Raw genomic sequence first — 115,343 nt, 5'->3', positions numbered from 1 at the left:
CCGCCTATATTATATATAGGCGGATTTTGATGGGTAGTAGCTGGGTCTTTAGTTCAGTTTGCTGACACTTAAGAGACTAAAACTATCCAACCTCAACACTCGTTACATTCTGAAAACCTCTTGGCAACTGACCACCACGATTACCACGCACACCCGTATAGTTAGCCAAATCATTTGGCTTGAGTGTCACATGGCGTTTGCCAGCGGTAATGACAAGGCTGTCTTGCTGACTGAGTGGTGTGACAGTAAGCACTTCCTCACCGTCTTTTAATTTAATAAGTTTATTGCCTTTACCGCGGGCCTGTTCAGGCAAATCATCAAGGGCAAATATCAGTAGATATCCTGCATTGGTTGCAACGGCAACATGATCAGGTGTCACGTGTATATTGCTATTTTCACCTTCTGTATTAGCGGCCGTCTCTACTGGCGCATCGATACGTGCAACAGGGAGCAAGCGACTGTTAGTGGCTAGATTAATAACATTTTTACCTGCCTTTTGATTGCTGTCTAAATTACCAAGAGTGTTGATAAAACCATAGCCCTGCGAGCTGGCAAGAATGATGCGTTGATCGTCAGCACCCGTCAATAGCTGCTCAAAGCTGGCACCTGCTGGCGGCTTCAATACACTGGTCAGTGGATCACCTTGACCGCGCGCTGAGGCGAGGTTGTGCGCATCGATACTGTAGCTGCGTCCAGTACTGTCAAGTACGTAGATTTTTTCATTGGATTTACCGCGCACATGGGCTTGATAGCTGTCACCTGAACGATAGCTCATACCAGCGGCGTCTACGTCATGACCTTTGGCAGCACGAATCCAGCCTGCTTTTGAGAGGATAGCGGTAACGGGTTCGCTCGGCACCAGATCAGACTCTTTTAAGGCTTGTGCTTCTTCACGTTCTGCTAATGGTGATACGCGCTCGTTGCCATGTTCTTTCATATCGGCAGTCAGCTCATCAATCATCAGATCGGTCAGACTGTCTGGGTTATCTAAATACTCTTGAATGATGGCACGCTCGGTAGCCAATTCGTCTTGCTCGCGGCGCAGCTCAATTTCCTCTAGCTTTGCTAGCTGACGCAGACGAATATCCAAGATTGCATTGGCTTGAATATCAGTTAAGTCATAGTCCTGCATCAGTGTCGCTTTTGGATCGTCTTCTTCACGAATGATGCGAATGACTTCGTCGATATTAAGATATGCAATCAGCAAACCTGCCAGAATGTGCAAGCGCTTATCGATTTTATCAAGTCGATATTGCAAACGGCGAGTGACTACTGAACGGCGACAGATGAGCCATTCTTCCAACACTTCTTTTAGGTTTTTGACCTGCGGTTTACCATTAAGGCCAATCATATTCATATTGACGCGGTAATTGCTCTCTAGGTCTGTGCTGGCAAACAAGTGACTCATGACACGCTCGACATCGACCCGCGTTGAGCGCAGCTCAAGGACGATACGGCAGGCATTTTCGTGATCTGATTCATCATGAATATCCGTCACCCAAGGCAGCTTCTTATCAGTCATAAGCTTAGCAATTTGCTCTTGGATTTTGTTGCCTGAGACTTGGTAGGGCAGCGCATCAATGATGACGAGATTCTTTTCTTTGCTATCGATATGGAACGTGGCACGCATTTTATAGCTGCCACGACCCGTCTCGTACATCGCCTGCAAGTCTTTTTTGCTAGTAATGATCTCAGCTGGAGTTGGCAGATCAGGTGCTGGTATCGACTGCGTAATCTGCTTGACGGACAGCTCAGGATTTTTTAATAAACGAATTGCTGCGCGCACCACTTCATTGAGATTATGCGGCGGTATGTCAGTAGCCATACCGACGGCAATACCTGTCGTGCCATTCAAAAGGATATTAGGCAAGCGAGCGGGTAGGGTGGTTGGCTCCTGCATGGTGCCGTCAAAGTTATCTTGCCAATCGACCGTGCCTTGACCGAGTTCTGCAAGCAATGTATTGGCATAAGCTGACATTTTTGCTTCGGTATAACGCATAGCCGCAAAGGATTTAGGATCATCTGGGCTACCCCAGTTGCCTTGACCTGTGATGAGCGGATAGCGATAGCTGAACGGCTGTGCCATCAGTACCATGGCCTCATAACAAGCGCTATCCCCATGCGGATGGTACTTACCCAGAACATCACCGACAGTACGTGCTGATTTTTTTGCTTTAGCAGAGGACTTTAGGCCAAGCTCGCTCATAGCGTAGACGATGCGGCGCTGAACAGGTTTTAGACCGTCGGCGATATTGGGTAGTGCCCGATCCATGATGACGTACATGGCGTAGTTGAGATACGCCTGCTCAGTGAATTCTGCAACTGAGCGAGTATCCATCGGTTCATTAGGAATGGGTGGAGCAATCGTATTATCAATAACATCAGACATAAAATAGATTTCGCTTATAGATTTTTAATTAGTATGGTTTATATAGTGATGCATAGCGTGAATAGGCGTCGCAGTGTCTATTGGGTTCGGCGCGACATTCACTTAAAATTAAGATAGTGCTATCGTAAAGGATATTTAGCCAATTAAAAAGGCGTATGTCAGAATATACGACAGCTCGTGACGTGCTTAAGACAAGTACTTATAAGGGTCTTTTATAGTATGGTGATTCATAGCTTTTATAGATTAAGTTAAGTATAGTAAATCTAATATTTATTTTTTATATGGTTAATAAATGTCTTAAGGTTGAATCGTTTTTATTTAGAATATTTTATCTACCATTAATCTACAGACAGTAGGTTGAGAATAGTTTTGATGCAAAATTAATAACTGAAAGTATGGCAGCTAATAGGCTAAACAAGGCGGCTGATTTGCCTATTTTGAATAGCATTAACCATATATTGACACGGTCAAGTCGCTACTGAATTATCTTACAATAAGGAATTTTTGTTATGTCATTTGACCCTTTATCTAAAATTTCCGCCTCTAAAATGCTAAAAAACGAAAGTAAGCACCTAGGGAGAAACACTACTAGAAATGTACTATTGATTACTGCTATAACCAGTCTAGGATTGATAGCCTGTAGCCCTTCACAAATGAGCAAAACGCTACCAGCCGAGACAAGCAGCACAGTCAATCAAGATGCAGCAGTGGTGTCAGAGTCTATCATGGCGTCACCCAGTGTTAAGCCCTCAGTCATCAGCCAACAGATGATGATACGTTCTGCGGCGCAAACAAGTATCGTACGCCCATTACCGAGCATCATAGTCACGCCAGAGGCAAAAGACAACTATCAAAAAAACGCAGCCAATCCTGTACATCGAACTACGGATATGGCGGTATCCACTTTGTCTATCGATACCGATACGGGCAGCTACGCCAATGTGCGCCGCTACCTAAACGAGGGTCAACTACCACCTGTTAATGCCGTACGGGTAGAGGAATTGATTAATTATTTTAACTATCAATTTGATGATGGCAAACGCTTAGGTAGTGCCCCGTTTATTGTGTCAACTGAGGTAGTAGACTCACCTTGGGATAGAGCAGATCAGGATAATAAAATCGTCAAAGTCGGTATCAAAGCCGTTGATAGTAGCTGGTCGCAAAAAACAGACAAGCAATCTATGCCACCTGCCAATCTCGTATTTTTGGTAGACGTGTCAGGCTCTATGTCGTCACGCGATAAGCTACCATTGGCGCAGTCATCGCTTAAACTACTGACAGAACAAATGCGCGCTCAAGACAGCATCAGTATCGTTACCTATTCGGGCAGCACCAGTGTGGCATTGCCTGCAACCAATGGTGACCAAAAAGCAAAAATATTGGCTGCAATCGAGGGATTAAATGCCTCAGGCTCAACCAATGGTGAAGATGCTCTTAAATTGGCCTACAGACAAGCTGAGCAGGGACTGAAAAAGAACGGTATCAATCGAATCATGATGTTAACGGATGGCGATTTTAACGTTGGTATTAGTGATGTCGATGAGATGCTTGATTTGGTCAAAGCCCATCGCGATCGCGGTATCTCTTTATCTACCGTTGGCTTTGGTCGCGGTAATCTGAATGATCACATGATGGAACAGATGGCGGATAACGGCAATGGTAATTACAGCTATATTGACAGCTTAACCGAAGCAAAAAAAGTCTTTGGTGATGAGTTAGCAGCGACATTCAACACCGTTGCTAAAGACGTAAAAGTCCAAGTTGAGTTTAATCCCGATGTGGTGACTGAGTGGCGCTTGATTGGTTATGAAAATCGCGTACTGGCTGAAGAAGACTTTAATAATGACAAAATTGATGCAGGTGAGCTTGGGGCAGGTAAGGCAGTGATAGCTTTGTTTGAAGTGACACCAAAAGGTCAAAAAGGTCTATATAGCGATCGCCGTTATGCTGCTAGCAATGCCATTGCCATTGCCAATTCGAATAATAAACAGAACTCTAATGAACTTGGCTATCTAAAAATTCGTTATAAAGCTCCGACAGGTGGTAGCTCCAAACTGATTAGCCAACCGATTAATAAAGCTAGCCGCGCTTTAAATAAAGCCAGTATCGATACTCAGTTTGCGATGGCAGTAGCAGGGTTCGGTCAACGCTTGACTCAAAGCGATTATATTAATGACTGGCAGTACAGTGATAGCACTAAGCTTGCAAAAAGTAGTATCGCAGATAGACCGAGTAGCGATACTGATGGTACTCGTCGCAACTTTGTGACCTTAACTGAGTTGGCGAGTGCGCTAAAAAATAGCCGATAGTGAACAGATATCGTGTCGGGATGGTCATTAGGGAGCAGAGGTTAAGGGTCATATTTTCTAATAGCTTGACTGATATTTTTATATTAATATGTTGATATATATAGGGATATTGAGCGTCAAGCCTATTTGAGAACTGGTGTAGCAATCTTTTGTATTGAGTACTATGTATAAAGTGTGTATGTTAATGAACAAAGGGCTATTTACCGCTATATTGTTCGCTCAGCACTATACAAATATGTCGCAGCCTTGCTTTTTATCATAACGATAGGCAAGACTCTGACCTTTTGTATATTTATCACACTGTGATTGGCGTGGGTTGACGGTAATGTATTATTACTAGGAGAGAAAAGATTATGGAAAATCAAGGAAACTTAACCCGTCGTGACGATAAAGTTTGGCTAAAAACGTATGAAGAACTTGGTCTGGAGTATGACATTGAGTTGCCAGCCGACAATACGTCACTTATCGATATTTTCGAAAAAAGCTTCGCTGAAAATGCTGATAAAACTGCCTATATCTGCATGGGTTCATCGTTAAGCTTCCAAGAAGTAGATTTATACAGCCGTCAAATGGCCGCTTATCTACAGTCATTAGGATTGGTCAAAGGCGATAAAGTTGCGGTCATGATGCCCAACATTTTGCAGTTACCAATCTCTGTCATCGCCGTACTACGTGCAGGCTTTACCTTAGTTAACGTCAACCCTCTGTACACTACCAGAGAGCTTGAGCATCAGTTGACTGATTCAGACGCCAAAGTGCTGATCATGGTCGAAAACTTTGCCAAAACCTATCAAGACATCGGTCGCAATGTGGTCGATAAAGTCGTGATTACGGGTATGGGCGATTTGATGGGTACGCTCAAAGGCTTTATGGTCAATACGGTTGTCCGCCATGTCAAAAAAATGGTACCAGACTATAGCATTTCTAATAGTGTCAGCTTTAAAAGTGCGTTAAAACAGGTCACCGCTAGCAAATATAAGCGCCCAACCAATATCACGCTTGATGATATCGCCGTCCTACAATATACCGGTGGTACGACAGGTGTGGCGAAAGGTGCAATGCTAACGCACAAAAACTTGGTGGCAAACTTAATTCAGTCTAATACCTTTTTGGGCACCGCTTTTGATGATTTCGATCAAAGAGGTGAGCAACCTGTAATTATGACGGCATTGCCGATGTATCATATTTTCTCATTCACCGTATGTGGCATGTTTGGTCTGTATCGTGGTTGTATTGTGCTATTAGTACCAAACCCACGCGATCTTGATAGCTTGTTAAAAGCATATAAAGCCAACCCACCAGCGTTTTTCCCAGCGGTCAACACGTTGTTTAATGCGCTTGCCAATAACGAAGAATTTATCGCGATGGATCATAGCAAGCTGCGTCAATCGATGGGCGGTGGCATGGCAGTACTAAGTCCAACAGCAGAGAAATGGCGTCAAGTAACTGGTAATATTATCATTCAAGGTTACGGCCTGTCTGAAACAGCACCAGTAGCGACTTCTAACCCTAGTAACAGCAAAACATTCACAGGTACCATTGGTGTACCGATGCCTGCAACAGATGTGGCAATTTTGGATGATGCAGGTAATGAAGTAGCACTTGGTGAGCGCGGTGAGATTAGTGTTCGTGGCCCACAGGTCATGAAAGGTTACTGGAACCGTGAAGATGCTACTGCCGAAGTTATGACAGCAGATGGATTCTTCCGTACTGGTGATATCGGTATCATGGCTGACAACGGATATGTGACCATCGTTGACCGCAAAAAAGATATGATTTTGGTGTCTGGTTTTAACGTCTATCCGAACGAAGTCGAAGAAGTCATGGCTGGCCATCCTAAGATTTTGGAATGTGGTGTCATCGGTATCGAAGACGAGAAAAGCGGTGAGATTCCTAAGATCTATGTTGTCCGTAACGATCCAAGTCTGACCACCGAAGAAGTTCTTGAGTACGGTAAAGAGAACCTAACAGGTTATAAGCGTCCTCGTCGTGTTGAGTTTATTGATGAGCTACCAAAATCGAACGTTGGTAAGATTTTGCGTAAAGACCTACGCGTACTTGAAGAAAAAAACCACGGTTAATTTGCTGATACACGCATCTAGATAGTTGTTTGATAGGTGCGTGTATCAACCAAAGATACATGTGAAAGTGTCGCTCGATTAGATACTGTCGTAACTAAAGTAGTAACCAAAAATGATAAGGCTGCAACCATGCTGTCTTATCATTTTTTTGTCTTTATCGCTTTTGACATTTGCGGATGACAGCTACTATTAATAGAGAATATCTATTAAAACTGCTATAGTGCCCATCGACGTATTTTTGTTTTTATCCAAAAAACCGTACTAGTTTTACTTAAGACAACTAGTGAAATCATGGTAGTAAATATCGTTTTCGACTTAGTCGTGCTGAGTGGTAGTATTATTTATCATAGACCCAGTAACACACTTTAATTTGCAAAGCTTATGAATGACAAACCCGATCATACTTATCTATTTCTTATTCATAAGCTTCTGCTGTCAGCAATAATCATAAAAAATGGTGTTTCCATTAGCATATTCAATGTTTTTAACAGTAACATTTAGGGAAAATTATGACGGATAATATTAATAAAAAAACGACAGATAATAGCGCTGCAACTGACGATAAAGCCAATACTACTAACGACGTTTATCAAAGCAATGCGTTTCCTACTATGCCAACCATCGACAGCGATAGTCCGTGGCTGAGCGCTTATGAGCGCTATAGTATCGATGCTACTATCGAGATGCCAGAAGACAATACCTCTTTACTGGATGTGTTCGAGCGTAATTTTAGCCGTTATGGTCAAAAACCTGCCTATATCTGCATGGGCTCATCGATTACTTTTAAGCAATTAGATCTATATAGTCGCCAGATTGCTAGCTATTTGCAGTCAATAGGACTGGTCGCAGGCGATAAAGTTGGGGTCATGATGCCCAACGTCTTGCAGTATCCAGTGGTCGCTTTGGGTATCATTCGTGCAGGGATGGTGTTGGTCAATGTAAACCCTCTATACACCAGTCGTGAACTGTCACATCAGTTGCATGACAGTGGTGCGAAAGCGCTATTTATCGTTGAAAACTTTGCTAAGACGTATCAAGATGCAGAAGATAAAGGTCAGGTAGAGCATGTAGTCGTGTGTACCATTGGTGATATGCTAGGTACGATTAAAGGAGCCGTGGTTAATCTTGTGGCTCGTCATGTTAAAAAGATGATTCCTGCTTATAGCATACCGAATAGCGTGAGCTTCAAGCATGCTTTGAATGCGGAGTCAGCCAGTAAGTACCAGCGCCCTGAGTTAAACTTAAGCGATGTGGCGCTACTGCAATATACTGGTGGTACGACAGGAGTCGCGAAAGGCGCGATGCTGTCTCATGGCAATCTAGTCGCCAATATGCTACAGGTCAGCGCGCTGATGAACAGTGCATTTGATGATGATATAGATGGTAGAGACGTGATTTTGACCGCACTGCCGCTATACCACGTATTCTCATTTATGGTCTGCGGTATGTGTAGTATGTATCAAGGTTATGCCTCGCTACTCATTCCGAATCCGCGCGATCTTGATGGGCTTATCAAAGAGATGGCCAAGTACAAGCCAGCATTTGTCCCTGCGGTGAATACTTTGTTTAACGGCTTAGTACATAAAGATAACTTTGCTGATTTGGACTTTTCTAATCTAAAAGCGTCTATCGGCGGCGGTATGTCAGTATTGCCAAGCGTAGCGAAAGAGTGGCATAAAATCACTGGCCTGCCTATCGTTGAAGGTTATGGCTTGTCTGAGACCTCACCCGTCGTAGCTTTCAATCCGATGACTATTGCGGAATTTACTGGAAAAATCGGTATTCCTGCGCCTAGCACGGATATTGTGCTCATTGATGATGACGAAAATATAGTAGCCATGGGTGATCGCGGTGAAATCTGCGTAAAAGGTCCACAGGTCATGATTGGTTATCAGAATCGTCCGAAAGAAACTGCTGAATCCTTTACGGCTAGCGGTTACTTAAAAACGGGCGATATCGGCATTATGGACGAAAAAGGCTTTATCAAAATTGTTGATCGCAAAAAAGACATGATTTTGGTGTCTGGTTTCAACGTCTATCCAAACGAAATTGAAGAGGCGATGAGTGAGCATCCAGCAGTCGTAGAGTGCGGTGCTATTGGTGTACCGAACGATGATCGCGGCGAAGAGCCAAAGCTGTTTGTGGTCAAAAAAGGCGACGTGACTGAAAAAGAGCTATTGGAATATGGCAAAAAACAACTGACTGGCTATAAGCGTCCACGTCATATACAGTTCGTTGACGAATTACCAAAGTCGAACGTTGGCAAAATCCTACGTAAGGAATTGCGTAAGATGGAAGGGTTAGAATAGTTTATATCTGATATTTTGTTGATAATGGTGGCGTAATGGCAGGTGCGAATCTTGCTATTGCGCCGTTGTCACGTTAGGATATCTTAAGATTTTAGTCGACTACATACCTGTCAATGTGTTTACTGACAACTGATAGGTGTTTTTATGACACTGCTTTTATAACATTGTACTAGGAATTTTTATGCGTATTGACAATCGTGAGCTTGACCAACTTCGCTCGATCAGCTTTGAGCGCCATTATACGAAGCATGCTGAAGGGTCAGTATTGGTAAGTTTTGGCGATACCAAGGTACTATGTACTGCCAGTGTAGAATCTGGTGTGCCGCGCTGGCTCAAAGGTAAAGGCAAAGGTTGGATCACAGCTGAGTATGGTATGTTGCCACGTGCGACTAACACGCGCAATCAGCGTGAAGCGGCTCGCGGTAAGCAGTCAGGTCGTACGCAAGAGATTCAGCGTTTGATCGGTCGTAGCTTACGTGCCATGATTGATCTGAGTAAGCTTGGTGAAAACACTATCTATCTTGATTGCGATGTACTGCAAGCGGATGGTGGTACTCGTACGGCTAGTATCACTGGTGCTGCGATTGCGCTTATCGATGCGCTAGAGAGTATCCAAAAGGCCAAGAAACTCAAAGCAGATCCGCTAATCGGATTAGTTGCTGCGGTTTCCGTTGGTATGAAAGATGGCGAAGCGTATCTTGATCTGAACTATGAAGAAGACTCTAGCTGCGATACCGACTTGAACGTTGTGATGACCCAAAAAGGCGAGTACATTGAGCTACAAGGTACTGCTGAAGAAAAGCCGTTCACTCGTGCTCAAGCAGATGCTATGCTGTCATTAGCTGAAAAAGGCATTGCCGAATTGATTAAAATGCAACAGACGGCGCTTGGTTGGTAGACTAGCTTTTAGATACAACACACTGTCTTTGTTTTTAGTGTCAATAACTGCCTGTTAGCTGCTAATAGGCAGTTTTTTAATAGAAAATATTCGTACATTACGTAATAGGTAACAACACATGCTCAAGCTGACTGATGATGGCGCCAAAATCACCTTACAAGGGCAATCAAATGCTGCTGATAATGGCATGTTTTGGTTTGGTTCTGCATTATTGGTAGGGGCCGTCGCAGTCGCCATGGCGATGAGCTTATTGCCTGAGCGTCTAGCCATTGGTGCGCTTGCACTGCTTATCATTGGTAGCTTTATTTTTAATAAAAAGCGCCAACAGCATAAGAAAGCCATGAGCGGTATGATTAGTAGCGGTATATTGTGGGTAAGGGCTGGCGAGTTGGTCCATGACAATCTAGGTAAGCGTGAACATATTCATTTGACTGACGGCGATAAGATAACGCTGATTGGCGAGCAATTACAGGTTGTCGATAGCAATGACGTTCGCAAATATCGTATTACTGGCTTTGAGAGTGCTCAAGAAGCAAAAGCGACGAAAGCTATCTTAGAAGGACAAGCGCTAACGAAACGTCATGTAAATATCAAAATGAAGAGTAATTAGTATCATTTCTCAATTTCGTACTTTACGAAAGCATAGCTATTATCTTTGTATTATCTAAATTCCTAACTCAAATATCACTTTAAATCTTACGCGACGTGCCTCTCCAATATTGTCATCTATCAGTATATTTATACCGTCTATCACCTATCGCAGGCGAATAGTGCTTGCAGATTTGTGGTTAAATGGTTTATAAGTAGGATTATAAAATTTATCCTACTTATTATTGATACTGTCATTGAGATCTAGTTGACAAGGAGTTAGTCATGCTGCGTTTGTCTATACCGTCAGTCGCCGCGTCGTGCGGGTTTTTACTATTTACCTGCGGCATAGTAGGGCAAGCCCATGCAGATAGCATGAGTATGCTTATCGCCCAAAAGTCTATTCAACCAACGATGAATACGTCCTATCGTTATCCTGAGGTACAGCGTTCAGCACCTACAGTCTTACCAGCGTTTTTATCAGGCAACTATGACAATGTCGATAGCGAGTATCTGCCGCTATTGAGCAATGCTGAGACGCAAAGCAGTATAGCAGCACGTGAAGTGGTCAGTACCGCACGCAAAATGGCACTTAACGAGCGCACAATTATTCAAGGTGGCTGCTGGGACTATTTAAATGCTGTATTTAATCGGGCAGGGGTATCGCGTAATACCATACACAAAGGTACTTATGCGCAAGGGCCCTATGCTAGTAGCAGCGAGATTGAAGCAGGCGACTGGCTCTATTATATCAATCATGGCTACAATGGCGTCGAGCATAGTGGACTGTTCGTCGGTTGGGTCGATGAGCGTGCCAAGCAAGCATTGATATTGAGCTATGCTGGTGAAAATCGCCGTGAACCAGCTCGTTATCGCGTGTACGATTTAAGCAATGTTTATCAAATTATGCGCCCTAGTGTTTAGTGTTCGATATCTCCAGTTTGATAACACGGCCTATAAATGAATAAAAAAGCGTCCGCAACTCATTGAAGTTACGGACGCTTTTATTTTGCATGTTAAATGGTTTTTCTGATATTAAAACGGTTTTACAACAACTAGAATGACGATAATCACTAAGGCGAAGACAGGCACTTCATTAAACCAGCGCCAGAATTTATGCGTTTTATAATGTGGATTATCTATCAGCTTTTTACGATAAAAGCCGCAAGCACTATGATAGCCTGACAGTAGCACTACTAATAGCAATTTGACGTGGAGCCAGCCTTGGGTTTTATAGACATCCCAGCCCAGCCCCAACATCCATAGACCAAAGATCCATGTCGCTATCATCGATGGGGTCATGATGCCGCGATACAGCTTGCGCTCCATAATGGCAAAGCGCTCATGACTGATGCTATCGTCACTCATCGCATGATAGACAAACAGGCGCGGCAAATAGAATATCGCCGCAAACCAGCAGACCATCGAGATAATGTGCGCCGCTTTAATCCAGTTGAAATAATCTGCCATCATAGTTTCTCTTGCTTAACTTGTATTTTTTAGCTTTAGCTTAATCTGCCAACACAACTTGTGTTTGATGACCATTCATCGCATCCATTACAGGCAGTACTTTAGGCGCTCTTGGTGCGGCAAACTGTTTGGTTAGACCAAGCTCACGCATGAGTCTGTCATCGCCTGATTGACTTGCATTACCGGTGGTAAGAAGCTTGTCACCATAAAAGAATGAGTTAGCACCTGCCATAAAGGCCAATGCTTGCTCAGAGTCAGATAGACTTTCGCGGCCAGCAGATAAACGCACGTAGCTAGTCGGGCAGCAAATACGGGCGACCGCAATAGTGCGAATCCACTCAAGTACAGACAGCTGACCTTCGGCCAGTACTTTGTCACCAATCGGTGTACCTGCAATAGGCACCAGTAAGTTGACTGGAATTGATTCAGGCGCTTTTGGCATTTTTAGCAGCTCAAGTACCCAATCGATGCGGTCATCACGGCTTTCGCCCATACCAACGATATTACCACTACAGACATTAATGCCAGAGTTACGCACGTTTTCTATCGTGTCTAAACGCTCATCATAGCTGCGCGTGCTAACAACTTGTTCATAGTAACTGCGTGAAGTATCTAGATTATGGTTGTAGTAATCCAACCCTGCATCGGCCAACTGCGTTGCTTGATTGGTATCGAGCATGCCGAGTGTCATGCAAGTCTCAAGTCCCAATGCTTTTACTTCTTTGATCAGCTCAACCACATAAGGCATGTCTTTAGCACTTGGATGTTTCCACGCGGCACCCATGCAGAAGCGTGATGAGCCACTGTTTTTGGCGCGTTTGGCCGCTGCGATGACTTTGTCAACTTCTATGCGCTTTTCTGCTTGTAGTTTGGTGGTGTCGCGATGGTGGCCTGACTGTGAGCAGTAGCCGCAATCTTCAGGGCAATTGCCCGTTTTGATAGAGAGTAGCGTGCTGATTTGCACTTCATTAGCAGTAAAATGCTTTCTATGGATGGTTTGTGCTTGTAACAGCAAGTCCATTAAAGGTAAATCAAACAGTTGCGCGATTTCTTCACGGCTATACGTCGTAGCTACTTTACTATCAGTTTGAGTCGCGTCTGTGGCTAGGCTCGCCAAAAAATTACTATTGGTTGTATTTGGCTGAGTGGCTACATCAGTTGGCTGGGTGGCGTCAGGTTCGGAGATGCTAAGCAATCCTGCCATAAGGTAAGTCCTTTTATAAGAATTAGAGGGTATTAAATAAAACCAATGCTTTTATCTATTGTCATTTATAAGGTAACAAAAAAGGTTGCCGTATAGTATACCGCAACCTTTTTAGAAAATCAGAACACTGCTAGACAGTATGTATAATTGTCACAGTAGCGCACATAAATAGTAACTCTACGTTTGGCTATTTAGTTCTATACCATCCATTCTACCAATGACTACCGCTCAGTGCACCATTCTTTTTATTTACCAAGCTTATGCTTAGCGATACCAACCCAATGCTCAGCAAATTTCTGTGCCTTATAAGCATAAGGCTTGGCTTTTTGGATATATGGTTTGCACTCTTCTGGGATAGCTGGAACGATATGCTTAGCAAGTTTGTTGAACCACATCATTAGGCTATAGTCGCCTTCAATGCTCAAGTTACCTTCTTGTACAGCAGTCATAAAGGCAGGCAAGCTACCTTTAGTAAGCAGTCTAACGCCAGTCATAGAATCTTTAAAAGTGATGGTCAAATCTGCTTCTTTTGCATGGCCGCTTTGTTGACTGAACTGTCCATTGTCAAAACTAAAAGAACGGGCGATATCAGACTCAGTACTAGCAAATTCAATCGTAACTTGACGATCAGCGAATAACGCTTTGACATCTTCATTATCGCTATCAGCTAACATAGACAAACGATAGCCAACGACAGCCAATAAAGCATCTAATGGATCAGATTTGATATCTAATACAGGAACAGTAAACATAGCAGAACTCCTAAAGAAATGAGGCATAAAAATAAAGCGTACTTTATACCAGTTTTTATGACAAATATATAACTGGATTATAAACTATCACAGGGTGTCAACTCTTTAGGAGTTAAGTAGAGAGCGTTAAGTATCTTGTAACATTCGATGTCACTGACGTAAGTAAGGTATTGATATAGACAAACAGAGGTATCAATAGGACAGTTTTAACGGAAACGTGGCTGATAGTTATCATCGTAGACAGGAGTGTGTTCGATATAACGTGCGGCTTCTAGCTCACGTTGCTGACTAACTGTCTGACTCACATCATCATAGCGTAATGCCCGATACAGTACCCAAGCTGCTAACGGTAACCAACTGATGCTCATAGCGATGATATAGCGATGCCATGATGATAGCTCCCTCAACATAGGACGACCGGCTAATATATTTTGAATCAACTCAACGGTGAACCAGTAAGCCATGCCGCCAAACAGATATAGCAGTAGCCAACGATATGACGACAAGGCGAGCACCACTACTAAACTGGCTAGCAGTCCATAACCCAGCCATGCCGCGCCGCTCCATGCCTCTACACCGATAAAAGAAAATATAGTCATTAACATCATTCATCTCGCTATTCATAAGGTGAATTCCAATGAGACTATTATGAGAGGTTATTGAGTAAAGCTGAAGAGGGTACAGGCGACTTTGCGACAACCGTTGACGTTTGGTTTTTTGGCTTGTTTTTGCGATATTTGATGGCTAGATGTTAGGCTAAGCACCATGAGGATTGGCGCTTATTTTGAAGAATACGGAAATGGTTTTGTTGGACTAGGAAGACATTTATTAGCTAGCAAACCACACAAAACTAGCAAACAGGATTGACAGTTTGTTAAATAGTTAGACTCGATTGGTACGATTACCCCACCAAGATAATAGCGAAACTAGAATAGCACCAAGTAGCATAAGTCCTACTGTCGTTGACCACTGTGCGCCAGTAGGGTATTGCCACGGCATGACATTATGGACAGCTTCAGTGTTTAGCGAGCCTAGCGCATCTACTTTCCATGGCCATACTTTTATTAGAGAGCCTGCGATAAAGCCTGTCAGCAATGCCAAAGTAGCCTGATAATAATGTGAGAGTAGCCACTTGAGTGCACGCGTGAATAGCAATAGCCCAGTCGCCATACCCGCAATGACTGTGAAAATGGCACTTAGATTCATCGTATCGACTGCTTCTAATACCGCATCGTAAGCGCCTAGCAATAGTAAAATAAACGACCCTGATATGCCGGGTAGGATCATGGCACAAATAGCAATTGCCCCTGCAAAAAACAGATACGGTAAGCTAGGCGTGGTCGTAAGCAATGGCATACTACTAATGACTACGGCGGCAATAAGCCCAGTCGCAAACAGTGCGACACGTCCTATATTCCAGCGCTTTATCTCACTGAGTAAGATAAATACCGTTGCGACGACCAATCCAAAAAAGAACGACCAAATAAGCAATGGTTGATTGTCCAATAAATGCTTAATGATACCGGCTAAGGTCGCAAAGCTAGTGGCAATACCCAGTAGCAAACACAATAAAAATGTCGCATCTACTTGTCGCCAAATCGCCGCGAATCCTTTGATGCCACCTTCTTGTCGAAAGATCGTCCAAAGATTGGGGCCGATACTACCAAGCGCGTTAATCAAGCGCTCGTAAATCCCTGCAATCAGCGCAATGGTGCCGCCAGAGACACCAGGTACGATATCAGCTGCTCCCATGGCCATACCTCTAGCATAGATACCTACCAGCTGCTTAGGGCTATCGGTACGTACAGGTACCGTATCTGGCTCTAGTGGCGTTGACGCTGACGGCTGAGTTGGCCGTGGAGATTGTGGTGCCGTCATGGGTATTCCTTTATCGTTTAAAAATAAGTGTTATCTGAAAGTAAGCATTAGCTAAAAATAAGTAGCATCTAAAAATGAGTAATAACTAAAACAGGCGTTAGCTAAACATCAGTGTGCATAGCAGATTTTACTAATTATCATCACGTACTAAGGCATGTCTTTAATGCATTTGATAGTCATCTAACTGAATTAAAAATGGGCAAAATCTTACCAAACATCGTCAAATAGCTAGTTAATATACCGATATTATCTACGCTATTTTTCTTGTTTAAACCATGCCCTAAAGTATAAAAGCCAGATTAATGACAAAACATTAACCTAGCTTGTGAAATGGCATAAAGCGTTCTGCAGTTACTCAGTAGGCGCCAATGCTGGATAGCCAAGAGCGTACAAAGTACCTTCAAGCCCTGTCACGTTGATAGCTGCATCAGCACGTGCTTGAACGATTGGTTTGGCATGATAGGCCACACCCAAATCGGCCAATGCCATCATCGGTAAGTCATTAGCACCGTCACCGACACAGACCACTTGTGACATCTCAATGCCTAAGCGCTCAGCAGTATGCTCAACGATAGCGGCTTTTTTGGCACCGTTGACAATAGGCCACTGTACATGACCAGTCACTTCACCTTCTTCAATATCTAAAGCATTGGCATGCACTTCATCGATACCTAGCTGCTCAGCGATATAACGAGCAAAATAAGTGAAGCCGCCCGAGACCAGCACCGTATGATAGCCCAGTGCTTTTAGCGCACTAATCGTCGTGCGCGCACCAGTCGATAACGTCAGACGACTACAGATATCATCAAGCACATCAGTAGAAGTGCCTTTTAGCAAAGCCACACGCTGAGCAAACGATTCATCAAAATCAATCTCACCACGCATTGCTGCTTCAGTGATGGCTTCAACTTCTTCGCCAATCCCAGCTGTTTTTGCCAGCTCTACGATGACTTCTTGCTCGATCAAGGTCGAGTCCATATCAAAGCAGGCAAGCTTATGTGTCCGTAGCATATGACCGACAGACAAGATATGACAGTCTACGACGTTCATGTTGCCTGTGCTATCTGCACTGCGTGTATTGTTATATTCTTCAGTTAAGTCATGACGCAGGCGAGCGGTCAGCTGATCATCAATAATGTGAGCGGCTGCGGTTTTTTTGCCAGGGTGCATTAGTGTGTCAGTGACTGGTACTAGCAGATAACGGTAAACCTGAGTATGGGTAAAGGGTGGGCGCTGTGCGTCTGCTGCTGTGGGTTCTGTATCAGACACCGTGATATTGACGAAGCTAGCGTCAGTATCTTCGGCAACGGTCACTAGATGCCAACTTGGCTGTTCATCGACCCACGACTGAACGTACTGATGAATATCCAATTCAGATACCTGAGTCGGCAGTACTACGATGAGCGCAAAAACAGGTAGCGACTGTAGCGCATCAAAGTCTTGCAAATTGGTATCTTCGGGTAATAATGCCGCAATAGAGTCTACGGCTTGTTGCCATGCTTTGCTGTCTTTTGGTAACGAATAAGATGTATTTTTTGGCATGGCTCAATTGTCCCTTGTATGCTCATATAAGATTAGGAATAATAACAGTTTTACTGGGCAGCGCCTATAGATGACGCGCAAAGTAACAATGATGCTAAAAAACAGATTTTAAGGCGTAAGAAGCCATAGAAAATGCAATAAAGTTATTATGATAAATTTATAAAGCGCTCACGCTATAAGGCTTATTATGGTGATATAGTAGATGAGATAAGCTGACTGTTTATCGACGGGGCTTTCTTATTAACGATGCATTCGCAAAAGATAGCAAGGCAAAAGATTGCGAAGCTAGCAACAATATTTATGGTGTTGATAGTCGTTAATAATCAGTATCGCTTTATCACTATGTGCGCACTACAGTTAGCGCACATCACAATTGTTTAAAAATTAGCCAAAAAATGAGCAATAGCCTCGTTTTTTAATTTCTTCTCTCCAAAAAAGTTTAACATATCATGACGTATTTAGCGCCGCGGCAAGGGTTGTTTGCCATTATTCTTCTGGTTAGTTTTTGTTTGCAGACGCTGTTATTGGTCATTAGTACTGACCAACAGCTGAGCAATAGTCGTGCGTTAAAAGGCGAGCAGATGGTCGCCCAGCTGATTGATGAAGCAAGGTTGTCTTTAGAAAATAAAGACCGTGTGAGTTTAAGCGTTATTGCCAATCGCTATACTAGCGAGCAAGACGTCACACGGATACTGATTAAGGACAACAACGATGATATCTTGGTGCCAGTAGGCAATGCGCCGATGCAGCAAGGTGACACCATTCGTCAAATCGCCACCAATGGCGATGCAGTGATCGGTAGCGTTGCACTGACCCTAAAAGACGTCAGCAAAGGCGAGATCATCGCCATGCAATGGCCATTTGTTATCGGTACTATGCTGCTACATTTACTGCTTTGGTTGATTTACGGTTACCTCGCTCGTCCGACCAAAGAGCAAATCAATGCATTAAGTCGAGATATCCAAGAATTGTATCGCGACCAATATAGACCAGTCGATCAACGCGGCTACGACCGTGAACTTGAGCGCCAGTCAGCGTCCCAGTTAGCAGACAGTCAAGTAGCGACTGATAATACTGCAAACGCAGCATATGACGAAGTGACTAATGCACGCAAATTCAATGTGCATAATGAAGTGAACGAGTACCTTAGAACTCAGCAAAATCAAGAGACAGGTAGCGTTACTGACAATCTAGCGAGTGCGAGTGAAGGTAGCGAAAGTGAAATAGCAGATACAGACGGTGTTGCTTCTCAAGCTGCCAGTCATACGTCTAAACTGTCTGCTAACCGATCTGTTGATAGCGTCAAAGTCCAAGTGGTATTCCATGATGAGTTCAATATGCTTGAACGCCTTGCACCTGCGCAGCGTCTGCCTTATCTAGCACTCTGCACACAGCTGCTCAATCAGGCAGTGACTGAGTTGCTAAGACAACCATTGCTACTAGGTGTGAGTGCGATGAATGAAGCTCACTTTGAAGATAATGGCGCAAGTGTGGTACTAAAGGCTGATAATAGCCATGCAAAAGTGGCACTCGCAGGCGTGATGCTTGCCAAGCTATATTTAATGCTCAACAAAATTATCCACGACAAGCATATTGAGCTGTCACGTTTTGCCTTACCAGCAAAAGCGGGCGTGAGTGATGACGCGCAATCAGAGCCAATGACCCATTTGCTCCAGAGTATCGGAAAAAAAGAGCAGCTATTAATACTACTGCCAAATGCCGGTCTCAAGCAAATCAGCAATCATGTACAAGTACATAACATCATGCGCCCAACCACTGTCTATGAGCGCGAGTGTGCGATATTTGATGGAGCTAACGACTCATTGATTCAGCGTTTGGCTGATGTACGCAACGCAGTTCTGATGATTGAAGATGAGGATGAGCTACACATGTAATGCCGACTGTATTTGGTCATTTATATTACAATTGTCTGTTATATAGCTTACTGGACTATCTTAATCGTAGAGTTGAAATGTACCATATTGCGAAAAAGGATTGACAACATTCAATAGAGACTTTATAAGGCATATATATATTGATGTATTCTTAATACCCTTGCCTAAAAATGATAGGAGTTTGTCATGAGTGACGCTGATATTGACGACGATTTTGATGATGATTTTGTCGACGATGATGATGCAAAGATGGTTGAAGAAGCTGAGACGAGCGTACGCACACGTTTAAGTAGTCTTGAAAAACGTCGGCTAATCGATAATTTGCTAGAAGAAAAGCGTTTGGCTAAAGAGTTAAAAGATGACCTAGACGACATAGACAACTTCGATGAAGACGGCGATGATTGGGATGATGACGATTTTTAATTTGTCGGCATCAGTCGTTTCAGTGGACTAAAGTGCTCTAGTGGCTACTTTAATGGCAGTGGCTATTTTAATGACTAAAATCATTTAACCAATCAAACTGGTTGCCTGCTGTTTTCTAATTTTCTAGGGTTGCTCGCAACCAGTTCATCTCGATAATACTTACCTGATAGAGGTTGCTTGAGTTTTATTAATCAATCAAGCAGCCTTTAGTCTCTACTTAAGTACTCGTCCTCTTTTATTTAACCGATCGCCCACTGCGATTGATGACATCTATCTGCTAAGGAAAACCAAATTATGAGTAACCAACTAAGTTTTGATGAATTACTAGACTATTTGGACAATCAAGAAAGCCAGTTCGTGCTAGATAGTGTCGCAGCGCATGGTTTTTTGACAGCGACGGTTATCGGTCGTCCATTGCCTAACTGGATGGATGCTTTGTTCGAAGGTCACGTAAGTGAGATTCCAGACAACGTCATCGATGGCATCAAACGCTGGCGCGATTCGATCATGGCTGAGCTAAAAAACGAGACGCCGATCGAATTACCGTTTGGTGAAGATGCTGGTAACGAAGAAGTGGCGGTTGATTTCTCTGACGAGTCAGACATCGTTGCTTGGTCAATCGGTTTTGTCGATGCCATGTATGGTGATGAAGCAAGCGATTGGTTTGAAGATCAAGAAACGGCAGAAGACGTCGCAGTATTGACCTTGCCAATGATTGTACTTAGCGGTATCGATGATGAAGATCCAGAGCTGTCTGAGATGCGTAAAGACGAAGACAAAATGGTACAGATGGCCAATAGTATCGAAGGCAATTTGACTGAGTTGTTTTTGTTGTTTCATACCAACGATTAATAAAGCTTAGAAGCAGCGCTGCTAGCAGTGCTGTTTCTGTCTTGTTTTGTCTATGCTGTATCACAGCGCTTTGGTTTACCATGTATTTTATAAGTCACCGATAAGGTCATCCTATGACTGTGCAACTCTCTAACCTTGAACACTTACCTAACTATCAAATTACCGAGCGCCTAGACGTGGTGTACGGTAGTACCGTGCGCTCAAAGCACGTGGGTAAGGATCTGTTTGCTGGGTTAAAAAACATCGTTGGCGGCGAGTTGACGGCTTACACCGAGCTATTAGAAGAGTCACGTCAAGAGGCGATAGATCGCATGATTGTCAAGGCAGAGGCGCTTGGTGCTGATGCGGTGGTCGGTCTGCGTTTTTCGACTTCTAGTATCGCTCAAGGTGCATCAGAGCTGTTTGTTTATGGTACGGCGGTTAAGGTTGCGCCGATACCACAGCAGCAGTATCAAAACCCGCCAAGCGATGGTTACAACCATTCTAGTCAAAATGTGAGTACTCAGACCCAAGTCGAACCCGATGATTTACCGCGTTTCAATCCTTTTGGTTAATCCTATAATACTAAAAACTACAATGCTAAAAACTATAACGCTAAAAGCACCGATGCTTTTTATGATGAGAAACGTGCTATGAATGATTCACTCACGCAAGTGCTCATCAATTATGGGCCGTTTGTCTTCTTATTTGCGGCTGGTTGGTTCTTTGGATCGCGCCATGAACGTCAGCATTTGGCACAGCTAACAGTAGCAGAGCAAGCATTAGGCGATATCACTGTTTCAAGTGAACGCTTATACCGTCCCAAGTTGGCGGCGGGTAGTGAAGGTGAGCTGGTGCTTGGTAGTGTCGTCATTGCTCAAGACTATTTCAAAATGATTATCGCTCGCGTACTAAGTGTCTTTGGCAAAAATTTAACCACCTATGAGACTCTGCTAGATCGTGCGCGCCGTGAAGCCATCGTTCGTATGCGGACTGAGGCAAAAGCCAAAGGCTACACGCATATCTATGGGTTACGTCTTGAGGTAACCAACGTCAACCAATTAGGCAGTATGGTCGAAGCCATCGCCTACGGTACGGCTGTTATTAGTATCGACCATATTCATTCTACATCTGCTATAGATCATAAAATCCCCGCTTAAATCATTTCTACTTTATTTTCAAGTGCAAAAACCTATAATTGACTGACGAGTAGTCAGAAAAATCAAAACCATACACTTTTACAACGATATACTGAATTTTACCGTTCCGTTATTATTTCGGTTGGTATAGACCAGTTTTATCAAAAATTGTCGGTTTAAAAAACACGACTGTATGGAGAAGTGTCATATAAAGAGCTGACAACGTCGGTGGCTTTTACCCAAGATATCAGCAGGATTGGCTGATTGAGTATTACGAAGTTATCATAAACCTGCCCGTGCAAGGGCTCTATCTACAAGGATGTAGTTATGGAAGGTGTTGAGTTAGTCACGTTTGTAAATTCAAAAGTTATTCCTATTAGTATCTTTTTGATTATGATGGGAATGGGACTGTCCCTAGTTACCAATGATTTTAAGAGAGTAGTCAAATATCCTAAAGCAGTCGCAATAGGGTTAACCAATCAGCTAATATTTTTGCCATTGGTAGGTTTTTTCTTGGCAACCTCCATGTCCCTAGAGCCTGAGTATGCCGTTGGGGTTATGTTACTGGTGCTTTGTCCTGGCGGCACGACATCGAATCTATTTACCTATTTAGCCAAAGGTGACGTTGCACTTTCGGTCACGATGACCGCTATTGCGAGTGTCATTACCGTATTTACCATTCCTATCGTCCTCAGTTTTTCGCTCGTGTATTTCATGGGTGCTGGTAGTGAGTTTCAGTTGCCAGTGGTCAAGACCATGGTCAGCCTAATTGCTCTGACTATCTTACCTGTTAGTATTGGTATGCTGATCAAGCGCTATGCCTCTAACGTTGCAGAGAAGGCGCAGGTGATGGTTTCTCGTTTTGGCGTGATATTTTTGAGTTTCTTGGTTTTGTTCTTAAGCTATGTACAACGAGACATTATCGTCGAAGCGTTAATCGCTACTGGCCCTGTATCATTAATATTGAACGTATCAACGATGGCGCTTGGTTATTACACCAGTAAATGGTTTGGTCTAAATCCTGCGCAAAGACGCTCGATTACTATGGAAGTTGGTCTACAAAACAGTACGTTGTCAATGTTTATGGCATTGACGCTATTGGCAAACTATAAGATGTCGTTGACGCCAGCTATTTATACACTAATCATGTTCTTGACCGCAGGTATTATGGTCAGAGTATTTACTGCCCAACACAATAAAGCTAATAGAGTGGAAAGAGAAAATAGCGTTTTGGCAGCACGTAGAATGTAAGGTGTTTAAGATAACCATGGTAATGCATTGCTGAATTAACAAAATAACGGTTTTTTAAAAAGCAATCTTTTGAAGGAAAAGCGGAAATTTCGCGAAAATCAGCAGTGTATGGTTCAATAAAATAAGCCTATAACACGCTTTTTATAATGAAGCGGGTTATGGGCTTTTGTATTTAGCGCTCGTTTTAGCTCAAACCAGTTTAGCCTAAGTCTAGAATCTCCGTCTGTCCATTTTTGCTCTTGCCTCGGCGGCTTGTTCTTTGACTTTTTCAACTTCAAACAAGAACGTACGGTTTTTGAGTACCGCGACGAATACCACACCGCCAACAGTATTCCCAACGAATACCACGACTAAAAATACCAAGTAGCGCCAGAGGCTGACGGTATTGCCATATAGTAACGCTGAAAACACCTCAATGTTGCCCACGATACTATGATGTAAGCCCAAAAACCCGATACTACCTGTAATTAGGGTTACCAGCACAATACGGCTAAGTGTATCCCGTGCAGAGGTTACTAGCCATGCTGCTACGCCCATCATCCAGCCTGCGAGTACTGCACTACCAAAGATCACCCACCACTCAAAACCTAAGATATGCTCGGCATAGACATCAATGGCATGGTTTGTAAACAGATGCATATGCAGCCCTAAGCCAACCATTAATGCCGAAAACAGACAGCCGCCAACGATATTACCAGCGATGACAATGCCCCATAGCCGTAACAGCTTATGTAGCGGTTCGATTTTGTTTAAGACAGGCAAGCTTAAGAGGGAAGTCTGCTCTGTGAACAATAACGACTGACCAATCACCACGATAATAAAGCCAATTGGATACAGCAGTGACGACAGCACCATCGCATAGCGACTAGGTATCACATCATTGAGTAGGGCAAACATCGATAAAATCATAAAAAAGCTGATGCCAATCTCTAGCCCAGCCGTAAAGGCACTGGTAAATAACGAACCAAGTGAACGCTCAAAGGTTTCTTTGGCATGGATAACTTGCTCAACTAAGATACTGGCGTAGCTCTTTGCTTGGCTTAGATTATCGTCACTGGCGACCTTTTTGATGGTTTCTTTGTCTTCTTCGCTGATTTCTTCTGGCAGGTCATCATTTTCTAAGTCTTCAGTGGCCTTGATAGGTTCGTCTACATTATTGTCTGTAGTGTCATCTACGTCACTGTTTGTAGTGTCGTCTGCGTCCTTGTCTACCTCAATGTCTTTAGAAGAATCACTGCTTTTTTCTAGCGTATCGTCACCTTTAGACACAGGAGTAGTGGTACTCACGTTTGTAGGCTCATCGTTTGGTCGATTAGCCTGAGAATCATGGTCATGCTCGGTATCTTGGGACACAGTTGGCTCGCTGGTTATAGGCTAATGATTTTGTTGCATAAGTAATCTCTATTATATTTCCCATTCTTCTGATTGCTGTTGTTAATTGATTAACAATTTGAGTAATAAATCGCCTTCAGGCTTTATAAATTGCCTTACCATCTAACAAAATCTGCCTATCTGCGTTAAAATCACACTATTCATGATTTTCCTAATTTTTATATTCGCTTTAATTCAATTAACTTTGATCACATTCAATCAATAAAAGATAATGCCATTATGAGTAACCACAACCTAACCGCCTCTATCCAAGCGGCCTTAAGCCAACTTGAAAACGCCTATAACCCTGCGGAAGTCGAAGCAGGCATGTATCAAGGCTGGGAAGAAAGCGGCTATTTTCAGCCGACTTTTGACAAAGACGAGTCATTTTCTATCGCCTTGCCACCGCCGAACGTCACTGGCTCGCTGCACATGGGCCATGGTTTTAACAATGCGATCATGGATGCGCTCACCCGTTATCACCGCATGGATGGTGACAATACGCTGTGGCAACCAGGTACGGATCATGCTGGTATCGCGACTCAAATGGTCGTTGAACGTCGTTTGGAGGCGCAAGGTATCAAGCGCCGTGATATGACGCGTGAAGACTTCATTGATAAAGTATGGGAATGGAAAGAAGAGTCGGGCGGCAATATCACCAGCCAAATTCGCCGTTTGGGCAGCTCGGTTGATTGGTCACGTGAGCGCTTTACCATGGATGATGGTCTGTCCAATGCGGTAAAAGAAGTGTTTGTTCGTCTATTTGATGATGGCCTTATCTATCGTGGTAAGCGTTTGGTTAACTGGGATCCTAAGTTCCAAACGGCATTATCTGATTTAGAAGTGGAAAACCACGACGAGAAAGGCAGCTTGTGGCATTTCCGCTATCATTTCACGGATGCAGACCTAACGACCCAAGATGGGAAAAACTATCTGGTCGTCGCCACTACGCGCCCTGAAACGCTACTTGGTGATACCGCCGTTGCAGTCAATCCTAGCGATGAGCGTTATGCGCACCTAGTCGGCAAAACCATTACTCTGCCAATTACGGGTCGCGTCGTGCCTATCGTTGCTGATGACTATGTCGAAAAAGACTTCGGTACGGGCTGCGTAAAAATAACTCCAGCGCATGATTTCAACGATTATGAATTGGGTCGTCGTCATAGCTTGCCACTCATCAATATCCTTGATGAGCGCGCCAATATCTTAGCATCGATGGAAGTCTATCCTGATTTGCAGACACGTGAGCCTGAATTAGAGACTACGCCTAGTGAGTACGCAGGACTTGAGCGTTTTGCGGCGCGTAAGTTCCTTGTAGAGCAAGCAGGCGAGCAAGGCTGGCTAGAAGATATCGAGGACTACGCGCTAAAGGCCCCGCGTGCTGAGCGTGGCGGTACGATCGTTGAGCCATGGTTGACCGATCAGTGGTATGTTGCAGTCAAAGAGCTTGCCAAGCCTGCGATTGACGCAGTAGAAGATGGCAGCATTGAGTTCGTCCCTGCGCAGTACAAAAACATGTATATGGCGTGGATGACCGATCTACAAGACTGGTGTATCAGCCGTCAACTCTGGTGGGGACATCGTATCCCTGCATGGTATGACGATGCGACAGGTGAAATTTATGTCGCCCGTGATGAAGCTGAAGTACGTAGTAAGTACAACCTAAGTGATGATGTAAAACTGCGCCAAGATGATGACGTACTTGATACATGGTTCAGCTCAGGTTTATGGACGTTCAGTACGCTTGACTGGGCAGACGTCAACGCCGATCCACGCGTGATGGACACCTTTCACCCAACCAGCGTGCTCGTGACAGGTTTTGACATTATCTTCTTTTGGGTTGCCCGCATGATCATGATGACCATGCACTTCGTGAAAAACGAAGATGGCACGCCGCAAGTACCGTTTAAGACCGTCTATGTGCATGGTCTGGTACGTGATGGCAATGGTCAAAAAATGTCAAAATCGAAGGGTAATGTCTTAGATCCGATTGATCTGATTGACGGTATTGAGCTAGAAGCGTTGGTAGAAAAACGCACCAGCAATATGATGAATCCAAAAGACGCGGCCAAAATCGAAAAGCAAACGCGTAAAGAGTTCCCAGAAGGTATCCCAGCGTATGGTACGGATGCACTGCGCTTTACCTTTACCTCATTGGCCAGTACGGGTCGCGATATCAACTTTGATCTCAAGCGTGTCGAGGGCTATCGTAACTTCTGTAATAAAATCTGGAACGCCAGCCGTTTTGTACTCATGAACTGTGTCGACAGCGAAGGTGCTGCCAAGCCTATCGATCAAGCGGCAAACCCTGACGTTTGGGAATTACCAGAAAAATGGATCATGAGTCGTCTGAACTCTACCGTTGCCGATATCCATCAGCATTTTGCTCAGTACCGTCTCGATATGGTCAGCCAAGATATCTATGAGTTCATCTGGAACGAGTACTGTGATTGGTACGTTGAGCTTGCCAAAGCCAGCCTAAATGATGACTCGGTGTCTGACGAGCGTAAAGCGCAAATCCGCTATGTACTACTGCACGTACTAGAGACGGCGCTACGTTTCACCCATCCAATCATGCCGTATCTGACCGAGCAAATCTGGCAGACCATCGCGCCGCTACTGGGTCGCAAAAACACCGACAGCATCGTGGTCGCTGACTATCCACAGACCGATGCCAGCCAAATCAGTGAGCAGACTGAAGCGGATATGGCGTGGCTACAGGAGCTAATCGCGAGCGTCCGTAACATCCGTGGTGAGATGAAACTGGGTAATGCGGTACGTCTGCCAGTGCTACTACAAAACGTCTCGCAAGATGAAGAAGCGCGTCTGTCACGTATCAAAAACCAGTTCAAAGCGCTTGCCAAAGTTGAGAGCTTAGAGATCGTCAAAGAAGGTGATGACGTGCCGCTATCGTCATCAAGTATGGTCGGTCAGCTACGGGTACTCGTACCGATGAAAGGACTGATCGATCCAACGGCTGAGTTGGCGCGTTTGGGTAAGTCATATGATAAGTTAAAAGGTCAAGCCGAAGGTATCGCTCGTAAGCTAGGTAATGAAGGCTTTGTTAGTAAAGCACCTGCGGAAGTGGTCGATGCTGAGAAGGCAAAACTGGCTGAGCTAGAAGGGCAGTTGACGGCGATGACAGCGCAGATGGAGCAGTTGAAAGCGTTGTAAAAAAGGCAAAAGATTAGAAAGCATGGCCTCAGCATCGGATTCCTTTAATAAGGGGCAAATATGCGATGCATGAGGCGGTGTTCTTTAATAGCTTAACTCGGCGCTCGTCCCTCGCGCAAAAGCAATTATAAAGCGAAGTGATAGCTAACTTCCAAATTAAAAGTAAAGGGAATTTAAACTAACTCTAAGGCTTTTTCGATTTGCCATAATTTCTCTTGGCTGAACCTTTAACTCTAGAGAAAGTATTTTCTAAAGTGACTGTATTGTCTCCAAATAAGTCATTACACCATTCTGAGGGTAAAGTTCTTTTTAGGGATTCATTAAGCAATGGACTATATGATTTAGTTAAATATTTCCAAAAAAATTGAATCCGTTCAACTCTAATTTCTATTTTTCTTATGATGTTTTTCTCACTCTCAATCTTATGACTAATTTCTTTTAAATTCTGCCAAGTTTCGTCATCTGATATGTAAGTGTCAAACATAAGGTTTTCTAAAAATGTGAAGTCCACAAGTAATTCTCGAACAACGTACCCTCCTAGTCTTGAAGGAGCATACATGGCGATATCTTCAGAGACAGTATGGCTAGGTGTAAAAAGGTAACGTTGCTCACACAAGACCTTTAATACCTGTTTAGTATATTTTTTCGCTACACCTATATTCTTAAGGTGTTCAATTATTTCATCTCCGTCTATGCCTTCAAAACTAGAAAGAGTGGCCCTATTCACGCATGCATTAAGAATAAAAAGCTTTAACAGTTGTAAATTATGTATTGAGAGCTTAGAGTCAAAAATGTTTCCAACAGCAGAGTAACTTTCATCGTAAACAGTATGATTACCAACTATGATAGCTCTAAGAGCTTCATGTTTTGGAAGGATATACTTGTTACCTTTAGCATAACTCTGTATGCCTTGAGATGTATTAGAATAGCCTTTTTCGAGAAAATCCCTAGTCATTCTCAATGCTAGTCTTAAATCTTCTGATGCTAATACCTCGATTTGTCCTCCAACTTCATTACCTAAGACAGACTCTTTTAACTGCCCTATTACTTCAGATGCATCATCAACAATAAACCTAGCACCATTTTCAGCTGTAAAATTAAAGCTCATACCTTGTACAATTGAACTTAATAGATCAAATCTCTTAGATAATACCGCGAGCACAGAAGGTGGATCTATTTGTCCGTATTCATAATCATACGCATTAATTAATGGAGAGTTTCTGTTACGTATATAGGTAGACTGGCGCAAGCAAACTATTAAATTCAGATTAAGCTTTCTAGCAATTGACAATGTTGCGGAGAAAAGTTCGCCTTGTTTTATATCACTTTCTATTTGGTCTATATTATCCACTATTATATAAATATTTGATTTATCAGAGTGATACCTAAAAATTTTCTCTATGTAAGGTGATTTTTCATTATAGTCTTTTAAAATTAAATTTGATATCTCACGATTTTTTTCTTTTTCGTCTGAAAGAAATGCGAGGGGACCCCTTAGTAGGGATTCAATTTCAGAAGCATAGGCTGGAGAGATAGATTTCTCTTTATCACCTAGATTTGAAGCCTGAATATAACGAAAAAGATGTTCGTATATAAATGACGTATAAGGAACATCTTGAGTGCTTTCTAAAAAATCAATTCTAATCCAGTGAAAGTTATTATCTGGACTGCTTAACAAGTCTTGAAGTTTGATTTTCTCAAGATAATGTAGAAAAGTGGTTTTTCCAGAACCGACTGTACCCACAATAATAAATGCAAGTTTAGAGAAATTCTTATTATCTGAAACTTTCTCAACAAACCTATCTCTATCAGTATCTCTCATTAACCTATTAGTTTTCTTCGCCACTACTGTATCTCGTTTTGATACAGTCATTCTTATCTTACTATCAAACTTTATATTTTGTGCATTAGGTACATACAGTCTACTAAATTCATCAGGGTCCAATGAAAGTACTTTTTCGGAGAAGGCAGTTGCTATCTGACTGGATAAGTTCTCATAAATAGGGTTATCTTTTGAAATATTAGAATAAGGACTAAAAAAGTTTTTCAGGTGTCGTTGATCTATTTGGTTCTCAGCACGTCCATATAGATGAAGCTCTAAACTTCCTGCCAAGACTGATGCTCTATTTATAAGAGCGGTAAATTCGGAATAATAAGTGCTAAAAATTTCTTCAAGAGACGAGAAGAGTATGCCTGAAGATTCATTGAATGATACTTGATCATGGCGCTGTGCAGGAAATACGAACCATAGTAATCCATTCGTAACACAAGCAAAATCTATTCCCAAACCTCTAGCATAATCTCGTGCTTGTACTACAGCTTTTCCAAGCTCTGTTTCAAGAAAGCTTTTACCAAGTAATATTTTTCGTTGATTATAATCACCTAGACTAAAATTGCTAATTCTTTTTGCTTCAACAACTATAGCTGTATTTGCTGTTTTCAAAACATAATCGGCGAAAGTAGAATTGTTATCTTCTCTTAGATGTTTTTCTACTTCAATATCTTCTGTTTTCCAATCTAATACTTCTTTAAGAATTATATCTATGAGTTTAAATCTAGTCTCTGCTTCGTTGGAGTTGTTTTCCTTCAAAAGTTTAGCAGTGCTAAAAATATTTTGTTTTGTAGTATCTAAATCATCCATAATTTCTATTCCATTTTTAGCTATCTATTTATAATGAAGGAGTCCAGTGAGATGTTTTGATTGAAAATTTTCACAGATATATTGTTAAGTACATATTAATTGAAAATCGTATAAAGCTAATTAGTATCTCAAGTGTCAAAGTACTTTACCACTGAATGATAAAACTATTAATCTCTATTGAATACTAAATTTATGAAACCAATCAATAAAGTTAGTATAAATTCACAAATCCACCCTAGTGTCTAAAGTTAAATATTTGATTTTCATAGGATAAAAAACCGCCACAGAAATCTATGGCGGTTTTTTATGATTCAAAATATTGTAACTTCTAAAGTGTCTACAGCGACCAAAGCGATTGATATTGCTCATCAGTCAAGGTCACGATATCGATCTCGGCTAGCATCTCACGCAGTTCTTCCCATTTGCTCGCACTTGGCGTAATCGGCGTGATCAATCTGCCCAGCGTATTATCAATGATCGCATCCATCAGCGTATCTGCTTCGGTTTTACTATAGTCATAATACATACGATGAGCAGTCTCTGGCTCGTTTTTGCACAGTTCCGTCATTTGGTTAGTCACTTGGATAAAGGTATCTATCGCGTCCTTTTTCGCGCTATAGATTTCATCCGTCGTGAGGATTTCTAACGCCGAAAAGTTCGGATAAGGCGACAGATGCTGATCGATAAACGTAAAGTCCAACCCTTCATGAGTCGCTTCAACGCCCTCAAAATTATAAAAGCATAGCCATGCACCATCTAGGCTTGGGTCTTCTTGCAGGTTTTTTATATGATAAAAGTCTTTTTGTACAAAGCTTACATTATCACGGCTAATACTAAAGCCGTTTTTCTTGGCATAGCGAGCCAATATCTCAAAGCCAATACGATTGGTTTTTTCTTCAGCAGCAGGGGTGCAGATGCGGATTGGCTGATTGTTTTTGAGCTTATCCATACTAGACTGCTGCATCAATATGCCGCCATCGGTCTCAAAAAAGCAGCCCAGCGCGCGTAGATTAGGCGCGTAATGCTCAAACAGATGGATAGGCTCATTGACATGCAGATCGATGCTTTGATTCTGCAATTCAGCAAAGCCATCATAGTGGTCATCTGGCTCGATAATAGTAATATCAAGCCCTGCCTGCTCATACGCCCCCGTGGTCACACCAGCGATAAAGGGCAGATGATCAGGGTTCAAGAACCATTCGAGGGTCAGAGTAAGTTTGGTGGTCGGCTGCATGGTTGTTTCCTTTTTAGGTATGGAAAACAATCAGACTGATACTATTAAGGTAAAACAAGGAAGGCCAAATAAGAAAGGTAAAGTCTCGATGCTAACTGTCAGATGCTCGGCGTTTGATATAGGTATCACCAGTACATCATCTATAGACTGCTCTTATTTATAGACCTCTGAGGGCGTGTCACGCTTGTTTCCTACGTCAGTGCTAACTGCTTCAGGTTCACGGGTGTGTCTCAGCGATGATGTGGGCTGTGTCTACAGCGTTAAATCAAAGCACCCCGACAAGATTGATTGGTATGGCATTATTTTTGATCAGTACTGCTAATGAATCAGTACTGCGAATGGCTATTATCGATAGTTACTGCATCATCATAGACGACTTACAAGATGGGATGCAAGCGTATCAAGCACGACAATGACAGGTGATGACTGATGTTCGTTAATCGCTCTTTATAACAGCTGTTGCTTATCACGGCTTTTTATAAGCGCTTTCAATCGACATGTTAATAAAAGAGTGCAGTATTTATCATTGGTACTTACCCAATTACTAACCAAACATACCTATCAATAGCAAAAACCTTATATAAATAGTCTTGTGCACAGACGAGTGATATTGCATGATTAGCCTTATATGCCGCTGCTTATATAATAGGCGCTATTCTAGACAATCAACGTTTGGCATAACTGACAACTTACACGACCGACAACTTATATGACCGATAATAAAAAAGCGTTCTATTACCGACCTAAGACCGATCAATCCAACAGCCCAATGCTGCGTTGGACCTTTGTGACGCTTGGTTGGCTGTTTTTTATCTTAGGTATTATCGGTATATTGTTGCCAGTGATGCCTACTGCGCCTTTTATTCTGCTAGCAGCAGGCTGCTGGGCACGTAGTTCTCGACGCTTTCATTTTTGGCTGATTAATCATAAATACTTTGGTAAATTCGTCCGTGATTGGGAGGAGAATCATGCCGTTCCGCTTTATGCCAAGTGTTTAGCGACGATTATGATGGCAGCATCGACAATTATGTTATTTTATCGTTTGCCTGCCGATATGATGTGGATGGCATGGGCGGTAGCCGCTGTCTGTAGTGGGGTAGCGATATATTTGTTCCGTTTACCAAATGCCTAAATCCGTTGCAATTTGCCCCAAAATCGGTCAATAAACGGCTCTGGTTACACGAAACATGAGATAAGACTTGCGATACTGGGATGTACCCCTTATAATACGCCCAAGCTTAAGAGCAGTTCTGCACCAAATCATTACCTCGTAGTATTAGTTATAATCCTTCGTTTTAATATTTATCGTTCAGTAGCTATTTGCAAGCGTTACCGGTCACTAGACCATTAATAAATTTAAAAGTAGGATTATACTATGTCAGACGTTCAAAAAGGTACAGTTAAGTGGTTCAACGAAGCTAAAGGCTTTGGTTTTATCGCTCCAGAAACTGGCGCAGACGTTTTTGCTCATTACAGCGAAATCACTGGTTCAGGTTTCAAAACTTTGGCTGAAGGCCAAGAAGTTGAGTTCACTGTAACTCAAGGCCAAAAAGGCCCACAAGCACATAACATCGTTGCTATCTAATTTGTCTTTATAGACAGATAGATGAATAGATGTAGAAAAGCGAACCTTCGGGTTCGTTTTTTTTCGTCTGCAATTTAGTATTTAAAGCCTTAGCGTTTAAAGCATTAGTATTTAAGAGATTGGTATTAAAATTAGTACTAGTCCAAGATTAAAGTTTTAACTAATCATATTAGACCAAATTACAGATGCAAAAAGGCCTCCGACTATTTATAGCTAGAGGCCTTTTATATTGTGCAATGACATCAGCAGTTAATATTGGCATTAGCTTATTATATAAAGCTAATGCCAATATTAATCAGACCGCCGCCCAGTATCAACCAACCAAACATAATAGCACCTAAGATAAGCGGTCTAACGCCAGCTTGTTTGATCGCACTTAGATGAGTGGTCAGACCTAATGCAAACATGGCCATCGTCAGTAACACATCATCTAGCATCACCATACTGCGTACGATACTCTCAGACATTGGCACCCATGTATGTATCAACACAATGCCGATGAATATAAACGCGAACCATGGCACTTTGACTTGTTTGACACGAGTCATAAATGACGCTGTCTCGTTTTTACTGCTTTTATCTTCTATAGCGGTATTATTTACGGTGCGCTCTTTGGTTAGCGCAAACGATAACACAAGCAGGAAAGGCGCGAGCATCATGACGCGTATCATCTTGGTCACGACCGCGGTATCGCCAATCTCAGTATTGATTGCATTGCCCGCGACTACGACTTGCGCTACTTCATGTACGGTTGAGCCAGTGTACATGCCGTACTGTTGGGCGCTGAGCCAAGGCTGTAACCAACCGAGATGATAGAGAAAAGGATAAAGTAGCATTGCGATAGTGCCAAAAACTACCACGGTTGCCACGGCGATAGTGACCTTGTGAGCTTGCGCGTTGACGACTGGCTCTGCAGCAATAACGGCAGCAGCACCGCAAATACTTGCCCCTGAGCCAATCAAAATCACCGTTTCTTTATCAACTTTTAACCATCTAGTACCCAGCCAATAGGTCAGCAAAAAGGTTGACGTCAGTACCAGTGCATCAGTCATAATCGCTGGCATACCGACGCTCGCAACTTGCGTCATGGTCAGTTTAAACCCATAAAACATAATCGCTAAGCGCAAGATTTGACCTTTGGCAAAGCAAACGCCACCGTTTAAACGTTCAGCGAATTTAGGATAGATGGTATTGCCCAAGATCATGCCTAGCAATATCGCTAGCGTCAAAGATGACAAGCCGACGATACGTCCGTTTGACCATACATCTAAACTGCTGTCCAACCATAAGCAGAACAAACTACCAATCAGAACGACTACCAAACCCGCCAAGTGACGGTGATTGGGGGTATAGTTATGAACGGAGTTGCTGACTGATTGGACGAATGTGTGCATGACGCGGCATCCTATTACTTATATTAAGATAAGCATAAGCTTATGAATAGACAGTATATGCCCGCTGCATTTATAATAAAAACAGATTAATAAGATATAAGCTATCGATTTTTTAGGTTAAAGTTTATGATAGAAGTTGATGTACCGCGCATAAGCATCAAAAAAGACAAACGTCACGGATAAAACAGCGCAAAAACTGAAATAAGGCATTATTGATATCATGAAAAAATCTGTGCAGACAGTGCCAAAGATTACGCTTAAGCAGCTTGCTGTTTTTGTCAGTATCTATCAGACAGGTAGCACCAGTCGCGCCAGTGAGGAGCTGCACTTATCACAATCAGCAGTCAGTAGCGCGCTAACAGAGTTAGAGTCTAGACTACAGATGCCGCTATTTGAGCGCGTCGGTCGTCGGCTCAATCAACACCCTAATGCCCATCCTATTTATATACAGGCACAGGCTATCTTGGGTCAGTCGCTCACGCTTGAGCATTATCATCAATATCAAGCAGGACAGATTCACATCGGTGCTAGTACCACGATTGGCAATTACGTACTGCCATCATTGCTTGGCAAGCTATATGAGGCGCTACCCGATGCCAATGTCGATATGTATATTGCCAATACGCAAGAAGTGGTAAGTGAGGTTGAGCAACTAAATATCGATATCGCGCTGGTAGAAGGAATGCCGCGTCCGGTAGATATGAAAGCCATAGAGCAGCGTGAATGGCGTACCGATACGCTAGTAGTATTTGCCAAGCGTGATAGCAAATGGCTAAAGGGTATAGCTGTATATAGCGAAGATGACGACTGCTATCAGCTGAGTATTAATCAGCTAGCGCAGTTGCCGTTACTGGTACGTGAGGCAGGGTCAGGCACACGGCAGATTATCGATGAGCAATTGCTTAAGTATCTACCTAATGCAGAAGTGGTAAAGGCGATACATCAATCCGAGGCCATCAAGCACATGGTGAGTGCAGACATTGGTCTTGGTTGTCTATCGCAGCATGTGATTGAGACAGAATTGGCAACAGGTGAGCTGGTACAAGTGAACGTGGCGGGAATTGATTTATCAAGGACATGGTGGCTAGTCTGGCATAAAGCCCGTCACCAAAGCCCCATTTGGCAAACCTTTATAGATATTATTCAACAGGGTTAAGCAATGAGTTTGGATTAACCTAAAAACTATTAACCATAAAAAAGCGCAGCGTTAAAAGTTACGCTGCGCTTTTTTGTTTAGGATATGCTTGATATTAGATAAGACAATCGAAGCATATTGTTATGCTGAAACAGGCTTGTCCAATCTCACCACAAAGCTATCGCAAGGTACATTAGGTAAGATATTATCTGCTGTCGCGCCACTAATCCATGCAGCGATACCGGTACGCTTATGACGACCGATGACCAATAGATCGACATCGTGTTTATGACAGTAGCTGACGATACCTTCACTGCTAGAAATGGCCGTCGTGACTTCTGACGTTGCTGCATTTAGCTGATTGCGTTCAAGGAATTGTGCCAGCTTTGCACGCGCTTCTTGGCAGCGTTCATCATCAATCTCATCGTATAGGCTAGAGGCAGGCACCAGCTCATAGCCGAAGCCAACCATAGTGTCTTTGACAATATGCAAAACAGATAGCTTAGCGCCTGGACGGTTTTCGACGATGCGCTTGGCCTTTTGTGCGACTATATCTGCATCAGAGAGTAAGTCGGTGACCAGTAAAATATGTTCGTAACTCATAGCGTCTTCCTCATGTCAGATAGTATTTACTATAGCACTACTCTAGGGCGCTGTTAAGTAAAGCTTGTCGTCTTTAGCAGCGGATTAGAGTAATGCCAATTATTCTGGGACAGGCTGATCAAGCTTCACCACTAAGCTGTCGCAAGGGACATTTGGCAAGATACTATCGGCAGTGGCTCCTACCAACCAAGCGGCAATACCATGGCGCTCATGGCGTCCAATGATAAGTAAGTCAACGTCTTTTTCACGGCAGTAGTTAATGATACCTTTACTATTAGAGATGGCAGCGGTGACCTCAAAGTTAATCGCTTCTAGCTCGTTACGGGCCAAAAATTGCGCTAATTTCGCCCGTGCTTCTTGCCACTTTTCAGTATCGACATCACCTGAGAGACTAGAGGACGGAACAAGCTCATAACCGAAGCGCACCATGTCATCCTTGACTATATGCAAGACAGACAGTCTGGCTTCAGGAGAGCCTGCGAGAATACGCTTGGCTTTTAGCGCCACTTTGTCCGCATCGGATAGTAAGTCAGTGACCAGTAAAACGTGTTGGTAGCTCATAAGATACTCCTAGTTAGCCGTTAACTTTACAGTATAGTCAATCCTTTATAAAAGAGTTACGGTGTTAACCTCGCTTGAGGTATCACATATACATCTGCACTCGGTTGCCTTGTAATTCTTTTAAACTGAATTAACTATAGCAGTGTAGGCCGTCTTTGTTAAGTAATAAAACCATAACAAAATTGTGGATATAGCTGAATTTGTAACTATAAGGCTCTGATAGCTAAGTTGATAGCCGCGTAGATTATGTGGTGGATTATTGCATGGCTGTTGCCTTGACTTATCCATGTCGCAGCCCCACTAATAGCGCTAAGCCAACTCTTTTTTAGCCAATTTATTACTCTATTTTCCCTGACAGTCAGGGCACTATACGCATGATAAGCGATAAGGATAACTATGACGGACACGCCATTTACTGCTGATTTAACCTTGCATCCAGCATTTGAGCTGATTGAGCATCGCCATATTGAGGCGCTATCGATGGATGTGCTGATCAGTCAGCATGTAAAAACAGGAGCGATGCATTATCATCTGGCACACCCAAGTGATGAAAATGCGTTTTTAGTCGGTTTTCGCACCCAGCCAATGGATTCAAAAGGCGAAGCACATGTCTTAGAGCACGTGGCACTATGTGGTTCGAACAAGTTCCCAGTACGTGATCCGTTCTTTTCAATGATTAAACGCTCATTAAATACGTTTATGAATGCGATGACCGCAGCTGATTGGACTGCCTATCCGTATGCGACGCAAAACAAAAACGACTATTTCAATTTGCTTGCTGTCTATCTAGATGCATCGTTTTTCCCCAATATCCATCCGCTCGATTTTGCCCAAGAAGGCATTCGCGTCGAGCTTGATGAAAATGATAAGCCGCAGTTTAAGGGTATCGTTTTTAATGAAATGAAAGGCGCGATGAGTGGCGAGATTGATCAGCTATATCATACGGTTGCTCATCATCTGTTCCCAACGACGACCTATCATTATAATTCAGGCGGCGATCCTGCCGATATTCCTGACTTGACTCATACTGAGTTGACCGAGTTTCACCAGAGCCATTACCATCCGTCAAACAGTGTCATCATGAGTTTTGGTAATATTCCTGTTGCCGAGACGCAAGCGAAGATACACGAAGATGCCTTGATTCAGTTTGAAGCAGGTAAAAAGCATGTATCGCGTCCTGAGCAACGTTTGTCTGCACCAATCAGCGCGGTTGACACTTATACTGCTGACGAAGCGGGCCCAGATCAGACGCATCATGTGGTTGCTTGGTTACTACCATCAATTACCGATCCTAAGCAGCGTTTGGCATTGCGTCTATTAGAAGGTGTATTGATTGAGCATGCAGGCTCGCCATTGCGTGCTTATCTCGACAGCCATCCACTAGGTAAAGCGCCAAGTCCGCTATTGGGACTTGATGACAGTCATTATGAAATGGTCTTTTATACAGGACTGCGCGGCTCCAACCCTGAACATGCCGAAGCGGTCGAGCAGGGTATTATCGACTTGCTAACCGAAGTGGCCAATTCACCAGTTGACGATGAGACAATCGAAACCATTCTGCATCAGATTGAGATTGATCAGCGTCACATCGGCGGCGATAGCATTCCTTATGGTCTAAATCTTATGCTAGAGGGCTTTAGTACCGCCATTCATGATGGCAACCCTATCGATGTTTGGGAAGTAGACGAGCATCTACAGTGGCTACGCGAGCAAGTCGTCGATCCACAGTGGCTACCGAACTTGATTAAAACGCATCTATTGGACAATCAGCATCGCGTACGCGTAACGATGACCCCTGATAGCGAAAAAACAGCCCGTTTGGCAGCAGCTGAGCAGATTCGTTTGGATACTATCGCGATGGATTTGACTGCTGATGACAAAGCTATCTTGAAGCAACAAGCCTTAGATTTGGCTGCACGTCAAGCTGCGCCAGATGATTTAAGCTTATTACCAAAAGTAGGTCTAGAAGACGTACCAACGGATATCAGCTTTAAAGAAGGCACGCAAAAGCAGGTGCGTTTGAGCGGGCAAGACAGCACGCTATTTGAGTATGAAGCTGGCACCAATGGCATTTATTACTATCAAGTGATTGTCCCGCTTACTGAGGCAATCGGTAATGCGAGCGCAGATGCGCTACCAGTTAATGATGTGATTAATCATCCATTGTTGCCTATTTATTTAAGTCTATTATCTGAGCTAGGTACTGACTCGCTCAGTGCTCATGAGATGCAAGCTAAGCAAGCAGCACATTCTTCTGGTGTGACCGCTCGTATTAGCCAGCGTACCAACGTCGATGATAGCCAAGCGATTAGCAGTTATTTTGTGGTGGCAACGCGTGCGCTTAACCGTAAGCCTGAAGCGATTGATTTGCTCAAAGAAGTCATGGAGCACAGTATTTTCTCTGAGCATGACCGTATCAAAGAAATCTTGCAGCAGCGTCAAGCGGGTTGGCAGTCAAACCTAGCGGGCTCAGGGCATTCTTATGCCATGCAAACGGCCAGTCGTGGTATGAGTCGCCAAGCGCAGTTGGAATATGTGCGCAGTGGTCTACCAGCATTGAACGCACTTAAAGATTTCTTGGCACATGCTAGTACAGATGATACTCAGTGGGATCAGTTGGCTACGAGCTTGATGGATTTACATCAACGTCTGATCAGTTTGCCTAAGCATGCCGTTATTATCTGTGAAGCAGAGCAAACCGAACGCTTGAGTAGCTTAATCGTCGATAGCTTGAAAGACAGCCAAGCACCAAAGATTGCTGAGAATTTGACCAATGTTGAGGCGAATATCCCAAGTGAGTTTGCAAACCTGCAACTAGATACTGCGTTAAATGGTGCGAATGATACAGTCAAAGCATTAGAAAATGGTGTGGCGCTCGAGGTTGCACATTTAGCATGGTTAGTACCAACCAATGTCTATCATAATGCCAGTGCTTATACCGTGCCAGCTGCTGACCATCCTGATACCGCTGCATTAATGGTATTAGCGCCTTACTTACGTAACGGTTATTTGCACAGTGCGATTCGTGAGCGCGGCGGTGCCTATGGCGGCGGCGCAGGTTACGATGCCAACGCTTGTGCCTTTAAGTTCTTTAGCTATCGTGATCCGCAATGTGCTGAGACCTTTGCTCACTTTGAAGCCAGTATCGAGTGGTTATTAAACGAGCCACAGACCGATGAGCAATTGGAAGAAGCTATCTTAGGTATTATCTCGGGTATGGATAAGCCGGGCTCTCCTGCAGGCGAAGCAATCAAAGCCTGCTTTGCAAACCTGCATCATCGCGGTGTTGACTGGCAGCGTAAAATGCGAGCGTCGATATTGGCTGTCACGGTCGCTGATTTGCAGCGCGTTGCCAAGCAATATCTGCAAGGGCAAAAGCATGTACGTGCAGTGCTAGCGCCTTATGACAAAGAAGAGGCAGTAAAAGGTCTTGGCTTTGAGGTTTGTAGAATAAAGAGCTAAGACAATTAGGTTTGTTCTTGATTAAAAGTTAAGTACAAAAAAGCCAAGCATCATGCTTGGCTTTTTTCGGTTAGGTAATTGACTAATATCGCTTGATACTCAAATCTTTGCCAATTTTGTCTTGATGAATCGGAAATTCTGACAACTCGTTATACTTCTTACGATCAGCAAAGTAACTTTTTAGAGTACGGCGAATGGCTTCAAACGCCAGTGTATCCCATGGGATATCTTCTTCGCTAAACAGTGCACAGTCGAGACTTTCTGAGCCAATACCATACGCGCCATCTTTTAGATCGGCTAGATAGATAGAGTAGATCTGCCCAATATCTGGTAAGTCATAAATGCAGTATAAATGCGGATTCAGTACGATGGCATCAGCTTCTTCGTAGCTCTCGCGTGCGGCACCTTCAGCCATGGTTTCGCCGTTTTCCATAAAACCTGCAGGTATCGTCCATAGCCCATATTGTGGCTCAATGGCACGGCGGCAGAGTAGTACTCTATTTTCATGTACCACCAGCGAGCCACAGATAACTTTTGGGTTTTCGTAGTGGATATAGTGACAGTTGGGGCATACCAAACGCGGCATATTATCCGTAGGTGGGATTTTTCGTTCTGCTTCATGACCGCATTGGAGGCAATAGCGCATATCAACTACCTTGTTATAAAAGTTATTGTGTATGATGTTTTTTATAGATTGTAAGACCTATATTCTGAAGTGCTGCTGTCGTCGTTTCGATGATAAGTTAGATACAAGGACGGTGAGACAAGTACCACAAGCAGTAAACTGAGTGAACCTGACGATAAACCTAACTTAAACGTACCTGACTTATATAAGATATTATTCTGAAGAGCAGCTATCGTCTTAAGATAGCACATATTATCGATGGACAGAATCACGATAACAGTAACGCATCATTTCACAGATAGGCTGACTACTATTAGTTAATAGGGCCGTTATTGAGCATTGATAAGCAATGAATCAGTCACATAAATAGCATGCAGCCACTATTATATTGCGCTAGTCTAGTGAGTGTTCAGTAATTATTGATATCAAAACCGCTAATAAATCGAGCGGTCGAAAACAATAGATAGATTATTGATTGTACTTATTAGTCGCGATTTTAATAATAGAAAACAAGAAAGATGCTGTTGATACCGCTTAGCAACGATAAAAATATAGGGCAATTATAATGTTATTCCCACCGGAGGCTGTAAACTTCGATAACCTGTCAGTTGCTGTACCTACTTTTATTCGTCATCCGACGCTTCGTCAATTAGCCGAACGAGTGCAACATGAGACCTTAAATGCGCTGACAAGTCCAGCGATGTACGAGAGTGGCAACACCTCACAAAGTACGCGTATTTTGGACAGCTTATATCAGACACCGATTGCTGATGCATCAATACTGGTCGCTATTACTCATGAGCGCAGACCTAAATTATTATTAACACGCCGCGCTGCCCATATGAACAGTCATGCGGGGGAGGTCTCCTGTGCCGGGGGTAAGTACGAGGTAGGCGATGGCAATAATGTCGTTACCGCATTGCGTGAAGCCTGTGAAGAAACAGCGCTACCGCCCAATAAAGTCCAGTTGCTTGGTCAGCTACCCATCCAAACTTCAAAAAGTGGTATGAGCGTACGCCCAATCGTGGCACTCATCGCTCCTGGTCTAGTACTCGTACCTGAAGCGGGAGAAATATCACGTATCTTTTGGGCAGATTTAGAATCGTTAGTCACTCAACCAACGGTAGAGTATGAAATTGAGTATAAGATGCAAGAGCAAATGGCTACCATACTGACGCCGAGCTGGCAGGTCGATGGTGAGACAGTATGGGGACTAACAGGACGGGTAATTGCCAACCTATTAGAAACAGGATTTGATCGACAGCTAGAGTGGTATTACCGCGTCGAAAACAAACGCTGATAAATGTCATCTATTAATAATATAGTCGATTCAATTTAAAAATAGTACAAGGCAACCGAGTGTAGATGTATATGTGATACTTCAAACGAGGTTAACACAGTAATGCTTTTATAGTGGGATGACTATAATCATCTATTTATAATAATCATCGTTCTTTTTCAGCCACCAGTTCATATTGTCTTGGCGCTTGGCACGGAATGCTTCTAGCTTATGAGCTACGGACGCGTTATGCTGCCGTGCAGTATCGAGCGCAAAAAGAATCGGTACTGAAGACAACACGCCAAAGCGTATCTTCGATTTTGGTAAGTCCAGACCATCTCCTATATCATCACCGACCAAAGTCCGAGTGACACTCGCGTTGACCATTTCGACAAAACGTCCACGGCGATTGTCTTCACCCATCAGCTGACGCGGCAAATCATGCAATGCTTTTGCCAATGGCTGACCCATCTTAAAGTCTAGCTGCTGTATCGATAGATAGGTATAGAGCCATTCCCAACACGCGGCCTCATCTTTTGGTAAACGATCTAAATCAACGCCCATCCAATAACTGGCAAGGTTCCATAGATGCAGGATACCTTCGGCTTCTTCTGTACTAATACGTGCGCCCAGTAGTCGTAGACCGCGCATAATCAGTAAGGAGAATTGTAAATGGGTGGCAATCATATCGGTTTGATTGATAGGAATGCCCCAATAGTCAGTATTCCAACTGCCGTCAGGGTTATGATGTTGCTCGGCGTTTGGTATCACGCCTGTAGCAGCATTGCCTTTCCCTTTGAGTAAGTTTTGCCGTACCAAGGTATGTATCTGACGTACTTGGATCGATTGGCGCCAGCCCTCAGAGCCAACAGCCAATACTTGCTCAATAGGTTTGTTTTGATTGCCTGCGCTCATATTAGACGAGGGGTGTTCAGACACGGCCAAGATATAGGCATAAGTACGCATCAGTCTCGGTAGTGCATCGTGCATCAGTGCGCCCGTCTGAATGAGAGGCAGTGATAAGGCAGGGATGCTATAGCCGGCCATCAGAGCAACATTACGCAGTAGCCAAATGAGCATCAATGGATAGCGCCGATAGGCAATCGCACCTATTTGGGCAAGCTTTGGGTCGAACCAGTCAGGATGGCTGCTAAATTGCTCAGTGAGCGCACTAAATGATGGATTGTTTGCAAGGTCGTTGTTTACAAGGTAATTGCTTGCAGGATTATTGTTTGAACTATCGCCAAGAATAGTATGCTGTAAGGGCTTTGCAAATTTTATGTCCTGAGCGGCTAACGCGTCTGCGAGTGGATCGCCGATATCATAACCTGCCACTATCTCATCAAGTAGAGTAGGCGAGATCGTAAAGTCTTTTGGTAATAGATAACGTTTAATGCGTTTTAAAACCTGCAGATCGCTATGGTCATTGATAGCAGTGGTACGTCCATGACGCTGATAAGCGTTCGATGATTGAAAGTCAGGTCTGTCAGTTGGAGTACTTGCCGTATTGATGATTTTCTTATCCATAGTTATCAAGTACCATTTTCAGAGTGAGAACGTGCCTTAGAACGTAAAACTTGCATTGCAATAGCTTCGCATCCCAGTCATTCGTAAAAATTACTGGATTGGTTCAATGAATCTAATTGCGGCTGTGTTATTCGGATACGGCGTTTGGTATCACGAATCTCATCAGATAGAGATAGCAGCCGTGCACGGGCTGCTTTTTCATTAGAAAAATCTAGCATGTCACCATTTTCTAGCTTATCGAATTCTGATTGATAGGTGTCTAAAAGGCGATTGTCTTTATCTAATTGATTGTCTAAGGCATAATAATCTAGACCATTTATAAGTCATACAGAGCCACTTACAATGGTAGTGCATTAAGCAGTGCCATTGTAAGTGGCTCTGTATCTGATCATTGTGAGCGAGTCAAATCGACAGATGTGCTACTAGGATTGTCTTTCAAAGTTACTTTAAGCATGATGTAACCAGCAATACCAGAAACGATTGAACCCATAATTATACCTAAGCGCTCATCAAACATAGTGGTGTCGCCAGCGAAGGCCAAGCCACCGATGAACAAACTCATGGTGAAACCCACACCGCACAATAGAGCTGCACCGTAGATTTGCTTATAGTCCATACCTTTCGGCATAGTTGAGATACCAAGTTTAAAAATCAACCAGCACATGATCATGACACCGAGCTGTTTACCGATAAACAAACCAGCGGCGATACCTAGCGGTACTGAGTGGAATAACTCACTCACACCTGCACCTTCGAGCGAGATTCCTGAGTTGGCAAAAGCAAAGATTGGCAAGATACCAAAAGCTACGCTGTTGTGTAAATCGTGCTCTAGCTCTTCAAGCGGAGAGTGCTCAGGATCAGTACGATCAAACATAGGGATAAACAGTGCTAGTACCACGCCAGCTAGTGTCGCATGAATACCAGACTTGAGGACAGCAATCCACATCACTAGACCAATAAGTAGGTAAGGTGTGATGTTGGTAACGTTGCGGCGATTAAGAACATATAAGAACGGCAAACATAAACCAGCTACTGCCAACGATTCTAATGACAACTCACTGGTATAAAATAAAGCGATAATCAGAATCGCGCCAATGTCATCAAAAATCGCAATAGAGACCAAAAATACCTTTAGGGAGTTGGGTACACGATTACCTAGGAGACTCAAAATACCGAGCGCAAAGGCGATATCTGTCGCAGCAGGAATGGCCCAGCCTTTCCAAAACTCGGGTTCATTGTAGTTAAAGAGCAGATAAACAATCGCTGGCATAATCATACCGCCGAGTGCAGCCCCTGCTGGCAGTATTATCTGCTTGACGTTGGATAGTTCACCGATGAGTACTTCACGCTTAAGCTCTAATCCGACCAAGAAAAAGAAAACCGCCATCAAACCATCATTGATCCAGTGATGAGCGTCTTTGGCAATCGCAAACTCACCAATCTGAATGGCGACTGGTGCATGAATAAAACCTTCATACCAAACATTAAGAGGGGAGTTGGCAATGATCATTGCAGCAATGGCAGCCAATGCTAAGACGATACCGCCTGCTGCCTCAAATTCAAAAAATGCCTTAATCCTTCGTATTGCCATATCATCCTCATTCGCTAAATACAATTTACTAAATAACCTCAAATATCCATCAATGTCTGCGCTACCTATAATTTTGAGGTAGCAAATAGACAGAAACAGTTTCTCATACTCTTATCAATATAGACAACAAAATACGTTGAGCCAGTGCCAACGGTCTACTTTTTTATATTCACAATAGCAATATTATAAAGAGGATTTAACGAGCACAATAGTTGTAAGTCGTTACATCTTTTTAATAAGTCGCTATTTTGTTGAGTATATTCCGAACGTTATTAGACAAATTTAGCAGACTTTGTTACGTTTTTGGCTTTTTTTACGGTTTTATCTTTATAATGAGCAACGCTATGCGACGTGTCATTATTGCTGTTGCTAGCACTGGTAAGCTGTCAGCTCATCGATAATGATATTTTAGCCTTATCTCAAAACTTCTTTTCTCTTCTTATAATACTTTGCAGGTCAGTGTCATGGACTTAACTTTCTCGTTAGAGATTATTTTAATGCTTACTGCGGTGGCCGCATTAGCAGGATTTATTGATGCTATCGCTGGCGGCGGTGGGTTGTTGACTATCCCTGCCATGCTACTGGCCAACATTCCACCAGTATTGACGCTTGGTACCAATAAACTGCAAGCGGCATCAGGCGCATTAGCTGCGTCTATTACTATGATTAGAAAAGGGGTCGTCAAACCACAACGTATCAAAGTAGCTATCATCGCTGCTTTTATTGGTTCCGTTATTGGCACCATCGCTGTACAGATGTCACCACCTGACTTGCTAGAAAAGATAATTCCATTTTTGATCGCGGCTATCGGTATCTATACGTTATTTGCCCCTAGGTTGGGTGAAGTAGAGGCTGCACCGCGCATCTCAGAGAGCAAGTGGCAAAAAGTCGTGGCACCGTTGATTGGTTTTTATGATGGTTATATCGGTCCAGGTACTGGTATGTTTTTTGCGCTTGGCAATGTGGCATTACGTGGTCGTCAAATTATCGAAGCAACAGGTGCGGCTAAAGTATTGAATTTATCGACCAATATAGGTTCGTTAATCTTCTTTATTTTGGGTGGTAACGTATTGTGGAAAGTGGGGCTAGCGATGATGGTTGGACAAACCATCGGTGCCTATTTTGGCTCGCATATGGTGGTTAAAGGCGGTAGCAAATTAATTCGCCCAGTAATTGTACTGGTCTGTCTAGCGATGTTGACCAAGTATGTGTTTGGCTAATTAATTGTTGGTTTGACTGATTACTAATCATAAAAAAACCTCAGCCAACTTGACTGAGGTTTTTTATTTTATGCACTTCTATCTAGAAAGCGTGGGTTAGCGGCGACGATCAACATCATCGTATTCACTACCCATGATGCCATCGCTAAAGACTTCAGAGAACTCACGCTCATTGTCTTCATCGATATGACCATCAAATACATCTTTTGCACCAGCGTTAGGATCGTTGTAAATAGCCAGATCCATTTTGCCTTCTGATTTTGCCACGATAGTAGTAACAGCAGCGTCACCACCTACGTTTACAGCAGTACGTAACATATCAAGGATACGATCCACACCCAAGATTAGACCAATACCTTCGATTGGTAGACCCACTTGAGCAAATACCATAGATAGCATGATTAGACCAACACCAGGTACACCAGCCGTACCAACAGATGCCAGTACTGACATCAAGATTACGGTTAAGTATTCGGTTACACCCAAATCAATGCCGTAAATATTGGCAATAAAGATGGTCGCAGTACCCTGCATAATGGCCGTACCATCCATATTGATGGTAGCACCAAAAGGAACAGTGAACGACGCAACTGAGTTGTTTACACCCATACGCTTGGTAACCGTACGCAAGGTAATAGGAATCGTCGCGTTCGAGCTTGAGGTACTAAAAGCAAAGATCTGTACTTCACGCATTTTTGCCAAGAACATTTTGACAGATAGGCCTGAAGAGACTTTAAGTACAATCATCATGGTGATAAAGAAGTGGAAGGCCAATGAACCGACTAATACTGCTACGTAGCCAAGTAGCGACCAAATCAAATCTAAACCTAGCTCTGCCATGGCTTTAGTTAATAGAGCAAATACACCGTATGGTGCCAGGTTCATGATGATCGTGACCATCTTTAAGATAACTTCGTTGATCAGTTCTAGGCTCTGCACTAAGCCTTTGGCAGGTTTACCCACCATCAAGATACTGACACCGATTAAGATAGCAAAGAAGATAATTGATAACATATCGCCATTTGCCATCGCGCTGATGGGGTTCGATGGGATGATGTTAGAGAACACATCAAGTAGAGGTGGCGCTGATGCTGCTTCAAATGCGGCTTCAGTTTCGATATTCATGCCTTTACCGATACCGAATAACGAACCAAGACCAATCGCTGTCGCAATAGCGAGCGCGGTGGTTATCATATAAATAATGAACGTTTTGGTACCAATGCGTCCAAGTAAGCGAATATCACCAATACCGCATACACCGCAAATCAGTGAGATAAGCACCAAAGGTACGACCAACATTTTTAGCGAGTTGACAAATAGCTTACCGATAATGGCAAAAAAGCCATTAGTGATGTAAGTATTAACAAAGCTACCTTCGCCGTTCAATCCTGAATAGTTTAGAAATAGACCCAGTCCAATACCGAGCACCATGGCAACAATAATCTTGCCCGTCAGTCCTAAATTCTTCCACATAATTCATATCCTTTGTGTGCATAACAGCTTTATAGTAAGTGTTAACTAGCCAATATGATGGTACTTATCGGCCTTACTATAAAGCTTGTTATGACTATTAATTTCCTGTGATTGTCGCTTGATGTCACATTTTCGTGAACAATATAAAAGAATAGCTAAGGGCACTGCAAGATTTTTTTCTTATTTTATGAAGAATTTACATTAGTTGCTAAAGCTATGTGCCCGTAATATAGTCAATATTTATTCTAAACGGTTTGTTTCGTATATGAAACAAAATATTTATGAAAGAGTTTCTAACGCCTTGCTATATGGCTAATAATTAATTTTAAACCACTAAATTAAGACAACTAAAATTGAGAAAAATATGCTTTGATAAGCTGAGTACGTTTAATATGTACCAAAAAGCCAGACTATCGTTTATAGATAGTCTGGCTGATAAGAAGTGAAACTTTTACTATAGATTTTAATAAAGCTCAGTAACTAACACTAATATTAGAAACAGAATAGACTATTAAACCTTATCGTCTTCTTCGCGTGATGAGAGTAATTGGCGCTCTAAATTTTTGACTTCATTATCACTTGCTTCAGCATTTATCTCGTCAGGTGGTGCAATATGACGATTGTGGTTATTGGCCATACGCTCGTTAAGATGTGATTCAGCATCACGATGGCGATGATCTAACGCCTCTATCTCAGGCTCCGACTCTGCAAAATCTGTCTGAGAATTTACTTCTTTGACAGTATCTTGCTCACTCACCAATTCTACATCGCCATCACTCTCGTAACCATGATTAGGATTGGCATCGCCAGTATGATCATCCGTATTTGCAGTACTGACTAGATCATTAATAGCCGAATCATCAACGGCAGATGCATCAGTATCCACAGCGATACCGTTTTTACTCTGAGCTTGTCTTTTTAGCTGTGCATAATCAGTCAGTTGATGAACTGCATTTTCAAGGGCATGCGGATTGTCACGTTCTAGCGCTTCCGATAGATGCTCGTCAAACGTATCAGTCAATAATGAATCAAAACGCATGGCATTATATTGAATCAGCACTTCTGCTTCTTCTTCGGTAATGCCGCCATTTTGACTAGCGTGTACTACATGATCTTCAAAGGTTAAACCTTCAAAGCTGTCTTGATGCTCTGCCTTTTTGAACTTCTGCCACAATGGTTCGATTTCGACCAACGTCTGATAAGCATGTTCCATACGACCAGTTACATCGTCTGCATCTGTATTGTAATAAACCATGGTTTTCAGATAATCGCGGAATGGGTTGGCTGCAAAATCATCCATGAAAGTATCACCTAACTGGCGTTTCAGCTCATCGCTTGCTGGGGTGAAGATACGTCCACTTGGGAAAGTCACAAAACTAACCACATTGGCTGCCATACGATTCGGGAAGTTAGCGAAGAATGACACAAAGGCTTCTTGAATCGTATACAAGCTGTTTTGTAGCGCAACTTCGGCATGTAAGCGCTCAGATTCTGACTTGCTACCATGCTCATAGAACTGCAAAATAGCAGTCGCAATAAATAGATGACTATGAATATCTGCCAAACGACCAGAGAGCATCTCTTTACGCTTTAAATCTCCTGCTAATAGTCCTAATGCCATGTCAGCAGTTAGGGCAAAGCTCGCACTTAAACGGTTGATATGTTTGTAGTAGGGACGGGTAAAAGCATCTGCGAAACTCGGCGCCTTATCGCTACCGCCAATATAACCTGCGACAAAGGCTTTTGCACCACGGTTAAACGTGTAGCCTAAATGTTTGAAGAAAAGGATATCAAAATTTTCAGTAGCAGCCGCTTTATCTTCGCTTTGTAGTAACTGAAGCTCGTCGAATAAATAAGGATGACAACGCATCGCACCTTGACCAAAGATCATGAGCGAGCGGGTCAAAATGTTGGCGCCTTCAACCGTGATAGAAACAGGAATCGCTTGATAAGGTGTTGCTAAGAAGTTACGTGGCCCCATCTGTACAGCACGACCACCGACCACATCCATACCGTCGTTGACGACGCTACGCATGGTTTCAGTCGCATAGTATTTGGCCATGGCAGTCATAACAGAGGGCGTGCCACCTTGGTTTAATCCGCAAGTGACCAAATGTCGGAACGCTTCTAACATATAAGTGTTACTCGCCATACGGCTAGTAGCGTCCTGTACACCTTCAAATTTACCTACGGATATCTTGAACTGTTCGCGAACTTTGGCAAATGCCCCGACAGACAGATAGGTCATTTCACTGGCTGATGTCGACAGAGCGGGTAGAGAGATACCTCGACCAACACCCAAGCATTCCATCAGCATACGCCAGCCGCGACCAGCATTCTCGACGCCACCGATGATGTAATCTAATGGGATAAAGACGTCTTTGCCATCGACCGTACCATTCATAAATGGTGAGCCGATTGGATTGTGACGTGGCCCTGTTACGACACCTTCGTGGTTAGCTGGAACGAGGGCACAGGTAATGCCGTAATCGGTTTTTTCAGGATTACCAAGCAGACCTTCAGGATCGTGCATTTTGAACGCTAAACCAACCACAGTGGCGACAGGTGCTAGGGTAATCCAACGCTTGGAGAAGTTCATGCGCAGGCCAAGCACTTGCTTGCCTTCGTGCATACCGTAACAGACCACACCTGTATCAGGAATGGCACCTGCATCAGAGCCCGCTTCAGGGCCAGTCAAACCAAAGCAAGGCACTTCATCACCTTTTGCAAGACCTGGTAACCAGCGCTGTTTTTGTTCGTCCGTACCATAGTGCATCAACAGCTCACCAGGGCCGAGCGAATTGGGAACCATACAGGTCACAGCAGCAGTCGGCGAACGCGAAGCGATTTTACTCATGACACGACTTTGCGCATATGAGCTAAATTCTAAGCCACCAAATTCTTTTGGAATGATTAAACCTAAGAAACCATTACTTTTGATAAATTGCCATGCCTCAGGTGACAGATCTTTATCTTTATGCTGGATTTGCCATTCATCAAGCATGCCACATAAGGTTTCTACTTCATTATCAATGAAACTCTGCTCTGCTTCTGAGAGCTGCGGATAAGGATAATTGGCAAAGGTATCCCAGTTCGGCGCACCCATAAACAGCTCTTTTTCCCACCAACTAGTACCTGCATCAAGCGCTTCACGCTCCGTATCACTCATACTTGGCATTGCACCGCCCAGCGCCTTATAAACAGGCTTAGTGATTAACGATTGGCGAAGCGGTGCAACGAGTAAGACCAAGCATAGCAGTGCCATTGGTATACCCAAAATGAGCGACCATGGGCTGATAATTGCGGTGACGATAACCGTAATCAGGGCGACGATGCTACCGGTGACCCGTGATAAGGACAACAAAAAGATGGCCAAGACCACGGCTAACTGAATGATGACTGCCAAAATAAACAAGCCAATTGCCATGACTATCTCCTTTAAAGCGCTGAATAAAAAATGCGAAAAGTACGTAAGTGAATAAGCTAACTATAATTATTTTTCGTCTTGCCACTTACTGTCTTATAAATATGTTGAATGATTTGTTAATCTCTAAATGCTCGGTTCTACGTCTTCTGAATACTAGTATTAATGGTCTAGTAAGTAATTGACAAATAAATGACAAGAATGGCTACTAATATGAAACAGTTGTCGATAACTATCAAGAGCCAAAATGCTACGCTCTGTCGATGATATGTATCAAACATAATTGTTTGCAGGTTAGTCATATGTCTAGTTGGAACACGTAGCCAGCTATTATCGAAAACTCGCCAAAGAGCTAACCAAAAGGGGCAAGGCAGCTTTCGGCATAAGACAAAGTGTCGTTACGTCCGACGATAATGTGATCGACAAGCGAGATATCTAATAAGTCACAGGCTTTTTTTAGTTCATAGGTCAGTAAGTTATCTGCCGTTGATGGCTTAGCATCGGTATGAGGATGATTGTGGGCGATAATAAGTTGGCTAGCCGCGTGGCTTAGTGCATGCCGAAGTACGTGCTTGATACAGACAGAACATGATGAGATACCACCAGTAAATAATATCTCAAAGTTTAAAAGGTTCAACGCATTATCCAGACAGAGTACCGCAAATACTTCACGGTGCTCGCCGCGCAACTGGGTGCTGATATAGTCTTTGACTGCTTGGGAGCGGCCGAGTGCTTGCCCAGTTTTTAGTTGGCTGTCCAGATAGCGCGTACCCATCTCAAGTGAGGCTAATATTTGGGCGTACTTTGCAGGGCCAATACCATGACAGGCAAGAACCGTCTTCTGAGGGGCGGCTAATAGCTCGGCTAAGCTACCAAACTGATCAATCAAATGCCGCGCTAATTCAATCGCTGATTGAGACTGAGTACCCGTACGCAAAAATATGGCCAGTATCTCGGCGTCAGACAAATGAGCTGCACCAAATTTTAAAAGTTTTTCGCGTGGCCTGTCATCCTCATGCCAGTCTTTGATCGCCATGGTCACTCCTTGAAAATGGGTTGATACTCGTTATCTGAGATAGATACGGAAAATCTTACCCAATTTATCTCATAATTGTTACTATAAGCGCAATTTTATCTTTTCACTTTTTTGTTGATGCCACGCTTATGTCCAATATTGTGCTTGCTATTACTGGCGGTATCGCCGCTTATAAATCTGCTATATTTGCCCGTTTATTAGTCAAGGCGGGCTTTGGTGTGCGCGTTATCATGACGACAGGTGCACAAGCATTTATCACACCGCTGACTCTACAGGCGTTGACGGGTAACGAGGTGCACGTGTCGTTGCTCGATGAGCAGGCAGAGGCAGGCATGGGGCATATTGAGCTGGCCAAGTGGGCCGACTTAATCGTCATTGCACCTGCTTCAGCCAATACGCTTGCGCGTCTGGCCATGGGTATGGCTGATGATCTATTGACTACAGTGTGCCTTGCCACTACAGCGCCTGTCATTATTGCTCCTGCCATGAATCAGCAGATGTGGGCGCATCCAGCGGTCAATCTAAATGTGCAAACCTTGCGCGATATGAATTATCAGATTATCCAGCCAGCTAGCGGTGAGCAAGCGTGCGGTGATGTCGGAGCAGGGCGATTGCCTGAGCCTGAGCAGTTATTGGATGAGGTTTTACTGTTCATAGCGATGAACACAACGCCGCAATTGCTGGCAGGCAAAAGAGTGGTCATTACCGCAGGTCCCACCGTAGAAGCGATTGACCCTGTACGTTATTTATCTAACCACTCTTCAGGAAAAATGGGCTTTGCATTGGCGCGCGCCTGTGTGGCTGCTGGTGCAGACGTTGTATTAATCGCTGGTGGTAAAGTGGCATTGCCCACGCCGCTTAATGTCACACGGATCGATGTGCTGTCTGCTGAAGATATGCTGATAGCGGCGCAGCAATGTGTAGATGGCACGCATAGCGAGCTTCAATTGGTCTTTGAAGATGAGCACGACCATTCTCATGATCACACGCATGGTCATTCTCATAACCATTCCCATTCTGAAGAGCATTATCATGGCGACTGTGGTTGCGGTGATGACGATGTAAGCGACCATGACCATAATGACAATCATGACTTGCTACATTCTCATGATGACAACCAATTTGTAAAAGCAGATATCTTTATCGCCACCGCAGCAGTGGCAGATTATCGTACTGAAGAAGCGGCACCGCAAAAAATTAAAAAAACGCAAGATGCCATGACGCTCAGTCTGGTTAAAAACCCTGATATTCTAGCGAAGATTTCTCTTGCGCATCCAGCATTGTTTGTCGTTGGTTTTGCAGCAGAGACGCAAGATGTTGAGCGTTATGCCCGTGGTAAGTTGGTCGCAAAAGATTTGGATATGATTGCCTGTAATGATGTCTCACGTGCAGATATTGGTTTTGCTAGTGATGACAATGCGATGCAGGTGTTTTTCTCTGAGCGCTATGAGCGTGACGCGGTAACGCTTGAGAAGACCAGTAAAGATAAAATTGCTGAGCAACTTGCTAGCATCATCGGTCAAGCAATCGGTCAACGTAAAGATAGTTAGAGCTACAGGCTCAAAGCGTGTAGATAGCATGTGGATATGGGCGCTGAGCCTAAAATGGTGTGACCGATATGATGAATATAGCTGGTAACGATAGCACTCAGATGCTAGTGCTGACGATCATTTTTGCGCTTGCCTCACTGCTGCATGGTATTAGCGGACTTGGCGCAACGCTAGTAACGACAACTGCGCTTGCTAGTATGTACCCATTGCAACACGCCATTGTACTAGTGATTTTCCCCTCGCTAGTCGTTAATGTGATGACGTGGCTAGTAGGCGGTGAACGCACCATTTGGCAAAACTTTATCTACTACGGCAGACGCTATTGGTTGCTTGCGCTTACCAGCCTGCTAGGTAGCATTTTAGGTGCGAAACTCTTGCTATGGGTCGATAGCGCTTATATTCTCTTATTGTTGGCCGCGGTCATTGCTTTCTACGTTGTGAGTAGTTTACTCGGTAAACAAATCCGTCTACCAAATACTAAGCCTATGTTGATTGCCGTTGGCTTTGGTGCAGGCGTCATCGGCGGCTCGACCAATGCAATGTCGACCATCCTGATGATGTATTTATTGTCTGCCAGTGATGATAAAAACACCATCGCCAAAGTCGGTAACATGTGCTATTTCTTAGGAAAAATTGCCCAAATTATTGTGCTGCGTGAGCCTATCATGGCACTGAGCAGTGGTGAGTGGCAGCTGATTACTTTTTTGAGTGTGCTGTCTATAGTCACACTGCTAGTTGGAATCCGTTTACGTCGCTATTTACCACAAGCACGTTTTCGTCAGCTTATTTTATTGATTTTAATCGTGCTTGGAATACGCGTTGGCTGGCAAGGTATTACCGCATTGTTATAGCTAGGGTATATGAGCCATTCCAACTCTGGACTTATCTTTACCTTTCAGCGATATTTTATTAGACCAATTCTTCAAAAAATATCTGCTGTGCCAATCGAAACGTATTGCAGTGTGCTTCAACCACATCTTCGATATCTTCTGAGTAGCCGCCACCCATCACGATAGCGACAGGGATATTGGCGGCTTTTGCCTGCTGCAGAACGTATTCATCACGCACCTTGCATCCTGCTTGTGTCAAACCAAGTTTGCCGAGCTTATCGGTAGCGAGCACATCGACAGCAGACTGATAAAAAATCATATCTGGTGCAACCTCAGCGATTAAGCGTGGCAGCGTATCTTCTAATATCTGTAAATACTCAGCATCGCCGGTATCGTTGTCTAGCTCAATATCTAAGTCTGATACTTGCTTACGAAACGGATAGTTCTTTGCACCATGCATGCTAAAGACAAAAACGCGTGGCTCATCTGCCATGATGCTGGCGTTGCCATTACCTTGATGAACGTCCAAATCGATCACTAAAATCTTCTTTGCCTGTCCACGATTTAGTAGTAAGTTGCTAGCGATACAAACATCATTAAAAACACAAAACCCTTCTCCATGACCAGCAAAAGAGTGATGGGTGCCACCTGCGACATTCATAGCCACGCCATATTGCTGAGCATATAGCGCGCACTCATACGTTGCATGGGCAATATAACGACCGCGCTCTACCAACTGCGGCGTCATCTCAAATCCGATCGCACGAGCAGCCTTGCGCGGCAGTGTTTGGGTTTTAAGCTGATACCAGTATTCTGCGGTATGCGTGGTCAAAATCTCATCTTCGCTTAAGCGAGCAGGGGCAAAGAAGTTATCTTGGCTAATAGTCCCTTCTGCCAGTAAACGCTCAGGAATCATAAGGTACTTTTGCATGGGGAAGCGGTGTTTTTCTGGCACGGAATAGCGAAAGACGTCAGAGTAGGCAATTTTTAGCATAAGGTTTCTAGCTTAGTATTGATGGTTTTTTGGGTAGAAGAATAAAGGGACAAGTATCAGCTATTGTGGATTATGGCTTGATTGAAAAACCGGTTCATCGAATGAACTTAATTATCAAACAAACTGAGCTATTGAACAAACTGAGTCGGAAGAAAGAATGTGCGCGCGTCTGACTGTTGACGTAGCTCGACAAGTAGCGTTTGCATGTTTTCGGCAGGGTCTTGATTATTAACCAAGTTGCCAAATAGCTCGTTGGCGACTGTGGTCATCGCAACCACACTTTGTAGTAAATGCTCAATGATCTCATTATCTAGACCAACTGCTTCGACATCGATGGCATTTTTGTAGCGTATTTCACCATCGTTGACATCCATCTCTAGATTACCGACTAGCATGTCATAGTTGATTTGGGTGATGAGTAGCATCGCGGCACTTTGATGAGTTTCTGGTATCAAAAATGGCAAGATGCCGTAGATGGCCAATAGTTTGTTTTTTTCTTGCACCCGAAACAGATAGCCACAGTTTATTTGCTTATGACGCATTCTCAAGGATAAATGATGCGATTTTTGGCTGTCGTTGGTTTTGGGTCGATAATGCGTGTAGTGCCACTGCTTGGCATTGAAGTATTGCTTTAGACAGTCGACGATAGGCGTGTCACTCTGGTTTTGAGGTTCTGCATTTGCGCTATCGGTTTTGAGTTGAGATGTATCTGCTTGCGCTTGAGTGTTATTCTGTTCACTGCCTTGATTTGCCTCTAACTCATGAGAGATATCAGAGACAGTACTGTCAGTAGCTTGAGAACTGATATTAGAAATATCAGCCGATATATTTTTTGTATTACTAATCTCGCTGTCAGCAAGTGATGAACACCCTTGCTCGCTTGCAGCATCGATGACTGACTGCGGTGCGGCAGCAGTTAGTAACTGTTTGATCTTTTGCCACAAGCTGAGTTTATTGCGTTGACTCATAATAGTATGCTGATAAGTAAGGGTTATAAATTAATCGTGAGTGAATGCCAAACCTTCTTTGATAGTAGGCTGTGCATAGAACGCTGTTAGCATTTCACGAATATGAGCCGTCAACCACGGCGTCTCAAGAGCATCGTGCACGATAGGCAGTAGTTTAGTGCTACATTGCTTCATGGCCGCTTCGTCAATGTGCAAATTCGCCGCAATGGTCGCCATCGTGTCAGCCTGATGATTGGCATACCAAGTATCGATGCTTGCCGATACTAAGCTGTGTAGATACGGTGACAGTCGTAAGCGGTTATAGCTTTGTTGGATACTGGCTTCGATATGGTCAATGCTACTATTACCATGCTCATCGCTTAAGTAGGTTTGCAGCTCGCTGATCGGTTGGTCTTTGATACGCTCCCAGCCCATAACCATCAGGCGCGCCACCTCTTCGTTTGATAAGTGTTCCTGCGCATTGGCTTCGGCTTTGCGCGTCAAATCTTTGATATTGCGATGCAGGTATGTTTGTAGTTTTTCATCGAGGTTTCTGTTGGTTGCCTTTTCAAAAGAGCTGCGCCCAAGCTTCATCAATTTACCAACACCACCTGCTTTATCGAGGGTGCTTTCCATGAAATCGTTGATAGCGTGATAGAGTGTTTGGGTCAACAAATCGGCAAAGGTTTCGTTACCGACCAGCGTATGAATCAATATATTGCGCTGCTGCTCATGGCTACCGATATAGTTAGCCAGAGTTTCGACTTGGGCATCATCGACCAGCTCAGATAAAGGCACACTGTCATTGACTGGATGATAAATAATGGTATGCAAAATATCACGGATATCGGTACGCATCACCTCAGTCATCGGCTGATTTAATAGCCAGTCTTTCATCAGCTGTTGTAAATGGTCACAGGTGATATATTTGCTTAAGGGCTGCGCACCAAACCATTGCCAAGCTTCCATCGCTAGTGGCTCAGCTTGATTGTGCAACCACTGCTGCATAAAGTTAACTTGAGCATCGATCAATCTATCTACTGTCAAACGGCTGGCTGATGGCTCTTTTGACAAGTTAGTGTCTGCGTTGTCACTTTTAGTCTCTGCATTAGGCATTTGTGTTTGGCTATCTGGTGAAGTCGGCATAGGTTTTAAAGTCATATTTTAAAGTCGTATTTTTTTGAGGTCGTACTTTTTGAAGTCAGAGTAATCGACAATTTGTTATACTGTGTGTTTGTAGCGAGCATAGGGTATTATGCCACGAACATTGCCTTTGTTTGTGATGAATATTGACTGCTGCTTGATAAATAACCAGGGGTTTTGATGACGGTTTTGGATACGCCTTTACTTGCACTTGAGGAGCTGACGGTTCAGCGCGGTGAGATACCGCTGTGCGAAGGAGTTGCGTTGCAGCTATCTGCTGGTAGTATTTGCCATCTAGTCGGAGCAAACGGGACGGGAAAGACCACGTTACTTATGCAGTTGGCTGGATTGTTACCTGTTTTGTCAGGTGAAGTTACTTATCAAGGACAATCGTGCCTGCCCATCCAGCCTTTATATGTCTCGCACCAGTTAGGCATCCATCCAAATCTGACAGTGGCACAAAACCTGACATTTCTACTGAACTTATATGGCATCACGCCAAGCGCTGCTGATATTGATGATGCGCTCACATGGGTTGGACTACAAGGGTTTGAAACGATCAGCTCAAGTCATTTGTCCGCTGGGCAAACGCGGCGCATCACGCTGGCACGATTGTACTTGTTAACTCCTGATGTGACACCGCTCTGGTTACTTGATGAGCCTTTCACGGCGCTGGATGTTGATATGGTGGCACGTATGGAAGAGCGGTTATGCGAATTTGCACAGGCTGGCGGGTCGATACTAATGACCAGTCATCAGGCAGTCAGTGTCGCCAATCAGGTGCTCGATTTGTCAGATTATATGGTATAAGTTTAACTGCTATCAGTACCATCAGTATACGTGCAAGGACAAATAATGACAGACAGTCCAATACAAGTAGGATCAGTAGCAGCCATGAATAAAAGTCCAAATGCTATTGTTGCAGTGCCTCGCAGTATTGGCTTCCTGCAGCTATGGCGACGCGAATGGCAAGTCAAGCAGCAAGGAGCGGTACAATGGTTGTATCCGTTGGTATTGTTCTTAGTGATTATTACTTTGTTTCCGCTGGCAGTCGGTAGTGAGCCTGCGCTATTGCAGCGTCTGGGCGTATCAGCAGTGTGGATTGCTGCATTGCTGTCACTGGTAATGGGCGTTGATGGATTGTTCAAGCCTGCGCTTGATAATGGTACGCTTGCGCAATTGGTCGTGGCCAAAGCGTCACTACCGCTATGGGTGCTGATTAGACTGGTCATTCACTGGATTTTTAGCAGTGGTATTGTGGCAGTGCTTAGCTTGCTTGCCGTGCCGTTATTTCAGCTTAGTTGGTTTGAAGCGTGGATATTGATGGCTTCTATTGTGACAGGTAGCCCGATGCTCTTAATGCTATCCGCGATTGCCAGTAGTTTGACGCTATCGTTAAAGAATGGGGCAGTATTGGTGCCTTTGATTGCTTTACCGATGCAGTTGCCAGTCTTGATTTTTGCTACGGGTGCGGTTGATTTATTTGCCTCTGGGCTGAATGGTTTACCTATTTTAGCCTTATTACTAGCAGGAAGTATTGTTTCTGTCTTGGTCATGCCATGGGTGATTGCTACAACTTTAAAAATGTCATGGCTTAATTAAACGATTTGCTTGTTGCAATCCTAAAGTCCAATTGTCGAAATTTGGTTATCTAAACCCAGTTATCTAAACCTAGCCATCTAAATCCAGTCATCGAAATTTAGCTATCTGCATCACATGTATTAACATCGTGGTGAAAACTGGCAATTTTGCTATAATAGTCAATTGAATACGTAAACAGCTCTTTGTAGATTCTATCCAGTGTTTAACGCCAGCAGGTGAGTTGATAGTGGTGCTTTGGTAGACCGCATCCTTTATCGCCAGTAAGCTGTGTAATAGGTTTCTTCCCATGCCCAACCTGAATAACGTCTCATCCCCTAGCTTGTGGCAGCGCATTTGGCAGGGTTTCTTGACCACTGTGGGTACCAAGCAGTTTTTTCGTATCTTTAGCCCTTGGGTCAAGTGGTTAGCGATATTGGCCAGTCTCTGTTTGCTCATTGGTAGCGTATGGGGCCTTGCTTTTGCGCCGCCTGATTACCTTCAGGGCAATAGCTATCGCATTATCTTTATCCATGTTCCAGCGGCCAGTCTTGCCATTTCTATCTATTTTTCCCTTGCAGTTCTGGGAGTGATTTATTTGGTATGGAAGATTAAGACGGCCAGTCTGGTCGCGCAGGCACTTGCCCCAATGGGGTTTTTACTGTGTGTCATCAGTTTGCTTACAGGCTCTATCTGGGCAAAACCAACATGGGGTACTTATTGGGTGTGGGATGCACGCCTTACATCAATGCTGATATTGGCGTTTTTATACGCGGGCGTGATGGCGTTGTTTGCCGCGTTTGAGCATACGGCCAATCGTGGTAAAGCGGCTGCTATTTTATCTATCGTGGGCGCAGTGAATCTGCCTATTATCAAGTACTCAGTAGAGTGGTGGAATACCTTGCATCAAGGTGCGACCTTTAGTTTGACCGCCGCACCGAAAATGTCGGCAGATATGTGGATGCCCTTGCTACTGATGATTATTGGCAGCTATTTACTGGTTGCGACATTAGCGATTTATCGTACTAACACGCTGATTTTATACCGTGATCAAGGCAAAGCGTGGGTCAAAGAATACATTCGTGGTCAACACAAATAACGGCTAGGAAAATACTATGCAGCCTTACTTTTATAGCGTATCTGAGTTTTTCGCCATGGGTAAGCATGGGGTTTTTGTGTGGTCATGCTGGGCGATAACGATCGGCGTGATGTTGGCATTTATTATCTATAGCCGCAGACAGCGACAGTCACTTATCAAACAGCTGACCATCCAGCAAGCGCGACAAGCACAACGGACGACCAAAACCTCAACGCCTGCGACTAAACGACCTGAATAAAAAATCATCTTAATATCATGGGTTTAGCGTAAGAAGCCGTATCCTTACACTGACAAAAATATGACCTTATAGGCAGTGATGAGGCTTATTGATTTGTCTGAAAAATGCTACCATATAGCGATTAGAAGAGTACGATTAGAAAGACATTTTCAAAACGTTTTTCTAATGGTAGTTTCTTCAAAATTTTCTGTTTGATAGATTGATTATGGTTTATAAAACAGTGACTCATTAATGGGGTAGTGGTATGAATGCAGTTCGTCGGAAAAAACTGACGTGGGTTATGTTTACGCTGGCAGGTGCAGCAATAGCAGTTATGTTGGTTATCTATGCCATCGGGCAGCAAACTGACTACTACTTTGATGCAACCGCTATTGCTCAAGGTGAAGCGCCTCAAGACAAACGTATTCGTGCTGGTGGTATGGTGGTTGCAGGCAGTGTGCAGCGTGCAGCAGACAATCCATTAAATGTTGAGTTTGCGATTACTGATTTTCAATCGACAGTGCCAGTGACTTACCAAGGTATTTTGCCAGACCTATTTGCTGAAAACTCAGGCGTCGTAGCCACGGGTAAAATGCAAGGCGATACTTTTGTCGCTGGGGAAGTATTGGCTAAGCATGACGAAAACTATATGCCGCCAGAAGTCGCTAAATCTATGAAAGAGAATAATCGCAGCGGAGCGATACCTTCTTCTGAACAGTATAATCCTGCTGAAAAAATCCATGAGACCGAAACGCTACAGCAGTAATGATTATGAGTTTTCATACCATATAAAAAAGCCACCGATTATCGGTGGCTTTTTATTTTGCTGCGTTTAGCTAATCAATTAATCGTACTTATTAACCCTGTTAGTCATCCCATACTGGGCTATAGTCAGGATGTTCAATTTTACGACCATCAGAGCTAGCTAAGTTGCCGATTTTTTCTAACTCATCTGCACTTAACTCAACTTTGATGGCATCTAGATTGCCTTGCAAGTGATCAGGATTAGACGTTTTCGGAATAGCCACACGATGCTTGTCTGATAGGATCCAAGCTAGTGAGATTTGTGCTGGTGTTACGTTATGCTTATCTGCAATCTCTTTAATTACTTCGTTATCAAATACATCACCACGCGCTAATGGCGAGTAGGCTTCTAGTAGAATATGATGATTATTCAAAAAGGTCTGCAATGTGTTTTGCTTAATGAACGGATGAAACTCTACTTGGTTGACGACGATAGGCACATCAGCATATTTCTTGGCTTCAATGATATTAGCAATATTGAAGTTTGAAACACCAATATGACGCGTCAAACCTTGCTTTTGGAGTTCACACAGCGCAGGAATGGTCTCAGATAATGGCACGCGGTCATCAGGCCAGTGCAGTAGTAATAGATCGACATAATCTGTACCCAAATCTTCTAAAGAACGTTTCGCTGCGGCGACCAGTTTTTCTGGTTCAAATTTCATATCATCTGGAAAAATCTTGGTAGTTAAAAAGAATTTATCGCGAGCTACGCCTGACTGTCTGATGCCTTCACCAACTTCTTTTTCATTGCCATAAGCTTGAGCGGTATCAATATGCTCATAACCCATTTCTAACGCTTTTTTGACCACGTCTACACAATCTTGTCCAGTTGATTGCCAAGTACCTAAGCCTAAGATTGGAATATTTGCTTGTCCAGCGGTACGAATATTATAGTTTTTAGCGCTCATATTATTATCCTTGTTATGTGTATCTTATAATTTTTCATTAGTTTTAAATGTCATCAATAGTATGGTCTAACGAGTGAATTACTATTGAGCTTGTCCACTATAAGAAAAACTAAAGACAAGTGGAAGCGTGAGTGACGGTTTCCTACAAAGGGCAAACAGGCTGTAACGTGATTTTTGATATTTATTTGATAGTTATTTAATACTTAGTTAGTCTTTTGATAACGGTATTGGAAAACAGCACTCCCAAAATTAAAGACAAAAAAACACCCATCACTTTAAGTAATGGGCGTTTCGATTAATCATCAGACCTGAAAAGCTAGGTATTTTGATTTAAAGTCTTATTGAGCAGCAGCTTCTGGAGCGTCAGCGCTTTCAGTTTTAGCAGCAGTGTCCGTATGTGCGCTATGATCAGTACCCCAGATTTTTGGGTACTTGTAGCCAGGGAACGTTTCATGAGCGTACTTTTTGAAAGCTTCTGAGTTATAAGCGTTGGTCACATCTTCAACCCATTTTTTACCAGTATCAGCAGATTTGATCGCTGACCAGTTTACATAAGCAAAGCTTGGCTCTTGGAACAATGCTTCGGTCAATTTGATACCAGAGTCAGTAGCATAGTTACCGTTGATAACTGCGAAGTCAACTTCATCACGTGCGCGTGGTAATTGAGCAGCTTCTAGCTCAACGATTTCGATATCGTATTTGCTGTTGTCAGCAATATCAGCTTTTGACGCAGTCAATGGATCGATGTCGTCTTTTAGGGTAATCCAACCAAGATCATCCATCATTACCAAAGCACGAGCAAAGTTACTTGGATCGTTTGGTGCAGAAACACTCATACCTTTGAATGCAGCGTCAAGACTGGTCTTTTTACCTGAGTAGATGCCAAGTGGAGCCGTTGGTACTTGGAATACTTCAACCAAATCAAGGTTGTTTTCTTTTTTGAAGGTATCAAGGTAAGGCTTATGTTGGAAGATGTTGATATCCAAATCGCCTTCAGCCAATGCAAGGTTAGGACGGACATAATCAGTAAAAGCAATCAACTCAACTTCATAACCTTGAGCTTCAAGCGTGCTCTTTACTTGGTTACGAACCATATCAGCAAAATCGCCTTCAGTCGTACCGATAACAATTTTGGTATGGTCAGGATCGATATCGCTAGCGGCAGTTTCTGCAGTGGCACCCTCGGTTACTGGCTCTTTAGTCGCTTCTGGCGCTGATGAATTGCTGCAACCAACTAAGACTAGACCTGATACACCAACAGCAGCAAATGCGGTAGCTAACTGACGGCTGATATCTGTTAATTTCATAATATGTCCTTAATAATGAATGGGGTTGAGTAAAACGTTTATCGTCTGAACATTAAAAAAGCAACATTATAAATAGTAATGCTGCTTTTGTTGTAAGAGCTGAGATAAGGGTTGAGTGTTGCCAAAAATAAACCTAGTCGCTCGTAAAGTCAAGTATTCTCTAAAGCGGTTTAACGTTTGTCTAAACGATTGGCGAGCCAGTTACCAGAGGCTTGAATCGAGACGACCATGATTGATAATACAATCACGATAAAAATCATTACCTCGGTTTGATAGCGATAATAGCCATAACGAATGGCCAAATCACCCAAACCGCCACCACCAATCATACCAGCGGCTGCTGAATAAGAGAGCAAGCTGATACAAAGAATAGTGACTGACAATACTAAACCTGAGCGAGCTTCATTAAGTAGTACTTTAATAATGGTAAAAGGTCGTGCACCCATCGATTCGGTTGCTTCGATAATACCGCGCGGCACTTCACGTAAATTTTGCTCGACCAAACGCGCAAAATAAAACGAACCAGCGATAGCCAGTACCAGTGATGCAGCGATCGGTCCGATACCCGTACCAACGATGGCCTTAGTAAACGGACTCATTGCAATCATCAAAATCACGAAAGGGAAAGCACGCATAAAGTTGGTAATACCGCCAAGCACACCGTACAAAGTCTTGTTTTGCAAAAACTGGCGATCACTAGACAAAAACAAGAATACGCCAAACAGTCCACCGATGACGATTGCGACTGTGGTGGAAATACCGAGCATCACAAACGTATCAATAAACGCGCTTGCGATCTCTTTGCGTAACACAAGCAGCTTGTCTATAGAGGCGGATAATTCAGTACCAGTTAACATATCTATTTCTCCTGCCTCATTAGTCCTCGACGACTAGGCCTTTGCCAATCGGGGTGGTTGCTTGAATCAGACCGTCTCGCACATCCGCAACTTCTAATAGTTGTCCTTGATGCAATAACGCTGCGCGATCACAAAGTCTACGAATAACACTCATCTCATGGGTCACGATGACGATAGTCACGCCAAGCTGCTCATTGATATCGCGCAGACAAGTCAGCAAACTACGGGTCGTGGCAGGGTCAAGCGCACTGGTTGGCTCATCGGCCAACAATACTTTTGGACTAGGGGCAATCGCGCGGGCAATACCCACACGCTGTTTTTGTCCACCTGATAGCTGCGCAGGGTAGTGGCCAGCACGATCGGTCAGATCGACAATCGCAAGACAATCCATGACGCGCTTATGAATGTCGCGACTTGGATAACCAGAGATTTTTAAGTTAAATGCCACGTTGTCAAAAACCGTTTGATTAGACATCAGATTAAACTGCTGAAAAATCATCCCGATATTATGACGAGCAATACGCAGCTCACTGGCAGACAGCGTGGTTAGGTCAGTACCGTCTATCACGACTTGACCCGAATCTGGACGTTCAAGCATGTTAATTAGGCGCAATAAGGTAGATTTACCTGCGCCTGAATAACCCATTAGACCAAAGATTTCGCCTTGTTTGATAGTCAGAGATGTCGGCTCAACAGCGGTAAACCAATGTGGTTTGCCGTCTTTGTCTTTGATTGATCGGTCGCTTAAAAAACTTTTGGTCACATCGTTTAAGACAATCATGTCATTCATGGAGGGCTCAAAATTTAATAAATTTTTTAATGGTTAAAAACGCGTCATCAGGCCTCTTTCAATATGTAAGAAGCTCGTCAAAACGACAATAGTCAATAACCGTATAATAAGGGGCGGTAATATAGCATATTATCGGGCACTTTGGATATGCACATACGTGTCCGGCTTATGATTAATAGCTATTAAGAATAAGCAGTTAAAATGGCAAATGTGAAGGCGACAGCGTAATAGCTATCTATATAACGATGGGGATTGATTACTCGTGATAGTTGTAATGAGGGTCATGATGAATTGGAATAGTCACTAAAAATCTAGTATGACCATTTAGCGTATCTGTAATAATGCGCCCTTGATGAGCGGTAACGATTTGTGAGACTAAAGACAATCCTAATCCAGAGCCTTTGTTTTTCTGCTGTAAACGTACAAATGGACTGAAGACTTCTTCTCGCTTGCCTTCAGGGATACCAGTGCCTTCGTCGATTACAGCTAGCACGGCATATTTTGGCAGAGGACGTTCAGGTTCAGTTTTGGCTTTCTTCATATGTTTAGCAAATAAGCCCTCTTTACGCACAACTGCGCCTGAGTTCTCATTATTTGAGCTATTAGATTTGGCGTCATCTTTCGTATTGTTTGAACCGTTATTTTTAGTAGCGGCATCAGTAGTAGAACTATCTGATTTTTGAGCACTATCATTTATAAGAGTACCAGTATTCTCGCTTTCTACGTTGCTTATAGAGCTTATTGACGTTACTTCAGTCACGTTAGCATTGTTAGTATTATCGGCGTCATTAGTAGGTTCAGTAGAATCTGGAACAGCCTTCCAAATAACCTTTTTAATTCTGTCGGTCAACTCACTGGTAAAGCTGTAATAGTCAGCAAGTAGTGATGATTCGCCAGTAGTAGTTTGGGGTTTGCTAACACTGTCTATTAAGCTTTCATCTGAAAGGTCATTATCAATACTGGTGTCATCATCGCTATCGTTGTTCTCATTGCTGGCAGCTATATCTTCACCGTTTTTGTAGATAGTCGGCGTCGGTAGCTCTGCTATCGAGTCAGTCGTTTCTGATTTATTTTTATCAACTGAACTAGTAGCTTCATGTTTAGCAGTTTTGTGTTCAATTACTTTGGCATCAGCGTTTTCTTCATAATCGTCAAAGTCTAAACTGTTGTAATCGACAAAACTGCTGCATAGCACTGTTTGTAATAGATAGTCAGGTAAAGTTCCGGCTTCTTCTATGCTCTGAACACCATATAGTAATACCGTAACAGGTGGCTTGCCATGTAGCATAGCGTTGGTAAGTAAGTTACGAATCACATGAGTCAACATTGATGATTGACCATCTATCACGATGTGCTCACCAATCAACGTGGCTTCAGGATAGTGCTGACGTTCTTGATTTACTAGATCATACAAGTCTAGTTTTTCAACTTGCTGTAAGGCATGTCCTGCATCCAAACGGCTAACCAGTAATATACTTTCTACTAAGTCATTAAGACCTGACAAGTCTCTGTTGATAGCCTGTGCCCGTTTATCGAACTTTGCTTTAGTATCAGTTGGCAACGCACCAGCTAGCATATCCATCATTTCAATCTGTAGACGGATACGTGTAATCGGTGTGCGTAGCTCATGAGAAGCATGTGCTAATAGTAAATTATTGGCATCAATTAAGTGTTCAATTTTTTGTGCCGCTTGGTTGAATCCGCGTGCTAATGCAGCGATTTCATCATTACCACGTGCATTCACTCGCACCGTAAAATCACCATCACCCAATTGAGTCATTTGTTGGCTCAACTGGTCAATACGCCATGTCATCGTGCGGGCAATTAACCATAGTACACCTGCCATAATGAGCAAGAGTAGTAGCGTACCAGTGAACAAGTTTAAGGCTGCAGAAAGGACAGGTTTTTTAGGCGTTAGACGTGATTCATACAGTAAGGTATAACCTGTACTGCTATATACTTGAGCTTGCTTGGTAGGTGATGTATCTGCAAGTGATGGAAAAACACGTGAGAACAAAGAAGGAGTAGGGGGAAGCTCTAGGGGTAGGTCACTGTTGTCAGTTTGCATGAGCAGCCGACCTTCGCTGTCATACAATCCCATTTTTGCTTGCAGTGATTCATCAAAAATATCGAAGCTTTTCTTAACGACAGCCAGCATGAAACGCGACTGCAAACGATTGTCTTTGCTGATGGAGATATTTAATTCGTGCAAGAATGGATCGATCTGTCCCAGAATCTGTGTGGCTAATATCTCTGAGCGAATACCCGCATCTTTATCATGAACAAGTTGGGTCAACAGCACCATTGCCACAGCAAATAAAGTAAGTGCCAGCATAACGCTGGCAAATAGTTTGGCAAATACGGAACGAAAACCCAATTGCTGCATTAAACGATCTCTGTTATTAAACGCTTGTACTGACTCATGGTATAGAGTTTACACCATGAGTCAGCTAATTAGGCATCCTTTATAATTACACCTGATCAGTGGCAAATTGATAGCCGACGCCGCGTACGGTAATAATACGTTTTGGCTGACGTGGATTGTCTTCAATCAAAGCACGTAGACGCGAAATATGTACATCAATCGCACGGTCGATGTTGTCTGAGCTGTCATCATTTGGCATCGCTTGCCAGAGTTGCTCACGATTCAACACCTTGCCAGAATGAGTGGCGAAGTAGTGTAACAACTGAAACTGATGCGTGGTTAGACGTACTGGTTGGTCATCTATAGTGACTTCATGACTATCAGGGAACACGCTTAAACGACCAAAAGTGAGGCTGTCTGATTGGCTATCGGCTTGATTTGGTTGCTCATGACGACGAATAACAGCACGGATACGAGCTAAAAGCTCACGTGGCTCGAAAGGCTTGGCAATATAATCGTCAGCACCCATCTCCAGCCCCAACACGCGATCGGTTGTATCGCCTTTTGCGGTCAGCATGATAATAGGTACTTTATTAGTCATGTTATTCTTGTTACCACGAATCTTTTGGCATACTTGCATACCGTCCATATCAGGTAGCATAAGATCCAAAACAACCAAGTCAATATCGCGCTCTTTAGTATCCAATAAGTCGAGACCTTCCTGACCAAGACCAGCATGATGGACATCATAATAGTTCATGGTCAAATAATCGCTGATCAGCTCAGCCAAATCTGGATCGTCTTCAATCAATAAAATCTGCTTACTCATGGGGTGTCCTCTAATTGTTATTGTGATTTATAAAAAGTATAACGTTTCTGGTAAGGATAAGCTGTTGGTAATAATAAATAGTTAAACTATTAAGCCTCTACGTTTTCAAATATACAGAATAGCGAATAATTAAATGCGAGTAGTATTTCAATACTCGGATAATGCTATATATAGTAGGGCCATATTGCCTAATTATGCTGTTACAAAACAAGAGAAGCTTTGTTAATGTTTCTACCAAATGTAACTGTCAGCATAAGCTATTATGACACAATGACTTTTTTACCTTTAGAATCAACAGGTAAGTCAGCCAAACAAATCAAGCTATCATTGCTTACACCTGCTATCAAATACTGCTGCGTAGTAGGATCGTATTCAACTACCTCAATAGGTTGGCGCGTCAAACGCTGATCTTGTCCGATTATCCAAACATTTGCAGTCAATGGTTGTCGCGGCATATAAGGAGGAGTTTGCAACTCTGTCAGATCAACATCATGTAGCGCGCGCTTAGGTACGATAGTACCGACATCTATTTGACCATAATTGACGCGGCCTGTGACTTTCATATTTGGTAATAATTTATCACGACTTACTTCATTGTCGATGACATTAACATAGACCAAGAGATGCTTGGGCTGACTGGTCGATACCAGTTTGCTGACTTGTCCCGTAAATTTATCTGAGATACCTTCGGCGGTAAAATTTACTGTCTGGCCAACTGAAAGCTGCGGTTTTGCTTGTATAGGAAGGTTGGCTATAAAATAAAGTTTAGTTTCATCACTGATTTGCAATAAAGGATCACGAGCTGCTAGCTTTTGCCCTGCATTAGCAGACAAACTTTCCACCCGACCCGCAAAGCTGGCATGAATCGTAATTAAGTTATACTGCGCACCTTGTTTAGTGGTATTTATTTCTACGTCGTGATTACTAGGATTTTTGCTGTCAGCCTCTATTGCAGAGTTTGCTTCTGACGTTTTATCACTATTACTATCAGTTTTTCTTACAACAGCGATGTCGGATTCAGCTGGTGCGGATTTGATCGTAGACTTAGCATCATAATGTTGTATATTTTCTGAATTGACCTGATTAGCACCGTCTGATTCTAGATTTTGTGCAGGATTTTTTAAATCTTCAATATTTCTAGCAGTGCCTACACGCCTAAAGACCAGCAATGGCGTGCCTTTTTCTACCCATTGACCTTCAGTGACCAGTGTCTTTTCTATAAGAATCGGATGTACCGCAACAAATGTAGTCTGCTTGATAGGTTCAATATTACCTTGTAATCCGAGACTCGGCTGATACCTTGAAGGTTTGATACTCAAGATATGTTCTGGCGTCATTGTGACACTATCACTTGTGATGATAAGTGGCGTGTCGGCAGTCTCTTCTTCAGCATCAGTAACTGCTGATTCATTGATAGGTGACGGCTGACAAGCAGCGATAAATAGCATACTAAGTAAATAGAGGCTTTTTCTTAAATGTCTAGAAGCTGTCATAGCAGTCACCATTGTAATCGTCATATCATTATATAGTGAATTGTAACGCGGTGGAACGACTGTAAGGTATTTACTAAACTTAAGAAAACTGATGGTTTAAATACTAGACAGAGTTGAAATTACATCTTTGATATATAAGAACAGCTATTTTTGCTACTAATGAGTTCGAACATTATTTTGCTAATCACTGGAAAAGTGAAAGTAACTATGCTAAAACAAACACTACAGAATATATTGATACATTTTTATTACAAATGAAAATTATCCTGCAACGTTTAAATCGATTATATATAATGCGCAGATTTCAAAGACTTACTATTTCATACTGTGGGTTATGTCGACTTTGATAGCGGTTTTTAAGCGATTAACTATATTGAGCATTAATATGAGTCCACTCATGCTTTATGAATACGGATCATTATATTTAGATATCTAAGTTCAAAATTTTATTTACTGAACTTATTCATTATAAAGTAAGTATAGTTATAGTAGTCTATGTGTCAACACTATACTGAGTGGAAAGAGGTCGCACGGAAAGGCTTAATTTTTTGATAAGTTTTTATGCCAACTAATTCACTTACATTCGTCTAATATTATGTGATATAAACATCTAAGCGTGTTATATAATATTTACATTAGCTAGTGGCGTTACAAATAATAAATAGTCGTTTATAGGATAATGAAAATGGAAAATAATTTTGACGGTTTAAAAGTAATGGTAATTGATGATTCAAAAACCATTCGCCGTACTGCGGAAACTTTATTACAAAAAGCGGGCTGTGAAGTAGTGACTGCCATAGATGGGTTTGATGCGTTAGCAAAAATTGTAGATAACAATCCAGATATTATTTTTGTCGATATCATGATGCCTCGTCTAGACGGCTATCAAACTTGTGCTTTGATAAAAAACAATCCTGATTACGCTAATAAGCCAGTAATCATGTTGTCATCTAAAGATGGTTTATTTGATAAAGCGCGCGGGCGCATTGTCGGCTCTGACGAGTATTTGACTAAACCATTTAGCAAAGACGAGCTTTTTGATGCCATCAATCAGTATCGCTAATCGATGGTTAGTATCACTTTAGATTATGCATTATTGAGACATTACGATTAAAAATTAAGACTCATGTAGTTTAAGTAACAGTTTTGAATCGTTTTTATTAAACAATAGATCCTCATGGATTAGTTAGAAAATAAAGGAAATGCCCATGGCTACAGTTCTAGTCATTGACGACTCGCCATCAGAAATGGCGAAATTTCGCGATATTCTTGCCAAAAATAATTTTCAAATTTTAGAAGCGACAAACGGTGAGCAAGGCTGTCAGATGGCAGCTGATCACTTGCCAGATGTTATTCTGATGGATGTAGTGATGCCAGAAATGAACGGTTTCCAAGCTACAAGAAAAATTACTCGTGGCAAAACGACTGCTCATATTCCTGTCATTATGATTAGTACTAAAAATCAGGAAACAGATAGAGTATGGGGTAAGCGTCAAGGCGCCAAAGAGTATATGAACAAACCAGTTGATGAAAATGGATTGGTCCATATGATTCGCAAAGTGATGGAGTAATTTGTGGCTTCTAGAGGATTTATTGAGCTTCTGCGTCTAGCTGACTTGGCACGGGCACGTAAAAGTGGTCGCCGCGGTGGACAAGCGTTCGATTGGCAAGGTGTGGTATTTGAGGTTGGGGGGCAACGTTTAGTTGCTCCTATGGGTCAGGTATCAGAAATATTATCTATGCCAGAATATACTACGTTACCTCTAGTAAAGCCTTGGATGCTAGGCATCGCTAATATTCGTGGCCGCTTATTGCCCTTAACAGACTTATCACATTTTTTGCAAGTACCGAGTCGCCTAACGCAAATGAGCCACCGAAAAATTATTGTCATTGATTATGATGATAATTTTTCAGGTTTATTGGTTGATCAAGTACTTGGTATTGAACAGTTCACGAAAGAACAATATCGTCCAGAAGCCATCGACCAAGAGTCGCCATTTGCGCCTTACAATCATGGTAAATTTTTTAAAAATGAGCAAGACTGGTATGTATTCATGCCAAGTTTGCTTGTGCAGGATCCTCAGTATGCAGATGCTGCGATATAACTGTCGAGTATAGGGTACTTGTCGACTAAGTAACGACAGGATAATAGCGACTGACAAAATACGATTCGATGTCAGCATTTATACAGGCTTTGTTAATCATTGTTTTGATAACAATAAGATTGTCAAAGTCAGTCACGATTAGACTTTGACGATTGTTTGAAAGGAATATGTAAGATGAGTGATTTTATAAAAAAACCTGTAGCTGGTATGGCCAAAACAACAGCAGACAGCACAGATGCTGATAGTACGTGGAAACTACTGTTAGGATTCTTTGTTTTATTAAGTTTGGCTTGTCTGATTTGGTTGATTAACTCGCTATCATCAGTAAGTCAGTATTTTAGTAGTTTTAATCAGTCGGTTATCATACCAGCGGCTATATTCGCCCTTGGTGCGTTAGGTATTCTATTTGCTTCCTACCAGCTCCTGAAGCAGCGCGGTGGTTCAGAGCGATTGCTTATTGAGAAAGAAACACTACGTCGTCGTCAAGAAGCAGAAGCTGAGTCTGAACGGGCTCGCCAAATCCAGGAAGAAAACGAACGTAATCAGATAGCGATTTTGCGTTTACTTGATGAGTTGGGGGATTTGGCAGAAGGGGATTTGACAGTCAATGCTACTGTATCAGAGGATTTCACTGGGGCGATTGCTGACTCAGTAAACTTTGCAATTGATCAACTACGTCAATTGGTCTTGGTTATCAACAGTACAGCTAACCGAGTGTCGCAATCCTCGGAGCAAACACAGATGAATGCTGTGGAATTAGCTGAAGCTTCTGAACATCAAGCCCAAGAAATTGCTGGAGTATCAGCGGCTATTAATGAAATGACAATTTCGATTGATCAGGTTTCAAACAACGCGGCAGAATCAGCAACAGTTGCTCAGCGCTCAGTGGCTATCTCTCACAATGGGGCAGCAGTTGTACAGCGTTCTATCGAGGGTATGAACGTTATTCGCGATCAGATTCAAGAAACCTCAAAGCGTATCAAACGACTTGGTGAGTCTTCACAGGAGATTGGTGATATCGTTGGCTTGATTAATGATATTGCTGACCAGACCAACGTTTTGGCATTGAACGCTGCTATTCAGGCATCGATGGCAGGGGAAGCGGGCCGAGGTTTCGCGGTTGTTGCTGATGAGGTTCAGCGTCTAGCTGAACGTTCAGCGAATGCAACCAAGCAGATCGAAACTTTGGTAAAAACCATCCAGGCGGATACCAATGAAGCTGTTATGTCAATGGAATCAACAACGTCTGAAGTAGTGCGCGGTGCACGTTTTGCAAAAGATGCAGGTGAAGCGCTAGAAGAAGTACAGAGCGTTTCTAACACCTTGGCTGACTTAATTCAAAACATCTCAAACGCTGCATTACAGCAGGCAGAGTCTGCTGGCCATATTTCTCATACTATGAATATTATTCAAGATATTACTTCACAAACCTCATCTGGTACGATGGCAACAGCCCGCTCTATTGGGCAGCTGAATGAAATGGCAGCGGCACTCCAAGAGTCTGTGACAGGTTTTAAAGTCTCTAATGATGACGAGTTGCTAGGCGATGAAATACTAAATACTGAGCAGGAATTGGCAGAAGGCGTCTAATATCATACTCTATAATTTGTATGGTCTAACCCTGATAAGCTTGATTACTTTATTTGATCGAAATGTTAGCCCATGTTCTGTGCAATTAATAGTGATGGGCAACAGGAGTCATAGTAGGTCACGTGAACAATTTTACTAAAGCAGTCAGAGGCCCATTTACTATAGCTGAATTTGCATTAACCAGTACTTTGATGCAATTCGCTCCTGTCAACCTACGACAATGGCAAAATTATATAGAACAAGAGATCGGTTTTGTGCTACCGGAGAGGCAACTACAGTGGTTAGTTAATGCAATTGAAGGTACAGCCATATCGAATGGATTATCTGCTCAAGAACTGTGGTGTCAGCTACCTAAAAATACTGAACTGCGTCAATGTTTGTTAGATAATGTGCTAATCCACGAAAGTCGTTTTTTCCGGCACCAGCCCTCTATAGATTTTGTCGTAAAATGTGCGTTACAGCATAAACAAGTAAGTGATATTGATTCTCTGGTTCGCATTTGGAGTGTTGGCTGTGCAAATGGACAAGAAGTCTGGTCATTGGCAATGAGTCTGTCAGCAAAGCGGTTCTTAGACTATAAGATATTAGGAACGGATGTTAGTGAACAAGCGATTAAAAACGCACGACTTGGACAATATGACGAAAGACAACGAGGTTTAATACCGCAGCCGTTCCAGCAATTCATTGAACCATTTTCTACAAAGCGTGTGAAAGATAAAGTAAGCATTAACTCCTTATCGCCTGCATCAAAAATGATGGATGTTAACAGTAACACCTATGGGGATTGGCAAGTAGCTCCTATTTTACAATCATATGTTAGTTTTGCTGTACACAATATTTTTGAAAAAGAACCACCCACTGCGCATCTCCAACATGTGATTATCTGTCAAAACATGCTGCTATATTTTCGTAAATTTGATCAGCGTGATATTTTGAATCGACTATCAGAGCAGTGTGCGTTACATGGATATATTATATTGGCTCCAGGTGAGGCGTTGTTCTGGCGTCCTTCAAATATGCGCCGAATTGCGCACCCACAGGTTAATGTGTGGCAAAAAATTAGTGCCTAAATTGGTGCCTAGACGAGTTAGGAACAACCTATGAAAAACCAGCCCAATGACATCGTGACACTTGAGTGGTTACTACCATTATTCAATAAGCAATTATCACAAATCTCTGATGGTTGGCAATTAGGTGAACCTAGCATTAATCATGACCAACTGATATCACACTATCATCAGATTAGTGGTGCACTAGTCATGGTTAACCTTCCGTTATTAGCAAGTATCGCCAGTCAGCTGAGTCAACTAATACATTTAGAAAGTCATAATAGCTTGTCTACTGAAGAGCGTCGTATAGGTCAGTTTTCTCACCAGTTATTGCAACGCGAGATCAATCAATATGTATGTACAGGAAGTTATCATACTAGCCTAATAAATAGAGCCATTGATGGTTTAAACCAAGTATTAGCTCAACAAGGTTCGGTGACTGATTTACCTATCATAGATACTAGCCATGCCCAATTTGAATACTCAGATAGTCACTCAATTACACAAGGCGCAGTGCAAGAAAATATATTCAATACTATTGAATTGGTAGTACCGACAGGGGATACCGTTGTTAGTTTAGTAAGTGAACAATATCAGCAGTTGTTATTGGTATGGCGACAAAAAGTGCAGGCATTGCTAGCTACTAATATAAATCAGTCCTCTTTACTAAGCACCTTAGAAAAAGTTAGCCAATACTTATGGCAAACGACACAGGATAGTGATTTACAAAGACTGTGGTATTTAACGGAATTGTGGCTAAGTGATCTTGCTCGTAACGAGATGCCCCTTCCTGAAGCTTACGCGTCTATATTAAGTTGGCTGGAACAAGTTATAGAGTCCTGTGCTCAAACAAAAAAGCTTACTTCAGATACAACAATAAGATTGATCACTACCATTTATATCGAGTTAAGTTACCTTACGCATAGTAGCAAACGTACGCAGACTATTTTAGAAGAAGTTACGCAAAGTACAACGACAGCTCCACGTTTTTTACCTCAGCTATTAAATAGAATTGAGGCGCTTATTTTTAAGTTAGATGAGCCAGACTCCTTGATAGCGCCTCTACAGAATATACAAAGCCAACTCGAAAATCGAGGTTGGAGCTATTATGCGTCTCAAGTTACATCAATTATTACAGATTTAGAGCAATCCTTGCTGTCAGAGACAGGGTTTACTCAAATGCAGTGGCAGATTGAGCGTAAACTTCAAGAATTATACAGCGCTATTCGTGATACTGAGCAAGCTATCTCTTTTAAAATTGGTAGCATGACCTCTTTTGCTATTCAATCTGAAGTGGTCGATAGCCAAGAGTCAAACTCTATAGGTAAAAATGAAGCTAATCTTGCTGACGATGGCTTACGTGAGCTACGTATCGCTGTAGAAGAAATAAAGCGAAGTTTCGACGAGTATGTACATCGCCAAGATGTTGAGTTACTACCAACTAAGAATGATTTTGAAAGTATTGGTCAAGCTTTCGATGATATTGGATTGCCAGACGTACGTCAGACAATAGACGATATAAGCAGTATATTTGTCCAGTTAAACGTTCATAAGGTCCAAGTGAAGAGTTGGGATTTGGTTCAGGCACTGGCTGAAAGTTTAACCTCGGTCGAGCTATTACTTGATTACCTAGCGCAGCAAGTATTTGATCAACACTTACTTACATTAGCGAACGAGCATACTGCTAGAGCAGCACAGATTCTTGATACATATCTTGAAGCACCAGACACAATCAATGCAACAATGTTTACTCAAAAAGTGACCGAGAATAATGTCTTGCGTTACGATGATAGTGGTGAGGTCGGACCACTCATCCGTTTAGACTATGAAAAGGTGGTTGAACACGATGATTTGAGTCTATCCGATAACCCTGAAAGTGATGCGTTAAAGCGGGCTCGTGAAAGTGTGAAGCCTGATAACTTTGAGACGGATGAAGATGTCCACAGTATCTTTATCGAAGAAGCAACCGAAATTATTACTGACCTAGAAGATTTCCTTCCAATTTGGCAACAAGACTCACAAGACTTAACACCATTGACTGAAGTGCGTAGAGGTTTCCATACCTTGAGAGGCTCAGGTCGTATGGTGGGCGCTTTTAGTATCAGTGAGATAGCCTGGTCCATTGAAAACCTACTCAATCGTGTATTAGATGAAACTCTACCTGTCACCGATCAGGTCGTAAATCTTGTGATTGAGACAACAAGAGCTCTGCCAGCATTGGTATCAGATTTTGAAGCGCAGCGCTTACCGAGTTGTGACCCTGCGATTATTATATTACAAAGTAATAACCTAATGAGTCAGCAGCCTATTAATAGTGGAATGACGCTGACTGACTCTAGTACTGATCATACTGATACTATATTAGAAAACTTTTTACTAGATACAACCAATACTGTCTTAAAGAGTGACGCAGATCTAGAAAACTCATTATTATTAAGCGTTGGTAATGATACTGATAATAGGGAGCCAGTCATTAACTCTGATAGTAAAGAATACACGAATGAGTATGTATCTAATCTAGAAATGCCAGAGAGCCTTATTCCTTTCGCTGTGCAAGCCAATCAGCTACCACTTGATACTGAAGATGCAGATCCTGACATCAAAGAGATATTTCTAGAAGAAGCCAATGAAGTGTTGGCAGAAATCGGCCCATTATATGAAAAATGGCAGATGTCGTCGACTGACTTAGAGGCACTAAAAGATATTCGCCGTGGCTTCCACACCTTAAAAGGTTCAGGGCGTATGGTGGGCGCAAACTATACAGCCGAACTGGCATGGTCTATAGAAAACATGCTTAATCGTGTATTGGATAAAAGTGTCGCCATCTCAAAAGATATATGTCAGTTGATTACAGATGTATTGGCGGCTTATCCTAAAATGCTTATTACGTTTGAAAGAAACAGTCAAGATTATCCATCTATCATCCCATTATGGATTGCTTGTGCTAATGCATACAGTAAACAACAAAATATTGCGTTCAGCTATCACAATTTCGTACCTCCGCAAGTACCTAGTCTTAAAGACGAGCTAGAGAATGAATCGGATCTACAAACTGGTACAGATGAGACTACTCTCAGGGATAGTGATGACAATACAATAGATGCCACTTTGCAGACCTTTCATACGGTTAATGAAAGAATGGCAGAAGCGTCTATTGTTTTAACCCCTCAAAGCGAAGAAGAAAAAGTATTTTGTAAAATATTTATTGATGAGGCAGAAGCGTTACTTAGTTACATTGAGCAGTTTGTCAAAGATAATGACACCGAACAATATATCGAAGTTACAGATGAAATCGTACGTGCATTTCATACGTTGCGAGGTGCGTCTGGCTCTAGTGCTTTAGCTGCTATCAGTGAAGTCAGCGCAACCATCGAGCATAGCTTGGAGTTGTTACAGCAGCAGGATATAGAAATGAATGCGCAGCATTTAGAAGCATTAGCCCAGTCAGCCAATCTGATAGAGGGATATTTGAACAATTATAAGAAAAATACAAAAGAGTGCGACATATCGTTAGTGAATGAAAGTTCGCAAAGTCAGAAAGATATAGCGTCATTGCAAGCCATGCTTGGCGAGCAATACACTGTTAATGATACTACAAGAGTAGATAAGAAGCCGACGATAGAAGAGTTGCTAGATAGCAATATTGATACGTTACTTGATGCTGAGTGGGAATTAGATAATGCATTGAATCATACAGAAGTAGAGCATATTCAAGGCTATATAGAGCAGCAAATGTCACAAATAGCTTCTCTCATGGACAAAGCGCAAGCATTTCCAAAGTTTATCGCAATTCTCAATGAGCTGGGCAATGCATATCGCTATTTGAGCAGTAATATCGATAAAGCTCAAGATAAAGATAATCAAGCGATATTGCTTGCGGGGCATGCGCAGTTGGTAGGGCTATTTGATGCTTTAGCTGGAAGTACCTCATTAAAGATAGATCAGCAAGTACTCAACGAGCTCCAAAGTATTTATCAAAAAAATGATAACAATGCAGACAGTGGTTTCATCGTTAGAGCCGTGCCAGCTCCTGAAATCCAGTTTGAGACGATTGATACTGATATTGAGCTGTTAGAAATATTTTTAGAAGAAGCGCAAGAGCTTGATACTGCGCTAGATGAAAGCTTTAATAAATGGCGTACTGATATTACTAATATTAATGCGTTGAAAGTTTTACAGCGTCATTTGCATACGATTAAAGGCGGTGCACGGATGGCTGGTATCCGTAGTATTGGTGATTTGACCCATGAGGCAGAAAGTGTTTATGAGTCGTTCGTAGAAAACCGCAGATTGCCAACAGCACAGTGGCTTGAAATCATGCAAATGGTGCAAGACACGATGTCGCTACAAGTGATGCATATCGTGCGTCACAAAAAATCTTTCTTTACCCCAGAGCTTATTGAACAGTTACAACAGCTTGAAAAAGCAAAAACGTTACCAGTAGTAGTCGATTTAGTCATACCAGCGCCAAAAAATCATGTTGAATCTGAAGCGCAAAGCCTTACTACTGATGTTGTTGACAACAATAATGAAGCATTGAATATCTTAAGTTTGGATAGCATGATTAAGCAATCATGGGCTAATGGGTTACCTGATCCTGATATATTAGCAGTATTTTTGGAAGAGGCGGAAGAGCTTACCAATCGTAATAAATATCTACACTTATTCTTGAAAGATACGGGTAATACCACAGCGTTACAGGCACTCCAGCGCGATTTACATACCATAAAAGGTGGTGCGCGAATGGTGACTGCCTCTGGAATTGCTGATTTGGCTCATGAAATGGAGTCAGTCTATACGGATTTCGTCAGCAATCGACGTCCAGCTACCAAAAAAGTATTAGAGTTGCTGGTGGCTAGTCATGATTGGCTAGCCGATGCGGTATTTATTCTTCAACAACATGTTAATCCACCAACGCCTACGTTATTGATTAAAGCGTTAGAGCAGTTTGGGAAAAACCCTGATACTTTAAAAACCATACCTAAAGAGTCTCTACAAGCACAGCGCGAAGCAATTCTAATTGCTAAAGAAAACCACGATTCACAGTATTTTGCAAAAGACATCAGTGAAATGCCCTCTATGCATAGAGATGCTCACGAGGAAGATCAGAACGCTAATAGCAATGAAATGATTCGTATCTCAGGTGGTTTGATTGAGCATATGATTAACCTATCTGGTGAGTCAGCGATTAACCGTGCTCGTATCGATATGGGTATTAGCAGTTTAACAAACAGTATTGAAGAGATGGGTACGACAGTACAACGCTTGGCAGATCAGTTACGTCGTATGGAAATTGAGCTAGAAGCACAGATTTTGTCTCAGATAGATGATGAGCTCATCAATAATGAAGACTTTGATCCCCTAGAGATGGATCAATACTCATCTTTGAACCAGTTGTCTAAGTCGTTAACGGAGTCAGCCTCGGATTTGGTTGATATTAACCATACATTATTAGAAAAGACACGCGACAGTGAAAGCTTGCTGCTACAGCTATCTCGTACCCAGACTGAGCTGCAAGACGGTTTGATGAATTCACGGATGGTGCCATTTACACGCTTGACACCACGCCTTGAACGTATCGTACGTCAAACAGCTAATGAGCTTAATAAATCTGTTGATCTGACCATTATTAATGCTGATGATGAGATGGATAGAACCATTCTAGAGCGTATTACTTCACCGCTTGAGCATATGCTACGTAACGCTGTCGATCATGGTATAGAGGCGACATCAACCCGCTTGAAATCAGGTAAAGAGCGTAGCGGTCGTATCACTCTCGAAGTACATCGTGAAGGCAGTGAAATTGTCATGCAATTAACAGATGACGGCCGTGGTATTGATGTTGAGGCAGTACGCAGTAAAGCCATCTCTCAAGGTCTGATTGATGCGGACGACAATAGTTTGTCTGACCTTGATATTATGCAATATATCTTCAATGCGGGATTAAGCACCAGTAAGCAAGTGACACAGATTTCTGGGCGTGGTGTTGGCATGGATGTTGTTATTAGTGAGATTCGCCAACTAGGTGGTTCAGTCTCTGTTGTTTCAGAGCTGGGTAAAGGCTCAACTTTCACGATGCGTTTACCATTGACGGTAGCCGTGTCAGACGCACTGGTCGTCCGTGCTGCAGACCGTTACTACGCCATACCATTGGTACAGATTGAGCGCGTGGTTCGAGTTAATCCTGAGAAGCTCTATGATTATTATCAATCAAATGATGCTACACTGAACTTTGAAGATACTGAATATCGAGTACGCTATCTAAATGAGATCTTATCAGGCAATAAGTTAAATGAATTGGTTGTGAATACCAATACTAGTCTGCCACTTATTATCATTAAGAACCGCACTGGACAAAATATTGCTCTGCAAGTGGATCAGATTGCAGGGTCACGTATAGAAGTTGTTGTTAAACCGCTAGGTCAGCAGTTATCGAATATCCCAGGGGTTTCAGCTGCAACTATTATGGGTGATGGTTCAGTCATGATCATCCTCGATCTGATCGCTTTGATGCGTAATGCGCAATTGGTTAAAAATACGACGAAAGCAACTGAAGGTAGAAAAGGGCGTATAGAGTATAAATCTACTATTTTAGTTGTCGATGACTCAGTGACAGTACGTAAAGTAACCTCGCGCTTCTTAGAGCGTCAAGGATTCAATGTGGCAGTTGCTAAAGATGGTATTGATGCAATTGAGATATTGCAAGATATGACTCCCGACATGATACTACTCGATATTGAGATGCCTCGTATGGATGGCTTTGAAGTGGCGACTCAAGTCAGACATAACAATCGTCTAAAACAGATCCCAATTATTATGATAACGTCACGTACAGGTGAAAAACATCGCGAGCGTGCATTAGAGATTGGTGTAAACGACTATATGGGTAAGCCATTCCAAGAAAAAGAGCTGCTCAATAAAATGCAAAAATTATTGGGTGAAGGGGTCAGTCTGACTAATGAAGGATAATGCACGTGTTTTAGCACTGCGAAAAAAAAATAAAAGTGATATTAAAGTGATGGTGGTAGCAGAAGAACATCGTCAGCGCATGGCTTTTTCAGATACGGTACGCAGTTGTGGCTTTACGCTCGTTGGTTGTGTGTCACTTGCACAGTGGCAGGAAAAGTATGATATTTATAACACAGCTGTCGATATTTGGCTCATAGACAGTGACTATGATGATAGTGTTTCAACGGCGACTATACTCTCTAAACCAGCCGCAGTATTAGTGGGTTTTAGTCAGGCACCGTATCTAAATGCAACGCAAGAATATGCAAAATGGCAGCGTAAATTAAAGCGAAAGCTTTCACAGTTGATCGGCTTACCATTCTTGTCAGCTGCTCCCGTTGACAAGAATGCTGATACGGACTGGAAATATGTCGTTTTTTTGGGTGCCTCTATGGGTGGTCCTAGTGCAGTAAAAGAGTTTTTAGATAACGTACCAGCCACACTACCAATTTGTATTTTATTGGCACATCATTTTAATCATGCCATGATTAGTACGTTGCCACGTATTCTTAATCGTCATAATGACTGGCAATGTCAGATCATTGCTTCTTCACAGCGACTACGCGCAGGCAAATGTTTGATAGTACCTATTGATAAACAGGTCGTCTGTGATTCAACAGGTCGAGTGATACTATTGGATCAAGATTGGCATGGTGAATACAAGCCCGCAATTGGACAACTACTCAAAAATACCAGTGACGTTCATGGTAGTGAGCTGATTAATATTATATTTTCGGGTATGGGTAATGACGGCTCTCAGTATCTTGATTTGATTCAAGATAATAACAGTCAATTATGGGCGCAAGATCCGAGCTTGAGTGCATGTCCAAGCCAACCTCAGGCTATCATTGACTCAGGGTATTGTGATTTTGTTGGTAGCCCTACCGATTTAGCAAAAAAATTAACCGATTACATTGGTGAAAGGGCAGCTAGCCATTCACATTAACTTATTGCGAGTGACGTATGAAACAAATTTTGAAACATTCGTTTGAGGCTGTGAGTCTGTTGACTACCAATAACGGTATGCTTGACGTCACCATCGTTCCGGCAGCTAACCAGCCGGACTGGATCATTCCAAGCAGCCTAATTTTGAGTGTGGATGAGTCCCAGCATCAGGTTTCTAGATACGACTGGCAACAACAAGATTTAGCTGTATTTAATTTGCTAATGCAAGATCAGATTCCAGAAAAGATGGTTGTTTTAGAAGGTAATACGACTGATCATCGTTTTGCTTTACAGACAGCAGGTAACTTGCGTCAGCTGCAAGCACGAATTTCTGAAGTGAAAGATGTAGAGACATCTGAACAGTTTAGTACTACTAATGGCGAAGATAGGGAAGAATATTTCGATAAAAATGACGTCTCATCCTACCTATACCAAACAGTGATGATTGATGATGAAATCTACTTAGTGCCAGATTTGGACAAAATCGCCTATCACCTGATTCATTTAGATAGCTAGATTCTCACCTGTATTTAAGGTATTCTCCATTCTATAAATAGTAAGCCAGTAACGTTAATGACTTCATCTGTTGAAGAGTTATTAACTGGCTTATAAAATTGATTAGAGATAATTCCTGATAAAGGTAGTAGAGTCACTCATGAATAATGCCAACTCGAATGTATCAAAGTGGTCGGTTAGTAGCCGTATTTTTCATTGGATTAGTGCAGCCTTACTGTTAGCCACATGGATAATGATCCTGCTATATGAAAATTTAGATAGCAATCTGTTTATTGGATATCATAAAGCGTTCGGCGTGAGCTTGTTATTTTGGATGATTGCCCGAGTCATCAACCGCGTTTTTACTAAGGCACCACCACCGTTAGCCATGCCAAAATGGCAAATGCTCATATCTCAGCTGTCACATTTTGCTCTCTATGCCATACTGATTGCTATGCCAATGGTTGGCTTACTGATGGCAGTATATGGCGGTCGACCGGTTGATATTTTCGGTATCTTTCAGATCCCTGTATTAGTGACCCCAGATAGAGGTTTGGCTCGTTTTTACAATAACTTGCATACTGAGATTATCTGGCCGATGATTATTGGTTTTACGGTCTTGCATATAGCAGCCGCGTTATACCATCAGTTTGTCAAAAAAGACAATCTTATTGCCCGTATGAAATAATCTGTAATCGATAAACATTAAAAAGCCCCAAGTATCAAACTTGGGGCTTTTTTTATTCATTGTAGAAATACGTACTGTTAGAACGTTATTTCTTATGCTCAGGTAAATTGATATTCATCTCTAACACATCTAAGCTGTCTTCAGAACGATGGTTAATATTGACATCATCAATCTGCACACCGTTAACGTATTTGTTCACAACTTCTAAGATTTCACGTTTCATTTTCTCGATACGATCAACCGTTAAGCGATTGTTCAATCTGTTTTCGCTAGCAACGATAACTTTTAAGCGCTCAGTTGCTAAATTTGCACTACCTGCGTTACTGTTGTCGTCAGTACCAAATAGGCTACTCCAAAATCCTTTTTTCTTAGTCATCATTATCCCCCAAACCAGCGCTGTAATAGACTCTTTTTCTTCACGTCAATATGACGTAGTGGACGCTCTTCACCCAAGAAACGGGCGACAATGTCTTCATAACATTGACCAGCAACAGAGTCGGTATAATGAATAACTGGTTCGCCATGGTTGGACGCTTCAAGCACGGAATGGCTCTCAGGAACAACCCCAAGTAGTGGAACTTTTAGGATATCATTTGAGATAGTATCGATATCCATCATCTCATTGGCAGCCGCACGTTCAGGATTATAACGAGTGATAATCAAATGCTCGCGAACAGTCCCTTGGTTCTCTTCTACTTTTTTCGTCTGACTTTGCAGAATACCGATGATTCTATCTGAGTCACGCACTGAAGAGATCTCAGGGTTAGTGACAATAATAGCTTCATCCGCATGGTACATCGCTAGCTGTGCACCGCGCTCAATACCAGCAGGTGAGTCACAAATGATATAGTCAAACTGCTTTGAGAGTTCAGCCATTACCTCTGATACCCCTTCGTCTGTCAGTGCATCTTTATCACGCGTCTGACTGGCTGGCAGGATATACAGGTTTTCAAGCTGTTTGTCTTTGACAAGTGCTTGCGACAAGCGCGCGTTTCCAGTGATGACATCTACGAAGTCATAAACAATTCTGTTTTCGCAACCCATGATTAAGTCTAGATTACGTAGACCTACATCAAAGTCGATAACAACTGTTTTATAGCCACGTAACGCCAAACCAGCGGCAAAAGAAGCACTTGTCGTGGTTTTACCCACACCGCCTTTACCTGAAGTGATTACAACTATCTTCGCCACAATGGCACACTCCTATGAATCAATGGGATATCTTTTATATAAATAGCAAAATTACATGTTATTTACCTAACATATATACACTATCTTCGAAGCTAGCCTAGCATAAATAAACAAAAATTTATAGCAGCTCGATACTAAAGCAGAAAAACAACCTATGTATCGCTCAATTAGCCTCTCTGCGTGGTATTGGTAGGGTTATAACTATGGTTTTTGGCTTGTTGAATAGAGCAGCTTAACTACCTTAGTTTTCTATAAAGTCACTTCATGGTGTATTATTTTTAATGGCGTCTTAAGCTTCATCCATCACAGTAAATACTAAGCCTTCGCCTTCTACAAATTTTACTTGTACCGACTTGTCGATGACATGCTCAGGTAAATTGTCTCGTAAGCAATAGGTTCCTGCTACTGACACCAATGACGGATTAAATACTTGGCAGAATATACGGGCATCTTTATCCCCTGTTGCGCCTGCCACCAGACGCCCTTGTGCACGGCCATATACATGCAAGCTATTGTCAGTAATTGCTTCAGCGCCGCTATTGATACTACTGGTCAAAATCAAGTCGCCGCCAACGTGATTGAGGCTTTGTCCTGAACGCAGCATTTGATCATAGATTAAGCTAGTAATATGCTGGGTACTTACCAATGTCTCGGTGGGCATATTAGATAGTGTCGTTTCAGTAGCAGGTTCGCTCGTGGTAGAAGTATCATCGACGCTATTAGCACTAACAGTTTCGGCGTTGTTACTCTCTGGTGATGGTTGGGTAGGAGTAGGCGCTTTTTTACTTGGTAATATACGTTCAATACGCTTACCATCTGCTGGAAATATCGCTAAGCGCTGCTCACGTGCTTGCGCATCAAGCATACCTGTTACCACGCCAATAGGCTGTAACCCCCATGCCCATAACAGCTCTACTAGTGCTGATAAATCCTGCTCAACGTCACTATCAATAAGGATAGGAATATTGCTCGATTTATTGCTGAGCGTTTCAGTTAGCTGAGCTTCTATAGCTGCTAAGTCGCTTGTACTAAACTGTACGCGTGAAAACGTCAGCATCTTGCCATAGAAAGCTAGCGCTGGTGCAGTCTGGTTATCGTTAGCTGAAACTGTCATATACAAACCCTTAAAAATAATTCTGTCACGGTATTATGTCTCTTATTACATCATGCTATTAGATAGCTAAACTATAGATTTAGCATATCTTGGTGCTTCCATTGCTGTACTTTTACCTGCGCTTCAAACGCAGTCAAACTGTCATCAATGATACTAGAAATTAAAGTATCTAGCGCTGTATTATTGGTATCTATTTGCGCAATACCGCTAGCAATTTCCATCATCAATACATCCAAGCGCTTAGGGTCTAAAAGTCGCTTGTTTAATGCATTTACGACGTTCTCACCGATATTGTGCCCGATGTGATGCAGCTGTGACTCAATCAGGCTGCCCGCGATAGGTATCATGCGTAGATAGCGGCGCAACTCAGGTGTGTTGGCCAGCCCTTCTTCAATAGCACTACCCATTTCGCTCGCCAATATACTGCCACCACCTGATGAGGCAGTCAGTTCCTGCAGCTTCGGTGCAAGCTCTGTACGCAGTACCGATAGTACGGCCGCTTCAATCTCATTTCGATTTTTTGCAATCGTCGACTCGATGAATGATTTATGCGTGTCTGAACTGGTTAGCTCTTGTCGAAAGTTTTGTATCGCTGTCAAAATAACGCGATCGGAGAGCTCTTCTAACAGTAGGTCAATGTAGAACTTGATTCGGTTGATCCACGTCTGTGGTAGTACTTGATAGCCAAGCTGGTATAGACGTCGTCCAATAACGACCGCTCGCAGCAGTCGCAAAGCACGTAGCTGCGGAAAACAGCCTAATACTTCGTACCAATGAACGAATGGGAAAAAGAACCAGCGATAATAGACTTTTCGTTTGATGGCAATCGCCCAGCGCAACAGCAACTCAACGACCAAAAAGATAGTAAAAAAACCTCCAGCAGTGCGTAGAGGATCATGTAGGGTTGTTTGATACCAATTGAGCGCTTCACTGATGGTTAGCCATTCTGCAGCATTACTACTAAAATTGCTCATCAAAATAGCATCGATACTGATCAATAGCAGATCAATACTGATGGCAATAATCATGACAATATCGTAAGTGAGCTTAAAGCGACTCGGCTTTGGATGGTTAGGTTTTGGTGGCTCATCACTTATTGGATAAGGAGGCTGACTCAAAACAGATTCGGTAGCTAACGGCGAGCTAGTAGTAGAGGTGGGCACAGTCATACCTTATAAGTAATAAATGGCACAAAGAATGGGTCAGAATTCGATATTTACTACCATTTACTATCAAAGTAGACATCGAAAATCTATAAGTTCATGATTAGTCACATTATCAATGAATAAGGCTAAAAAACAACCCATCTTTGATTAAAATTTACTTATGATGCATGGCTGTTTTAAGAGTAAGCATCATAAGTAAGATATGACTATTGTGACATTTTTTCCCGTAACTTTATTGCCCTATAACTTTTCAACTCGTGCTCGATACTTATCACATTAACGTTTGTTACATTGATATTTACTACTTAATACGCTTGCATAGACTGTGCTTGGTATTTTATAAGGTCTAACAGTCAGCCAGTTTAGTATTGCTGAGTATCCTCATTAGGCATCTTGCGTTTTAGGATTGGTTTCAAAGTCTGCCAACATAGTGCTAATTCGTTCATCTTTTTGACGCCACACTTGTTCAACCCAGTCGAACATTTGAGCTTTTGTATCCTCGTCATTTTCGTAGCCACCTTGCTTGATACTTTCGAACAACGTATTCGGTATGTCGATGTAGCGCAAGTCAACGCCCAAACGTTTGATATTGCCTTTCCAAAGATCCCCATAGCTTGGCACACCATCAGGGTATACGATTGTCATGTCTAGTATGCCATCGATATCCTCACCTAGTGCGCTAATAGCCAGTGATAGTCCGCCTGCACGAGGTTTTAATAAGTGCGTATAAGGCGATTTTTGCTGAGCTTGTTTGGCTTTAGTGAAACGAGTCCCTTCCAAATAGTTTAATAAGATAAACGGTTTGTCTTTTAGTAGGGCGCAGGCACGTTTAGCTTCTTCGATGTCTTTGCCTTTTAGCGCAGGGTTTTTGGCGATGGCTTCTTTTGAATGGCGGCGCATCATTGGAAAATCTAAAAAGTAAAAAGCTTGACCAACGATAGGGATGTAAATCAGCTCAAACTTGGTAAAAAATCGCGTAAGCGGCAAACGTTTTTCGCCAATATACTGCACGATGCTGGTATCGACCCATGATTGGTGGTTGCTCACCAATAGGTATTTACCATTAATATGAATATCATCTGGTAGATTGATACGCCAATCTTTGCGAGGCAGCATATTGTCGATTAAGGCACTGTTGCTACTGATCCAGTGAGTAGCAATTTTGATAACGGCTTTGTCTGCAATAGAGGCGCCAGTAATGACCTTACCAACGCCCATTAGCCATAAAGGAATACTACCACCGAAGCTATTGGCGGCGATGACACCAGTGGCTGTTGCAAGCGACACAGCTTTGCCTAGTTTAGGCGAACGTTTATGCATTTTTCGAATGGTAGATGTCAATCGCATGCTCAATCCTTTTCAGTCTATCTGATTAATAATAAGCCGTATGTCGCTGAATCTGTCCTAGTCAAGTCAAGAATATTATGAACGTAAAGCTTTAAATCATGACTATTTAAAGCCGACAAACTCAGCAATATAATTTTAGCAGAAACATGTTGTAGTGTACGGTTGTAAACGTGACTAGTGGTAGCAAGGCGCGAAGATTTGACCTATAAAATCATTGAAATATAACCTGCACTTCTCATACATAGGTATGACAAAATATTACACAGAGATAGGTTGTAGTTGCCATAATAATGGGGAATGTAGATAAGTACTTAAAAAAGATTAACGGACAATCTTTATAAAAAGCACAATTCTTTAAACTTAAGAGGAAATATTATGCGTAATACTTTAATGATTGCAGCAGTAGCATCAGGTCTAGCACTTAGCGGTTGTACAACAGATCCAAACACTGGACAACAGCGTCTAAATAAAGCTGCTCTAGGTGGTCTAGTTGGTGCAGCAGGTGGTGCAACTATTTCAAAAGCAACAGGCGGCGACAAAACTGGTCGTGATGCGGCTATCGGCGCAGCACTAGGTGCAGGCGTTGGTTACTACATGGAGCGTCAAGCTCGTCAGCTTGAGCAGCAAATGGCTGGTACAGGCGTAACTGTTGAGCAGAACCCAACCACTGGTAACATTGATTTGGTTATGCCAGGTAGCATCACGTTCTCATTTGATGATGCAACCCTTAGCTCATCATTCAAGCCAACGCTTGATAAGCTTGCTTCAACGATGAACCAGTATAACCAAAACACAATTACTATCGCTGGTCACACTGATAGCAAAGGTTCAGCATCTTATAACATGGGTCTGTCACGTGATCGTGCTTACTCAGTTGCTAACTACTTAACAGCTCGCGGTGTTGCTTCAAACCGTGTAAACGTTGTTGCTTATGGCGAGTCACGTCCAATCGCAGACAACAACACTGAATATGGCCGTGGTCAAAACCGCCGTGTTGAGCTAACAGTTAACGCACCACAGAGCGTAAACTAATAAATAGCTATAACTAATAAATAGCTATATAGCTATTAAGTATGTGCTAGATATTTGAGCATATATATTTCAAAAAGAGTCAGCAATATGCTGGCTCTTTTTTTGTGTTTACAGTTTGAATAAAACAGTGATGATTGATAGATATAGTTAATATTAAATTAAATATTGATAATGATTATCAATAACACTATAATTTGTCAGTGTTTGCTATTGATGCAATATTAAACGTCTTATCGTGCGCACTGAGAATCAATGTGCATGGCTAAGATAGCCTGCTGTAACATGGCTTGATTATCAAAATAATTGAGGCTACTTAACCAAAACGAATTTTTTGCTATATTTCTTGAGGATATGTATGACGATTACCACAGTAACGAGCCGTAAGCTTTTACCAACTACTTTAGCTGTTGCACTTGCAGGATTGTTAATGGTGTCGGGTTGTACAAAGCAAGCCGATGAAGACACCAATGCTGCGACAGAAACACAAACAGAAGTAGCAAACACAGAGACGGCTGATAATACAGAGATGACTGCTGCCGAAAAAGCACATATTGATAGATTGATTATCAGTTATGCAAATATGGCACACGCCGCTTATAAAGACTCGTTGGACACGGCTAAAGCGCTACAAACTGCGGTAGAAACTTATGTAGCCACTCCAACACAAGAAAACCTTGATGCTGCAAAGGCTGCCTATAAAGCAGCGCGCCAACCATATTCACAAACTGAGATTTTCCGTTTTGATGAAGGCTTTGTGACTGCCAATGACAAACGTGCTATCAACAGTATCGATAGCTGGGAAGGGCAGATCAATGCTTGGCCACTTGATGAAGCACTGATTGATTATGTTGGTGATGACTATGAAGGCGAATATAACAGCCAAGAGAACATCATCAATAGCGACAGCATTACTGTGGGTAGTATCAAGCAAGATACCAGTACGATTACGCCTGAGCTACTTGCAGAAATGAATGAAATCGGTGGTAGTGAAGCCAACGTAACGACTGGCTATCATGCGATTGAGTTTATGCTATGGGGTCAGGACAACAATGGCGTAAAAGAAGGTGCAGGTAATCGCCCAGTCACTGATTATGTGACTGAAGCCGGACAGTGTACTAGTGGTGAGACCGTCAATGAAGATGCCAGTATCTGTGAGCGCCGCGGGAAATTCTTAACTGCTGCAACTCAACTATTGGTTGATGATTTGACCGCGATGGAAGCACAGTGGCAGCCTGATACTGAAAATACTTTGCGTAGTGATTTGATAGCGCGCAAATATGACAATGGTCTGCGCCAAATTATGTATCAAATGGGTAGCCTAGCATTAGGTGAGCTTGCGTCTGAGCGTATGCAGGTCGCTTTTGTTACGGGTTCTACCGAAGATGAGCACGAATGCTTTAGTGATTTGACTCATTTAAGCTATGCCAATAATGCGCGCGGTATCCAAAACGTCTTTAATGGTAGCTATACAACAGTCGCTGGTAAGACAGTGGGCGGCTACGGTATTAAAGATTATCTAACGGATAACGGCCACACAGAAGCTGCTGATAAATTGGCTGCTGAGTTCAACAAAGTAGAAGGCGCGTTTAACGTTATCGTCGAAAAAGGCGAAAAAGACGGCATCAAGATTGACCAGATGATTGCAACTGTCGGTCAAGCCAGCCAAGAAGGTATCTCTGCTGAAGAACAAAACGTCCGTCGTGGATGGGTTGAAGCGGGTATCACTAGTTTACAAGAGCTGACGGCCAGTATCGAAAACGCTGCAAAAGCCGTTGGAATCGATAATTTAGACGCAGATGCTGGGTCACAGTTTTAAGAAAAAATTTAAGCTAGCGGCCCTTATTTAAAAGCCTTTCATTGGCTTTGTGACGTTTTATTAGTCGTTATAGGTCGGTAACCGCTGTTTATTAGATACTTAGATTAGATATAATACGTGCGTTGTCAGCCACCGTTGGCAACGCATTTTTACGAGCATTAAATAAGCCAATTGGCCAGTGTACCATTTCATTATATGTCGATAAGCAATGATTGTGACGACATATAATGAGATGGTATGACAAAATTTTAATGGTTCTACTCTAGCGCTAAGGCAATTAATTTCTATGAACGCCAATTATGTTAACCCCTCTGATTCTCATCTTGCTACTCAAACCCTACGACATATACCCTCTAAGATTGCGCTAATTATCGCCAGTGCAATGGCTATCAGTGCGTGTCAACCATCTGACAGCGTTTCAGACGATACTTCAGAGCAGGCCTCAAGTAATGAAAGCGGCAGTGAAAACAGCCAATCGCTGTCGTCCGAACATGCCAAAAATATAGAAACCCTGGCAGGCATGCCGATGCAGCAACTGGTAAGCTTTGACCCTCAAGAGATCAAGCAGGGCGGTGACTCTGGTATTAGCATTAGCAGTGCTGAAAGCTACTCAAAGCCTTCATCGAATCTAGCAGCTTCTCGTAAAGGGTCGTTCTTTATCGGTAATGCGTTCTTTAAGCAGCCATGGGTCGTTGCACCTGCTAGTACTGATAGTCGTGATGGGCTGGGTGCATTATTCAATGTGGCCGCTTGCCAGTCCTGTCATGTCAAAGATGGGCGAGGTCATGCGCCGATGACTGCCGATGACGATGCTGATAGTTTGTTAATTCGTCTGTCTATGCCAGCGACGACCGATGAGCAGCACCAACAGCTACAGGATTCGCTAATTGAAAAGGTGGTTCATCCTATGTATGGTGGGCAGCTACAAGATCGCGGTATTCAGGGCGTGCCTGCTGAAGCAAGAATTGCGGTGCAGTGGACAGACAAACCAGTTACCTTTGCTGACGGATACGTAGAGACGCTGCGTGCGCCAACGTTTAATTTGACCAAACCTGGTTACGGTGCTTTTGACGATGAAATGATGGTATCGCCGCGTGTGGCGCTACCAATGATTGGGCTTGGGCTACTAGAGCAAATACCTGACGATGACATTAAAAAGCAAGCCAGCGATAGTAGCAATAGCGATATCAGTGGTAAGTTTAACTGGGTCATGGATCCGCAAACGGGCAAGCGTGCGCTTGGACGATTTGGGTGGAAAGCGGGTCAAACCAAACTTATCACCCAAAATCAAAGTGCCTTTAATGAAGACATGGGTCTGACGTCGAACATCCGTCCTAATGAATCCTGTATGCCAACGCAGACCGCTTGCTTAAATGCAGCGACAGGTGCTGATGAGCAGGGCAATGGTAAATCACCTGTGGAAGTAAATGATGAGGTCGCGAAATTTGTAGAGTTTTATACTCGCAATCTAGCAGTACCGCATCGCCGTAATGCAGATGATAAGCTTGTGCTAGCTGGCAAAAAGCGTTTTTATGACATGGGTTGTCAAAGCTGTCATACGCCAAGATATCAGTTGCCAAAAACCGACGATGATCATCTTGAGCAGCATGGACAATTGATTTATCCTTACACAGATTTGCTATTGCACGATATGGGCGATGATCTCGCTGATCGTACGATTGCCGGTAAGCTACCACCGAAAAGTGCCCAAGTTGAGTTTTTAGCTAATTCTTATGAATGGCGTACGCCAGCACTTTGGGGCGTAGGACTTGCGCAGACAGTTGATCCTCAAGCGACGTTTTTGCATGATGGCCGTGCCCGTACGTTGATGGAAGCTGTTTTATGGCATGGCGGAGAAGCCGAAAAGCAAAAGCAACAAGTATTGAAGTTAGACAAACAAGGTCGCGCAGAGCTTAATGCGTTCCTAAAGTCGCTATAATAAAGTCGCTATAATAAAATCAGTATAGAAACGCTATAAATTACTACCTATAACATTACCGAGAAACCTATGAAAATAAACCACGCTTTGGCAATGGCGATATCTGCATTGAGTGCTGGACTGCTGATCAGTTGTGTCAAACCTGCCGATGATAACAAAGCTGCAGATGTAGACAGCCAAAAAGTTGTGCAAGACAGTGCAGCTACTGACAGCTCAATAGAGAACAGCAAAGAAAGTACTGAGCAAATCGTTGCAGTAGATATCAGCCCTGAGACTGCAAAAACGTACTTGGCGCATGTGGCAGACGATATCGTGATTCCTGCGTATGCTGATGCAGCCAAGCAAAGCGATCTGTTGAACGAATTAGCGCAGAAGCATTGTACCCAAGCCCCAGTAAGTGGCGCTGAGCTACAGGCATTACGTGCACAGTGGCTAGTATTGGCACAAGCATGGTCCAGTGCTGAGATGGTCAACTTCGGTCCTGCGACTGCTAGCATGAGCAACCTATACATTAACTACTATCCTGACGAGCGCGGACTCGTACATAGTAGTGTGGCTGATTTGATCGCTGCCAATCCAACACTAACACCAGAGAAACTTGCTGACGAGAGTGCTATCGTGCAGGGCGTCCCAGGGTTGGAAGAAGCGTTGTTTGCCAATGAAAGTCTGGACGCTGGTCAGTGTGCTTACGTGATTAGCGCTAGTAGTGCGTTAAGCACGCGTCTAAAAGACATCGAGAAAAACTGGCAGCAAAATGCGACGGATTTATTGGCAATAGACAAAACAGCAGAAAGCGATAGAGGCTTAAATCAATGGATTAACTCTCTACTGTCATTGATTGAGACCATGAAGTCTAATGCCATTGATCAGCCACTCGGTCTGACAGGTAAAGCAAAAGGTCATTTGCCTGCTGCTACTGCTGGTCAGAGCCGCGCGATAATCAATGCTAAGTTAGATACGATTAATAAAGCCATGACTGACCCTGTGTTGACGGCTATTCTTGGTAGCAATGACGAAAATAAAGTTTCGGATAATTTATCGACTGCATTGGCTGATACAAGCGCATTGTTAGCACAAATGCCAGAAGATTTGTCAGAGGCTAATAAGAATGATCAACAAGCGTTATACGATCATCTGACTGATGTCACTCGTCTGATTAAGCGCCAGTTAATCCCAGCACTTGGTATCCGTGTGGGCTTTAACAGCACTGATGGCGATTAGACAATGTCTACTATCGAAGCGAGTACAGCAGTGTCAGCAGCCCAGTCTCATGACCAGATGAATAGGTCTAATCAGTTTGGGAGAACTTTGTCAATTCATGAGCTTTTGACGACTTCCGTACTGACAGCAGTGGGTACGGCAGCATTGGTCGGTATTCATCATCGTTATCGTAAGCAGCAGCATTCAGATGCCAGTCTACAGGATTATGTAGATGGTATCCGTACGCAGTTGCAGGCATTACGAGCTGGTTCTGATTCAACGCCGAAGCTTTCGCGCTTGCGTTATGCTTGTGAGCAAGCAGCGGCAACCTGGAAGCAGGCTTATCATGCTGTAGGTGATGATAAAAGTAACACGCCTGACTTTGCTGCTGTGCATACGACAACGATGCTGGCGCGCCGAGTCAGCTGGGTCAGTGGCGTTGCATCACTACCAAAAGATCATGCCACATCAAGCCAAAATGAGCATGACTTTGGCGTGGTAGGTATTGATGCTGACAGACAAATAGTTTGGCAGACGACTATGCCTGAGCGCGTCCATGACATCGTTGTTCAGCCTGTATCTGTCAATGTATCTGAAGTTCAGCATAATACTATCGAGCAGAGACGTGATGTCGTCGTCATGGGTCGTCGTCCAAGCGAAAAATTCTGGGTACTCAATACATCAAATGGGCAAGTACAACATGCGATTACAGCTGATGTAAACCGTCACTTTTATGGTCATGCTTGCTACAGTTTAGATGGCAGCTTGCTCTATGTAACCGAGAACGACACAGTGAGTTTGGCAGGTAAAATTGGTATCTATGATGCCCATGATACTTATCAAAAAGTAGCAGAGTTTGACTCATATGGTATCGGCCCGCATGAGTTAATTATGCATCCTGATAGCGAAACGCTCGTCATTGCAAATGGTGGTATCAAAACCGAGCAGGCCTCACGCGAAGAGCTAAATCTAGATACCATGCGACCCTCACTAGTTTATTTGAATCGTCACGATGGCACACTGCTCGAGCAAGTGACTCCCGAGCATAATCAGATGAGTGTGCGCCACTTAGCCATGCACGATGACGGCATAGTGATGATCGGTATTCAGTTCCAAGGTGAAAAACATATCAATGTCCCATTGGTATTGACCCATAAACGTGGTGACGGCAGCTTTACTCCATTGACCATGCCAAATAATCAATGGCAACGTTTTCACCAATATATCGCTAGCGTGGCGGTAGATAGTGAGCGTAACTTACTGTGTGTGACCACGCCGATTGGTGGCTGTGCGGCGATTTATGATTTGCATACCCGAGAGCTGATTGATGATGTAAGCCTGCCAGATTGTGCAGGGGCTTCAGTGTTAGCCAATTCTAGTGCTTCAATGAGTAAAATTGATAAACATACCGAGCCGACAGGATTTATTGTCAGTGATGGTCAAGGTCAGTTAACAGCGTTAAGAGTAAATGCTTTACCAGAAGTAAAGTTGGACGTAAACGACGTTGAACCTCATGAGCGGATTATCAAAGACAGTCAACTGCATATGATGTCGTATGACAACCACTTACAAGCGTTATAATAAGTGACGCTAAGCAAGAGCGACAGACGAATAGGCACGGCGATTAATAATGACTATTACTAGAACAACAGTAATAGTCAGCCAAGGAGGTAGAGCATTAGCTTAGACACCAATTTAGATACTGTCAGACAGCAGCTTGCACAGGCAGGCATCGAGCTAAACATCAGTAAAAAGCGTGTTAAAAATATCAATTTTCGCTTAAAGCCTTATACTTTGATGGTCTCTGCACCGATGCATGTCAGCGCATCACAAATGTTGCATGCTGTGGCTAAGCGGGTGCCTTGGGCTATTCAACACCACCCACAAGTATTAGAGCAATACAAACGTAGACAGAATACGTCGTCTGACACTTCAGCTGCGAATAACTCAGTTTTATTATGGGGTGCAGAGCAGTCATTTACGCTCAGTCCCGATCAAAAAATCACCTATTATCGACAACAACTCTCCGAAATCGCACCTGCACTATTTGAAAAGTGGCAGCCAATCGTTGGCGCTTATGCCAATGAAATACGGTTAAAAAAAATGCACACACACTGGGGCAGTTGCAATACGCGTGCAAAGCGACTTTGGCTATCGGTTTATCTTCCTGCCTATCCTATCGAATGCACCGAATACGTAATCGTTCATGAGCTGTGCCACTTGCATCATGCCAACCATAGCCGAGCGTTTTGGCAAACGGTTGCGACAGCGATGCCAGATTATTTGCAATGGCACAACATGCTAGCGGGCAAGACAGGGCAGCTGGATTAAACGTATCATCTAACTATCTAACCATCTAAATAGCCCTAATAAATACCTCGATATCATCTGTGTAACATTCATTATGCAGAGCAACAAGTCCTATTTTTATCATCATTTTTTAAAATAGGGACACACCTTTAAAATAAGGACACGCCTAAATAAGCCTGATATGATAAGGAATAACGGTACAAATCGTTTCGTTTAAACAATAGGTTTATATACAGGGATGTCATATGGAACATGTCAACCAAGCGGAGTTTTGGCAGCAGCGTTATGAGAAGAACAGCATCGGTTGGGATATGGGGCAGGTATCACCACCGCTCAAAGCATATATCGACCAGCTACCTGAAAGCGCGAAAGATCAGGCGATATTAGTGCCAGGTGCAGGTAACGCCTATGAAGTGGGTTACTTATATGAGCAAGGTTTTACCAATATTACGCTGGTTGACTTTGCCCCTGCACCGATTGAGACGTTTGTAGAGCGTTATCCTACTTTCCCCTCTGAGCACCTGATCTGTGCGGATTTTTTTAGTTTGTCAGCTGAGCAGTGTCAATTTGATTGGATACTTGAGCAGACGTTTTTTTGTGCGATCAATCCATCGCGACGTGATGAATACGTGCAACAGATGGCAATGCTGTTAAAGCCACAAGGTAAACTGGTTGGGTTGTTATTCGATACGGATTTTGGACGAGAAGAGCCACCGTTTGGTGGTACAAAGGAAGAGTACCAGCAGCGTTTTCAAAGTCATTTTGATATCGAGATTATGGAGCCTAGCTATAATTCACATCCAGCACGGCAGGGTAGTGAGCTATTTATAAAGCTGCAAGTAAAGTAAGCTCGTGCTTGATATTATCTCGAGCTTGTGTTTCTAACTGCTCATAGTAATGGTCAGTCAGATAGAGTTTGGGATGTGCTAGTAATCCTTGTAACACTGCAGTGCGCCCATCACTGTAGTTGTTATCTGCGATATGCTTGTATTCTTGACGTATCGCCTTTGCATACTGCTCATATCCAGACCAAGGCACACCCAAAATACTCAAATCCATATCTAACAAATATGCCGCATCGTTATATTTGTCACTGTCTATTAATGTATCTATCTGATGATTAGCCGTCATCATAATGAGAGCGTGGATCTGTTGGCATTGCTCTGGACTGAGATAAGGGCTCAAGGCAGCTGTTGCAAAATCTGCACTTTGCAGCTCGTTGTCGGAGCGTGTTGGGTCGTAAATCACATCATGATAGTACAGTGCCAATGCAATGATATGCGGCTCAGACAGATGGTGCTTAATACTTTCAAACTGTACCAAGAGCTGCTCAATGTGATTGAGTGTATGATAAGCACGTTGTGGTTCGCCATAGCGCGTCACGATATATTGCCAAAGTCTATCTATTTGCTTTGGCGAGATATCGCTGGTCATAGCTGACAAATGCTGTGCAAAGCACTTGCCAAGCTCATCATGCTTATTTGAGGCAGTTTTCATATGTCATTTTTTCACTATGACCGTGGTAAAAATGGTTTGGTTATTCTTTATTAGCTACTGCGTCTTTAAATGCTTTATTAAACACGTCACCAAGCAAGCTAACATCATCGACACGCGCATAGTTCAGACGGGTGACAAAGGCAATATGGCGATGCGGCCCGTCTTCAGCCAATGGTATGGCGACGGCATTTTGGTTTTGCAGGTGTAGCTGATCGAGCGCCATTTCAGGCACTAGCGTTGTGCCCATATTGGCAAGTGCCATTTGAATCAAAGTATTTAAACTGGCATCTGAAAAGCTTGATTTCATTTGTGCGCGGTCGAAATGACAGACAGACAGCGTCTGGTCCGTTAAGCAATGACCTTCGCCAAGTAACATCAGATTGGCAGTTGCCAGTTCGTCAGCATTGATGGTATCAAGCTTGGCATGTATGTCGTCTTTTGGAAACACGGCAAAGAAGTCTTCACTCCAAAACTCAAAACTATGTAGCCCATCTACCGCATACGGTAGCGCAATGATAGCCGTATCGATATGACCGTAGCGTACTTGCTCAAGCAAACGTTCTGTCTGTTGTTCGACGATGGTCATGCGGAATTCTGGATACTGAGCACGCAGCGCAGGCAGTACTTTTGGTAGCAAATAAGGCGCAATCGTTGGAATGATACCGACAGTCATAGGATAGGCAAGTGGTGTCTGATGGCTATGAGCACGCGTGGTCAAATCGCTCACTTCAGAAAACACTCGCTGCGCACGCGTGAGAATGTCTTGACCGATAGGGGTAATCAATACCTGCTTATTATTACGCTCAAAAATCTGAGTATCTAGCTGTTTTTCTAATTCTGCGATACCCAAACTCAGTGCAGATTGCGAGATATTGCAATCCTCAGCAGCACGTTTAAAATGACGATGTTTGGCGACGGCTAGGGCAAACTCAAGTTGTCGTAAAGTAATCATAAAACCTCTCTTTTAATGGGTTTTTAATGCAATTTATTATGTTTGGTCAACCTTTATAAGGTAGCAAATTACCAATTCAGCACCAATGATAAAATGTAGAGATAATAGTTTAACAAGTTTAATAAAACAAAACATCACATTAAAAACTTTTAACTGGATTAACCATAGAATTCGCGTATAGTTTGTCAGGTAGCCCAGAGAGCTAGAGGGCTAATTGAAAAAACCATATAAATAATTTCCAATTTACTTAACTATAGAGGAGCCAACCATGGCGTCTATCATCAATCAAGAAATCCCAGAATTTTCAGCAGATGCATATGTAAACGGTGAGTTCAAAACCATCACCTCAGAAGACGTAAAAGGCAACTGGGCGATTTTCCTATTTTACCCAGCTGATTTCACGTTTGTTTGCCCAACTGAGCTAGAAGACATGGCCGCTCATTATGACGAGCTAAAAGGTCTTGGTGTTGAAGTATACTCAGTATCTACTGACACACATTTCACGCACAAAGCATGGCATGATTCTTCAGAAGCTATCGGTAAAGTACAATACCCAATGATTGGCGATCCTACTGGTAAAATCACTCGTGGCTTCAACGTCATGATTGAAGAAGCAGGTTTGGCTGAGCGCGGTACATTCTTAGTAGATCCTGATGGTTTGATCCAAGTCGCTGAAATCCATGCTGGCGGTATCGGCCGTAGTGCAAAAGACATGCTACGTAAAGTAAAAGCAGCACAATATGTTCGCGAAAACGATGGCGAAGTTTGCCCAGCAGCTTGGGAACAAGGCGGTGACACATTGAAGCCAAGTCTTGACCTAGTTGGTAAAATCTAAGTAGTTATTTTATACTTAGATAAAAGTAGCGCTGTATCTTAAACATCTGATTTAAGTCAGTGCTACAAATAAAGACCCCATTAACATAAGTTAATGGGGTCTTTTTACGTCTTAAGCATAGGTATTGTTAGTATTGTTTTTTAAGCATATCTCTAAGTATAGGCGCAATATTAAGCGCGAGACTGTGCTTTATTTTTATCAATAGTTTTATAAATCTCGTCTTTGAGCTGTAGCTTTCGTCGTTTCATTTGTTCAATTTCTTCATCGCGACTGGCATGCTTGACCACATCGTTTTCAAGCTTATTAATTTGCCTATCTAGAGTCGTATGCTCGTCAAAGATACTCGCAAAATGTGTGTCCTTTTGCTTGAGCTCATCGATAATATCACTGTGATCTTGCCATGTGTCTGTCATTGTCATGTTGTCATCCTTGTTATTTAGTGCAAGCTTAGAATAAGCGTAAGCACGTTATGGTTAAGACGCTTATGATGGTGAGACTTTTTTTGGAAGGGGTGAAAGTTTAATGGTAATAAAGGTAGTTACTTCACGATATTGATAATGCATATTGCTATCAATACCATTCGATTGTAGCGAAAAAATAGACCATGTACCATCACTATCATTTGCTTATGTATTTATATTTAATTATTTAAGTTAATAAACGATTGGTTTTATAAAACATAAAGTTTGAATTTCTCAGCTTGCCGAAACTCGCTAAACGCTTGATAATAGACACATCAAAGGGCAAGAGCCCACTATATACAACCTTTTATACAAAATTATTAACACCAACTATTTCATATTTAGACGCGTAGCATGACAGCTGCCGTTACATATTCAGTCATAATGAGGAACAAACATGATAGATCAGAATTTATTAGATGCCGTTAAGAGCTATAGCGAAAATATGACACGCCCAATTACCTTTGTATTAGGTAATGGTACGCATGCAAAACGTGCAGAATTGGTAGATTTTTTGACCAAGATTGCTGGAACAACAGACAAAATTAACTTCGATGCAGAAGCAACTGACGATAGTTTGCCAAGTGCGATTAGTTTTAAAGTAGTCAGCCACATTGATGGCGCATCAGATGATACTGGTATTGTATTTAGCGGTATCCCAGGTGGTCATGAGTTTACGTCATTGATTTTGGCGATTTTGCAAGCGGGTGGTCATACGCTAAAGTTGGATGAAGGTATCCAAAAGCTAGTTAAGCGCTTTAATAAGCCGCTACAGTTCCAGACCTACGTGTCATTGTCATGCCATAGCTGCCCAGAAGTCGTTCAGGCATTGAACCAGTTTGCGCTACTAAACGATGGTATCAGTAATGAGATGATCGACGGTGCATTGTTCCAAGAGCAAGTAGAAGCGAATAAAATCCAAGGTGTACCAGCTGTATTTTTGAATGGTAAACCATTTGCTAACGGCTTAATCGACACTGCTAAATTGATCGGAAAATTGCAAGAGCAGTTCCCTGACTTATTGTCAGAAGTAGAAGACGATGCTGAGCAATTAGAGCAGCAAGACGTTACTATCATCGGTGCTGGCCCTGCAGGTGTGGCTGCTGCTATTTATACAGCGCGTAAAGGCTTAAAAGTTACGATGGTCGCTGACCGTATCGGTGGACAGGTAAAAGACACGCAAGATATCGAAAACTTGATTTCAGTGCCGCTAACCAATGGTACAGATTTATCGACCAACTTTGTTAAGCACTTGGCTGAATACAACATCACATTAAAAGAGCATGTGAGCGTTAAAGAAATTGGCGAGACTGAAGAAGAGAACTACAGTATTCACCTAAACACTGGTGAGACATTTAATACTCGTAGTATTATCTTAGCGACAGGTGCTCAGTGGAGAAAGCTTGGTGTACCGGGCGAAGAAGAGAATATCGGTAAAGGTGTGGCTTTCTGTGCGCATTGTGATGGCCCATTCTTCAAAGGTAAAGACATCTCAGTGATCGGCGGTGGTAACTCAGGCGTTGAGGCAGCATTGGATCTGGCAGGTATCGTCAATCACGTTACTGTACTCGAGTTCGCTGATGAGTTAAAAGCTGACCAAGTACTGATCAATAAAGCTAAAGAGAAAACCAACATTGAGTTCATTACTGGTGCAGTAACACAAGAGATCAAAGCGACTGATGGTAAAGTATCTTCTATCGTCTACCAAGATCGCAGCACAGGTGAGACTCATGAGCGTGATTTAGCAGGGGTGTTTGTACAGATTGGTTTAGTACCAAACACTGGATTCATCAAAGGATTCGTTGATCTAAACCGCTTTGGTGAGATCGAAATCGATGAGCGCTGCCGTACAGATCGTAAAGGTATCTTCGCTTGTGGGGACGTAACCACCGTACCATTTAAGCAGATTAACATTGCGATGGGTGAAGGTAGTAAAGCAGCATTGTCAGCCTTTGAATACCTAGTCATGCAGTAAGTTGTTCAGTTTAGTTTCAGTATAAAAGACCACCTCGGTTGAGGTGGTCTTTTTATGCTGTCGTATAAATACGTCTCTATAGAACAAATCCTGATATCTAGAAAATGGTCATTTGCGTTAGCCAATAACGCGACTTCACTCAGAAAATATCAGTATTTACGTTACAAATTCGACATTTGCATTACAAAATCGTGTTGTTGATGCAATAATGTATGCAATAAAACCTATCATAGCGTCATGAACTATAAGGAAAGTAGGCATGGAATACATTGAAGCTTTTTTCGCCCTAATCGGGGATCTAACGTGGGGCTGGGCGCTCGTGCCTATGCTAATTATCTTTGGTTTATTATTTACCATCGTAGGTAGGTTTGCCCAGTTTAGATATTTTAAACGTATGTTCCGTGTGTTCAAAACGGATGAAGTAGGAGATGACGGAATCTCTGCCCGTCAGGCGTTGCTCGTTTCTATCGGTGGACGTGTAGGCGGCGGTAACATTGCTGGCGTTGCTGTTGCCATCTCCTTAGGAGGACCGGGAGCGGTATTCTGGATGTGGGTTGTGGCCTTAATTGGCATGATGACTAGCATTGTGGAATGTAGCTTAGCCCAGCTTTACAAGCGTAGAGATACTGATGGTAACTTTCGCGGTGGCCCTGCGACCTATATTTTACATGGGTTAGGTAAAGACTATCGCTGGCTTGCTGTTATTTATGCGATCTCGCTACTACTGTCTTTTTCTATCGGGTTTGTGGCGTTCCAGGGCAACACGGTAGCAGGCTCAGCGCTTGAAAGCTTTGGGATTGACCGCTGGATAACGGGTCTGGTTCTGGTGATTGCAGGTGGATTTATTGTCTTTGGCGGTATTCAGCGCATTGCAAAAGTAGCCGACGTTGTCATTCCTGTTATGGCATTAATCTATATCAGTATGGCACTTATTATTATTGCGTTTAACTTTACAGAACTGCCTGCACTGATGGTAATGATTGTCAAAAATGCTTTTGGCATTGAATCTGTCGTGGGCGGTGGTATTGGTGTGGCAATTGAGCAAGGCATGAAGCGTGGTTTATTCTCTAATGAAGCAGGTCTAGGTTCTGCGCCTAATATTGCTGCCACCGCTTACGCCACTCATCCTGTTAGTCAAGGTATCTCACAGTCATTATCTGTATTTATTGATACGATAATCGTATGTAGTGCCACCGCATTTATGATTTTACTGAGCGGCGTGTATCAACCAGGTGCTGAAGTCGATGGTATTGTACTGGCACAGCAGGCGCTAACGACCCAGCTTGGGGATTGGGCGCAGTATATCCTGACCATATCGATATTGCTATTTGCCCTAAGCTCTATCATGTATAACTATTATATGGGTGAAAATGCCATTAATTTCTTGGTCAAAAAGAATATCAAAATGGCGACTCTGGTTTTGCGAGTTGTGGTGATTGCGGTATTATTCTTGGGCGCAGTGGCTCCTGCAGCAACCGCAGTGTTCTTCTTTGCGGATCCGTTGATGGGTGTGCTAGCGCTAGCAAACTTATTGGCCTTAATAATGTTGTTTCCACGAGCTAAGCGTCTACTTGACGACTTTGCAAGTCAGTTAAGATCAGGGGTTAAAGAGCCGTTGTTTGATGCACAAGAGTATGAAAAACTGGATCTCGATTTGAGCGCATGGGGTAAAAAAGCAGTGAAAGAAGCCTTAGACCAAAAACAGTAGTACCTGTAGGCTTTATTTCTCATGAAAGAAAAAACCACTTTAACTGAGTTGAAGTGGTTTTTTTATGTAAGATACTATTTATTCGCCAATATGCCAGCTATCGACATTATCTTGCCTGCTTCATCTTCTTCAATAATACGAGTTTCTGTCAGTGCTGATTGTTGCCACGCCTGTATGTGTGGATGATTTAACATAGTTTGGCAATACTGCTTGGTCGGTGGCTGCAAAGTAATATTAGATGCATCAGCATAAGTCTGTAATCGCAGCACCACTGGAGCGAAAAACACATCAGCTGCTGTGAAATCTCCGAATAAGAAACTGTCTGCTGAGCGACTTTTTAAACAATCGGCAAAGATGTCTTCGATACGAGTAATATCAGCCAAACAAGCATTACTTGGTTGTATCTTAGCCGTTGCTCGTATATTCATCGGCATCTCATTACGAATGCCTGTCAATCCCGAATGCATCTCAGTCACGATGCTTTGGCAATAGGCGCTATTTATTCTACTTTGATTATTATTGCGTTTTTCAACGTTGGATTTATCAATACCTGTCCAAATATCAATATCCGTAAAGTACTCATTGACATGCATAGCAATCGCTAAAGTGTCCCAAACGGCTACTTTATTATCTTTTTCACCATAGACTAAAATAGGCACTCTACCCGTTGGTGAATGCGCTTCAAGCGTTGGACGTGCTGATGGATGAAATAACTCAATAAGTTGCTCATCAAAATCAACATTGAATGCTTTGAGCAATAGCCACGCTCGTAGCGACCAAGAGGAGTAGTTTTTATTCCCAATAATTAATAGCGGCTTTTGCATCATAGAGTCCTATTAAGCGATAACAGTAGCATTTTATTATGTACTTAATATTGAGTATTGACCAGTCTATAAACCGAGCCATATTGCTATCATTTAAATCCTATTCCAAAAAAAGCGCACATCCAATGTTTGGAAAGGCGCTTATTTAGACGGGAACTTATTTAGAAGTGCGCTTTTTATTTCTTACATTCGCTATCATCAGTTCTTGTTTTTAATTAGGAAAATAACAGGCAGCGCAACGACATACATCAGCACACCGTACAAAGCAGCAGGCAGCGCAATAACGGGCAGTGTGCTCACACCCATGATGATAGGGGCTAAGGTAATAGCCGTCGTACTATTTTGGATACTGGTTTCTATCGAGATGGTTTTGGTATCAAACCAGCTAAGCTTTAGGACTCTAGAGATTAGGATGCTAATAGCAAATAAAATAGCAATGATAAAGATAAGTTCTAAACCAATTTGAGTGAACTGTGATTGTAGTAGTTGCCAGTTAGAGGCAATAGCAGCGAAGACAATTAAGACAAAAAATACGCTGGCCAAGCCGTTTAGAAGACTACTACGACGTACCATAAAGTCAGTAAATTTGTGGCGAGCAAGCATACCAAGAGATACGGGCAATGTGGTCAATAAGAACATGACTAGGCCAATCTTTATCGCGCTAATAGAGTTCGCCTGATCTTTCATAAAATGATCAAAAGCTAACGTAATTAAAATGGGCAATGTGATCACCGACAATATGCTGACCACACCAGTCAGCGCGATAGAGAGCGCGACATTTCCTTTGGCATAGTAGGTCAGCATGTTACTAGTGACGCCGCCGGGGCAAAAACTAATCAGCATAATCCCAAAAGCAATCGCTGGTGGCGGAGCCGTTACTAACACGACTGCTAGCGCAACCAACGGTACCAACACAACTTGATTGATTAAGCCGACAAAGAACGCTTTTGGATATTTGGCAATGACCTTAAAATCACTAAGTTTTAGTCCTGCTCCGAGGGTGAACATAATGTAGGCAAGGGCTAGTGGCAGTAATGCTAGCGCGGTATTATTCATCAAACATTCCTTGTAAAACTAAAATGCCATATCAAGATGGCTTTTTGAAAGTAAATAGCAGCGGGGCAACCTTGGTCACTATACAGCTGCTCACAATCCATGTGTTTTGGTATTTAATCGTCTAGCTATTTAGGTGTCTCAACCACTAAGCTAGATCAAGCCTATCAAATGATAATAGCGGTAATACGCTCGTATAGTAACCCACTTGTCGTGACTATTGAGGTTGGTCGAGGTTGGTCGAGGTTGTTGGAAGCTATCGGGAAGTGATTGGGTTGTTTGTGGCTAATGATGCTTTGAGCATAATGATAAACGCAGTAAAAAGCCCACAAGATTCTGTGGGCTAAATACGCTAACTTTCTAGTCTACTTATTCTGCACTAGTCGTCTAGTAAATCCATTTGCTTAGCTGCTTCATAGATACCGTTTGAGCGGTTACCCGTGCGGCAAAAAATCAGCATCGGCTGCTCAGCTTGATTAAAGAAATCTGCAAACGTTTCGACGTGAGTTTGATTCAGCTCATTACCTGCAAAAGAAATCTCTTTATAAGCAAGTCCAGCTTCTTTGGCTGCTGCTTCGATTTCGGCACTGGTTGGCTGATTTGGCTCTTCACCATCAGGACGGTTGTTGATAATGGTTTTGAAACCATTTTCGGCAATCATAGGCACTTGGTCAGGCGTGATTTGTCCGGTAAAGCTAACTGCATGGCTCATAAGAGCTCCTTTTTTTTATTGGTGTTGTTGGGTTTATAAAACGTGTTGGTTCGAGCGACGGTTGTTGTTATAACAGACCTTGCATCAATGCACTTTGGTACAGTAGCTTGGCGCGTGCCCCAGTACCGCAAAACATTAATATAGGCTTGGGCATTGAGTGATAGAAATCGGCAAACTGCTCGACCGTTAGCATACTTAGGCGCTCATCATCAAACGGTAGATGCTGATACGCTAGGTTTGCCTGTTCGGTAGCCGTTGCCAAATCGCAGCTATTAGGCTGTGTTTCAATCTCGGCATCTGGGCGAATATTAAGCACTGAGCGATAACCAAGCTCAGCAATCTTAACGCATTGGCTTGGGTATATTTGCTTATAAATCGTTAAATCATCGGTCATAAAATAGGTTCAGTTATATTTGTTAAGGTATATTTATTATTGAAGTTTGGGCTAAGAATATCAAAGGACTATAAATCAGCATTTTTTAGGTCGATTTCTAGGTTAATTGATTCCCTATTTAGTGCGTCTAGCATAACACAGGCGCTATCATAGCGATATTGTGTTGTAGGCGACAATAGTAATTGAGGACGAGAGAAGTTAATGTCGCAACAACTTCATTGTGGTCAAACTATAGATTATTTTAACGCATCTACAGCATCTAAAGTACTCAGATAGACTTGCCCTGATAGCTCGCTAATCAATGGGGTGTGACCGATAATGTCCATCACAGGACCTTTGATAAAGCTAAAATGTAAGCGCTTGTTCTGTAACGCTAACTCGTGGTTTAAGGTGCAAAGCATTTCTTGAGCGGTCAAATCTATGTGATTGACGGCAGCCATAATCAATACTATTTCATTGGCATCTGGATATTGCTGCATGGCATTGAGGATGCGTCGATGTACAGATTCACTATTACCAAAGAACAGACTCTCATCGATACGCAACATCAATAATTTGTCAAACGTTACGACGTCATGGCGATTGATATTACGAAAATGTCCTGTACCGCCCAACTGTCCAACGACAGCCACGTGCGGCTTACTCGACTGCCAGATGAGACTGGCGAATGACACCATTAGGCCAATGACCAGTCCCGTGTTTAGCCCAAATATCAGAACACCGACGAACGCGGCCAAAAAGCTAGCACCATCTAAGCGATCGCGCTGCCATGCAGATTTCAACGTCGCAATATCTATCAAGCCAATGATGGAGGCCATGATAGTTGCGCCCAGTAGTGCATAGGGCAGTGGGGCTAGCGCATTGCTAAAGGCTATGAGCGCGGCAATCATCACCAATACGGTGACGAGACTGGCAAGTGGTGTCTTCGCGCCTGAGTCGGCATTGATAGCCGTACGCGAAAAACCTCCTGCAACCGCAAAACTTTGGAACAGTCCACCAGACAGATTGGCCAGTCCAAGTCCAGTTAACTCACGATTGGCATCAAAGCTCTCACCACGCAAGCGAGCATAGGTGCTGGCAACTGAACTGCTCGACACAAATACGATTAGTGCCATCAATCCTGCGGTCGGCAAAAGCTTCAGTGCTTCTTGTAGGTCTGAGATATGCGGTAAAGTAAAGCTCGGCAGCCCTTGTGGAATACGACCGATGGTCGCCACACCATATGTGCTCCAATGCAGTACCATACTAAGTACGATAGCAATGCCAAGTAAAATAAGCGGAAATAAGCGCTCTGCCCATTTTGCATACGACGATGATAGCCACGTCTGCCATATCCACTCACTTGCATAGCGATTGGCAACCAATAGCGCAAATGCGGTAATACCGATAGCCAAGGTCAATGGATGCAGCTGGCTGGCATAGCGCTGCATGGTAGTCAAATAACCAATCAAACTATTGCCAGTGACCGGAATGTCTGTCAGATATTTGAGCTGACTGACAAATATAAGGACCGCTGCACCGCTTACAAACCCTGCAGACACGCCGCGACTGATAAACTGCATGATCCAGCCAAGTTTTAATCTGCCTGCTATCCATAGCAGTGCACCTACCATCAGTGCCAATAGGCTGGCCATCAGAGCATACTGTTCAGTACCTTGCTCAGCGTAAGGCAGTAGGCCACTGGCAGTCATGATGGCGGTAATGGCAACGGGCCCTACGGCTTGCACGTTGCTAGAGCCGAGCCAAGCATAAACGAGGACCGGTACGATCGCTGCATATAGGCCATAGACAGGCGGCAGTCCTGCAAGCACTGCGTAACCTAGGCTCTGCGGTATGACCAACACGCCCACGACTATGCCTGCGACGAGATCAGTCGGCAACGCTGAGAGCTGGTATTGACGCAGCCAAGCTGGAATCAGACGAGCGACGATAGAGGACATATCAATCACCACAGTAGATAATACAAGTAATTAGGCGAGGGCGGCGTTATTCTGCTTTGGCACAAAAACGTTGATACAGTAGATCGAGTACAGCTAGCGCATCCTCGCTTGCGATACTATAGTAAATTTGCTTCCCTTCGCGGCGTGTGGCGACCAGCTCATCTTTACGCAATATACCCAATTGCTGCGATAAGCTCGGCTGCCCAACCCCGACCAAGTCTTCCAGCTCACCGACGCAATATTCACCTTGAGTCAATTGACAGAGAAGAAGTAGGCGATCGGGGTGCGATAGCGACTTTAATAGTTGGCTGGCTTGTAGCGATGCTTGCTGCATTTGCTTGGCAAGATCGGCAGGTACTAAATCTGCAGTATCAGATGACCCATCGTCAGTGGTACTGCGAGTAGGTGTACCTTCGGCTGAAATAGAAGTAGTCAGAACAAATTCCTTACATTAGAGGGTAACAAATGCCATGATGTTTTGAACAATATATAGTTGATTATCAATGATATCACGCCACATAGCAAGTTATCATTAATTACATTATATAAATTGATAAATTGTATAGTGGTTGTTATATTGGTGGCATCAGATAAGTCGTAGGAACGCATTATATACGACTGAATATCATACTTAAGGGTTAATTAAAGATAAAAATCCCTATGACCAAAATATGTATAAATAACTTATGTATAAATAATTGAAGAGGCCGCCATGCAAGTTCATTCTTTTTTAGATAGCGATACAGAAACCTATACCCACGTACTTGCTGATACTGAGCAAAAATTATGCGCCATTGTCGATCCTGTATTGAACTTCGATGCTAAGTCAGGCAGAACCAATACCAGCAGTGTCGATGAAGTGATTGAGTTTGTACGTGAGCAGGATTGGACGCTCAAGTACATTATCGAGACCCATGCGCACGCAGATCATTTATCAGCGGCCATCCATGTAAAAGAAAGCCTTGGCGGACAGTTAGTCATCGGTCAGCATATCACCGAAGTACAAAAAATCTTTAAGCAAATTTTTAACTTTGACACTAGCTTCCGCACTGATGCTAGCCAGTTTGATATTCTGACAGACGAAGGTGAGACCTTAGAGCTTGGTAACATTACTATCACTGCGATGTATGTACCCGGTCATACGCGTGCCGATATGGCCTATCTAGCCGCTGATGATGAGAAAACAGTGGTATTCGTTGGGGATACGTTGTTTGCGCCTGATGTCGGTACAGCACGCTGCGATTTCCCTGGTGGTGATGCCAAAACACTCTATCAGTCTATTCAGAAGCTGCTAGCACTTCCTGAAGATACGGTCATGTATCTGTGTCATGATTATCCAAGCAAAGGTCGTCAACACTGCCCAACGACGACAGTAGCCGCGCAAAAACTAGAAAACATCCATGTCAAAGACAGTATAAACGAAGCGGAGTTTGTACAGATGCGTGAGCGCCGTGATGCGACTCTAGATATGCCTCGCCTTATCATTCCTGCTGTACAAATCAATATTGATGCAGGACATTTTCCCGAGCCAGAAGACAATGGTACGCGCTATCTAAAAGTCCCGATCAATGTCCTTGGTGGATAAGTTAAACAGTGCAATAACCGGAGAGAGCAATGAACCCTTACGAGCGCTACGTGTTGCCAAAGATGATAGATATTGCCTGTAGTACGGGTAATGTGATGAAAGCGCGTTCCAAAATTGTTCCGCAAGCGATCGGTAAGGTGTTGGAGATTGGCATTGGTAGCGGTCTGAATTTGCAGTTTTATGATCCTGACAAAGTCTCTTCTATTATCGGTGTGGATCCAGCAGCTCAAATGCAGTCGCTGGCTCGTGAGCGTGCGGCTGACATTGGCATTCCGGTTGAAGTGATAGCTGTCGATGTACAAGGTATCCATGCTGATACAGATCAGTTTGATACGATTGTAATGACTTTTACCTTGTGCAGTATTGATGACCCAGTAGCGGCGCTTCGAGAAATGGCACGTGTGTTAAAACCTAGCGGTCGATTATTATTTTGTGAGCATGGACTGGCACCAGACTCTTCTGTTGAGCGTTGGCAGCATCGATTGACACCTTTTTGGAAACCTATAGCAGGTGGGTGTCATTTAGATCGCGATATTCCGGCGCTTATCAGAGAAGGTGGGTTTGCTATTGATGAGTTGAGCGAAGCGTATTTGCCCGGCCCAAGACCAATGAGCTATGTGTATAGCGGTGTGGCACAGCAAATCGCATAAAGGATAAGCCCAATTAACTATGCTAAAATTATTTACCAATCAACGCGACGAGACTATAACTACAGCAAGCAACGTAAATAGCTTTTAGATAAGAGCGTTCATGAACAGTATTTGAAACAACAAAATAATTAGAATAGGAATTAAATAATGAGTGAGCAAAGTTTTCATCTAGTATGCCCACATTGCCAAGCAACCAACCGTGTGCCTGCTGCACGACTAAGCGCTGCGCCAAAATGCGGTAAATGTGGCCAGCCATTATTGACTGCCAGTCCGCATGAGCTAAATGCGCAAACAGCCAATAGGGTTATCCACAAGAACGATGTGCTGACTATCGTAGATTTTTGGGCGAGCTGGTGTCAGCCTTGCATCATGATGGCACCAGAGTTCAAGAGCGCTGCTAGCCAATTACCGCAGGTGGTCTTTGCCAAGGTACAAACGGATAAGTATGAGCAGGCGGCTGCTCCTTACAATATTCGCAGCTTACCAACAATGGTTGCTTTTAGAAATGGTAAAGAAGTCGCTCGAAAATCAGGCGCGTTACCAAGTCATCAAATCATCAAATGGGTGCAAAGCTTACAGTCGTAGTATTAGTCAGGCTAGATTGCCTATTCTTCAAGCTATTTATCCAAGCGCTCATGTTTTCTTATAAAAAACTGTAGCAATAAAAAAGCCAATATGCGATCTGCATATTGGCTTTTTTGCTGTGTCATGTACTATTTGACGGTGTCATACACTATCTTAGTCGTGTAGATAGCCTTGCATTTGCTTAAACTTACTCACCATAAATCTTGATGCCATTGGCAAAACTGCAACGCTGAATGCGCGCCGACTGGACAATGGCATCACGCTCACCGTAGAGCCGCGATAATTTTGCATCGCGTGCTTTGGTATTGTTGCTCTTGCCTAGACCAAAGCTGATATTTGGCGAGATACCCCAGCGTCCAGCAGAGACGCCAACACCGACGCCTGATGCCGATAGCGTAGATTGTTCATTGCGTGTCGCTTCGACATAGCGGTTGACGCGAGTGTACTCTTGGCCAAGTGCTTGGCAATTATAATTTTGATAAGTACTTGGCGGTACATATTGCGGGGTGATGTTACCAGTAGAGGCACAGCCTGAGAGCGCAAAAATGCCAGCTAGTAGTGTCGCTGTCGTAAACGTTTTCATAATGGCTCCAGTAGGCTAAGTGATTGTATTTATATCTATTTAAGATAGCAAAAATAGCGCAATTAAGATATTGAAAATCCATCGATGATGAAAAATTTTCGCATCATGTCATCAACACATCGACAGCTTTCTAAAACGGTTGCTTGTTAATAAAGAAAATCGCTTATTAAAATAAGTTTGCTGGCTTGGCAAAGGCAAGTATTACGATCCCGATATAAGCAACGGCAGCGATAAGAATACCTGTTTTTCTTTGCACAGGTGTCGCATCAACCTTAAACGCTTTAATACTTGAGCTAATAGCAGCGATAAGTAAGATGATTTTGGCAAATACCCACTGTACAGGAGCGTTGGCACCCATCAATTGCACTAGCATCATTGCACCTGACAGGATAAGCAAAGCATAGATGATATGCGTGGCTATTTTGACTGCTCGTGGTGCGCGGCGGTCTGCGCTGAGTACTAAGTAGCTTTGATATAAAAATAGCACAACAGTTAGCGCTGCCATCAGCATATGTAGGTGTTTCATTGAATATTGCTCCCTCTAAAACTGCCGTATATAGGCTAATTTAAAATATGTAGTTGCGATTCAAACATAATCGGCTATTTGTTTTGACCGGCACATAATGGACTCGCAGGGCTTTGACCTTGCCATTCTGTCGGAGTACAGGCATGGATGGCTAGGGCATGTACTTGGCCGCCTTGTGAAGTGAGTAAAGGCGTGACTAGGCCGTATATCAGCTGATGCCGCCCGACCAGTCGTTTGCCTTCAAATGCATCGCTAACAATAGTAAGTTTAAAGTGGCTTTCTTTACCTTCAAAGTAACCTGAATGAGACATCGATTCATTGATCAGTTCGATGTGCTGCGGCGCAAGCGCCTGTAATTCGGCATGAAGTGCGTCGGCAGTAGGTGTGGTACTCATAACAATCCTTCAATGTATTTTGCGCAATTTGATTGGGCAATCTGCAAATAATATTTATCAGCATTATAACAGACACGGTAAGCGGGATAGAGTGCGATTGCCAAACCGATCAATTGCAAACCCTGCCGATCACAATGCTTATCAATTACAAGGCTTGCCAATTATAAAACCTGCCATGTCTGGCTATAACTAAAAAAGCAAAGCACAACGCCTTAGCTGTACTTTGCTTTTATGATATTTAGATATGCTATAGCATAATAGCCGCTAACTAACGGCGCGACTGTTGATATAGAGGCATAACTTTTGGCATCAATGATTGTAGCTCAGAGATACGACTACTGCTCGTTGGGTGAGTGCTTAAGAATTGTGGTGGCTCGCCTTGGCTGGCACGTTGCATTTTTTGCCAAAGCGTAATAGCGGCTTGTGGGTTGTAACCTGCACGTGCCATCAGCTCAAGACCGATTTGATCGGCTTCACTTTCTTGGGTGCGACTATGCGGGCGGCTTAGACCTAAATCACCAGCAACGCTCGCTAGCTGTGCTTGCCCTTGTGATAGACCAAAGATACTAGCGGCAACACCGATACCTGTCTGAGTGGCGTACTCGCGTGAAATGCGTTCGCGTGAGTGCTCACGTAGGGCATGAGAGATTTCATGCCCCATAATTGCAGCAATCTCGTCATCTGTTAAATTTAGACGGTCAATAATGCCTGAGTAAAACATCACCTTACCACCTGGCATCACAAACGCATTTAACTGGTCAGATTTAATGGTGTGTACTTCCCACTGCCATTTGGCTGCATCTGCGCGATAGACGCCAACTTGACCGACTAGACGGTTAGCAATATTCTTTAAGCGATTTAGTTGAGCGGTATTGGTATCTAGCACACCTTTTGATTTTGCGTCTTGTAACGTCTGAGCATAGCTCTGAGCCGATAGCTGTAGTACTTGCTCGTTCGAAACTAGTAATAGCTGCTGACGATCAACACCAACTGCGCCAGAATTGGTAGTACTGGTACAACCAGTTAAGGTGAGTGCTGACAACGAAGCGGCCATTACTGTCGTGGTTAATAACTTTTTCATAAAACTATCCTCTCTATAAGATGGAAAAACGTAAAGTCAAACAAGTTGAAAAATAGTACAGCAAATGTGGGAGCCGTTTTTATCAATCTTTTAGTAGTGCTCATTCAGCGGCTTAAGTAGTAAAAGTCTACCTTAACTGCCATTGGACATAAGTATAATAATGTTAACCACTTAAAACCAAGATAGGAAAAGTAACAATAGAGCCTATGATTGTAAGTGCGATATATTTTTTTAGAACAAAAAATAGAGCGTTTTTCTTTTAACGATTGTCTTATTACCGCCATAAAGCTAGGGGAGTTGAAGAGTGCTCTCAAATATCTATAATTAATATGAAATATTTTTTATTTTATCAAAATTAATTCCTGTTTTTAAATCAATTGCTTATGTTGATTCATCCTATAGAAAGGGCCTCTGGCTAAAAATATTGGGAATAAATTCTAAAAAAGGTGTTGACACCCACAGAATATTTGCTAAAATAGCCAGCCTATCGAGACGGAGTAGTTGTTAACAACGCTACGAATTGATACTAAGCGGGAATAGCTCAGTGGTAGAGCATAACCTTGCCAAGGTTGGGGTCGAGAGTT

The 115,343-nt window shown here is 42.8% G+C and carries 96 protein-coding genes and 1 pseudogene; 49 read left to right on the top strand and 48 right to left on the bottom strand.

Going from position 1 to position 115,343, the window contains the following annotated elements:
- Positions 1-82: 82 nt before the first annotated feature.
- Positions 83-2,389, bottom strand: coding sequence for a DNA topoisomerase IV subunit A (parC, locus tag DXK30_RS10265; protein WP_114701628.1), 2,307 nt, complete (start codon positions 2,387-2,389; stop codon positions 83-85).
- Positions 2,390-2,898: 509 nt separating this feature from the next.
- Here parC and DXK30_RS10260 point away from each other — a divergent pair.
- From DXK30_RS10260 to DXK30_RS10235, 6 genes are all read left to right on the top strand, one after another.
- A complete protein-coding gene (locus DXK30_RS10260) occupies positions 2,899-4,698 on the top strand; it encodes a vWA domain-containing protein (RefSeq protein ID WP_114701627.1) in 1,800 nt (599 codons plus the stop codon).
- A 353-nt stretch (positions 4,699-5,051) separates the two neighbouring features.
- The gene (locus DXK30_RS10255) at positions 5,052-6,779 is read left to right on the top strand and encodes an AMP-binding protein (protein WP_114701626.1); all 1,728 of its coding nucleotides are present in this window, start codon (positions 5,052-5,054) and stop codon (positions 6,777-6,779) included.
- Positions 6,780-7,288: 509 nt separating this feature from the next.
- Complete coding sequence (locus tag DXK30_RS10250; RefSeq protein WP_114701625.1) at positions 7,289-9,088, top strand: AMP-binding protein; 1,800 nt, start codon at positions 7,289-7,291, stop codon at positions 9,086-9,088.
- A gap of 181 nt (positions 9,089-9,269) precedes the next feature.
- Positions 9,270-9,986: a ribonuclease PH gene (gene rph / locus DXK30_RS10245; RefSeq protein WP_057761673.1), complete on the top strand. Its 717-nt coding sequence runs from the start codon at positions 9,270-9,272 to the stop codon at positions 9,984-9,986.
- A gap of 118 nt (positions 9,987-10,104) precedes the next feature.
- A complete protein-coding gene (locus DXK30_RS10240) occupies positions 10,105-10,596 on the top strand; it encodes a hypothetical protein (RefSeq protein ID WP_114701624.1) in 492 nt (163 codons plus the stop codon).
- A 263-nt stretch (positions 10,597-10,859) separates the two neighbouring features.
- Positions 10,860-11,498, top strand: coding sequence for a hypothetical protein (locus DXK30_RS10235; RefSeq protein ID WP_114701623.1), 639 nt, complete (start codon positions 10,860-10,862; stop codon positions 11,496-11,498).
- A gap of 111 nt (positions 11,499-11,609) precedes the next feature.
- Here DXK30_RS10235 and hemJ read toward each other — a convergent pair whose 3' ends face one another.
- The 6 genes from hemJ to serB all read right to left on the bottom strand — a co-directional run bounded on the left by hemJ (position 11,610) and on the right by serB (position 17,420).
- Entirely contained in the window at positions 11,610-12,044 is a 435-nt protein-coding gene (gene hemJ, locus DXK30_RS10230; RefSeq protein ID WP_114701656.1) for a protoporphyrinogen oxidase HemJ, read from the bottom strand.
- A 40-nt stretch (positions 12,045-12,084) separates the two neighbouring features.
- Complete coding sequence (bioB, locus tag DXK30_RS10225) at positions 12,085-13,248, bottom strand: biotin synthase BioB (protein ID WP_114701622.1); 1,164 nt, start codon at positions 13,246-13,248, stop codon at positions 12,085-12,087.
- Between the two features lie 245 nt (positions 13,249-13,493).
- Complete coding sequence (locus DXK30_RS10220; protein ID WP_102090478.1) at positions 13,494-14,000, bottom strand: SCP2 sterol-binding domain-containing protein; 507 nt, start codon at positions 13,998-14,000, stop codon at positions 13,494-13,496.
- 206 nt (positions 14,001-14,206) lie between these two features.
- Positions 14,207-14,599 carry an AciT family ciprofloxacin tolerance protein gene (gene aciT, locus DXK30_RS10215; RefSeq protein WP_227670776.1) on the bottom strand — a complete coding sequence of 131 codons (393 nt, stop codon included), beginning with the start codon at positions 14,597-14,599 and terminating at the stop codon, positions 14,207-14,209.
- Between the two features lie 283 nt (positions 14,600-14,882).
- Positions 14,883-15,878, bottom strand: a complete 996-nt coding sequence (locus DXK30_RS10210) for a DUF368 domain-containing protein (protein WP_114701621.1) — start codon at positions 15,876-15,878, stop codon at positions 14,883-14,885.
- A gap of 351 nt (positions 15,879-16,229) precedes the next feature.
- Complete coding sequence (gene serB, locus DXK30_RS10205) at positions 16,230-17,420, bottom strand: phosphoserine phosphatase SerB (protein WP_114701620.1); 1,191 nt, start codon at positions 17,418-17,420, stop codon at positions 16,230-16,232.
- A gap of 449 nt (positions 17,421-17,869) precedes the next feature.
- Between serB and DXK30_RS10200 the strand changes: the two genes are divergently transcribed.
- The 6 genes from DXK30_RS10200 to DXK30_RS10175 all read left to right on the top strand — a co-directional run bounded on the left by DXK30_RS10200 (position 17,870) and on the right by DXK30_RS10175 (position 22,959).
- Complete coding sequence (locus tag DXK30_RS10200) at positions 17,870-19,315, top strand: hypothetical protein (protein ID WP_114701619.1); 1,446 nt, start codon at positions 17,870-17,872, stop codon at positions 19,313-19,315.
- Between the two features lie 186 nt (positions 19,316-19,501).
- Positions 19,502-19,738, top strand: coding sequence for a PA3496 family putative envelope integrity protein (locus DXK30_RS10195; RefSeq protein WP_057761656.1), 237 nt, complete (start codon positions 19,502-19,504; stop codon positions 19,736-19,738).
- A 294-nt stretch (positions 19,739-20,032) separates the two neighbouring features.
- Positions 20,033-20,590 (top strand): UPF0149 family protein, encoded by a 558-nt coding sequence (locus tag DXK30_RS10190; protein ID WP_101206057.1) that lies wholly within the window; start codon positions 20,033-20,035, stop codon positions 20,588-20,590.
- 113 nt (positions 20,591-20,703) lie between these two features.
- Entirely contained in the window at positions 20,704-21,144 is a 441-nt protein-coding gene (locus DXK30_RS10185; RefSeq protein ID WP_114701618.1) for a YbjQ family protein, read from the top strand.
- Positions 21,145-21,222: 78 nt separating this feature from the next.
- Positions 21,223-21,729, top strand: a complete 507-nt coding sequence (locus tag DXK30_RS10180) for a YbjQ family protein (RefSeq protein ID WP_114701617.1) — start codon at positions 21,223-21,225, stop codon at positions 21,727-21,729.
- A 306-nt stretch (positions 21,730-22,035) separates the two neighbouring features.
- Positions 22,036-22,959, top strand: a complete 924-nt coding sequence (locus DXK30_RS10175) for a bile acid:sodium symporter family protein (protein ID WP_114701616.1) — start codon at positions 22,036-22,038, stop codon at positions 22,957-22,959.
- Between the two features lie 210 nt (positions 22,960-23,169).
- Here the strand turns inward: DXK30_RS10175 and DXK30_RS10170 are convergent, their stop codons facing one another.
- Positions 23,170-24,312, bottom strand: coding sequence for a formate/nitrite transporter family protein (locus DXK30_RS10170; RefSeq protein ID WP_227670775.1), 1,143 nt, complete (start codon positions 24,310-24,312; stop codon positions 23,170-23,172).
- Between the two features lie 258 nt (positions 24,313-24,570).
- Between DXK30_RS10170 and DXK30_RS10165 the strand changes: the two genes are divergently transcribed.
- A complete protein-coding gene (locus tag DXK30_RS10165; protein ID WP_114701615.1) occupies positions 24,571-27,504 on the top strand; it encodes a valine--tRNA ligase in 2,934 nt (977 codons plus the stop codon).
- 184 nt (positions 27,505-27,688) lie between these two features.
- Here DXK30_RS10165 and DXK30_RS10160 read toward each other — a convergent pair whose 3' ends face one another.
- Positions 27,689-30,145, bottom strand: a complete 2,457-nt coding sequence (locus tag DXK30_RS10160) for a hypothetical protein (RefSeq protein WP_114701614.1) — start codon at positions 30,143-30,145, stop codon at positions 27,689-27,691.
- A 337-nt stretch (positions 30,146-30,482) separates the two neighbouring features.
- Positions 30,483-31,379, bottom strand: coding sequence for an ABC transporter substrate-binding protein (locus DXK30_RS10155; protein WP_114701613.1), 897 nt, complete (start codon positions 31,377-31,379; stop codon positions 30,483-30,485).
- Between the two features lie 248 nt (positions 31,380-31,627).
- On the opposite strand from DXK30_RS10155, the gene DXK30_RS12735 reads away from it, so the two are divergent.
- From DXK30_RS12735 to DXK30_RS10145, 3 genes are all read left to right on the top strand, one after another.
- Positions 31,628-31,795, top strand: a complete 168-nt coding sequence (locus DXK30_RS12735; RefSeq protein ID WP_162799528.1) for a hypothetical protein — start codon at positions 31,628-31,630, stop codon at positions 31,793-31,795.
- 293 nt (positions 31,796-32,088) lie between these two features.
- Positions 32,089-32,511, top strand: a complete 423-nt coding sequence (locus DXK30_RS10150) for a YbaN family protein (protein WP_114701612.1) — start codon at positions 32,089-32,091, stop codon at positions 32,509-32,511.
- 243 nt (positions 32,512-32,754) lie between these two features.
- Positions 32,755-32,964, top strand: coding sequence for a cold-shock protein (locus DXK30_RS10145; RefSeq protein ID WP_045453470.1), 210 nt, complete (start codon positions 32,755-32,757; stop codon positions 32,962-32,964).
- A 269-nt stretch (positions 32,965-33,233) separates the two neighbouring features.
- On the opposite strand, the gene DXK30_RS10140 is transcribed toward DXK30_RS10145, so the two are convergent.
- Complete coding sequence (locus DXK30_RS10140; protein WP_114701611.1) at positions 33,234-34,358, bottom strand: YeiH family protein; 1,125 nt, start codon at positions 34,356-34,358, stop codon at positions 33,234-33,236.
- Positions 34,359-34,578: 220 nt separating this feature from the next.
- Between DXK30_RS10140 and DXK30_RS10135 the strand changes: the two genes are divergently transcribed.
- Positions 34,579-35,514, top strand: a complete 936-nt coding sequence (locus tag DXK30_RS10135; RefSeq protein WP_114701610.1) for a LysR substrate-binding domain-containing protein — start codon at positions 34,579-34,581, stop codon at positions 35,512-35,514.
- A gap of 120 nt (positions 35,515-35,634) precedes the next feature.
- Here DXK30_RS10135 and DXK30_RS10130 read toward each other — a convergent pair whose 3' ends face one another.
- Positions 35,635-36,096 (bottom strand): universal stress protein, encoded by a 462-nt coding sequence (locus tag DXK30_RS10130; RefSeq protein ID WP_114701609.1) that lies wholly within the window; start codon positions 36,094-36,096, stop codon positions 35,635-35,637.
- Between the two features lie 99 nt (positions 36,097-36,195).
- Entirely contained in the window at positions 36,196-36,657 is a 462-nt protein-coding gene (locus DXK30_RS10125) for a universal stress protein (RefSeq protein ID WP_114701608.1), read from the bottom strand.
- A 396-nt stretch (positions 36,658-37,053) separates the two neighbouring features.
- Here DXK30_RS10125 and DXK30_RS10120 point away from each other — a divergent pair, with 396 nt between their 5' ends.
- Positions 37,054-40,119: an insulinase family protein gene (locus DXK30_RS10120; RefSeq protein ID WP_114701607.1), complete on the top strand. Its 3,066-nt coding sequence runs from the start codon at positions 37,054-37,056 to the stop codon at positions 40,117-40,119.
- 82 nt (positions 40,120-40,201) lie between these two features.
- On the opposite strand, the gene DXK30_RS10115 is transcribed toward DXK30_RS10120, so the two are convergent.
- Positions 40,202-40,765 carry an NUDIX hydrolase gene (locus tag DXK30_RS10115; RefSeq protein WP_114701606.1) on the bottom strand — a complete coding sequence of 188 codons (564 nt, stop codon included), beginning with the start codon at positions 40,763-40,765 and terminating at the stop codon, positions 40,202-40,204.
- A 544-nt stretch (positions 40,766-41,309) separates the two neighbouring features.
- On the opposite strand from DXK30_RS10115, the gene DXK30_RS10110 reads away from it, so the two are divergent.
- A complete protein-coding gene (locus DXK30_RS10110; protein ID WP_114701605.1) occupies positions 41,310-42,044 on the top strand; it encodes an NUDIX hydrolase in 735 nt (244 codons plus the stop codon).
- A gap of 132 nt (positions 42,045-42,176) precedes the next feature.
- Here the strand turns inward: DXK30_RS10110 and DXK30_RS10105 are convergent, their stop codons facing one another.
- The 3 genes from DXK30_RS10105 to nhaA all read right to left on the bottom strand — a co-directional run bounded on the left by DXK30_RS10105 (position 42,177) and on the right by nhaA (position 45,141).
- A complete protein-coding gene (locus DXK30_RS10105; RefSeq protein ID WP_114701604.1) occupies positions 42,177-43,550 on the bottom strand; it encodes an oxygenase MpaB family protein in 1,374 nt (457 codons plus the stop codon).
- Between the two features lie 77 nt (positions 43,551-43,627).
- Positions 43,628-43,768 carry a hypothetical protein gene (locus DXK30_RS12730; RefSeq protein ID WP_162799527.1) on the bottom strand — a complete coding sequence of 47 codons (141 nt, stop codon included), beginning with the start codon at positions 43,766-43,768 and terminating at the stop codon, positions 43,628-43,630.
- A gap of 170 nt (positions 43,769-43,938) precedes the next feature.
- The gene (gene nhaA / locus DXK30_RS10100; RefSeq protein WP_114701603.1) at positions 43,939-45,141 is read right to left on the bottom strand and encodes a Na+/H+ antiporter NhaA; all 1,203 of its coding nucleotides are present in this window, start codon (positions 45,139-45,141) and stop codon (positions 43,939-43,941) included.
- A 464-nt stretch (positions 45,142-45,605) separates the two neighbouring features.
- Here nhaA and DXK30_RS10095 point away from each other — a divergent pair, with 464 nt between their 5' ends.
- Positions 45,606-46,361, top strand: coding sequence for a TSUP family transporter (locus DXK30_RS10095; RefSeq protein ID WP_114701602.1), 756 nt, complete (start codon positions 45,606-45,608; stop codon positions 46,359-46,361).
- A gap of 96 nt (positions 46,362-46,457) precedes the next feature.
- On the opposite strand, the gene DXK30_RS10090 is transcribed toward DXK30_RS10095, so the two are convergent.
- From DXK30_RS10090 to radC, 3 genes are all read right to left on the bottom strand, one after another.
- Positions 46,458-47,834: a dicarboxylate/amino acid:cation symporter gene (locus DXK30_RS10090; RefSeq protein WP_114701601.1), complete on the bottom strand. Its 1,377-nt coding sequence runs from the start codon at positions 47,832-47,834 to the stop codon at positions 46,458-46,460.
- 511 nt (positions 47,835-48,345) lie between these two features.
- Complete coding sequence (locus DXK30_RS10085) at positions 48,346-51,261, bottom strand: acyl-CoA dehydrogenase (protein WP_114701600.1); 2,916 nt, start codon at positions 51,259-51,261, stop codon at positions 48,346-48,348.
- Between the two features lie 349 nt (positions 51,262-51,610).
- A complete protein-coding gene (gene radC, locus DXK30_RS10080; protein ID WP_102094064.1) occupies positions 51,611-52,294 on the bottom strand; it encodes a RadC family protein in 684 nt (227 codons plus the stop codon).
- Between the two features lie 128 nt (positions 52,295-52,422).
- On the opposite strand from radC, the gene coaBC reads away from it, so the two are divergent.
- Together coaBC and DXK30_RS10070 are read left to right on the top strand one after the other, a co-directional pair.
- The gene (gene coaBC / locus DXK30_RS10075; RefSeq protein WP_114701599.1) at positions 52,423-53,844 is read left to right on the top strand and encodes a bifunctional phosphopantothenoylcysteine decarboxylase/phosphopantothenate--cysteine ligase CoaBC; all 1,422 of its coding nucleotides are present in this window, start codon (positions 52,423-52,425) and stop codon (positions 53,842-53,844) included.
- Between the two features lie 68 nt (positions 53,845-53,912).
- Entirely contained in the window at positions 53,913-54,695 is a 783-nt protein-coding gene (locus tag DXK30_RS10070) for a sulfite exporter TauE/SafE family protein (RefSeq protein ID WP_101206033.1), read from the top strand.
- Positions 54,696-54,753: 58 nt separating this feature from the next.
- Here DXK30_RS10070 and DXK30_RS10065 read toward each other — a convergent pair whose 3' ends face one another.
- From DXK30_RS10065 to DXK30_RS10055, 3 genes are all read right to left on the bottom strand, one after another.
- Positions 54,754-55,668 carry a histone deacetylase family protein gene (locus tag DXK30_RS10065; RefSeq protein WP_114701598.1) on the bottom strand — a complete coding sequence of 305 codons (915 nt, stop codon included), beginning with the start codon at positions 55,666-55,668 and terminating at the stop codon, positions 54,754-54,756.
- A gap of 128 nt (positions 55,669-55,796) precedes the next feature.
- Positions 55,797-56,636: a type III secretion system chaperone family protein gene (locus DXK30_RS10060; protein WP_114701597.1), complete on the bottom strand. Its 840-nt coding sequence runs from the start codon at positions 56,634-56,636 to the stop codon at positions 55,797-55,799.
- A gap of 30 nt (positions 56,637-56,666) precedes the next feature.
- Positions 56,667-57,776: a hypothetical protein gene (locus tag DXK30_RS10055; RefSeq protein WP_227670774.1), complete on the bottom strand. Its 1,110-nt coding sequence runs from the start codon at positions 57,774-57,776 to the stop codon at positions 56,667-56,669.
- 162 nt (positions 57,777-57,938) lie between these two features.
- Here DXK30_RS10055 and ccmA point away from each other — a divergent pair, with 162 nt between their 5' ends.
- The 5 genes from ccmA (at position 57,939) to ccmE (ending at position 61,418) form a co-directional block, all read left to right on the top strand.
- Complete coding sequence (ccmA, locus tag DXK30_RS10050) at positions 57,939-58,568, top strand: heme ABC exporter ATP-binding protein CcmA (RefSeq protein WP_114701596.1); 630 nt, start codon at positions 57,939-57,941, stop codon at positions 58,566-58,568.
- A gap of 84 nt (positions 58,569-58,652) precedes the next feature.
- Positions 58,653-59,360, top strand: a complete 708-nt coding sequence (locus DXK30_RS10045; RefSeq protein WP_114701652.1) for a heme exporter protein CcmB — start codon at positions 58,653-58,655, stop codon at positions 59,358-59,360.
- A gap of 286 nt (positions 59,361-59,646) precedes the next feature.
- Positions 59,647-60,435 (top strand): heme ABC transporter permease CcmC, encoded by a 789-nt coding sequence (gene ccmC, locus DXK30_RS10035; RefSeq protein WP_057761594.1) that lies wholly within the window; start codon positions 59,647-59,649, stop codon positions 60,433-60,435.
- 16 nt (positions 60,436-60,451) lie between these two features.
- On the top strand, positions 60,452-60,673 hold the full coding sequence (gene ccmD, locus DXK30_RS10030; protein ID WP_114701594.1) for a heme exporter protein CcmD: 222 nt from the start codon (positions 60,452-60,454) through the stop codon (positions 60,671-60,673).
- Positions 60,674-60,917: 244 nt separating this feature from the next.
- A complete protein-coding gene (ccmE, locus tag DXK30_RS10025; RefSeq protein WP_114701593.1) occupies positions 60,918-61,418 on the top strand; it encodes a cytochrome c maturation protein CcmE in 501 nt (166 codons plus the stop codon).
- A gap of 100 nt (positions 61,419-61,518) precedes the next feature.
- Here ccmE and DXK30_RS10020 read toward each other — a convergent pair whose 3' ends face one another.
- The 7 genes from DXK30_RS10020 to DXK30_RS09990 form a co-directional block, all read right to left on the bottom strand.
- Positions 61,519-62,367: an aldo/keto reductase gene (locus DXK30_RS10020; RefSeq protein ID WP_102091823.1), complete on the bottom strand. Its 849-nt coding sequence runs from the start codon at positions 62,365-62,367 to the stop codon at positions 61,519-61,521.
- A gap of 338 nt (positions 62,368-62,705) precedes the next feature.
- Positions 62,706-63,674 carry a MetQ/NlpA family ABC transporter substrate-binding protein gene (locus DXK30_RS10015; protein ID WP_114701592.1) on the bottom strand — a complete coding sequence of 323 codons (969 nt, stop codon included), beginning with the start codon at positions 63,672-63,674 and terminating at the stop codon, positions 62,706-62,708.
- A 170-nt stretch (positions 63,675-63,844) separates the two neighbouring features.
- Entirely contained in the window at positions 63,845-64,531 is a 687-nt protein-coding gene (locus tag DXK30_RS10010; protein WP_114701591.1) for a methionine ABC transporter permease, read from the bottom strand.
- A 19-nt stretch (positions 64,532-64,550) separates the two neighbouring features.
- Positions 64,551-65,321, bottom strand: a complete 771-nt coding sequence (locus tag DXK30_RS10005; protein WP_057761581.1) for a methionine ABC transporter ATP-binding protein — start codon at positions 65,319-65,321, stop codon at positions 64,551-64,553.
- 256 nt (positions 65,322-65,577) lie between these two features.
- Positions 65,578-67,707: a sensor histidine kinase gene (locus DXK30_RS10000; RefSeq protein WP_114701590.1), complete on the bottom strand. Its 2,130-nt coding sequence runs from the start codon at positions 67,705-67,707 to the stop codon at positions 65,578-65,580.
- 85 nt (positions 67,708-67,792) lie between these two features.
- Positions 67,793-68,515 carry a response regulator transcription factor gene (locus DXK30_RS09995; protein ID WP_057761578.1) on the bottom strand — a complete coding sequence of 241 codons (723 nt, stop codon included), beginning with the start codon at positions 68,513-68,515 and terminating at the stop codon, positions 67,793-67,795.
- 260 nt (positions 68,516-68,775) lie between these two features.
- The gene (locus DXK30_RS09990; protein WP_114701651.1) at positions 68,776-70,008 is read right to left on the bottom strand and encodes an efflux RND transporter periplasmic adaptor subunit; all 1,233 of its coding nucleotides are present in this window, start codon (positions 70,006-70,008) and stop codon (positions 68,776-68,778) included.
- A 685-nt stretch (positions 70,009-70,693) separates the two neighbouring features.
- On the opposite strand from DXK30_RS09990, the gene pilG reads away from it, so the two are divergent.
- The 9 genes and pseudogenes from pilG to DXK30_RS09945 all read left to right on the top strand — a co-directional run bounded on the left by pilG (position 70,694) and on the right by DXK30_RS09945 (position 83,888).
- Positions 70,694-71,071, top strand: coding sequence for a twitching motility response regulator PilG (gene pilG / locus DXK30_RS09985; protein ID WP_114701589.1), 378 nt, complete (start codon positions 70,694-70,696; stop codon positions 71,069-71,071).
- 145 nt (positions 71,072-71,216) lie between these two features.
- On the top strand, positions 71,217-71,579 hold the full coding sequence (locus DXK30_RS09980; RefSeq protein WP_114701588.1) for a response regulator: 363 nt from the start codon (positions 71,217-71,219) through the stop codon (positions 71,577-71,579).
- A gap of 3 nt (positions 71,580-71,582) precedes the next feature.
- Complete coding sequence (locus DXK30_RS09975) at positions 71,583-72,113, top strand: chemotaxis protein CheW (protein ID WP_114701587.1); 531 nt, start codon at positions 71,583-71,585, stop codon at positions 72,111-72,113.
- A gap of 315 nt (positions 72,114-72,428) precedes the next feature.
- Positions 72,429-73,703 (top strand): annotated as a pseudogene (locus DXK30_RS09970) (methyl-accepting chemotaxis protein); the annotation flags it as partial.
- A 122-nt stretch (positions 73,704-73,825) separates the two neighbouring features.
- On the top strand, positions 73,826-74,773 hold the full coding sequence (locus tag DXK30_RS09965; RefSeq protein WP_227670773.1) for a CheR family methyltransferase: 948 nt from the start codon (positions 73,826-73,828) through the stop codon (positions 74,771-74,773).
- Between the two features lie 30 nt (positions 74,774-74,803).
- On the top strand, positions 74,804-81,721 hold the full coding sequence (locus tag DXK30_RS09960; protein ID WP_114701585.1) for an Hpt domain-containing protein: 6,918 nt from the start codon (positions 74,804-74,806) through the stop codon (positions 81,719-81,721).
- A complete protein-coding gene (locus tag DXK30_RS09955) occupies positions 81,711-82,706 on the top strand; it encodes a chemotaxis protein CheB (RefSeq protein ID WP_114701584.1) in 996 nt (331 codons plus the stop codon). Before DXK30_RS09960 ends, DXK30_RS09955 begins: the two co-directional genes overlap by 11 nt.
- Before the next feature lie 17 nt (positions 82,707-82,723).
- The gene (locus DXK30_RS09950; protein WP_114701583.1) at positions 82,724-83,221 is read left to right on the top strand and encodes a hypothetical protein; all 498 of its coding nucleotides are present in this window, start codon (positions 82,724-82,726) and stop codon (positions 83,219-83,221) included.
- A 139-nt stretch (positions 83,222-83,360) separates the two neighbouring features.
- Positions 83,361-83,888, top strand: a complete 528-nt coding sequence (locus tag DXK30_RS09945) for a cytochrome b (protein ID WP_114701582.1) — start codon at positions 83,361-83,363, stop codon at positions 83,886-83,888.
- Between the two features lie 85 nt (positions 83,889-83,973).
- On the opposite strand, the gene minE is transcribed toward DXK30_RS09945, so the two are convergent.
- The 5 genes from minE to DXK30_RS09920 form a co-directional block, all read right to left on the bottom strand.
- Positions 83,974-84,264 (bottom strand): cell division topological specificity factor MinE, encoded by a 291-nt coding sequence (gene minE / locus DXK30_RS09940; RefSeq protein WP_057762631.1) that lies wholly within the window; start codon positions 84,262-84,264, stop codon positions 83,974-83,976.
- A gap of 2 nt (positions 84,265-84,266) precedes the next feature.
- Positions 84,267-85,079 (bottom strand): septum site-determining protein MinD, encoded by an 813-nt coding sequence (gene minD, locus DXK30_RS09935; RefSeq protein WP_057761560.1) that lies wholly within the window; start codon positions 85,077-85,079, stop codon positions 84,267-84,269.
- Between the two features lie 289 nt (positions 85,080-85,368).
- Positions 85,369-86,193 carry a septum site-determining protein MinC gene (gene minC / locus DXK30_RS09930; protein WP_114701581.1) on the bottom strand — a complete coding sequence of 275 codons (825 nt, stop codon included), beginning with the start codon at positions 86,191-86,193 and terminating at the stop codon, positions 85,369-85,371.
- 71 nt (positions 86,194-86,264) lie between these two features.
- The gene (locus tag DXK30_RS09925) at positions 86,265-87,362 is read right to left on the bottom strand and encodes a hypothetical protein (RefSeq protein ID WP_227670772.1); all 1,098 of its coding nucleotides are present in this window, start codon (positions 87,360-87,362) and stop codon (positions 86,265-86,267) included.
- 381 nt (positions 87,363-87,743) lie between these two features.
- Positions 87,744-88,706, bottom strand: a complete 963-nt coding sequence (locus DXK30_RS09920; protein ID WP_114701579.1) for an acyltransferase — start codon at positions 88,704-88,706, stop codon at positions 87,744-87,746.
- Between the two features lie 375 nt (positions 88,707-89,081).
- Here DXK30_RS09920 and DXK30_RS09915 point away from each other — a divergent pair, with 375 nt between their 5' ends.
- The 7 genes from DXK30_RS09915 to DXK30_RS09885 all read left to right on the top strand — a co-directional run bounded on the left by DXK30_RS09915 (position 89,082) and on the right by DXK30_RS09885 (position 97,851).
- The gene (locus DXK30_RS09915; RefSeq protein ID WP_057761553.1) at positions 89,082-89,738 is read left to right on the top strand and encodes an OmpA family protein; all 657 of its coding nucleotides are present in this window, start codon (positions 89,082-89,084) and stop codon (positions 89,736-89,738) included.
- A 355-nt stretch (positions 89,739-90,093) separates the two neighbouring features.
- Positions 90,094-91,554, top strand: coding sequence for an imelysin family protein (locus tag DXK30_RS09910; RefSeq protein WP_114701578.1), 1,461 nt, complete (start codon positions 90,094-90,096; stop codon positions 91,552-91,554).
- A 286-nt stretch (positions 91,555-91,840) separates the two neighbouring features.
- The gene (locus tag DXK30_RS09905) at positions 91,841-93,493 is read left to right on the top strand and encodes a di-heme oxidoreductase family protein (RefSeq protein WP_390178039.1); all 1,653 of its coding nucleotides are present in this window, start codon (positions 91,841-91,843) and stop codon (positions 93,491-93,493) included.
- Positions 93,494-93,562: 69 nt separating this feature from the next.
- Positions 93,563-94,714: an imelysin family protein gene (locus DXK30_RS09900; RefSeq protein ID WP_114701577.1), complete on the top strand. Its 1,152-nt coding sequence runs from the start codon at positions 93,563-93,565 to the stop codon at positions 94,712-94,714.
- Positions 94,715-94,717: 3 nt separating this feature from the next.
- Positions 94,718-96,274 (top strand): DUF1513 domain-containing protein, encoded by a 1,557-nt coding sequence (locus DXK30_RS09895; RefSeq protein ID WP_114701576.1) that lies wholly within the window; start codon positions 94,718-94,720, stop codon positions 96,272-96,274.
- 216 nt (positions 96,275-96,490) lie between these two features.
- Complete coding sequence (locus DXK30_RS09890) at positions 96,491-97,024, top strand: M48 family metallopeptidase (protein WP_240314102.1); 534 nt, start codon at positions 96,491-96,493, stop codon at positions 97,022-97,024.
- Between the two features lie 224 nt (positions 97,025-97,248).
- Entirely contained in the window at positions 97,249-97,851 is a 603-nt protein-coding gene (locus tag DXK30_RS09885; protein WP_114701574.1) for a methyltransferase domain-containing protein, read from the top strand.
- On the opposite strand, the gene DXK30_RS09880 is transcribed toward DXK30_RS09885, so the two are convergent.
- Both DXK30_RS09880 and DXK30_RS09875 read right to left on the bottom strand, forming a co-directional pair.
- Complete coding sequence (locus DXK30_RS09880; protein ID WP_114701573.1) at positions 97,829-98,500, bottom strand: HD domain-containing protein; 672 nt, start codon at positions 98,498-98,500, stop codon at positions 97,829-97,831. The genes DXK30_RS09885 and DXK30_RS09880 overlap by 23 nt on opposite strands.
- A 40-nt stretch (positions 98,501-98,540) precedes the next feature.
- Positions 98,541-99,452, bottom strand: coding sequence for a hydrogen peroxide-inducible genes activator (locus tag DXK30_RS09875; protein ID WP_057761536.1), 912 nt, complete (start codon positions 99,450-99,452; stop codon positions 98,541-98,543).
- A 268-nt stretch (positions 99,453-99,720) separates the two neighbouring features.
- Here DXK30_RS09875 and ahpC point away from each other — a divergent pair, with 268 nt between their 5' ends.
- Entirely contained in the window at positions 99,721-100,287 is a 567-nt protein-coding gene (ahpC, locus tag DXK30_RS09870; protein ID WP_057761534.1) for an alkyl hydroperoxide reductase subunit C, read from the top strand.
- A 170-nt stretch (positions 100,288-100,457) separates the two neighbouring features.
- Here the strand turns inward: ahpC and DXK30_RS09865 are convergent, their stop codons facing one another.
- Complete coding sequence (locus DXK30_RS09865) at positions 100,458-100,706, bottom strand: YdcH family protein (protein WP_057761532.1); 249 nt, start codon at positions 100,704-100,706, stop codon at positions 100,458-100,460.
- Between the two features lie 439 nt (positions 100,707-101,145).
- On the opposite strand from DXK30_RS09865, the gene ahpF reads away from it, so the two are divergent.
- Positions 101,146-102,723: an alkyl hydroperoxide reductase subunit F gene (gene ahpF, locus DXK30_RS09860; protein ID WP_114701572.1), complete on the top strand. Its 1,578-nt coding sequence runs from the start codon at positions 101,146-101,148 to the stop codon at positions 102,721-102,723.
- 259 nt (positions 102,724-102,982) lie between these two features.
- Entirely contained in the window at positions 102,983-104,431 is a 1,449-nt protein-coding gene (locus DXK30_RS09855) for an alanine/glycine:cation symporter family protein (protein WP_114701571.1), read from the top strand.
- Between the two features lie 74 nt (positions 104,432-104,505).
- On the opposite strand, the gene DXK30_RS09850 is transcribed toward DXK30_RS09855, so the two are convergent.
- The 6 genes from DXK30_RS09850 to DXK30_RS09825 form a co-directional block, all read right to left on the bottom strand.
- Positions 104,506-105,258: a glutathione S-transferase family protein gene (locus tag DXK30_RS09850; RefSeq protein ID WP_227670771.1), complete on the bottom strand. Its 753-nt coding sequence runs from the start codon at positions 105,256-105,258 to the stop codon at positions 104,506-104,508.
- Between the two features lie 195 nt (positions 105,259-105,453).
- The gene (locus DXK30_RS09845; RefSeq protein WP_114701569.1) at positions 105,454-106,311 is read right to left on the bottom strand and encodes a bile acid:sodium symporter family protein; all 858 of its coding nucleotides are present in this window, start codon (positions 106,309-106,311) and stop codon (positions 105,454-105,456) included.
- Positions 106,312-106,687: 376 nt separating this feature from the next.
- Entirely contained in the window at positions 106,688-107,020 is a 333-nt protein-coding gene (locus DXK30_RS09840) for a TIGR01244 family sulfur transferase (protein WP_114701568.1), read from the bottom strand.
- 67 nt (positions 107,021-107,087) lie between these two features.
- Entirely contained in the window at positions 107,088-107,414 is a 327-nt protein-coding gene (locus DXK30_RS09835; protein ID WP_057761519.1) for a beta-lactamase hydrolase domain-containing protein, read from the bottom strand.
- A gap of 236 nt (positions 107,415-107,650) precedes the next feature.
- Positions 107,651-109,354: a SulP family inorganic anion transporter gene (locus tag DXK30_RS09830; RefSeq protein ID WP_114701567.1), complete on the bottom strand. Its 1,704-nt coding sequence runs from the start codon at positions 109,352-109,354 to the stop codon at positions 107,651-107,653.
- A gap of 46 nt (positions 109,355-109,400) precedes the next feature.
- Complete coding sequence (locus DXK30_RS09825; RefSeq protein ID WP_057761516.1) at positions 109,401-109,688, bottom strand: ArsR/SmtB family transcription factor; 288 nt, start codon at positions 109,686-109,688, stop codon at positions 109,401-109,403.
- A gap of 378 nt (positions 109,689-110,066) precedes the next feature.
- Between DXK30_RS09825 and DXK30_RS09820 the strand changes: the two genes are divergently transcribed.
- The 3 genes from DXK30_RS09820 (at position 110,067) to trxA (ending at position 112,174) form a co-directional block, all read left to right on the top strand.
- A complete protein-coding gene (locus DXK30_RS09820) occupies positions 110,067-110,939 on the top strand; it encodes an MBL fold metallo-hydrolase (protein ID WP_114701566.1) in 873 nt (290 codons plus the stop codon).
- 29 nt (positions 110,940-110,968) lie between these two features.
- Entirely contained in the window at positions 110,969-111,589 is a 621-nt protein-coding gene (locus DXK30_RS09815) for a class I SAM-dependent methyltransferase (RefSeq protein ID WP_114701565.1), read from the top strand.
- 147 nt (positions 111,590-111,736) lie between these two features.
- Complete coding sequence (gene trxA, locus DXK30_RS09810; protein WP_114701564.1) at positions 111,737-112,174, top strand: thioredoxin; 438 nt, start codon at positions 111,737-111,739, stop codon at positions 112,172-112,174.
- Between the two features lie 187 nt (positions 112,175-112,361).
- On the opposite strand, the gene DXK30_RS09805 is transcribed toward trxA, so the two are convergent.
- The 4 genes from DXK30_RS09805 to DXK30_RS09790 all read right to left on the bottom strand — a co-directional run bounded on the left by DXK30_RS09805 (position 112,362) and on the right by DXK30_RS09790 (position 114,759).
- Complete coding sequence (locus DXK30_RS09805) at positions 112,362-112,757, bottom strand: hypothetical protein (RefSeq protein WP_114701563.1); 396 nt, start codon at positions 112,755-112,757, stop codon at positions 112,362-112,364.
- A gap of 166 nt (positions 112,758-112,923) precedes the next feature.
- Positions 112,924-113,283 (bottom strand): SirB2 family protein, encoded by a 360-nt coding sequence (locus tag DXK30_RS09800; RefSeq protein ID WP_114701562.1) that lies wholly within the window; start codon positions 113,281-113,283, stop codon positions 112,924-112,926.
- A 74-nt stretch (positions 113,284-113,357) separates the two neighbouring features.
- Entirely contained in the window at positions 113,358-113,678 is a 321-nt protein-coding gene (locus DXK30_RS09795; protein ID WP_114701561.1) for a BolA family protein, read from the bottom strand.
- 268 nt (positions 113,679-113,946) lie between these two features.
- Positions 113,947-114,759, bottom strand: coding sequence for a M48 family metallopeptidase (locus DXK30_RS09790; RefSeq protein WP_114701560.1), 813 nt, complete (start codon positions 114,757-114,759; stop codon positions 113,947-113,949).
- Between the last annotated feature and the right edge of the window lie 584 nt (positions 114,760-115,343).

This window comes from Psychrobacter proteolyticus (genome assembly GCF_003350005.1).
In the GTDB taxonomy this organism is placed as follows: domain Bacteria; phylum Pseudomonadota; class Gammaproteobacteria; order Pseudomonadales; family Moraxellaceae; genus Psychrobacter; species Psychrobacter proteolyticus.
The sequence above is the reverse complement of the archived record's forward strand: the minus strand, read 5'-3'. Positions and strand labels throughout refer to the sequence as shown.

Bases quoted from the DNA above. Each gene is read 5' to 3' on its own strand.
- DXK30_RS10125 (WP_114701608.1), bottom strand. From the start codon at position 36,657: ATGAGCTACCAACACGTTTTACTGGTCACTGACTTACTATCCGATGCG.
- ccmA (WP_114701596.1), top strand. From the start codon at position 57,939: ATGACGGTTTTGGATACGCCTTTACTTGCACTTGAGGAGCTGACGGTT.
- DXK30_RS09925 (WP_227670772.1), bottom strand. From the start codon at position 87,362: ATGACTGTGCCCACCTCTACTACTAGCTCGCCGTTAGCTACCGAATCT.
- DXK30_RS10190 (WP_101206057.1), top strand. From the start codon at position 20,033: ATGAGTAACCAACTAAGTTTTGATGAATTACTAGACTATTTGGACAAT.
- DXK30_RS10130 (WP_114701609.1), bottom strand. From the start codon at position 36,096: ATGAGTTACGAACATATTTTACTGGTCACCGACTTACTCTCTGATGCA.
- DXK30_RS09945 (WP_114701582.1), top strand. From the start codon at position 83,361: ATGAATAATGCCAACTCGAATGTATCAAAGTGGTCGGTTAGTAGCCGT.
- DXK30_RS09895 (WP_114701576.1), top strand. From the start codon at position 94,718: ATGTCTACTATCGAAGCGAGTACAGCAGTGTCAGCAGCCCAGTCTCAT.
- DXK30_RS09950 (WP_114701583.1), top strand. From the start codon at position 82,724: ATGAAACAAATTTTGAAACATTCGTTTGAGGCTGTGAGTCTGTTGACT.
- DXK30_RS10210 (WP_114701621.1), bottom strand. From the start codon at position 15,878: ATGACGGCACCACAATCTCCACGGCCAACTCAGCCGTCAGCGTCAACG.
- DXK30_RS09865 (WP_057761532.1), bottom strand. From the start codon at position 100,706: ATGACAATGACAGACACATGGCAAGATCACAGTGATATTATCGATGAG.
- DXK30_RS10000 (WP_114701590.1), bottom strand. From the start codon at position 67,707: ATGCAGCAATTGGGTTTTCGTTCCGTATTTGCCAAACTATTTGCCAGC.
- nhaA (WP_114701603.1), bottom strand. From the start codon at position 45,141: ATGGCAATACGAAGGATTAAGGCATTTTTTGAATTTGAGGCAGCAGGC.
- DXK30_RS09830 (WP_114701567.1), bottom strand. From the start codon at position 109,354: ATGTCCTCTATCGTCGCTCGTCTGATTCCAGCTTGGCTGCGTCAATAC.
- trxA (WP_114701564.1), top strand. From the start codon at position 111,737: ATGAGTGAGCAAAGTTTTCATCTAGTATGCCCACATTGCCAAGCAACC.
- DXK30_RS09795 (WP_114701561.1), bottom strand. From the start codon at position 113,678: ATGAGTACCACACCTACTGCCGACGCACTTCATGCCGAATTACAGGCG.
- DXK30_RS09905 (WP_390178039.1), top strand. From the start codon at position 91,841: ATGAACGCCAATTATGTTAACCCCTCTGATTCTCATCTTGCTACTCAA.
- DXK30_RS09890 (WP_240314102.1), top strand. From the start codon at position 96,491: ATGGTCTCTGCACCGATGCATGTCAGCGCATCACAAATGTTGCATGCT.
- DXK30_RS09910 (WP_114701578.1), top strand. From the start codon at position 90,094: ATGACGATTACCACAGTAACGAGCCGTAAGCTTTTACCAACTACTTTA.
- serB (WP_114701620.1), bottom strand. From the start codon at position 17,420: ATGCCAAAAAATACATCTTATTCGTTACCAAAAGACAGCAAAGCATGG.
- DXK30_RS10015 (WP_114701592.1), bottom strand. From the start codon at position 63,674: ATGAAATTAACAGATATCAGCCGTCAGTTAGCTACCGCATTTGCTGCT.
- DXK30_RS10060 (WP_114701597.1), bottom strand. From the start codon at position 56,636: ATGAGTCAACGCAATAAACTCAGCTTGTGGCAAAAGATCAAACAGTTA.
- DXK30_RS10165 (WP_114701615.1), top strand. From the start codon at position 24,571: ATGAGTAACCACAACCTAACCGCCTCTATCCAAGCGGCCTTAAGCCAA.
- DXK30_RS09815 (WP_114701565.1), top strand. From the start codon at position 110,969: ATGAACCCTTACGAGCGCTACGTGTTGCCAAAGATGATAGATATTGCC.
- DXK30_RS10105 (WP_114701604.1), bottom strand. From the start codon at position 43,550: ATGGATAAGAAAATCATCAATACGGCAAGTACTCCAACTGACAGACCT.
- rph (WP_057761673.1), top strand. From the start codon at position 9,270: ATGCGTATTGACAATCGTGAGCTTGACCAACTTCGCTCGATCAGCTTT.
- DXK30_RS10010 (WP_114701591.1), bottom strand. From the start codon at position 64,531: ATGTTAACTGGTACTGAATTATCCGCCTCTATAGACAAGCTGCTTGTG.
- DXK30_RS10195 (WP_057761656.1), top strand. From the start codon at position 19,502: ATGAGTGACGCTGATATTGACGACGATTTTGATGATGATTTTGTCGAC.
- DXK30_RS10055 (WP_227670774.1), bottom strand. From the start codon at position 57,776: ATGACTTTAAAACCTATGCCGACTTCACCAGATAGCCAAACACAAATG.
- bioB (WP_114701622.1), bottom strand. From the start codon at position 13,248: ATGGCAGGATTGCTTAGCATCTCCGAACCTGACGCCACCCAGCCAACT.
- minC (WP_114701581.1), bottom strand. From the start codon at position 86,193: ATGACAGTTTCAGCTAACGATAACCAGACTGCACCAGCGCTAGCTTTC.
- hemJ (WP_114701656.1), bottom strand. From the start codon at position 12,044: ATGGCAGATTATTTCAACTGGATTAAAGCGGCGCACATTATCTCGATG.
- radC (WP_102094064.1), bottom strand. From the start codon at position 52,294: ATGGCGATCAAAGACTGGCATGAGGATGACAGGCCACGCGAAAAACTT.
- DXK30_RS10140 (WP_114701611.1), bottom strand. From the start codon at position 34,358: ATGCACACATTCGTCCAATCAGTCAGCAACTCCGTTCATAACTATACC.
- DXK30_RS10135 (WP_114701610.1), top strand. From the start codon at position 34,579: ATGAAAAAATCTGTGCAGACAGTGCCAAAGATTACGCTTAAGCAGCTT.
- DXK30_RS10220 (WP_102090478.1), bottom strand. From the start codon at position 14,000: ATGTTTACTGTTCCTGTATTAGATATCAAATCTGATCCATTAGATGCT.
- DXK30_RS10255 (WP_114701626.1), top strand. From the start codon at position 5,052: ATGGAAAATCAAGGAAACTTAACCCGTCGTGACGATAAAGTTTGGCTA.
- DXK30_RS10070 (WP_101206033.1), top strand. From the start codon at position 53,913: ATGATGAATATAGCTGGTAACGATAGCACTCAGATGCTAGTGCTGACG.
- DXK30_RS09885 (WP_114701574.1), top strand. From the start codon at position 97,249: ATGGAACATGTCAACCAAGCGGAGTTTTGGCAGCAGCGTTATGAGAAG.
- DXK30_RS10235 (WP_114701623.1), top strand. From the start codon at position 10,860: ATGCTGCGTTTGTCTATACCGTCAGTCGCCGCGTCGTGCGGGTTTTTA.
- DXK30_RS09855 (WP_114701571.1), top strand. From the start codon at position 102,983: ATGGAATACATTGAAGCTTTTTTCGCCCTAATCGGGGATCTAACGTGG.
- DXK30_RS10150 (WP_114701612.1), top strand. From the start codon at position 32,089: ATGACCGATAATAAAAAAGCGTTCTATTACCGACCTAAGACCGATCAA.
- DXK30_RS10160 (WP_114701614.1), bottom strand. From the start codon at position 30,145: ATGGATGATTTAGATACTACAAAACAAAATATTTTTAGCACTGCTAAA.
- DXK30_RS09920 (WP_114701579.1), bottom strand. From the start codon at position 88,706: ATGCGATTGACATCTACCATTCGAAAAATGCATAAACGTTCGCCTAAA.
- DXK30_RS09825 (WP_057761516.1), bottom strand. From the start codon at position 109,688: ATGCAGCAAGCATCGCTACAAGCCAGCCAACTATTAAAGTCGCTATCG.
- DXK30_RS10120 (WP_114701607.1), top strand. From the start codon at position 37,054: ATGACGGACACGCCATTTACTGCTGATTTAACCTTGCATCCAGCATTT.
- DXK30_RS10045 (WP_114701652.1), top strand. From the start codon at position 58,653: ATGAATAAAAGTCCAAATGCTATTGTTGCAGTGCCTCGCAGTATTGGC.
- DXK30_RS09880 (WP_114701573.1), bottom strand. From the start codon at position 98,500: ATGAAAACTGCCTCAAATAAGCATGATGAGCTTGGCAAGTGCTTTGCA.
- ccmC (WP_057761594.1), top strand. From the start codon at position 59,647: ATGCCCAACCTGAATAACGTCTCATCCCCTAGCTTGTGGCAGCGCATT.
- DXK30_RS10085 (WP_114701600.1), bottom strand. From the start codon at position 51,261: ATGGCAATTGGCTTGTTTATTTTGGCAGTCATCATTCAGTTAGCCGTG.
- DXK30_RS10110 (WP_114701605.1), top strand. From the start codon at position 41,310: ATGTTATTCCCACCGGAGGCTGTAAACTTCGATAACCTGTCAGTTGCT.
- DXK30_RS09820 (WP_114701566.1), top strand. From the start codon at position 110,067: ATGCAAGTTCATTCTTTTTTAGATAGCGATACAGAAACCTATACCCAC.
- DXK30_RS10155 (WP_114701613.1), bottom strand. From the start codon at position 31,379: ATGCAGCCGACCACCAAACTTACTCTGACCCTCGAATGGTTCTTGAAC.
- DXK30_RS10090 (WP_114701601.1), bottom strand. From the start codon at position 47,834: ATGTGGAAGAATTTAGGACTGACGGGCAAGATTATTGTTGCCATGGTG.
- DXK30_RS09955 (WP_114701584.1), top strand. From the start codon at position 81,711: ATGAAGGATAATGCACGTGTTTTAGCACTGCGAAAAAAAAATAAAAGT.
- DXK30_RS09875 (WP_057761536.1), bottom strand. From the start codon at position 99,452: ATGATTACTTTACGACAACTTGAGTTTGCCCTAGCCGTCGCCAAACAT.
- ccmD (WP_114701594.1), top strand. From the start codon at position 60,452: ATGCAGCCTTACTTTTATAGCGTATCTGAGTTTTTCGCCATGGGTAAG.
- DXK30_RS10095 (WP_114701602.1), top strand. From the start codon at position 45,606: ATGGACTTAACTTTCTCGTTAGAGATTATTTTAATGCTTACTGCGGTG.
- DXK30_RS09790 (WP_114701560.1), bottom strand. From the start codon at position 114,759: ATGAAAAAGTTATTAACCACGACAGTAATGGCCGCTTCGTTGTCAGCA.
- DXK30_RS09850 (WP_227670771.1), bottom strand. From the start codon at position 105,258: ATGATGCAAAAGCCGCTATTAATTATTGGGAATAAAAACTACTCCTCT.
- DXK30_RS10115 (WP_114701606.1), bottom strand. From the start codon at position 40,765: ATGCGCTATTGCCTCCAATGCGGTCATGAAGCAGAACGAAAAATCCCA.
- DXK30_RS10260 (WP_114701627.1), top strand. From the start codon at position 2,899: ATGTCATTTGACCCTTTATCTAAAATTTCCGCCTCTAAAATGCTAAAA.
- DXK30_RS10065 (WP_114701598.1), bottom strand. From the start codon at position 55,668: ATGCTAAAAATTGCCTACTCTGACGTCTTTCGCTATTCCGTGCCAGAA.
- parC (WP_114701628.1), bottom strand. From the start codon at position 2,389: ATGTCTGATGTTATTGATAATACGATTGCTCCACCCATTCCTAATGAA.
- DXK30_RS09805 (WP_114701563.1), bottom strand. From the start codon at position 112,757: ATGAAAACGTTTACGACAGCGACACTACTAGCTGGCATTTTTGCGCTC.
- DXK30_RS09960 (WP_114701585.1), top strand. From the start codon at position 74,804: ATGAAAAACCAGCCCAATGACATCGTGACACTTGAGTGGTTACTACCA.
- DXK30_RS10185 (WP_114701618.1), top strand. From the start codon at position 20,704: ATGACTGTGCAACTCTCTAACCTTGAACACTTACCTAACTATCAAATT.
- DXK30_RS09915 (WP_057761553.1), top strand. From the start codon at position 89,082: ATGCGTAATACTTTAATGATTGCAGCAGTAGCATCAGGTCTAGCACTT.
- DXK30_RS10180 (WP_114701617.1), top strand. From the start codon at position 21,223: ATGAATGATTCACTCACGCAAGTGCTCATCAATTATGGGCCGTTTGTC.
- minE (WP_057762631.1), bottom strand. From the start codon at position 84,264: ATGACTAAGAAAAAAGGATTTTGGAGTAGCCTATTTGGTACTGACGAC.
- DXK30_RS09800 (WP_114701562.1), bottom strand. From the start codon at position 113,283: ATGAAACACCTACATATGCTGATGGCAGCGCTAACTGTTGTGCTATTT.
- DXK30_RS09900 (WP_114701577.1), top strand. From the start codon at position 93,563: ATGAAAATAAACCACGCTTTGGCAATGGCGATATCTGCATTGAGTGCT.
- coaBC (WP_114701599.1), top strand. From the start codon at position 52,423: ATGTCCAATATTGTGCTTGCTATTACTGGCGGTATCGCCGCTTATAAA.
- DXK30_RS09835 (WP_057761519.1), bottom strand. From the start codon at position 107,414: ATGACCGATGATTTAACGATTTATAAGCAAATATACCCAAGCCAATGC.
- DXK30_RS10200 (WP_114701619.1), top strand. From the start codon at position 17,870: ATGACGTATTTAGCGCCGCGGCAAGGGTTGTTTGCCATTATTCTTCTG.
- DXK30_RS10175 (WP_114701616.1), top strand. From the start codon at position 22,036: ATGGAAGGTGTTGAGTTAGTCACGTTTGTAAATTCAAAAGTTATTCCT.
- DXK30_RS09995 (WP_057761578.1), bottom strand. From the start codon at position 68,515: ATGAGTAAGCAGATTTTATTGATTGAAGACGATCCAGATTTGGCTGAG.
- DXK30_RS10250 (WP_114701625.1), top strand. From the start codon at position 7,289: ATGACGGATAATATTAATAAAAAAACGACAGATAATAGCGCTGCAACT.
- DXK30_RS10005 (WP_057761581.1), bottom strand. From the start codon at position 65,321: ATGAATGACATGATTGTCTTAAACGATGTGACCAAAAGTTTTTTAAGC.
- DXK30_RS09845 (WP_114701569.1), bottom strand. From the start codon at position 106,311: ATGAATAATACCGCGCTAGCATTACTGCCACTAGCCCTTGCCTACATT.
- DXK30_RS10020 (WP_102091823.1), bottom strand. From the start codon at position 62,367: ATGAGCGCTAAAAACTATAATATTCGTACCGCTGGACAAGCAAATATT.
- DXK30_RS09840 (WP_114701568.1), bottom strand. From the start codon at position 107,020: ATGAGCCATGCAGTTAGCTTTACCGGACAAATCACGCCTGACCAAGTG.
- pilG (WP_114701589.1), top strand. From the start codon at position 70,694: ATGGAAAATAATTTTGACGGTTTAAAAGTAATGGTAATTGATGATTCA.
- DXK30_RS09980 (WP_114701588.1), top strand. From the start codon at position 71,217: ATGGCTACAGTTCTAGTCATTGACGACTCGCCATCAGAAATGGCGAAA.
- ccmE (WP_114701593.1), top strand. From the start codon at position 60,918: ATGAATGCAGTTCGTCGGAAAAAACTGACGTGGGTTATGTTTACGCTG.
- DXK30_RS10240 (WP_114701624.1), top strand. From the start codon at position 10,105: ATGCTCAAGCTGACTGATGATGGCGCCAAAATCACCTTACAAGGGCAA.
- DXK30_RS10145 (WP_045453470.1), top strand. From the start codon at position 32,755: ATGTCAGACGTTCAAAAAGGTACAGTTAAGTGGTTCAACGAAGCTAAA.
- DXK30_RS09990 (WP_114701651.1), bottom strand. From the start codon at position 70,008: ATGACAGCTTCTAGACATTTAAGAAAAAGCCTCTATTTACTTAGTATG.
- DXK30_RS12730 (WP_162799527.1), bottom strand. From the start codon at position 43,768: ATGCTAGATTTTTCTAATGAAAAAGCAGCCCGTGCACGGCTGCTATCT.
- aciT (WP_227670776.1), bottom strand. From the start codon at position 14,599: ATGACTATATTTTCTTTTATCGGTGTAGAGGCATGGAGCGGCGCGGCA.
- ahpF (WP_114701572.1), top strand. From the start codon at position 101,146: ATGATAGATCAGAATTTATTAGATGCCGTTAAGAGCTATAGCGAAAAT.
- ahpC (WP_057761534.1), top strand. From the start codon at position 99,721: ATGGCGTCTATCATCAATCAAGAAATCCCAGAATTTTCAGCAGATGCA.